Origin of the sequence: Stenotrophomonas sp. PS02297, from assembly GCF_029959705.1 — a bacterium.
GTDB lineage: Bacteria > Pseudomonadota > Gammaproteobacteria > Xanthomonadales > Xanthomonadaceae > Stenotrophomonas > Stenotrophomonas nitritireducens.
In genome coordinates this window covers 1-113,458 of record NZ_JASCOS010000002.1, presented here as the reverse complement: position 1 = coordinate 113,458, position 113,458 = coordinate 1, and the positions used below count along the sequence as shown (strand labels likewise).

Genomic DNA, 113,458 nt, shown 5'->3' with positions numbered 1-113,458 from the left:
CGCCTGTGCGGGGGCGCGGGCCGGCCCGTGGTTGACCCCCCGCAAACCCCCGGCGCGGGCCCGCGCCACCGGCGCGCGCAGCGGGCCGGCCGGCATCAGCCGGCCGTTGCCGTAACGCCGCTGCGCATCGACCACTTCGATCTCGATGTCGCGCGCCAACCGGTAATGCTGCAGCCCGTCGTCGCAGACCACCACGTCGCAGCCGGCCGCATGCAATGCCTTGGCCGCGGCGACGCGATCCCGGTCCACGCGCACCGGCACGCCGGTCTTCCAGGCGATAAGCACCGGCTCGTCGCCGCCCAGCCCCGGCGCCAGGTCCGGCGTGATCCAGCGGGCGCTGCCGGCATCGTCGCGACCATAACCGCGGCTGGCCACGCCCGGCTTCCAGCCCGCCGCGCGCAGGCGCTCCACCAGCTCGATGGTCAACGGCGTCTTGCCGGTGCCGCCGGCGGTGATGTTGCCGACCACGATCACCGGCACCGGCACCTGGCGGCGGCGCAGCCAACCACGGCGGTACAGGCCCCGACGAAGCCCGGCGACGGCGCCGTACAACGGCGCCAGCAGGCGGGCCGTCCACGGCACCGGGGCGCCGTCATACCACCATGCCGGCGTCTGCGTTCCCTTGCCGGCCATCAGACCTGCCTTTCCCGGAACTGCATGCGGTAGAGATGTTCGTACAGGCCGCCCAGCGCCAGCAGTTCCTGGTGCGTGCCGCGCTCGACGATCCGCCCCTGGTCCATCACCAGCACCTGGTCGGCATGTTCGATGGTGGACAGGCGGTGCGCGATGACCAGCGTGGTGCGGTCCGGCATCAGCCTCTGCAGCGCATCCTGCACAAGGCGCTCGGACTCGTTGTCCAGCGCCGCGGTGGCTTCGTCCAGGATCAGGATCGGCGCATCCTTGAGCATCGCCCGCGCGATCGCCAGGCGCTGGCGCTGGCCACCGGACAGCCGGCCGCCCTTGGCGCCGACCTGCGCATCCATGCCCTGCGGCAATTGTTCGACGAACTCGCGCGCGTTGGCGCCCACGATGGCTTGTTCCAGCTGTTCGGCGCTGCTTTCCAGCAGTTCGCCGTAGGCGATGTTCTGGGCGATGCTGCCGTCGAACAGCACCACCTGCTGCCCGACCAGCGCGATCTGCCGGCGCAGGTCGGCCAGGCGGTAATCCTGCACGGGACGGCCGTCGAGCAGGATCTGCCCGGACTCCGGCTCGTAGAAGCGCGGGATCAGCTTGATCAGGGTGGACTTGCCGCTGCCCGAACGGCCGACGATCGCCGTCACCGTGCCCGGGCGCGCGACGAAGCTGATGCCCTCCATCGCCGGCCGCACCTGCCCCGGATAGCGTGCGGTGACGTCGCGGAACTCCAGCAGTCCTTCGGCCCGCCGCAGTTCGAGGGTGCCCTTGTCCGGCTCGTCCTGCGCATCGAGCACCACGAACAGGCGCTGCGCCGAGGCGATGCCGCGCTGGGTCATGTTCTGCACGTTGGTGAGCTGCTTGAGCGCGGGGATGACGGTCATCATCGCCAGCATCATCGAGACGAAATGCCCCACGGACAAACGCCCAGCCGCCGCTTCATGGCCGGCGATCAGCAGCAGCGCCGCCAATCCGACCGCGCCGATCAGCTGCACCATCGCCGAGGAAATGCTGCGCGTGGCCTCGACCTTCATCGCCAGCTTCAGGTTGGTGTCGGCCAACGCGCCGTAGCGTTCCAGTTCGCTGCGCTGCGCACCGTAGATCTTGACTTCCTGCTGGCTGGACAGCGTCTGGTCCGCAGCCTGCAGCAGTTCGGCGCCACTTTCCTGGATGCGATGGCTGATCCGGCGATAGCGCTTGGCGACCTTGTTCATCACCCAGGCCAGCGGCGGCGCCAGCACGAAGATGGCCAGTGTCACCTGCCAGCTGTACCACAGCATCGTCGCCAGCGAGACCAGCACCTGCAGAGACTGCTGCAACACCACCTTCATCGCGTCGACGGCCGCCTGTGCCACCTGGTCGCTGTCCGAGCCCAGCCGCACCAGCATCGACGGCACCGGCTCGGCATCGAACTGCAGGCCGGGCAGGCGCAGGTATTTGCCCAGCACCTGCACGCGCAGATCGCGGGCGATGCTGCGCGCGGCCTTGCCCATGCCGATGTCGGTCAGGTAGCCCGCCACTCCTCGCAGCAGGAACAGGCCCACGATCGCCATGGGCATCCACCAATTGATGTCCTCCGGATTCACCAGGTTGTTGGTGATGGGGCTCATCAGCAGGAGGAAGCCGCCACCGGCCAGCGCTTCGATCAGCATGCCCAGCGCGGCCACCATCAGCAATCCACGGTAGGGCTTGGCGAACCCGAGCAGGCGCCGGTATGTCTGCCAAGGAGTGGCGTGCCCGCTCATTGCTGCGCCTCCGGCGCGGTGGCGATGGCGATGCGGCGGAAGCCGAGCTGGCCCAGCGCATCCTGCACCGTCACCACGGCCTGGTAAGGAGTGCGCGCGTCGGCGCGCAGCAGCACGGTCTGGCTGCGGTCATCTCCGGCGACCTGGATGATGGTCCGCTTCACCGACTCCACGTCGGTGCGCAGCACTTCCTGGTCATTGATGAAATAGCGGCCGTCGGCATTGACCAGCACGCTGAGCGAGCGCGGCGGCTCGGCGTTGCGCTGGTCGCTGGCGGTGGGCAGCTGCACCTGCAGGGTGGAGCGCGCGTCGAAGGTGGTAGTGATCACGAAGAAGATGATCAGCACCAGGATCACGTCGATCAGCGGCACCAGATCGATATGCGGTTCGTCCTGGGCCCGGTCGTTACGGATGCGCATGCGCAGTCAGGCCTTGGCCACAGCCGCGGCCTGCGGGGCCGGCTTGGCCGCGGCCATCACCGCCGGGCGGCCATCGAGCGTATCCAGCAGCGCGCCAGCTTCATGTTCCATCTCGATCACATAGCCATCGACGCGCGCCCGGAAATAACGGTGGAACATCAGCGCCGGGATCGCCACGATCATGCCGGTGGCGGTACACACCAGGGCCTTGCCGATGCCGCCGGCCAACTGGTTCACATCGCCCACGCCATGGTCGAGGATGCCGAGGAACATCTGGATCATTCCGATCACCGTGCCCAGCAGGCCGAGCAGCGGGCCAGCCGAGGCGATCGTACCCAGGGCATTGAGGTAGCGCCCCATCCGATGCACCAGATGCCGGCCGGTGTCCTCGATGCGCTCGCGGATCTGGTCGCGCGGACGATTGCGGGCTTCCAGCGCCGCGGCCAGCAGCGCGCCCAGCGGCGAATTCGCGCGCAGCGATTCGATGTGGGAAGCATCCAGCTTGCCGCGCGCCGCCCAGTTGCGGACTTCCTGCCCCAGGCCCGGTGGCAGCACTTCGTTACGCCGCAGGCTCCAGAAGCGCTCCAGGACGATCGCCAACGCCAGCACGCCCAGCAGCAGCAGCGGCACCATCGGCCAACCACCGGCCTTGACCAGTTCCCACACGTTTCAACCCTCCGGCGCGGCGGCCGTGTTTTCGTCCTCCGATAGGATAACAGCCGCCCGTGCCCGCCCAGCAGCATCCCAGAGGCGACGACGCCAGCTGCGGCGCTCGCGCACCTGCAGGCCACGCTCTCCCAGCCATACCCTGACCGCACCACTCGCGGGAGTCGCCAGTACCTCGGCGCCGGCTCCACGCCAGCGCTCGACCACTTCGGGCCTGGGATGGCCGAACCGGTTGCCATGACCGGCCGACACCAGCACCAGGCGTGCGCGCGTGGCCGCGACGAACATCGGCAACGAGGAACCGCCGCTGCCATGATGCGGCACCACCACCACCTCCGCCTGCAACGACGGCCGTTGCCGCCGCACCAATGCCTCCTCGATGACCTGACCGATGTCTCCGGTCAGCAGCGCCGCGCCATGGCGGGTCGCTATCCGGAGCACGCAGCTGGACTCGTTGCCCAGATAGGGAAAACCAGCATGCGGGTGCAGGTACTCGAACCAGACCCCGTCCCATTGCCAGCGCCGGCCGGCCGCACACTCGGCCAGGTTGTCGCCGGCTGCAGGCAGCGGCATTCCCGGTGGCCCGCGCCAGTCGTCCACGGGCATGGCGGCGCGGACCGCGCCCACACCTCCGGCATGGTCGTTGTCGGCATGGCTGACGACCACGGCATCGAGCCGGCCCACCCCCAAGGCATGCAGCGCCGGCACGACCACGCGCTCGCCCGCATCGAAGCCATCGCGCACCGCCGGCCCTGCGTCGTAGAGCAGGTGGTGGTCACGGGTGCGCACCAGCACCGACAGTCCCTGCCCCACATCGAGCAGTACCAGTTCCACCTCGCCATGCCCGGGCAGCTCACGGGCCGGCCACAGCAGAGGCAACCAGAGCAGCAGCGCCAGCCGCTTGCCGGGAATGCCGCCCGGCAGCAGCAGCCACACGGCGCCGGCAAGCGCGAGCGGCACCGCCACGCTCCGCGCCTCGGGCAACCACCACAACGCGAAACGACTGCTCCCCAGCCACGACAGTGGCGGCCAGCTCAGGTCGAAGCACCACGCCGACGCGCGCCACGGCCATGTCCCGGCGCCTGGCAGCACGGCTTCCAATCCGGTGCCCAGCACGGCCAGCGGCACCACCACAAGGCTCCACCATGGAATGGCGATCAGATTGGCGAGCGGCCCGGCCAGGGAAGCCTGGTCGAACAGCGCCGCGGTGAACGGCAGCAGCCCCACCGTCGCCACCGCCTGCGCGGAAAGGAAACCGCGCAGCCAGTGCATGCGCTCGGGCAGGCACCAGACCAGCCAGGCCACGCCGGCGAAACTCAGCCAGAACCCGGCCATCAGCATCGCCAACGGATCCCAGGCCAGCACGACCAGAGCCGCCAGCGCCAGCGAGCCGCCAACGCTGCCGTGGCGACGCCCCAGCCGCGCCAGCGCAACCACGGCGACCATCAGCACCGTGCGCACCGTCGGCAGGGCGAAACCGGCCACCGCCGCATAGCCGGCGGCCCCGAGCACGGCCGCGATGGCCGCGGCATGGGAACGCGGGCAGCATCGTCCCAGCCAGGGCAGCAACCACCATAAGCCGGCCGCGGCCAATGCGATGCAGCCGGCGACCATGCCCACATGGAAGCCGGAGATGGCGATCAGATGGGTCAAGCCGGTGGCCCGGAGCATCTGCCAGTCGCCATCGTCCAGCGCACGGGTGTCGCCTACCGCCAATGCCCGCACATAGCGCGAGGATGAGGCGCCGACGGCGCTGTCGATCTTTCCGGCCATGTCCTCGCGCCATGCATCGATTCCGGACGGCATCGCCAGCGCCCTGCCGCCCTTGCTCACGACCAGTCCAGTGGCGGTGATCCGCTGCGCCAGCGCATTGCGCCCGGCGTCGAAGCCGCCCGGATTGGCAAGCCCCCGCGGCGCCCGCAGGCGCACCTGCAACTGCCAGCGCGTACCGGCATGCACCTCCGTCCGCGGCCCCGGCTGCGTACTTCCGAAATCGTCGTACCACGCCAGTTGCAGCAGGCGTCCACGCAGTGGGGCAGGCTGGGCCGCGGCATCATCGACGCGGAAGCGGAACCGTGTCCGCCTGGGCCCGGCCTCTGGCAGGGACACCACGGTACCCACGATGACGGCTTCGCTGCGTTCCAGTGCCGGCGGCAGCTGCGCCTGCAGAACCCAGCCGGCATGCAGGGACGCCCAGCCGGCACCGGCCAGCAGCGCCCCGCACCACACCCTGGCCCCCGCTCCCCAGATCGCCAGCCCGGCCAACAGCAGCATCCAACGCAACCAGGAAGGCGGCAGGGCCGGCATCCACAACGCCGCACCGATGCCGGCGAGAAAACAGGCCGCGGCAGCCTTGCCGAGCAAAGGCTGTGCGGCGGCTCGCCGTCGCCGCCATGACAGCCCGGCGCGCTGGCTGGCCCATCGCCACATTCCTTGCCTCCCCCTGCCACCGGCTCATCTCCATGCTGACGGGACGGGAACGCCAGGGCTGTAGGGAAGTGACATGCCAGTGCAGCGGAAAAGGCCCTGCGCGAAGGTCGGGGCCGGAACTCGATGGCCGTGGGCGGAGCAACGGCACGATTCCCGCCAGCGCCTGTCCGCGGCCCAAAGATCAGACGCTCCGCGGGGGCCTTACCGGAAAGGCATGCCGGGCGCTGCCCGGCACTACAAGGCCGTCATGTCCGCCTCCACTGTAGAGCGGGGCAACGCCCCGCTGGAGCCTCACCGGCCAAGCCCCGCCAGGCGCTGCCCAGCGCCGCGGAGCATCATCGCCGTTGTCCGGAACCGGCCCCTCGGCTGCGAGACCACCAAAAGAAAAGCGGGCCAGTGGCCCGCTTTCCCGATATCAAGCAGAGGTGTCCGGCTTATTCGGCCGACACGCCCTCGCCTTCTTCCACGGCCTTCATCGACAGGCGGATGCGGCCCTGCTTGTCCACTTCCAGCACCTTGACCTTGACCACGTCGCCTTCCTTCAGCTTGTCGCCGACCTTCTCCACGCGCTCGCTGGAGATCTGCGAGACGTGCACCAGGCCGTCCTTGCCCGGCAGGATGGTGACGAACGCGCCGAAGTCCATGATCTTGGCGACCTTGCCTTCGTAGATGCGGCCCGGCTCGACGTCCGAGGTGATCTGCTCGATGCGGGCCTTGGCGGCCTGGGCAGCGATGGCATTGACCGACGCGATGACGATGGTGCCGTCGTCCTGGATGTCGATCTGGGTGCCGGTTTCCTTGGTGATGGCCTGGATGGTCGAGCCACCCTTGCCGATCACTTCGCGGATCTTGTCCGGGTGGATCTTGATGGTCAGCAGGCGCGGTGCGTAGTCGGACAGCTCCGAACGCGGGGCGGTCAGGCCGTGGGCCATTTCACCCAGGATGTGCAGGCGGCCGGCCTTGGCCTGCTGCAGGGCCTGCTTCATGATCTCTTCGGTGATGCCTTCGATCTTGATGTCCATCTGCAGGGCGGAGATGCCCTCGGCGGTACCGGCCACCTTGAAGTCCATGTCGCCCAGGTGATCTTCGTCACCCAGGATGTCGGACAGGACGACGAAGCGCTCGCCTTCCTTGACCAGGCCCATGGCGATACCGGCCACCGGCGCCTTCACCGGCACGCCGGCGTCCATCAGGGCCAGCGACGAGCCGCAGACCGAGGCCATCGACGAGGAACCGTTCGACTCGGTGATTTCCGACACGACGCGGATGGTGTACGGGAAGGCTTCCAGCGACGGCATGACAGCCAGCACGCCACGCTTGGCCAGGCGACCGTGGCCGATTTCGCGGCGCTTCGGGCCCATCATGCGGCCGCACTCGCCCACCGAGAACGGGGGGAAGTTGTAATGGAACAGGAAGTTTTCCTTGTACTCACCGGCAACGGCGTCGATGACCTGGCCGTCACGGGCGGTGCCCAGGGTGATGGTCACGATGGCCTGGGTTTCGCCGCGGGTGAACAGCGAGGAACCGTGGGTACGCGGCAGGACGCCGGTCTTCACCGCGATCGGGCGGACGGTGTCCAGCGCACGGCCGTCGATGCGGACCTTGGTGTCCAGCACCGAGTCACGCATGGTGCGGTATTCCAGCTCGCCGAATTCCTTCGACAGCTCGGCCGGGTTCCAGCCTTCGGCGGCCACGCGGCCGGCCAGGGCTTCGACCACGTCCTTCTTGATCGCCGAGATGGCGTCGCGGCGCTGCAGCTTGTCGCGCACCTGGAAGGCTTCGCCCAGGCGCGGGCCGATGGCTTCCTTCAGGGCGGAGATCAGCGCGTCGTTCTTGGCCGGGGCTTCCCAGGTCGACGGCTTGGTGCCGGCTTCGACGGTCAGCTCGTTGATCGCGTTGATGACCTTCTGCATTTCGCGGTGGCCGAAGGTCACGGCGCCCAGCATCACTTCTTCGGACAGCAGCGCGGCTTCGGATTCGACCATCAGCACGGCATTGGAGGTACCGGCGACGACCAGCTCCAGCTGCGAGTCAGCCAGTTCGCTGACGGTCGGGTTCAGGATGTACTCGCCGTTCTTGTAGCCGACCTTGGCGGCGCCGATCGGACCCATGAACGGGGTACCGGCCAGGGCCAGGGCAGCCGAAGCGCCGATCAGGGCCGGGATGTCACCGTCCACGTCCGGGTTCAGCGACATCACCGTGGCGATGATCTGCACTTCGTTCTTGTAGTCTTCCGGGAACAGCGGGCGGATCGGACGGTCGATCAGGCGCGAGATCAGGGTTTCCTTCTCGGTCGCACGGCCTTCGCGCTTGAAGAAACCACCCGGGATACGGCCGCCGGCGTAGAACTTCTCCTGGTAATCAACGGTCAGCGGGAAGAAGTCCTGGCCTTCGCGCGCACTCTTGGCGGCGACGGCGGTGACCAGCAGTACGGTGTCGTCCATCTTGACGATGACGGCACCGCTGGCCTGACGGGCGACTTCGCCGGTCTCAAGCGTGACGGTGTGCTTGCCGTACTGGAAGGTTTTGGTGATTTTTGCCACGGAGGGTGTCCTTGGGGATGCTGTCTGCGAATGGACCGTCGGCGACCCTTGTCGCCAGCGGGCGGCCGGTTGTTCCGGTCCCGGGAATGCTGTTGAACTGCAAAAACAAAACCGCGGCGCATCGCTGCGCCGCGGAGGGGTTGCTGCTTAGCGACGCAGGCCAAGCTTTTCGATCAGGCCCTTGTAGCGCTCGACGTCCTTCTTCTTCAGGTAGTCGAGCAGGCTGCGGCGGCGATTGACCAGCTGCAGCAGGCCGCGGCGGCTGTGGTGATCCTTCTTGTGGAGCTTGAAGTGTTCGGTCAGCTGCTCGATGCGGGCGGTCAGCAGGGCGACCTGGACTTCCGGCGAACCGGTGTCGTTGGCGCCGCGCTTGTTGTCTTCAATAACTTTCTGGGTGTCGATCGACATGATGTTTTCTCTGGATGCGTGGCCGGCAGGAACGTGCTGATGACGCACCGCGCAGCTCGCCGTTTAAGGAATGCGGACCGCCGACGGCGGACCGGTGCCCGGCAAAGGGCCGCAGAATTGTAACGATACGCGCCTGTCGCGACAAGGCGCGACTGGGTTCCGGACAGCAAACAGCGGCCATTCAGAGATTGAAGCGGCGTTGCGGCGCCAGCATTCCGGCCGCATCCACCTGCCCCAGTCCCAGCACCCTGCCATCGTCGGCGAACACCGCCACCAGGCCCTGCGGCCACGATGGCTCGCGCAGGCGCTGGCCCATGCAGAAGCGCTGCGCGCGACCAGCGTCCAGCTGGACCCGGCCGAAATGGCTCAGTCCCGCCTCCAGCGGCAGCAGCCATTCCAGCAGGGCCGCATCGTCCCCGCCCTCGGCCAGGACGCGCAGTTCGTCCAGGCCGATCATGCGCGGGGACAGGAACGGCTCCACCCACAGCCGGCGCAGCGCGGTGATGTGCGCACCGCAGCCCAGCCGCTCGCCCAGGTCGCGGGCGATGCTGCGGATATAGGTTCCCGAACCGCAGGTCACACGCAGCCGCAGCCGCTCCGGCTGCTGCTCCAGCACCTCGATGGACTGCACGTGGACATCCCGCTCCGGTGCCTCGATGGCTTCGCCACGACGCGCCTTCACATACAGCGGCTCGCCGCCCTGCTTCAGCGCCGAGTAGATCGGGGCGCGCTGGCGGATGTGCCCGGTCAACGGCTCCAGCGCCTGCCGCAGCGCCTGCGCGTCGACGGCCGGTACGGGGCGCTGCAGCAGCACCGCGCCGTCGGCATCGTCGGTATCGGTGGTCGCGCCCAGCGCGATGTCGGCATCGTAGGCCTTGGCCGAGCCCAGCAGCAGCCCGGCGATCTTGGTCGCCTCGCCGAAGCACAGCGGCAGCAGGCCGGTAGCCAGCGGATCGAGGCTGCCGGTATGGCCGCCCTTCTCCGCCCTGAACAGGCGCCGCGCCACCTGCAGCGCGGTGTTGGAACTCATGCCGGCAGGCTTGTCGAGCAGGACGATGCCGTCCAGGCGGCGGAATTGGATACGGGGACGCATGCAACACCCTTGTCGGACCGGCGCGGTCGTCCGCATGCCGGCGGGAACAGGAGGAAACCGGCACCCCGCCGCCGGTCGGACCGGAAGCGGTGGGTGTCGTACAGGAACGGAGGATGCCCAGCAGAAATGGCCGGCGCAACGCCGGGCCGGACTTACTCGTCGTCGGCTTCGCTGCCAGCCTGCGCCGCCAGCGTATCCGGCAGATCGCGCAGCAGGTTGTCGATGCGCTCGCCGCGATCCACCGAATCGTCGTAATGGAAATGCAGCTCCGGCACATGGCGCAGCTTCATCGCACGGGCCAGGGCCATGCGCAGCTCGCCGGCCAGCTCGCGCAGGCCCTTGACCGCCTCGACCGAACGCTCCGGCATCAGCGCGGTGACGAACACCTTGGCATGGGCCATGTCGCGGGTGACTTCCACGTCCGAAACGCTGACCGATGGCAGCCCGTGCTCGCGCACGGCGGCATGCACCAGCGTGCCCAGATCGCGGCGGATCTGCGCGGAAACTCGGTCGGTACGGTGGAAGGTCTTGGGCACGGATTGTCGCTCGTCTGATTGCTGCGGGGGAAAGCACGGCCGGCCCGCATCGCGCGGGCCGGCCGGTACTGCGTTGTTACAGGGTGCGCGGCACTTCGATGCGCTCGAAGCATTCGATCTGGTCGCCGGCCTTGACGTCGTTGTAGGCCTTCACGCCGATACCGCACTCGGTACCGTTGCGGACTTCCTCGACGTTTTCCTTGAAGCGGCGCAGCGATTCCAGTTCGCCCTCGAACACCACCACGCTGTCGCGCAGCACGCGGATCGGCTTGTTCCGCTTGACCACGCCCTCGACCACCATGCAGCCGGCGACCGCGCCGAACTTGGAACTGCGGAACACGTCGCGGACCTCGGCGATGCCGATGATCTCTTCGCGGATCTCCACGCCCAGCAGGCCCGAAGCCACCTGCTTCACCTGGTCGATCACGTCATAGATGATCGAGAAGTAACGCAGGTCCACGCCATTGGATTCGATGATGCGGCGGGCCGAAGCGTCCGCACGCACGTTGAAGCCGATGACCGTGGCCTTGGAAGCTACCGCCGAGTTGGCGTCGGATTCGGTGATGCCGCCGACGCCGGAATGGATCACGTTGATCCGGATCTCGTCGTTGGACAGCCCCACCAGCGACTGGCTCAGCGCCTGCACCGAGCCCTGGACGTCGGCCTTGATCAGCAGGTTCAGCACCTGCTGGCCTTCGCCCTTGCCCATCTGCGCCATGATGTCTTCCATGCGGCTGCCCGCCGTGGCGACCAGGCGCGACTCGCGACGCTTGGTTTCGCGCTGCTGCGCGACGTCCTTGGCCAGGCGCTCGTCCTCGACCACGACGAAGTCGTCGCCGGCATCCGGCACGCCGGACAGGCCCAGCACCTGCACCGGGATGGACGGGCCGGCCTCGGCAACCTGCCGGCCGGTCTCGTCGAACAGCGCACGCACGCGGCCGTACTGGATGCCGCACACCAGGTAGTCGCCCTTCTTGAGCTGACCCTGCTGCACCAGCACCGTCGCAACCGGGCCACGGCCCTTGTCCAGCGCCGATTCGATGACCACGCCGGCGGCGCGGCCTTCGGCCACGGCCTTCAGCTCCAGCACTTCGGCCTGCAGCGAAATCGCATCCAGCAGGTCGTCGATGCCCAGGCCGGTCTTGGCCGAGATTTCCACCATCTGCGTGTCGCCACCGAAATCCTCGGCCACGACCTGCTCGGCGAGCAGTTCGTTCTTGACCCGCATCGGATCGGCGGTGGACTTGTCGATCTTGTTGATCGCCACCACGATCGGCGCATTGGCCGCGCGGGCGTGCTGGATGGCTTCCTTGGTCTGCGGCATGACGCCGTCGTCGGCCGCCACCACCACCACCACCACGTCGGTCAGCTGCGCGCCGCGGGCGCGCATCGAGGTGAACGCGGCGTGGCCCGGGGTGTCGAGGAAGCTGATCACGCCCTTCGGCGTTTCCACGTGGTACGCGCCGATGTGCTGGGTGATGCCGCCGGCCTCGCCGTTGGCGACCTTGGTGCGGCGGATGTAGTCCAGCAGCGAGGTCTTGCCGTGGTCGACGTGGCCCATGATGGTGACCACCGGCGGACGCGGCACGGCGTCGCCGTGATCGGCATCGGTGATGGCCAGCAGCGCGTCTTCGGCATCGTTGTTGCCGGCACGCACCACCTTGTGGCCGAGTTCCTCGGTCACCAGCGCGGCGGTGTCGTGGTCGATGGACTGGGTGATGGTGGCCATCACGCCCATCTTGAACAACGCCTTGACCACCTCGCCGCCCTTCAGCGCCAGCTTCTGCGCCAGATCGGCCACGGTGATGGTGTCGCCGATGGCGACCTCGCGCACCACCGGCGCGGTCGGACGCTCGAAGCCGTGACTGCCGCCACCGCCGCGCGACTGCTCGTTGCCGCGACGACCCTGCGGCGCGCGCGCGCCGGGGCGGCCGCGCGAATTGCTGTTGTTGCCGCGGCGGGCGCGGTCGGACGGCGACAGGTGCAGCTGGCCGCCGAAGCGCTTGCCACCCTCGTCTTCCGACTGGCCGCCACGGGACGACTTGTTGCCCGGCTTGGCATGCGCGCTGCCGCGATCGTCGCGCGCAGGTGCCGGCGCCGCGGGGCGCGGCGTGGTCGAGGTGGTGCGCGCAGGACGCGGCGTCAGCGTCTCGATGATCGGCTGCCTGACGGCCGGCGCCGCAGGCGCGGCCTTGGCCGCTTCGGCCGCCTTGGCGGCATCCTCCGCAGCCTGGCGCTCAGCCTCCGCGCGCTCGCGCTCGGCATCTTCGGCCGCCTTCTGGCGCGCCACGATCTCCTCGTCGCGCGCACGGTCCTTCTCGGCCAGCATGCGCTGCTCGTCGAGGTTGCGCTGGCGCGACTCCTCGAGCTTGCGCAGGATCTCGGCGCGCTCGGCATCCGCATCCATCGGCGCGCCGGCAGCCGGCTTGACGTAGGTGCGCTTCTGGCGCACCTCGACATTGACCGTGGTCTTGCTGCGACCGGCATTGACGGTCACTTCCTGCTGCGTACGGCGGCTCAGGGTGATCTTCTTCGGCGCGGCGTCAGCCTCGTCGGCGACCGGCTCGTCCTTGCCGTGGGAACGGCGAAGGAAACCGAGCAGCTTCACTTTCTCGGCGCTGGTCACGACCTGGTCGGGACCGCTGAACTTCATGCCGGCCTGGGCCAGCTGTTCCAGCAGTTTCTCCACCGGCGTATTGACCAGTTGGGCGAGCTTGCGGATGGTGGTTTGCTGCGACATTCGGATCCTATGATCTTGTTGGCGCCCCCTCGATACGGACGAAGGCAGCGCGGAGTCTACGCCCTGAGCGGCTCAGGGCACTGTTCATCGCTGGCTCATTCGCCGCGCTCCAGACGGGCGATCTCCTCGGCGCGGGCGGCCAGGACCAGCGCCGCTGCGCGTTCCAGGTCCATGCCTTCGATGCCGAACTCCAGGATCTCGTCGGCAGCCAGGTCCGACAGATCCTCACTCGTGCGCACGCCGTTGCCGGCCAGCGCATAGGCCGTTGCCTCGTCCATGCCCGGCAACGCCAGCAGGTCTTCGGCCGGCACGCCTTCCTCGGCGCCCTCTTCCACTGCCAGCGCTTCGTTCAGCAGCGCATCGCGGGCGCGGGCGCGCAGTTCCTCGACGATGTCCTCATCGAAGCCTTCCACCGCCAGCAGTTCGCCGATCGGCACGTAGGCGATTTCCTCGACGGTGCTGAAGCCCTCGCTGACCAGGATGCCGGCGATTTCCTCGTCCACTTCCAGCTTGTCCATGAACAGCTGGCGGGCGACGGCCTGCTCGGCCTCCGACTTGGCGGCGACCTGGTCCTGGGTCATCACGTTGAGCTGCCAGCCGGTAAGGCGGCTGGCCAGGCGCACGTTCTGGCCGCCCTTGCCGATGGCCTGGGCCAGGCGCTCTTCGGCCACGGCCAGATCCATCGAGTGCTTTTCCTCATCGACGATGATGGACTGCACTTCGGCCGGCGCCATCGCATTGATGACGAAATTGGCCGGGTTCTCGTTCCACAGCACGATGTCCACGCGCTCGCCGTTGAGCTCGTTGCTCACGGCCTGCACGCGCGAACCGCGCATGCCGATGCAGGCACCGATCGGATCGGTGCGGCTGTCGTGGGCAATGACCGCGATCTTGGCGCGGTCGCCCGGATCGCGGGCGCAGGCCTTGATCTCGACCAGGCCCTGGCCGACTTCCGGCACTTCCAGCTTGAACAGCTCGATCATGAATTCCGGCGCGGCGCGGCTGATGAACAGCTGCGGGCCACGCGGCTCCGAACGCACTTCGGCCAGGTAACCGCGCACGCGGTCGCCTGCGCGCAGCACGTCGCGCGGAATGCCCTTGTCCTTCGGGATGAAGGCCTCGGCGTTGCCGCCCAGGTCGACGTAGATGTTGCCGCGCTCGGCGCGCTTGACCACCCCGGTCACCAGTTCGCCGACGCGATCCTTCCACGCGTCCACGACCTGCTGGCGCTCGGCCTCGCGCACGCGCTGCACGATCACCTGCTTGGCGGCCTGCGCGGCGATGCGACCAAAGTCGGGGTTCTCGATCTGCTCTTCGATGTAGTCGCCGATCTCGACGCCATCGGCCTCGTCGATCGCGTCCATCATGCGGATCTGGCGGTCCGGCGATTCCATCACCACGTCGTCGGCCACGACCTCCCAGCGGCGGAAGGTCTCGTAGCTGCCGTCCTTGTGGTCGATCGCCACGCGCGCCAGCACGTCCTGGTCCACATAGCGCTTCTTTGCCGCCGAGGCGAGCGCGGCCTCGATCGCATCGAAGATCACTTCGCGCGGCACGCCTTTCTCATTGGCGACCGCGTCGACTACCAGCAGAAGTTCCTTGCTCATCGGCTTACTCCGCGCGCGGCTTGCGGGCCGCGGTTTCGTTATTGGATTTGTTCTTGGCCGCGCCACCCTGCTTGGGGGCCGGACCGGTCGGTTTGGTCGGAGCAAGGCCGAGCGCGGCCCAGTCCGGAATGATGCGCGCCTTGTCGATGTTGTCGAAGGCGGCCACGAACGGCCTGCCATCGACGGTGAAGGTCACGGTGCCGGCGACCGCGTCCACCGCGGCGATCTCGCCCTGCAGTCGGCGGCGGTTCTCCTGCGGCAGCTTCAGGCCGACCTTGGCCGACTCGCCCAGGTGCCGTTCGAACTGCTCCAGCGTGAACAGCGGGCGGTCCACGCCCGGCGAGGACACTTCCAGCGTGTAGTTGCCGCTGATCGGATCCTCGACGTCCAGCTGCGCGGACACCTCGCGGCTCACCCGCTCGCAGTCGTCGATGTTGACCACGCGCTCGGGCTGCTCGGCCAGCGGCACGTCGATGTACAGGCGCAGCGTTGCGCCGCCCGGCGCCGGCAGATACTCGGCGCCCAGCAGATCCAGGCCCAGCGCCTGCACGGTGGGGCCCAGCAGATTCGCGATTTCAGTAGCCTTGTCGCTCACAGCCTGCCTTGATTTCGGTAATGGTGATAACGGAAAAACCCAGCCGGACTTTTCGTTTTGCGGAAACAACAAAGGGCCCGACTGGGCCCTTTGTCCGGTATGAATCCGGTGACTGGATTCCGGTTGAAGAAACGGAAGCAAACGTTTCTTCGAGCCCAGATTCCGCCTTCGACAATCAAGATTGAAGAAGGCTGAAACTGGTAGCGGGGGCAGGATTTGAACCTGCGACCTTCGGGTTATGAGCCCGACGAGCTGCCAGACTGCTCCACCCCGCAGCAGAAGCGGAATTATGAAGTAATTGGACCGTTACCGCAAGTCTTTTTTACTTCATTGTTTCAGGAAACCCGGGGGTTCCGCCGAAACCCGGAACGATCCCGTTCCGGTCGACCATCTTGCGATGGTCCGGCGACGCTGGCTTGCCGGCGTCGCCATCAACTCAGGGCGCGCATATTACATGAATCTCGCCGTTTTGTATCGTTTTTTACGACAAATGTGCAAATGCGTTGCGCATCCAGGCCAGCAGCGGCCCCAAGGCCACCGGCAGCACCAGCAACGCCACGCAGTTCACGCCCAGCACGATGCCCAGGATGCGGTCGTTGTTGCGCGGCAGCGGCTCGCCCACCGGCTCGTCGAAATACATGACCTTGACCACGCGCAGGTAGTAGAAGCAGCCCACCACCGCGCTGATCACGCCCAGGATCACCAGCCACAGCAGGCCACCGTTGACCGCGGCGCCCAGCACCGCCAGCTTGGCCCAGAAGCCCAGGAACGGCGGGATGCCGGCCAGCGAGAACATGGCGCACAGCATCAGGCCGGCCATCCACGGGTTGCGCGCGTTCAGGCCCTTGAAGTCGTCGATGCTCTCGGCCTCGAAACCGGCACGCGACAGGGCGATGATCACGCCGAAGGCCGCGGTGGACATGATCGCGTAGGCCACGGCATAGAACATCGCCGCCGAGTAGCCCGCCGCGCCGCCGCCGGCCACGCCCATCAGCAGGAAGCCGATGTGCGAGACGGTCGAATAGGCCAGCATGCGCTTGAGGTTGGTCTGGGCGATGGCCATCAGGTTGCCGACCACCAGCGACAGCGCCGACAGACCGGCCAGCACGTACTGCAGTTCGGTCGACAGCGGGCCGACGCCGGCTTCCAGCAGGCGATAGGCCATGCCGAACGCGGCCAGCTTCGGTGCCGAGCTGATGAACAGCGCGATCGGCGCCGGGGCGCCCTGGTAGACGTCCGGCAGCCACATGTGGAACGGCGCGGCGCCGAGCTTGAAGGCGACGCCGGCGACCATGAACACCGCGCCGGTCAGCAGCAGCATGCGCTCGTCCGAGTGCGCGGCGGCGGCATGGATCACGTCCAGGTGCAGCGAGCCGGTGGCGCCATAGATCAGCGACATGCCGTACAGCAGCAGGCCCGAGGCCAGCGAGCCGAGCACGATGTACTTCATGCCCGCTTCCGCGGCCAGCTTGTTCTCGCGGTTGCTTGCCACCAGCGCATAGGAACACAGCGCCAGCAGTTCCAGCCCCAGGTAGACCATCAGCAGGCTGCCGGCCGAGACCAGGATCATCATGCCCGCGGTGGCGAACAGGACCAGTACCGCGATCTCGCCCTGGTACAGGCTGCGCTCGCGCAGGTAGCTCCAGCCATAGACCAGGGTCAGGCCGCTGACCAGCACCACCACGGTCTTCATGATGTCGGCGGCGTTGTCGCGGATGAACATGCCATGGAACACCTCGCCCTGCCCGCCCACGCCGCCAAGCAGCAGCGCGAAGGCGACAGCGAGGATGGCGACCGACAGGAAGTGGGTCCAGACTTTGTGGCGGTTGCTGATGAACAGGTCGAGGATCAGCAGGGCGAAAGCTCCGCCGATCACCACCAGTTCGGGCAGCAGCGGCGGGAGGTCGGCGGCGGTCAACGGCAGTAGCGTCGGCGTTGTCATCATCAAATCCTGGAATCAATACTCTCGACGGGGCCGCTTACAGCAGCTTGCTCGATGCGATCTGCATCGCCAGCTTGGCGATGGAGGGCTCCATCAGTTCGGTCAGCGGCCGCGGATACACGCCCAGCGCCAGCGTACCGACGGCGAACACGCCCAGCACCAGCCATTCGCGTCCGTTGATGTCCTTCATCTCGGCCACGTGGGCGTTGCCCACTTCGCCGAAGAACACGCGCTTGTACAGCCAAAGCGAATAGGCCGCGCCGATGATCAGCGTGGTGGCCGCGCCCAGCGCCACCAGCGGCTCCCACTGGAAGCTGGCCAGCACCACCATGAACTCGCCGACGAAACCGCTGGTGCCCGGCAGGCCGGAGTTGGCCATGAAGAACAGCAGCGCGAAGGCGGCGAACCAGGGCATCACGTTGACCACGCCGCCGTAGTCGGCGATGCGTCGGGTATGCAGGCGGTCGTAGAGCACGCCGATGCAGGAGAACATCGCGCCGGACACGAAGCCGTGCGAGATCATCTGCACCATCGCACCCTGCAGGCCCAGGCGCGCGGCGTCGGCATTGCCGGCCTCGCGCACCAGCCACAGGGCGGTGAAGGTACCCAGGGTGACGAAGCCCATGTGCGCGACCGAGGAGTAGGCCACCAGCTTCTTCATGTCGTCCTGCACCAGCGCCACCAGGCCGACGTAGATCACCGCCACCAGCGACAGCGCGATCACCAGCCAGGCCCATTCGCTGCTGGCGTCCGGCACGATCGGCAGGTTGAAGCGCAGGAAACCGTAGCCACCGATCTTCAGCGCGATCGCAGCCAGGATCACCGAACCGGCGGTCGGCGCTTCCACGTGCGCGTCCGGCAGCCAGGTGTGCACCGGGAACATCGGCACCTTGACCGCGAAGGCGATCAGGAACGCGAAGAATATCCAGGTCTGCTCCCTGCCCGACAGCTGCAGCTGGTACAGGTCGGCCAGCTGGAAGCTGCCGCCCTTGATGTACAGGTAGATCAGCGCCACCAGCATCAGCACCGAGCCGAGGAAGGTATAGAGGAAGAACTTGATCGCCGCGTAGATGCGGCGCGGCCCGCCCCAGACGCCGATGATCAGGAACATCGGGATCAGCATGGCTTCGAAGAACACGTAGAACAGCATCGCGTCGGTGGCGGCGAAGATGCCCACCGTCACGCCTTCCAGGATCAGGAAGGCGGCCACGTACTGGTTCACGCGCTTGTCGATCACACCCCAGGCACCGATCAGCGCCAGCACGCCCACCAGGGTGGTCAGCAGCACCAGCGCGATGGCGATGCCGTCGACGGCCAGGTTGTAGCCGATGCCGTAGGCCGGGATCCACGGGTGCTGCTCGACGAACTGCATCACCTCGGCGGCGGTGCGGTCGTAGCCGGCGAGCAGGCCGAGGCTCAACAGGAAGGTGAGCAGTGCCACCGCCAGGGACGCCCAACGGGCGGCCTGGGCGTTGCGCACGGCAAGAATCAACGCACCGCCGAGGATCGGCAGCCAGATGAGGATACTGAGTAGGGGCCAGTTCGACACGTCTTCTTATTCCGTACAGGTCAACGCCAGAAATGCATCAGCAGGCCCAGCAGGGCAATCAGGCCGATGATCATCACGAAGGCGTAGTGGTAGAGGAAACCGGATTGGGTGCGGCGCAGCAGGTTGGCGGCCAGCTCGACCACGCGGGCCGCACCGTTCACCACCCCATCGACCACGTTGCTGTCCACGGCGCGCGCGGCCTTGCCGAGTTTGACGCTGCCGCCGGCGAAACCTTCGATCCACAGCTTGTCGAAGCCGTACTTGTTCTCCAGCACCGAAACCACCGGCGCAAGGGCCTTGCGGGACCGGCCGGCCAGTTCCGGCTTCCAGATGTAGAACACCCAGGCCAGGACGAAACCGGCGACTGTCAGGATGAATGCAGGCGCGGTCAGGCCATGCAGCGCGAACTGCACGGCGCCATGCCAGCCTTCCTTGCCCACTTCGGCGATGGTGTCGCGCGCCGGGTCGTAGAAGTCGACGATGCCGGTGAAGAAGGACATCACCTGCCCCGGGATGCCGTTGCCGCTGGCATGACCGGCCCAGTCGGTGCCGAACAGCATCGGACCGGCGGTGAAGAAGCCGATGAGGATCGACGGGATCGCCAGCAGGACCAGCGGCAGGGTCACCACCCAGGGCGATTCGTGCGGCTCGTGCGCGCCATGGCCATGATGCTCGTCATGGTGGTGCGCGTCATGGCCGTGGTCCTCGTGCGCGTCGCGGAAGCGCTCCTTGCCGAAGAACGTCAGGAACAGCAGGCGGAAGCTGTAGAAGCTGGTGACGATCACGCCGCCCAGCACCGCCCAGTAGCCGTAGGTGGCCACCCAGCTGTCGGACGCGTGGGCATGCAGCTCGGCCGCCTCGATGATGGTGTCCTTCGAGTAGAAACCGGAGAAGAACGGCGTGCCGACCAGGGCCAGGGTGCCGATCCACATGGTGATGTGGGTGATCGGCATGTACTTGCGCAGGCCACCCATCTTCATCATGTTCTGCTCGTGGTGCATGCCGATGATGACCGAGCCGGCGCCGAGGAACAGCAGCGCCTTGAAGAAGGCATGGGTCATCAGGTGGAACACCGCACCCGAGTAGGCGGACACGCCCAGCGCCACGGTCATGTAGCCCAGCTGCGACAGCGTCGAGTAGGCAACAACGCGCTTGATGTCGTTCTGCACGATGCCGATCAGGCCGGTGAAGAAGGCCGTGGTCGCACCGATGAACAGGATGAAGTTGAGCGCCGTCTGCGACAGCTCGAACAGCGGCGACATGCGGGTGACCATGAAGATGCCGGCGGTCACCATCGTCGCGGCGTGGATCAGCGCCGAGATCGGGGTCGGGCCTTCCATCGAGTCCGGCAGCCACACGTGCAGCGGCACCTGCGCCGACTTGCCCATCGCGCCGATGAACAGGCAGATGCAGATCAGCGTGGCGATCGACCAGATCACCGGCTCGCCCAGCACCTGCACCGGGTGGCCGAACAGGTTGATCGAACCGGACCACACCTGGATCAGCGCGTTCGGATCATTCAGCAGCGGCGCGTTGGCGAACACGGTCGCGTAGTCCAGGGTGCCGAACACCCACAGCACGCCGGCGATGCCCAGCAGGAAGCCGAAGTCGCCCACGCGGTTGACCAGGAAGGCCTTCATGTTGGCGAAGATCGCGCTCGGCTTCTTGAAGTAGAAGCCGATCAGCAGGTACGACACCAGGCCCACCGCTTCCCAGCCGAAGAACAGCTGCAGGAAGTTGTTGCTCATCACCAGGGTGAGCATGGAGAAGGTGAACAGCGAGATGTAGCTGAAGAAGCGCTGGTAGCCGTCATCGTCGGCCATGTAGCCGATCGAGTAGACATGCACCAGCAGCGACACGAAGGTCACCACCACCATCATCATCGCGGTCAGGCGGTCGACCATGAAGCCGACGTGCGCCGAATACTGGCCGACTTCGAAGAAGGTATAGAGGTTCTGGTTGAACGGCTGCGCCCCGCCCCACAGCAACTGGTACAGGGTGTGCATCGACAGCGCGCAGCTGACCGCCACGCCGAGGATGGTGGCGTACTGGGCGCCCTTGCGCCCCACCTGGCGACCGAACAGGCCGGCGATGACGCTGCCGAGCAGCGGTGCCAGCACCACTGCGATCAACAGGCTCTTGGAGAGAGTGATTTCCATCTGTGGGTCAGCCCTTCAACGAATCGACTTCGCCCACGTTGATGGTGTGGCGGGTACGGAACAGGGTCACCAGGATCGCGAGGCCGATGGCGGCTTCCGCCGCGGCCACGGTCAGGATGAAGAACACGAACAGCTGGCCGGCGGTATCGCCGAGCTGACGCGAGAAGGCGACGAAGTTGATGTTCACCGACAGCAGCATCAACTCGACCGACATCAACAGCACGATGATGTTCTTGCGGTTGAGGAAGATGCCGGCGACGGAGATGCAGAACATCACCGCGCCAAGAGCGAGCATGTGGCCCAGGGAAATCATGGCTTGGCCTCCTCGCCGCCTTCGTTGTGCTTGGTATCGGTCAGCGCGACCGGCTTCTCGGCCGCCATCTTCACGATGCGCAGGCGGTCGCTGGCGCGGACGCGGGTCTGCTCGGACGGATTCTGCGTCTTCACGCCGGTACGGCGGCGCAGGGTCAGCATCACCGCGGCGATCACCGCCACGGTCAGGATCACCGCGGCGAACTCGAACGGCAGCAGGTATTCGGTGAACAGGCTGCGCGCCAGCCAGGTGACATTGGAGTTGTCGGCGGCGACGGCGGCCGCGTTGTCGGCCGGGAACGGCACGGCCATGCGCGCCTTGATGCCGATCAGGGTCAGCATCTGAACCAGCATCACCACCGCGACGACCAGTCCGACCGGCAGGTAGCGCACCCAGCCTTCGCGCAGGCTGGCGGTTTCCACGTCGAGCATCATCACCACGAACAGGAACAGCACCATCACCGCGCCGACGTACACCAGCACCAGGGTGACGCCGAGGAACTCGGCGCCGACCAGCAGCCACACGCAGGCGATGGAGAAGAAGGTCAGGATCAGGCACAACACGGCATACACCGGGTTACGCACGCTGATCACCGACAGGGCCGAAAGCCCCGCCACGATCGAGAAGAACCAGAAAGCGATATTTACCCAATCCATCTTTCGGTCCTCAGCGGAAGGCGGCGTCGGCGGCACGGCGTTCGGCGATCTCGGCTTCCAGCCGATCACCGATGGCCAGCAGCTGCGGCTTGGTGACGATGTTCTCGCCACGGTTCTCGAAGTGGTACTCGAGGATGTGGGTTTCCACGATCGAGTCCACCGGGCAGCTCTCCTCGCAGAAACCGCAGAAGATGCACTTGAACAGGTCGATGTCGTAGCGCGTGGTGCGGCGGGTGCCGTCCTCGCGCTTGGCCGAATCGATGGTGATGGCCAACGCCGGGCACACCGCCTCGCACAGCTTGCAGGCGATGCAGCGTTCCTCGCCGTTCGGGTAGCGGCGCAGCGCGTGCAGGCCGCGGAAGCGCGGCGACTGCGGGAACTTCTCCATCGGGTACAGCACGGTGTACTTGGGCTTGAACGCGTACTTCAGCGTCAGCCACATGCCGGAGACCAGCTCCAGCAGCAGCAGGCTCTTGAAATAGTGGGTGATCTTTTTCATGAATCAAACGCCTCTCTGGATCACGCCGTAGAACACGAGCAATGCGGTCACCGCGATCCACGCGATGGTCAGCGGGATGAACACCTTCCAGCCCAGGCGCATGATCTGGTCGTAGCGGAAGCGCGGGAACGTGGCGCGGAACCAGATGTACGAACTGGCGAAGAAGAACACCTTGGCCAGCAGCCACGGCCAGCCGCCGTTCCAGATCCAGTTGACCCACGGCGACACGTCCGCCGTCACCCAGCCCTGGATCGGGCTCAGCCAGCCGCCCATGAAGAAGATCGAGATCAGGAAGCTGATCAGGATCATGTTGGCGTATTCGGCCAGGAAGAACAGCGCGAACGCACCGCCGGAGTACTCGACCATGTGGCCGGCGACGATTTCCGACTCGCCCTCGACCACGTCGAACGGCGCGCGGTTGGTCTCGGCCACGCCGGACACCCAGTACACGACGAACAGCGGCAGCAGCGGCAGCAGGAACCAGTCGAACAGGCCGGAACTGCCCTTCTGCGCCAGCACGATCTCGCTCAGGTTCAGGCTGCCGGCGGCGATCATCACGCCGACCAGGGCGAAGCCCATCGCGATTTCGTAACTGACCATCTGCGCGGCAGAGCGCATCGCGCCAAGGAAGGCGTACTTGGAGTTCGACGCCCAGCCGGCCAGGATCACGCCGTAGATGCCCAGCGAGGTCATCGCCAGCAGGTACAGCAGGCCGACGTTGGCGTTGGACAGCACCAGCTTGTAATCGAACGGCACCACCGACCAGGCGGCGAACGACGGTGCCAACACGATCAGCGGCGCCAGCACGTAGATCGTCCGGTGCGCGTTGGCCGGCTGCACGATTTCCTTGAACAGCAGCTTGGTCACGTCGGCAAAGGCCTGCAGCAGGCCGCCCAGGCCGACGTACATCGGCCCGTGACGCACGTGCATCCAGCCGATCAGCTTGCGCTCCCACAGCACGTAGAACGCCACCGATACGATGATCGGCATGGCGATGACCAGGATCTTCAGCACCGTCCACAGCACGATGCCGATGTCGCCCAGCGTCAGGAACCACTGGTGCAGCGGGTCGACCGCGTTCAACAGCAACTCGTTCATGCAGCCACCACCGTTACCCGAGCGGCACCCAGCGGCGCGGTGGCGCCGTGGCCCGATTCAATCCAGACCGTACCGGCGGCGACGCGCGCGTCGACCACGACCGGCAGGGTCGCCTTGCCGGCGTCGGTGCCGACCTTGGCCATCTGCCCTTCCACCAGCTGCAGCCGTGCGGCGTCATCGACGTTGAGCACGATGCGCGGCGCGTTGTTCAGCGGATGTGCCTGCAGCGCTTCGGCGCGACGCACCACCGCATCGGTGCGGTAGATCGCCGGGGTCGAAGCCACTTCCAGGCCCTCGCCCGCCAGCTGCGGCTGCGCCGAGGCAGCCACGCTCACCTGCACCGGCTGCAGGCCGGCACGCAGGCCCGCCAGATCGGTGAAGCCGAAGCCGGTCAGCTGCAGGTCGCCACCCAGGGCGCGCAGCACGCGCCAGCCCTCGCGGGCCTCGCCCGGCAGCTTGCCGCCGGCACGGGCCTGCTGGTCGCGGCCATCGAGGTTGGTCAGGGTCGCATCGATTTCCGGCAGCGCGCCGATCGGCAGGATCACGTCAGCCACGTCGCGGGTCGAGGCGCAGGCGAACTGGCTGAACGCCACCACCTTGGCACCGGCCAGCGCCTTGCGCGCGGCGGCGCCGTCGGCGAAGTCCAGGCCCGGCTCGATGCCGTACAGCACGTAGGCCTTGCGCGGCTGCGCCAGCATCGCGGCGACATCCTTGCCGGCCGGCAGCACGCCGGCGCGGGACAGGCCGATGGCATTGGCGCCCTGCGGGATGCGGCACAGCTTCGCGCCGGTGGCCGCGGCGAAATCGCGCGCGGCAGCGCGGATCGCGGCCGCCTGCGGATGGTTCTCGGCGATCGCGCCGACGATGACGACGGCGTTGCCACCGGCCTTCACCGCCTCGCGCAGCCCGGCATCGCCCAGCGCCTGGACGAACGTCGACGGCGCGACGATCTGCTTGCCGGCCAGCGCGAATGCGAAATCGAAATCGACCGGATTGACCGCGAAGATCTGCGCCCCCTTCTGGGTCTGCGCCTTGCGCAGGCGCGCATGCAGCAGCGGCAGTTCGTGGCGGATGTTGCTGCCCAGCAGGACGATGCGGTCGGCGTTCTCGATGTCGGCCAGCGAAGCGCCGAACACCTCGGCGGTCGCGGCGTCGGAGAAGTCGCGGTTGTCGATGCGGTGGTCGAGGTTGTTCGAGCCCAGGCCGGTGGCCAGGCGGGCCAGCAGCGCACCCTCCTCGTTCGAGGTGGACGGGTGCACCAGCACGCCGAGGTCATCGCCACGGTTGCCGTCGAGGATCTCGCGGGCGGCGGCCAGACCTTCGGCCCAGCTCACTTCCTTCCACTCGCCGTTGACCTTCTGCAGCGGCTTGACCGCGCGGTCGGCGGCATACAGGCCCTGGTGCGAATAACGGTCGCGGTCGGACAGCCAGCACTCGTTGACCAGCTCGTTGTCGCGCGGCACCACGCGCAGCACTTCGCCGCGGCGCACGTGCAGGAACAGGTTCGAGCCCATCGCGTCGTGGTAGCCCAGCGACTCGCGCGCGGTCAGTTCCCACGGGCGGGCCCGGAACTGGAACACCTTGTTGGTCAGCGCGCCGACCGGGCACACGTCGATCACGTTGCCCGAAAGCTCGGTGGTCAGCGGCTTGCCGTCATAGGTGCCGATCTGCAGGTTTTCGCCGCGGTACATGCCGCCCAGCTCATAGGTGCCGGCGATCTCCGCGGTGAAGCGCACGCAGCGGGTGCACTGGATGCAGCGGGTCATCTCGGTGGCGACCAGCGGCCCCATGTCCTCGTCGGCCACCACGCGCTTGCGCTCGTTGAAGCGGCTGACCGAACGGCCGTAGCCCAGCGACACGTCCTGCAGCTCGCACTCGCCGCCCTGGTCGCAGATCGGGCAGTCCAGCGGATGGTTGATCAGCAGGAATTCCATGACCGAGCGCTGGTACTTGAGCGCCTTCTCGTTGCGGGTCTGGATCTTCATGCCGTCCATGACCGGCGTGGCGCAGGCCGGCGACGGCTTGGGCGACTTCTCGACGTCGACCAGGCACATGCGGCAGTTGGCCGCGATCGGCAGCTTCTCGTGGTAGCAGAAGCGCGGAATCGGGATGCCGGCCTTGTCGGCGGCCTGGATGATCATCGACCCCTTGGGCGCGAACATCGTCTGCCCATCGATCTCGATGGTGACGTGTCCTTCCGGCACCACCGGCGCCTCGCTAGGGTTCATGGGTTGCGCGCTCATGCGGCAGCAGCCTCCACCTTCTTGCCGTCAACTTTCGAATGACCGTTGACGATGTAGTACTCGAATTCGTCCCAGAACTGGCGCAGGAACCCCTGGATCGGCCATGCCGCCGCTTCGCCGAAGGCGCAGATGGTGTGGCCTTCGATCTGGCCGGCGACGGTGCGCAGCTGGTGCAGGTCTTCCATCGTCGCCTTGCCGGCGACGATGCGCTCCAGCACGCGATGCATCCAGCCGGTGCCCTCACGGCACGGCGTGCACTGGCCGCAGGATTCCTTGTGGAAGAACTGGCTGATGCGGCAGGCGAACTTGACGCAGCACACGCTGTCGTCCAGCACCACGATCGCACCCGAACCCAAGCCGGAGCCCAGCGCGCGGATGGTGTCGTAATCCATCGGCAGGCCCTTGAGCTGCTCGGCGGTCAGCACCGGCATCGACACGCCGCCCGGAATCGCCGCCTTCAGCGTACGGCCCGGACGCAGGCCACCGGCCATTTCCAGCAGTTCGTCGAAAGTCGTGCCCAGCGGCACTTCGAAGTTGCCGCCCTTCTGCACGCAGCCGGACACGGAGAAGCACTTCGGGCCGCCATTGGCGGTCTTGCTCAGGCCCTTGAACCACTCCGGGCCGTTGCGGATGATCGCCGGCACCGAGCCATAGGTCTCGGTATTGTTGATCGTCGACGGCTTGCCGTACAGGCCGAAATTGGCCGGGAACGGCGGCTTGTAGCGCGGCTGGCCCTTCTTGCCTTCCAGCGACTCCATCAGCGCGGTCTCTTCGCCGCAGATGTAGGCGCCGGCGCCCAGCGCGCCGTAGATGTCGATATCCACGCCGCTGCCCAGCACGTTCTTGCCCAGCCAGCCATGCTTGTAGGCATCGGCCAGGGCCTGCTCGAAGTGCTCGAACGGCTCGTGGTGGAACTCGCCGCGCAGGTAGTTGTAGCCCACGGTCGAACCGGTGGCGTAGCAGGCGATCGCCATGCCCTCGACCACCGAGTGCGGGTTGTAGCGCAGGATGTCGCGGTCCTTGCAGGTGCCCGGCTCGGATTCGTCCGAGTTGCACAGGATGTACTTCTGCGGCGCATCCTTGGGCATGAAGGACCACTTCAGGCCGGTCGGGAAGCCCGCGCCGCCGCGGCCGCGCAGGCCGGACTGCTTGACCATCTCGATCACGTCGGCCGGCGCGATCTTCTCCTCGAGGATCTTGCGCAGCGCGGCGTAACCGCCGGTCTTGAGGTAATTCTCGTACGACCACGGGGTGTCGTAGTGCAGCGTGGTGTAGACCACGTTGTGCGGAAGCGGCGCCGGACCGACCGGGCCCCTGGATTCGTGGTGTGCCATGCCTTACTCCAGCCCGTCCAGCAGCGCGTCGACCTCGTCCAGCGTCAGGCGCTCATGGTAGTGACCGTTGATGACCATCATCGGCGCGCCCGCGCAACCGGCCAGGCACTCTTCCTCGCGCTTGAGGTAGACGCGGCCGTCCGGGGTCGATTCGCCGTGCTTGATGCCCAGCTTCTTCTCGCAGTGGCGCACGATGTCGTCGGCGCCATTGAGCCAGCAGCTGATGTTGGTGCAGATGGCGACGTTGTTGCGGCCGACCTTCTCGGTCTCGAACATCGAGTAGAAGCTGGCGACCTCGTAGGCCCACACGAACGGCAGGTCGAGGTACCTGGCCACCGCGGCGATCAGCTCGTCGCTCAGCCAGCCCTGGTTCTGCTCCTGCGCGGCGTGCAGGCCCTGCAGCACCGCCGAGCGCTTGCGCTCCGGCGGGAACTTCGTCAGCCAGTGATCGATGTGAGCGCGCGTCTTGTCGCTCAACACCACCATCGGGTCGACGTCGCGCGCCGCCTCGAAATTACCTGTCGCCTTCATCGGCCGACCTCAACCAATAGCAGATCCTGGGAAACCGATGCCTGCAGCAGCATGGCCGCGCTGGCACCGGGCGTTGTGCGCTTGCCCGGCATTACCGGTCGACCTCGCCGAACACGAGATCGTAGGTGCCGATCATCGCCACCACGTCCGACAGCATGTGGCCGCGCACGATCGAATCCAGCGAGGACAGGTGGGCGAAGCCGGGCGCGCGCAGGTGCGCGCGGAACGGCTTGTTGGCGCCGTCGGACACCAGGTAGCAGCCGAACTCGCCCTTCGGCGCCTCGACCGCGGCATAGGTTTCGCCGGCCGGCACGCAGTAGCCTTCGCTGAACAGCTTGAAGTGGTGGATCAGCGCTTCCATGTCGTCCTTCATCTCCGCACGCTTGGGAGGGGCGACCTTGAAATTGCGGACCATGACCGGGCCAGGATTGGCCTTCAGCCACTGCACGCACTGCTTGATGATGTGGTTGGACTGGCGCATCTCGGCGATACGGACCAGGTAACGGTCGTAGCAGTCGCCGCCGGTGCCCAGCGGGATGTCGAAATCGACCGCGTCGTACTTGGCGTACGGCTGCTTCTTGCGCAGGTCCCAGGCGATGCCCGAGCCGCGCAGCATGACGCCGGTCATGCCCCATGCCAGGGCGTGCTCCGGGGTGATCACGCCGATGCCGACGGTGCGCTGCTTCCAGATGCGGTTGTCGGTCAGCAGGGTCTCGTACTCGTCGACGCGCGCCGGGAACTCGTTGGTGAAGTTCTCCAGGAAGTCCAGCATCGAGCCTTCGCGGGCGGCGTTCAGGCGCTTGAGCGCATTGCCCTTGTGCCAGCGCGACTCCTTGTATTTCGGCATCGTGTCCGGCAGGTCGCGGTACACGCCGCCCGGGCGGTAGTAGGCCGCGTGCATGCGCGCGCCGGACACCGCCTCGTAGCAGTCCATCAGCTCCTCGCGCTCGCGGAACGCATACAGCATCACCGCCATCGCGCCGAGGTCGAGCCCGTTCGAACCCAGCCACATCAGGTGGTTCAGGATGCGGGTGATCTCGTCGAACATCGTGCGGATGTACTGCGCACGCTCCGGCACCTCGATGCCCGCCAGGGTCTCGATGGCGCGGACGTAGGCATGCTCGTTGCACATCATCGAGCAGTAATCCAGGCGGTCCATGTAGCCGATCGACTGGTTGAACGGCTTGGACTCGGCCAGCTTCTCGGTAGCGCGATGCAGCAGACCCACGTGCGGGTCGGCGCGCATGATGGTCTCGCCGTCCATCTCCAGGATCAGGCGCAGCACGCCATGCGCGGCCGGGTGCTGCGGGCCGAAGTTCATGGTGTAGTTGCGGATCTCCTGCCTGCCTTCGGCGGGATTGCTGGCGAAGGCCTCAGAGGCCTGATGGAACTCACTCACTTGCTTGCCTCCGTCTGCGCGCGCTCGCCTTCGGCGGTCTCGAAGCGGGCGTCGTCGCGGATCACGCGCGGCACGCCCACGCGCGGCTCGACCGACGTCACCGGCTCATAGACCACGCGCTTCTTTTCTTCGTCGTAACGCACTTCGACGTTGCCGATCAGCGGGAAGTCCTTGCGGAACGGATGACCGACGAAACCGTAGTCGGTCAGGATCCGGCGCAGGTCCGGGTGGCCTTCGAAGATCACGCCGTACAGGTCGAACGCCTCGCGCTCGAACCAGTTCAGGCCCGGCCACACGCCGGTGAGCGACGCCACCACCGGCAGCGCCTCGCTCGGCGCGAAGCAGCGCATGCGCAGCAGCTGGTTGTGCTGGTAGGAACGCAACTGCACGACGACGGCGAAGCGCTGCTTCGGCAGCGCGTCCGGCTGAGCGCCTTCGGCGGTTTCGTGGCTGGGGAATTCGCCCCAGGCGAAGCGGCCGGCGCCCTTGCCTTCCACGCCGCGGCTGAAGCCCTGCGAGGAAACGTCGGCCGTATCCCACTCGTCGCTGCCGAAGCCGAGGTAGTCGACTCCGCACAGGTCGGTGGCGTGTTCGAAGCCGAACTCGTCGCGCAGGGCGACGGCGACGGCATGCCAGTCGGCCGACGGAACCTCCAGCGTCACTTCGCCGCGCGGTTCGACCACGGAGACCTGCGCACCGGCGAAACGCGCGCGAAGTCGGTCGATGAGTGAAGGTGCTTGCTGGGCCATGGGGGCTGGCGTGCTCTTGACTTGAAAGGGGATCAGCGTGCGATGGTCTGGGTGCGCCAGATCTTCTTCTGCAGCTGCAGGATGCCGTACACCAGCGCCTCGGCGGTCGGCGGGCAGCCCGGGACGTAGACGTCCACCGGCACCACGCGATCGCAGCCGCGCACGACCGCATACGAATAGTGGTAATAGCCGCCGCCGTTGGCGCAGCTGCCCATCGAGATGACCCACTTCGGGTCGGGCATCTGGTCGTAGACCTTGCGCAGCGCCGGGGCCATCTTGTTGACCAGGGTGCCGGCGACGATCATCACGTCGGACTGGCGCGGCGACGGGCGGAATACCACGCCGTAGCGGTCCAGGTCCAGGCGCGAGGCGCCGGCGTGCATCATCTCCACGGCGCAGCAGGCCAGGCCGAAGGTCATCGGCCACATCGAGCCGGTGCGCGCCCAGTTCAGCAGGGCGTCGACGCTGGTGGTGACGTAGCCCTTCTCGAGCAGCGGGTTGTCGCCTTCGGGCCGGAGGATGTCGTCAACCCGCCCTTCCGGGATCGGATTGTTCATCAGGCCATCGAGAGTCTGAATCACTCCCATTCCAGCGCTCCCTTCTTCCACACGTAGATAAAGCCGAGGAACAGCATGCCCACGAACAGGCCCATGGTGACGAGCGAACGCGCGCCCAGCTCCATGAAGACCTGGGTCCAGGGCACGATGAAGATGATTTCCAGGTCAAAGACGATGAACTGGATGGCGATGAGGTAATAGCGCACATCGAATTTCATGCGCGCGTTCTCGAACGCCTCGAAGCCGCACTCGTACGGCGACAGTTTCTGCTCGTCAGGGCTGCGGGGGCCAAGGAAACGACCGATCAGCATCAGGGCGACGCCGATGCCGCTGGCGACGATCAGAAACAGCAGGGACGGCAAATATTCGGCCAGCACAGCGATTCTCTCTTGCCTCTGCCCGGACACCTGCAGGCGCCCGCGCATGGGGATTGACGGGACTTGCCACGGCGGGAGCTGCCGCATCCCGCATAACCCGCATAACAAACTCATGGTGCCCAAGAGGGGACTCGAACCCCTACGACTTGCGTCGCTACCACCTCAAGGTAGTGCGTCTACCAATTCCGCCACCTGGGCTTACTTACGTCAGCGCACCGGCTTCGCAGTGCGGCGCGTATTGTAACCGTCTTCAGTCTTTATGCGAGCCCTCGGCGGGCTTTTCTTCGCCCTGCGCCGGATTATTTGCGGCAGGCGTCGCCTGCGGCACTTCGCCCGCGGCCGCGGCCTGCGGAACGGACTGCAGCTCGCCCGCTGGAGCGGCAGGCGCCTGCACCTGGGACATCACGCCCAGCCCCTGTTCGGCGGGGCGCGAACCATGGGAGGCATACCAGGCCATGAACAGGCTGATGCCGAAGAACACCACGGCCAGCCACTTGGTGGACTTGGACAGGAAGTTGGACGCGCCGCGCGCGCCGAACACCGTACCCGATGCGCCGGCACCGAAACCCGAGCCCGCGGCCGCGCCGGAGCCGCGCTGCATCAGGATCAGCGCGATCATCGCGACCGCCACCAGCACATAGACCACATTGAGGATCAACATCAGCATTTGAAATCCGTCCCGGACAATTCCACCGTTAGCGACCGGCTGCCGCCCTCGCGATGGCCAGGAAATCTGCCGCCACCAGCGAAGCGCCGCCTACCAGCCCGCCATCGACGTCAGGCTGTGCGAACAGCTCTGCAGCATTGTCGGGCTTGACGCTGCCGCCATACAGGATCGGCAGCGAATCAGCGATTCTAGCATCGCGCCCGGCGACTACGCCACGGATGAAGGCATGCACGGCCTGCGCCTGCTCCGGGCTGGCGGTACGGCCGGTGCCGATGGCCCAGACCGGCTCGTAGGCGACCACCGCCCCGGCAAAGGCCTGGACCCCGGCCAGCTCCAGTACCGGCGCCAGCTGCGCGGCGATGACATGCTCGGTCTGCCCGGCCTCGCGCTGCTCCAGCGTCTCACCGACGCACAAGACCGGAACCAGGCCGGCATTGGCCGCCGCCACGAACTTGCGCGCGACCAGCTCGCTGCTTTCGTGATGGTACTGGCGGCGCTCGGAATGGCCCACCAGCCCGTAGGCGGCCCCCACGTCCACCAGCATGGCGGCCGACACCTCGCCGGTGTAGGCGCCCTTCTCGTTGCAGCTGACGTCCTGCGAGCCGAACGCCAGGGCGGTGTCCTCGAAGTCCTCGACCAGATCCCCCAGGTAGGGCAGCGGCGGCAGGATCACCAGCTCGACCCCCTCCAACGGCAGGCCGGCAGCGACCTGCCCCACCAGTCCAGTGGCGAATTGACGGCTGCCATGCAGCTTCCAGTTACCGGCAACGATCTTGCGGCGCATTCAGGAGCGACTCCCAATGAAAAGTGGGCGAAGGATAGCCCACTACGGACAGCCACAGGACAACCGGCAGACAACACGGGACAGGACGGATGCGCCCCACCCGCAACCGGCAGTACTGGCCGCCATCGGCATGGAGGCGGGGAAATGCGCGGCGGCCGGCCGGCGGCCAGCGCCAGAAGGAAGGCCGCCTCGCGGCGGCCTTCGTGCGCTTACTTCAGCTTGATCTCGCGCAGGCGCTCCTCGAGGAAGCCATGGGCGGTGATCGGCTCCGGGTAGCGGCTCGGATTGTCCGGGGTGATGCACGACGGCAGCACGTCGATCAGGAAATCCGGGTTCGGGTGCAGGAAGAACGGCACCGAATAGCGCGGCTGCCGGGCCAGTTCGCCCGGGGGATTGACCACGCGATGGATGGTCGACGGATACACATGGTTGGTCAGGCGCTGCAGCATGTCGCCGATGTTGACCACGATGGTGTCCGCGTCCGAGGTGAACGGCACCCACTCGCCTTCGTGCGACTGCACTTCCAGCCCGGCCGCGCTGGCCCCGACCAGCAGGGTGATGAAGTTGATGTCGCCATGGGCGCCGGCGCGCACGTTCGGAATGTCGTCGGTGGTGATCGGAGGATAGTGGATCGGGCGCAGGATCGAGTTGCCGTTGTTGGTCTTGTCGGCGAAGTAGTCCTGCGGCAGTCCGATATGCAGGGCCAGGGCGGACAGCACCCGCGAGCCCAGGTTGTCCAGCGCCTGGTACAGGCCGTAGCCGCGCTCGCGGAAACCCTCGACCTCGGTCGGCCACAGGTTCGGCGGCATCACCTCGCGGTACTTCGAATCGTCCGAGATCTCGCGGCCGATGTGCCAGAACTCCTTCAGGTCGAAGTGCTTGGAGCCCTTGGCGGTCTCCACGCCGAACGGGGTATAGCCGCGGGCGCCGCCCCCGCCGGCCACGTGGTATTTGCGCTTGACCTCTTCGGGCAGGGCGAAGAAGGCCTTGAAGGCATCGTAGGCCGCGTCGATGTCGGCCTGCGGGATGCCATGGTTGCGGATGCCCGCGAACCCCCACTGGCGATAGGCCGCGCCCAGCTCGGCCACGAAGGCCTCGCGGTCGCTGTCGAAGCGGGTGATGTCGAGGGTTGGGATCTTGCTCACAGCGGTTCCTGGCTTGTCATGGAGGCTTGTCGTGGATATGCGGGCCGGCAGCACCTGTCGCCCGTCTGAGCATTGTGACAGATCGCCCCGGCGGCCGACCGTGGATACACTGATACAAAAAGATACAATCCCCTCAACCCGGGCCGGTACTGGACCGGCGACGCACCTCCCGCCCCTCCAACTCCGCGCCTACTCCGTATGGAACCCGCATCCCTGGCGGACCGCCCGCTGAAGATCCTGCATACCGAAGCCGCCCGCGGCATGGGCGGGCAGGAGATCTACCTGCTCCGCCACCTGCTGGCCATGCGCGCCCGCGGCCACGATCTCTCGCTGCTGTGCCAGCCCGGCGCCCGCCTGGCCGAAGCGGCCCGCAGCCATGGCTTCGTCGTACATACGCTGGAGATGGGCGGCCTGCCCCGGCTGCTGCGCGGCATCCCCGCGGTACGCGACCTGGTACGCACGCACCGCTACGACGTGGTCAACGTCACCAGCCGCCGCGACGCGCTGATCGCCGCGGCCGGCGCGCGCCTGGCGGGCGCCCCGCTGGTGGTGCGCTCGCGCCACCTGATGAGTCCGGTGCACTCGCTGCTGACCTATACCTGGCTGCCGCACCGGATCATCACCGTCAGCCAGTTCGTCAAGCGCCTGCTGCAGGAACGCGGCATCGCCCCCGGCCGGATCGGCGTGGTGCCGCCCATGGCGCAATCGCCGCAGGCCACCGGCGAGGAGCCGATGCAACGCTCCTGGCAGGAACTGCAACGGCTGCGCGCCGAGGTCCGCGACGAATTCGGCTTCGACGACGACGATGTGGTCGTCGGCTGCGTGGCCGTGCTGCGCGAGCCCAAGGGCCACCTCGACCTGCTCGATGCGATCGCGCCGCTGTGCCGGGAAAACCCGAGACTGCACCTGCTCATCATCGGCGACGGCGAGCCCGTCATGTCGCGGCTGAAGGCGTCGAGCGCGCAGTACGGGATCGAGCGCCAGATCCACCTGCCCGGCTACCGCAACGATGCCGCGCGCCTGATGGCCGGGTTCGATGTATTCGCCCTGCCCAGCCACAAGGAAGCCGCGGGAACCGTGTTCCTTGAGGCCGCCGAGGCCGGCGTGCCGATCGTGGCCACGCGCGTGGGCGGCATCCCGGAAATGCTGGTCGAGCAGGTCAATGCGCTGCTCGTCGAACTCGGCGACCAGGCCGCATTGACCACCGCACTGCGTACACTGGCCACCTCGGGCGAACTGCGGCGGAAGATGGGCCGGGCCGGCCGGGAATGGCTGCATCAGGAACACCGCTTCACCGTGGCCGGGCATTGCGAAGCCACCGAACATCATTACCACCAGTGGCTCGAGGAATTGGGACATGGCCCACGCCAAGTCGGTACCGGTGCTGATGCACCACCACGTCAGCCCGTCGCCGGGCATGATCACGGTCTCCCCGGAAAACTTTGAAAGCCAGATCGCCTGGCTGGCCGCCGATGGCTGGACCTCGCTGACCATGCAGCAGTACGCCGGCTTCCTGGCCGGCGCGCCGGTGCCGCGCAAATCCATCCTCATCACCTTCGACGACGGCTACCTGGACAACTGGGTGCATGCCCACCCCATCCTGCAGAAGTACGGCATGCACGCGGTGGTGTTCCTGGTCACCGGCTGGATGGGCCAGGGCGACGTGCGTCCGCACGCGGGCCAAGCGGATGCGCCGCTGCCCGTCACGCCGGACCACCGCGGCTGCGAGGATGCGATCTTCAACCAGGGCCGCGCCGACGAAGTGATGATGCGCTGGAGCGAAGCGCGCGCGGCCATCGCCGCCGGCACGTTCGAGATGCACTGCCACACCCATTCGCATACCCGCTGGCTGCGCCGGGAGATCAGCCGCGAGGAGAAATGCGCGGGCATCCGCGACGACCTGGTCCGGGCACGCGAAGAACTGCGCAGGGAACTGGGCGAAGCTTCCGACACCCTGTGCTGGCCCTATGGCGATTTCGACGAGGACTACGTGCGGATCGCGCGCGAGCTCGGCTTCCGCCATCTGCACACCACCCACCCGTTCGGCCGCAACCTCGTCGGCGGCGATCCGGAGCACATCTACCGCTTCGCCATCCGCAACCGCCCGGCGAAGTGGCTGCGCAAACGCATCGCCAGCAGTTACAGCCCGTTGATCGCGCCTTTCTTCAACCGCTTCAAGGCCCACCGCAGGGGCATGGTGGCCGGGCCGTGACCGGCTGAAGGCCATCGCCGCCGCCACCGCCACGGGCAATCGCCCGGGGCGATTCCCGGCATCGCCGGCCGATGGCCCGAAGGGGTACCGCCTGGAATGCGCCGGCAAAAAGCAGAACGCCCCGGATTCCGGGGCGTTTTCGCATCAGGCCGCGGCCCTGACCGCTTCGGCCAGGCGTTCGAGCGTGGCCTGCATCAGCGCGGCGTCGTCGGCTTCAACCGTCACCCGCACCACCGGCTCGGTGCCGGACGGGCGCAGGAAGGCGCGGCCGTGGCCTGCCACCGCCTGCTGTGCGGCGGCCAGCGCGGCCAGCACGAGGCCGGACTGCACCATCGCCTTGGCCGATGCGCCCTGCCCGACCCTGACGTTGACCGTCTGCTGCGGCATCCGCCTCAGCCCCGCCAACGCTTCCTGCAGGGTGATGCCGCGGCGCTTGAGTACTTCCAGCACCTGCAGCGCGCTGATGATGCCGTCGCCGGTGGTGGCCCGGTCCAGGCACAGCAGATGGCCGGAAGCTTCACCGCCTAGCACGCCGTCGTGCTCCAGCAGCGCCTTGTGCACGTAACGGTCGCCGACATTGGCGCGGAGGAAACCGATCCCGGCCCGCGACAGCGCCTGTTCGAAGCCGTAGTTGGTCATCAGCGTTCCCACCACCGGCCCGTGCAGGCGGCCGCTGGCCTTCCAGTCCATCGCCAGCAGGTACAGCAGGTCGTCGCCATCGTGGACGCCACCGTCGCTGTCCACGAACAGCAGGCGGTCGCCGTCGCCGTCGAAAGCGATGCCCAGGTGCGCCCCGCTGGCCAGCACCCTGGCGGCCAGCGCTTCGGGGTGCATCGAACCGACGCCGTCGTTGATGTTCACGCCATTGGGATCGATGCCGATCGCATCGACGCTGGCGCCCAGTTCGCGCAGCACCAGCGGCGCCACCTGGTAGGTCGCGCCGTTGGCGCAGTCCACCGCGATGCGCATGCCTTCCAGGTCGAAGTCGCGCGGCACGGAATTCTTGCAGGCCTCCACGTAACGGCCGATCGCATCGCGCGTGCGCACCGCCTTGCCCAGGCGTTCGGAGGCCACGGTCGAGAACGGCTGCTCGAGCGCGGCCTCGATCGACAGCTCGGTCGCGTCGTCGAGCTTCTCGCCCTGCGCGGAAAAGAACTTGATGCCGTTGTCGTGGTGCGGGTTGTGCGAGGCGGAAATGACGATGCCGCCGTCGGCGCGCAGCGAGCGGGTCAGGTGCGCGACCGCCGGGGTCGGCATCGGCCCCATCAGCTGCACGTGCACGCCGGCCGCGACCAGCCCGGCCTCCAGTGCGGCCTCGAACATGTAGTTGGAGATGCGGGTGTCCTTGCCGATCACCACCAGCGGCTTGCGGCCGCTGCCGCGCGACTGGGTCGCGCGCACCAGCGCCTGGCCGTAGGCGTTGCCCAGGCGCAGCACGAAATCGGCGGAAATGGCGCCTTCGCCGACCCGGCCGCGGATGCCGTCGGTACCGAAATACCTGCGGGCCGCCATCAGGCGGCGGCCACGTCGCTGGCCGGACGCTCCTGGCGCATCAGCATGGCCAGCAGATCGGCCAGGCGCTCACGCATTTCGCGGCGGTCGCAGATCTGGTCGATGGCGCCGTGCTCGAGCAGGAACTCGGAGCGCTGGAAGCCTTCGGGCAGTTTCTCGCGCACGGTCTGCTCGATCACGCGCGGACCGGCGAAGCCGATCAACGCCTGCGGCTCGGCGATGTTGATGTCGCCCAGCATCGCGAACGAGGCCGACACGCCGCCGGTGGTCGGATGGGTGAGCACCGAGATGTACGGCAGGCCTGCAGCACGCAGCCTGCCCAGCGCGGCCGACGTCTTGGCCATCTGCATCAGCGAGAACAGGCCTTCCTGCATGCGCGCGCCGCCGCTGGCGGAGAAGCTCACGAACGGCGCGCCGATCTCCAGCGCGGTCTCGGCCGCCAGCGCGAAGCGCTCGCCGACCACCGAGCCCATCGAGCCGCCCATGAAGGCGAAGTCGAACGAGGCGGCGACCAGCGGACGCTCCTTGAGCGTGCCGCGCATGGCCACCAGCGCGTCGTACTCGCCGGTGTTCTTCTGCGAGGCCTTGATGCGCTCGGCGTACTTCTTCTGGTCCTTGAACTTGAGCAGGTCGGTCGGCCCGAGGCGGGCGGCGATCTCGGTGGTGCTGTCGGCGTCGAACAACGCTGCCAGGCGCGCACGCGCGCGGATGGCCATGTGGTGGCCGCACTTGGGGCAGACCTCGAGGTTCTCCTCCAGCTCCGGCCGGTACAGGGCGGCACCGCAACTGCTGCACTTTTCCCACAGGCCCTCGGGGACGCTGCGTTTCTTGTTGGGCGTGTTGTCGGTGCGGATGCCCGAGGGCATCAATTTGCTGAGCCAGCTCATGCGGGATGACAGTTCCGTTCAGGGCGGCCCGCAGGCCGCGACAGGGCCGACAGTCTAGCGCGCGGCGGCAAACCGACGGTAGCGTACGCCGGCGCGGTCCAACGCCGCGCCTGCCCGCCGGGAAACACGATGACGATCCACTACCGCCCTGTCCCCAGCCCGCTCGGGCCGCTCACCGTGGCCACCAGCGACCGCGGACTGCTTGCGCTCGAGTTCCCGCAGGATGCCTGGCTCCTGCCCCGCGATGGCTGGCGCGAGGGCGATCATCCGCTGCTGCGGCAGGCGCAGGGCCAGCTCGATGAATATTTCCGCGGCGACCGGCGCATCTTCGACCTGCCCCTGGCGCCACAGGGCACTCCGTTCCAGCGCCAGGTCTGGTTCGCGCTGGCGGACATTCCCTACGGGCAGACCACGAGCTATGCCCGCCTGGCCGCACGCATCGGCCGCCCGACCGCAGCCCGCGCGGTAGGCGCGGCCAACGGCCGCAACCCGCTGGGCATCTTCCTGCCCTGTCACCGCGTGGTCGGCGCCCATGGCGCGCTCACCGGCTTCAGCGGCGGACTGGCGGCCAAGCAGTTCCTGCTGGAACTCGAAGGCGCCCTGCCCCCCATGGGACCGGCCGACCTGTTCAGCGACGCCGCCGGCGCTACCCGCGATCGCGACTGACCGCCCCTGCCGCCATGGCCTGCAGGCCATGGGCGTCCGCCTTGGGCAGCCCCAGCCAACGCCGCCGCACGGCCCGGTCGCAGGGATCGGAATAGAACCGCGCCACCAGCGCGCCAAGCGCCCAGCACAGGGCCAGCAGCGGCAGGTACCACCAGAATCCCGAACGGACATCGCTGCCGCCGTGCCGGTACAGCGCCACCAGGGCGAACACCACGAACATGTGGGTGAGGTAGATCTCGTAGCTGAGCCGGCCGAAGGCGCGCAGCCAGCCCAGCGCGCGCATCGGCGCACCCGCTCCGCCCGGCTGCAGGCCGGCGATCAGCATCGCCGCCGAACCGGTCAGCACCAGCATGTAACCGTTGCCGAACGAGGCCCACAGCTCGCGCCCGCAGAGCGGCACCGCCAGCAGGCCCAGCCCGCCGGCCAGGCGCAGCAGCCGCGCGGTCCGCCGCGGCGCCTGCCAGCGTTCGACCAGCAGGGCGGCCAGCACGCCGGTGGCGATGGCCGCCATGCCGGGAAGATAGGCCTTTTCCTGCCATATCTCGTTGCCCGCCAGGGCCGCGCGGGTGAGCGGCAGCGACAACGCGGACAGGGCCAGCAGCACGATCAGCAGCGTGCGTCCGCGCACCAGCAGGCAGGCCAGCGGAAAACCGAGATAGAACACTTCCTCGATCGACAGCGACCACAGCACGTCCCAGCCGCCGGGCAGCCAACCGGTGCGGCCCTCGTACCAGTTCAGGTGCAGGCCCAGCGCCGAGAACAGCGCGCCGCCCAGCGACTGCCCTTTCCCGTCGATCACGTAGAAAGGCACGCCGGCCAGATGCAATGCGCTCAGCACCGCCAGCAGCAGGAGCAGGCACGGCAGGATGCGAGCCGCCCGGCGCACATAGAACGCACGCAGGTCGATGGACGACAGCGAACCCCAGCGCCGCAGCGAATGCGACGCGATCAGGAAGCCGGATACCACGAAGAAGACGAACACCGCCTCATAGCCGTTGTAACTGAGCGCATCGAGCAGGCGCCGCGGCAGGATGTCGCCCAGCGCGGTATCGCGCAGCGGAATGCGCAGGGCCAGGTGGTGCAGCACCACCATCAGGATGGAGGCGCCGCGCAATGCATCGATGCCGGGGTTGCGGCCGCCGGCATGCGCCGATGAAAGATCCAAATGTCGTCCTGCGGAACGGAGCCGGCCCGCATTATCCCTGCACCGGGCGCCGGCACGCGCCGGCTTCGCCGATCAGGCGTCGAGCGCCTGCCGCAACGGCGCCAGGAACGCCCCCGCCGCGCGTACCGCCTCCGCCACCGAAGCGGCCTCGGCCATCGCCGCGACCAGCGCGCTGCCGACCACCACGCCATCGGCATCGACCGCCATCGCCGCGGCGCTGGACGCATCCTTGATGCCGAACCCGGCCACCACCGGCACCGTCGAACGGCTGCGCAGCAGACGCAGGCGCTCGCCCGCGGCGGCGCTGTCCAGCCGTTCCGACGCGCCGGTGACGCCGGCGAAACTGACGTAGTACAGATAGCCCTGCGCGGCATCGCACAGGCCGTCGAGCCGCGCCTGGCTGCTGGTCGGCGAAGCCAGCAGGATCAGGGCCAGGCCGGCGGCGGTGAATGCGGCGCGGGTCTCCTGCGCTTCTTCCGGCGGCAGGTCGACCAGCAGCACGCCGTCCACGCCGGCGGCGACCGCCTCGGCCGCGAACTGCGCGGCGCCGCGGATTTCCACCGGGTTGAGATAGCCCATCAGTACCACCGGAGTGAGCGCGTCCTGCTCGCGGAACCGGGCCACGGTATCCAGCACATAGCGCCGCCCGGCGCCGCGCGCCAGCGCGCGCTCGGAACTGCGCTGGATGGTGGGGCCGTCGGCCATCGGGTCGGAAAACGGCACGCCCAGTTCGATCACGTCGGCGCCCGCGGCGACCAGTTCGTGCATCACCGGCACGGTGGCTTCCAAGGCGGGGTCGCCGGCGGTGATGAACGGGATCAGCGCCTTGCGGCCGGACGCCCGCAGGCGGGCGAAGCATTCGTCGATACGGGTCACGGACATCTCAGGCGCATCCTTCAATCAGTTCGACCGCATCCGGCTGGCCCCAGTAGATCGAGGTCACCACGCCGCCGAGGGTTTCCAGGCGCAGGGCCAGGTTGGCCCGCTTGTCGGTCCAGGTCAGGTAGTCGCCATCGGGCGACACATAGGCATGCGGGCTGACCACGACGCCGGCAGGCAGGCGCTTCTTCGCCTCGGCCGCGTCCATGCCCACCCACAGGCCGAAGGGAATCGGCGGCGCGGCGGCCGGCCGCGCATCGACGCGCACGCCGGGGTCGCCTTCGCCATCCACGTCGAAACGCGCGATGCGGTCGGCGATCACCATCATCGACATGCCTTCGGGCAACGTGCCGCGGTCGTAGTACTCGCAGTCGCCTTCCATGACTTCGCGCATGCCGGCGGACTTGAAGGCCGCATCGCCCGGCGCCTTGCCGAATGGGGCGCCGATGCGCAGCTCGCCGACGGCGGCCAGTTGCGCCGCGGCATCGCCGGCCGCCGACCGCGGCGCCGCGTCGGATGCTGGAGCAGAAGCGGCGGGCGGTGCAGGCGTAGCCGGCGCAACCCCGGGGTCGGCCGGCTTGCAGGCCACCAGCGCCAGCGCGATGCAGGCCAGTGCGCTCCCGCGCAGCAGCGGCGCGCTCACAGCACCAGCCCTTCGCGTGCGGCGATGGTGTGCACGTCCTTGTCGCCACGCCCGGACAGGTTGCACAGCACCAGCGCGTCCTTCGGCAGTTCGCGCGCCAGCTTGATCGCCTGCGCCACCGCATGGCTGGATTCCAGCGCCGGCAGGATGCCCTCGGTGCGGGTCAGGCGGTGGAACGCCGCCAGCGCCTCGTCGTCGGTGATGCCGACATACCGGGCGCGGCCACTGTCGGCCAGGAAGGCGTGTTCCGGGCCGACGCCGGGGTAATCCAGGCCGGCGGAAATGGAATGGGTCTCGGTGATCTGGCCATCGTCGTCGCACAGCACGTAGGTGCGGTTGCCGTGCAGCACGCCGGGACGACCGGCGGAGATCGACGCGGCATGGCGTCCGGTGGCGATGCCGTCGCCGGCCGCCTCGGCGCCGTAGATCTTCACGTCGCGGTCGTTGAGGAACGCATGGAACAGGCCGATCGCGTTGGAGCCGCCGCCGACGCAGGCGGTGATCGCATCGGGCAGGCGGCCGTAGTCCTCCAGCATCTGCGCGCGCGCCTCGCGCCCGACGATGGCATTGAAGTCGCGCACCATGCGCGGATACGGGTCCGGGCCGGCGACCGTGCCGATGATGTAGAAGGTGTCGCGCACGTTGGTCACCCAGTCGCGCATCGCCTCGTTGAGCGCGTCCTTGAGCGTGGCCGAACCGCTGCTCACCGGCACCACGGTGGCGCCGAGCAGCTTCATCCGGTAGACGTTGATCTTCTGCCGCTCGATATCGGTCGAGCCCATGTAGACCACGCATTCCAGCCCCAGCCGCGCGGCCACGGTGGCGCTGGCCACGCCGTGCTGGCCGGCGCCGGTCTCGGCGATGATGCGGGTCTTGCCCATGCGCGCGGCCAGCAGCGCCTGGCCGATGGTGTTGTTCACCTTGTGCGCGCCGGTGTGGTTGAGGTCCTCGCGCTTGAGCAGGATCTGCGCCCCGCCCACGTCGCGGCTCAGGCGCTCGGCATGGTAGATCGGGCTGGGCCGGCCGACGTAGTGCTTCAGGTCCTTGTCGTAGGCAGCGATGAAGGCCGGATCGACCCGTGCCTGGTCGTAGGCGGCGGCCAGTTCCTGCAGCGGCCCGACCAGCGTCTCGGCGACGAAGCTGCCGCCGAAGCGGCCGAAATGCCCGCGGGCATCGGGGAAGGCATGGAAATCGGTGATCGGGGCGGCGGTCATGGCATCGCGGTCGGCAGGACAGGCCTGCACCGTAGCGCACGCTCCCGAAGATGAAAATCGATATCTGGGCCGGCATGTGTTAGAAAAACTCACATGAAAGAACGACAGGACAGGCGCTTTTCACCGGAAGGCCGCCCGAAGGGTGGCGCACGGCTGGCTTCTGCTCCTGCAAAACCGGCATTCCCGCCTTCCATGGCGGACAGGTGTGCGCCATGAAAGAACGGCAGGACAGCCGTTATTCAGGGCGAAGCCGCCCGAAGGGTGGCGCACAGGGATGTGCGCCATGAAGGACGAACACGCCCTGCCCTCGCTCAATGCGCTGCGCGCCTTCGAGGCCGCCGCCCGCCTGCGCAGCGTCAGCCTGGCCGCCGACGAACTGCATGTGACCCATGGCGCGGTCAGCCGCCAGTTGCGGGCGCTGGAGGAAGAGCTCGGCGTGGCGCTGTTCGAGCGCGACGGCCGCGGCATCCGCCCGACCGCCGCCGGCCGGCGCCTGCAGGAAGCCGCCTCCGGGGCGTTCTCGCAACTGCGCGACTGCGTGGCCGCGCTGCGCCGGGGACAACGCAACGACGCCTTCGTGCTTGGCTGCCCGGGCAGCGTGCTGGCGCGCTGGATGATCCCGCGCCTGCAGCAGCTGCAGCGCGACCTGCCGGGGCTGACCCTGCATCTGGCCGCGCAGGACGGCGATTTCGCCCCGCGGCTGGCCGGGATGGACGCCGCCCTCCTGCTCGGCCAGGCGCCGTGGCCGGCCGGCTGGACCGTGCACGGCCTGGGCAGCGAACGCATCGGCCCGGTGTTCAGCCCATCCATGCGTGGCGCGCACGTACTCGCCCACCAGCCGCCCGACGCCCTGCTCGGCCATGCGCTGCTGCACACCCGCTCGCGGCCGCAGGCCTGGCCCACCTGGGCCGCGCTCAACGACCTGGACGCGGCGGCGCTGCGCGAAGGCACCGGTTTCGAGCATCTGTATTACCTGCTCGAAGCCGCGGTCGCCGGCCTCGGCATCGCCATCGCCCCCGAACCGCTGGTGGCCGACGACCTGGTCAACGGCCGCCTCATCGCCCCGTGGGGCTTCGTCGATACCGAAGGGCAATGGGCGCTGTGCACCGCCGGCGGGAACCGACATCCACGGGTCGAGGCACTGGCGGACTGGTTGCGGCGGCAGCTGGCCGCGTAGGAGCGGCCCAAGCCGCTCCTGCGGCTTACGCGGATGCGTCGTGCATGTCGGCGCGGCGCACTTCCTCGACGAAACGGCGCATCCGGTCGCCATCCTTGATGCCCGGCGCCGATTCGATGCCGCTGGAGACATCCACGCCCCACGGCTGCACGCTGGCGATCGCTTCGAACACATTGTCCGGGCGGATGCCGCCGGCCAGCAGGAACGGCCGGTGCAGCCCGGAGGGCACCTGCGACCAGTCGAAGGCCACGCCGCTGCCGCCGCTGCCGCCCGGCGCGTGGCTGTCCAGCAGGAAGCCGGCCGCATGCGGATGCGCCAGCTGCAGGCTGCGTGCGGTGACCGCCTCCGTACCGCCCATCGCCACCGCCTTCAGGTAGGGCATGTTGAACGCACGGCAGAAGGTGTCGTCCTCGTCGCCGTGGAACTGCAGCAGGCTCGGCCGTACCGTGCGCATCACCTCGCGCACTTCCTCGCGGCTGTTGTCGCGGAACAGCGCCACCACGTCGACCATCGGCGTGATCGCCTGGCGCATCGCGCGGGCTTCGGCCGGCGCCACCCGGCGCGCGCTGCCGCGGGCGAAAACGAAACCGATCGCGTCGACGCCCAGCTCGCTGGCCAGGCGGATGTCGCCGGCGCGGGTCATGCCGCAGAACTTGATGCGGGTGCGGAACAGCATGCGGGTCATGACGTCACCTCGGCCGGCAGTTGCCACTGGTCAGGATACAGCGGGCCTACGAACACCAGCCCCTGCGGCGGCGCGGTCGGCCCGGCCTGGGTGCGGTCGCGCAGCGCCAGCACCTGCCCGATCCACGACTCCGGCTTCTCGCCGGCACCGACCAGCAGCAGCGAGCCGACGATATTGCGCACCATGTGGTGCAGGAAGGCATTGGCCTGCACCTGCACCTCGACCACCTCGCCGTGGCGCGCGACGGAAATCGACTGCAGCTCGCGGCGGGCGTGCAGCGCCTGGCATTGCACGCTGCGGAACGAACTGAAGTCGTTTTCGCCCAGCAGCGCCTGCGCGGCGCGGTGCATCGCATCGGCGTCCAGCGGCCGGCGTTCCCAGCTCAGCGTCTGCCGGTACAGCGCCGGACGCACCTGGCGGTTGAGCAGGCGGTAACGGTAGCGCCGCGCGCGCGCGGAGAATCGCGCATGGAAGTCGTCGGCCACCGGCACGCACCAGCGCACGCACACCGAAGGCGGAAGCCGCGTGGTCGTGCCCAGCACCCAGCCGCGCGGCTCGCGCGCGACATCGCTGTCGAAATGCACCACCTGGCATTCGCCGTGCACCCCGGCATCGGTGCGGCCGGCGCAGACCACGCTCACCGGCGCATCGGCCACCGACGAAAGAGCATCCTGCAGCGTGGCCTGCACGCTCGCACAGCCGCTTTCGCCCAACTGCTGCCAGCCCTTGAAGCCGCTGCCGTCGTATTCCACGCCCAGCGCGTAGCGCATCGTCAAACCTCTCGTTTCGCCGGCGCTTGCCGGAGCCGGCGCCCGCAGCGGGCGCCCGTTCAATCCGCGTCGCGTTCGGACCACACGGCCAGTTCGTTGCCGCCGGGTTCGAGGAACTGGAAGCGGCGCCCGCCGGGGAAGGTGAATTCGGCTTTGCTCAGCGTGCCGCCCTGCGCCAGCACCGCCGCCTGCAGCGACGCCAGCCGCGCCGCGTACAGCACCACCAGCGGTGCGCCGGACCCGCTCGTCGCCGGCTCGCCGCGGAAGAAACCGCCCTGCAGTCCGCCGTCGTCGAACGCGGTGTAGTCCGGGCCGTAATCCTCGAAGCGCCAGCCGAACACCTGCTCGAAGAAACGCCGGCTCGCGGAAGGATCGCGCGAGGCGAACTCGACATAGTCGATGCGCCGTTCGTGCTTCACCGCCGGCTCCTGCCCGCTCATCCCAACCGCCCCAGCAATTCGACCGCTTCGGCGCGCGCCTGCACGTCGCCGCCTGCGGCCACTTCGTTCAACAGGGTACGCGCGGTTTCCGCATCGCCCAGGTCCAGGTAGGCGATCGCCAGCTCCAGCCGCTCGCGGCCGGCGGGCGCAGGGTTGAGCGGCGCCAGACTGGCCATGTCACCGGCCAGCCAGTCGCCTTCCTCCTGCACGGTCGGTTCCGCCGGCGCGGCTGGCGCTGCGGCGTCGCCCGATGGACGCGAGGCCTCGAACAGCAGCACCGGCTCCTGCCGGGCCGAACGCGGCGGATTGGCGCCGGTGGACGGCTGCGACCAGAACGGAACGGCCTCGGCCTCGACCTCGACCTCGACCTCGACCTCATCTTCGACGGGCGCGGCAGCCGGTTGCACGGGCGCGACCTCGGTGGCGATCTCCTCTTCCACCGCAGGCATCGCCGCGGCAAGCGCCGACAGTTCGCCTTCGGCGGCGCGACCGGCAGGTGGCGCGGGCGGAAGCGGCGACGGCCGGCGACGGCGCGACAGCCACCAGCCTGCCGCGGCCACGACCAGCAGCACGCCCAGCCACGCCCATGGCGCGGTGCCCGCCGGCTCCTTCTTCCCCACCTCGGCCAGGCGCTGCTGCGCTGCGGCCAGGTTGCTGTCCTTCATCGCGATCAGCGATTGCTGCTGCGATTGCAGTTTCTCCAGTTCGGCGACGCGCTCGCGCAGTTCCTGCAGTTCCGCATCGCGCGTGGCGAGATCTTCCCTGGCCTGCCGCAGTTGTTCGTTCGCCGCCATGTCGCCCTCGCCACCGGCCTGGAGCCCGGTCGTCATTCCTGCCGTCTGATGTGCGCCAGCCACCGCCGGCGCGATTTCCAGCCGCGCATCGCGCGCCGCCGGCGCGACCGCATCCGCCTTTGCGGTGGCGGTCGCCGTGCCGGCCACCGCCGGCTGCGGGATCGGTGCGCGCGCCTGGTGCCATTGCGCGACATGCTCCCGCACCAACGCGCGGGCAGCGGCCGTGTCGGTGCGCTCCAGTTCCCCGCTTCCGGGAACACGCAGCACCGCCCCCTGCCGCAGCAGGTTGACGTTGCCGCGGATGAACGCCTCGGGGTTGGCGCGCAGCAGCGCCACCATCGCCTGGTCCAGCGAAACGCCGTTGTCGCGCGCCAGCTCGCCCGCGATCCCCGACAGGGTCTGCCCGCGCTGTACGGGCGCCAGCATGCCGTCGGCCGTGGCCGCCGGCCGCGCGACAGGCGCCGGACGGGATGCGGAAGGCGTGGATGGTACGGGTGCGGCGACCGCCGCCGGTTCCTTCGCCGGCCCGGACATGGGCACCGACGCCGGCCCGGGCTCGCGCACGATCAGGTTGGAAGGCGCCGCGGCCGGCGCCTCGATCACCGGTTCGGCGACCGCGGTAGCGGCCTCCGGCGCGGCGACCAGTGCCGAGTATTCGCGTACCAGCCGCCCCTGCCCCCAGTCCACCTCGATCAGGAAGCTCAGCGCCGGCACCTGCACCGGCGCCGCGCTGGTCACGCGCACTACGGCGCGCCCCTGTGCGTCCTGGGCGAACTGGAACTGGAGCTCGCTGACCAGCCCCTCCGGCCGCGACAGGCCCACGCGCTCGAAGGTCGCCGCCGAGGCCAGCGCCACCGTGGCGCTTTCCAGCTCGCCCGGGTCGCTGGAGATCACCGGGATCTCGGCCACCAGCGGCTGTCCGGGCCTGGACAGTACGCGGATGTTGCCCAGGCCGAGGGCAAGCGCGGCGCTGCTGTACAGCCCCAGCGCGAGGACGAACACGCCTTGTATCGAGCGCATCGCGCTCCTGCCCCGTGGTTTCATGCCGGCCAATATACCGGCAGAGCCGGATTCGGAATACCGCGGGGGAGACACGCCAACGCCGCGCGCTGTCGCCCCACGGTTTGCCTCGCAAACCGTGGGCCCCGTCTCTCGCTTGCCACACCTCCGCGCCTTGACTCGCCGCAAGCGGCTCGCCCTTCGGGCCGGCTTCGCCGTTCGCGCTTCGCGCAGTGGCGCGCCCGCCTACCGAGCCGGCTTTTCTCCAGATGCTTCCAGGTGGTGTTGGCAGGTACCGGTACCGGAGGGGGCCGACCGTTGGCCGGCATTGCCTGGCGGCCCCTTGAAAGCCCAGGCCCGACCAGCGGCCGGGCCCAGGATGGCGCCGCATCCCCGGCGATGCAGGATGGTGCGGCGCGCCTTGCCTCAGCCGCCGCTGGCGACCAGTTCGGCGACCTGCACCGCGTTGAGCGCAGCGCCCTTGCGGATGTTGTCGGCCACCACCCACAGGTTCAGCCCGCGCGGATGCGAGATGTCCTCGCGGATGCGGCCGACATAGACCGGGTCGGTGCCCGAGGCGTGGGTGACCGGGGTCGGGTAGCCGCCGGCCCTGCGCTCGTCGACGACCTTCACGCCCGGCGCGGCGGCCAGCAGCTCGCGCGCCTGGTCCGCGCTGATCTTCTTCTTCGTCTCGATGTTCACCGCCTCGGAATGACCATAGAACACCGGCACGCGCACGGCCGTCGGGTTCACCTGGATGCTGTCGTCGCCGAGGATCTTGCGGGTCTCCCAGACCAGCTTCATTTCTTCCTTGGTGAAGCCGTTGTCGAGGAACTCGTCGATATGCGGGATCAGGTTGAAGGCGATCTGCACCGGGAACTTCTTCGGCTCGATTTCCTGGAAGCCCAGCAGCTGCGCGGTCTGCTTGCCCAGCTCTTCCATGCCGCTCTGGCCGGCGCCGGAAACGGACTGGTAGGTGGCCACGTTGACGCGTTCGATGCCGTACTCGCGGTGGATCGGCGCCAGCACCGGCATCAGCTGCATGGTCGAGCAGTTCGGGTTGGCGATGATGCCACGCGGACGGTTCTTCGCCGCTTCCGGATTGACCTCCGAGACCACCAGCGGCACGTCGTCGTCGTAGCGGAACGAGGACGAGTTGTCGATGACGACCGCGCCGGCGGCGGCGAACTTCGGCGCGTATTCCTTCGAGATGCCGCCGCCGGCCGAGAACAGGGCGATCTCGACGCCGGCGGGATCAAACGTGGCCAGGTCCTGGATGGTGACCTTCTCGCCGTTGAACTCGACCTGCTGGCCGGCCGAGCGCTCGGAGGCGAGCAGGCTCAGCTTGCCGACCGGGAAATCGCGCTCGGCGAGGATGGCCAGCATGGTCTGGCCGACCGCGCCGGTGGCGCCGACGACGGCTACGTGGAAACGACGGGCTTCATTGCTCATGAGGTGTACTCGAAAGAAAGAGATGGGGGGACACACACGTCGAGCCAGGTTCGGGGAACCTCCGGCGACAGCCTCGGAGGCTCCCTACCGTTTCTTGATGTCGATTTTGGTGCCGGCATTGCCCGTGCGCGCCATGCCATCGGCCAGCAGACCGCCGTTGACCGCATTGGCGGGATGGCCGGCATCCGGGCCGATGCCCAGGCCCGCCAGCAGGTTGTCCACCGCCACCTGCACCATCGCCCGGCGCGTGGCCAGCGAGGCGCTGCCGACATGCGGGGTCAGCACGATGTTGCGCAGGGCCAGCAGTTCGGGGCGCACGTCCGGTTCGTTCTCGTAGACGTCGAGCGCGGCCGAGGCCAGGCGGCCGTGCGCCAGCGCGTCGGCCAGCGCCAGTTCGTCGACGATGCCGCCGCGCGCGATGTTCACCAGCGTGGCGGTGGGCTTCATCTTCGCCAGTGCGGCGGCATCGATGATGTAGCGGTTCTGCGCGGTATACGGCAGCACCAGCAACAGGTGATCGACGCTGCCCAGCAGTTCGTCGAAATCCACGTAACGCGCGCCGACCGCCTGCTCCATGTCAGCGGGCAGCCGCGCACGGTTGTGGTACAGCACCTTCATGCCGAAACCATGATGGCCGCGGCGGGCGATGGCCTGGCCGATGCGGCCCATGCCGAGGATCCCCAGGGTGCTGCCATGCAGGTCGGCGCCGAGCATGGTGGTGAACGACCACTGCCCCCAGTGGCCCTCGCGCAGCCAGCGATCGGATTCGACGATGCGCCGTGCCGCGGCCATCAGCAGCGCAAAACCGAGGTCGGCGGTGGTTTCAGTGAGGACGTCGGGCGTGTTGGTGGCGACGATGCCCGCCGCGCTCAGCGCGGGAATGTCGAGATTGTTGTAGCCGACGCCGACGTTGGCGACGATCTTCAGCGATGGCGCATGGGCGATCTCGGCCGCGCCGATGCGTTCGTTGAGCGTGACCAGGGCGCCATCGGCGCCGGCCAGGTGCTCCGCCAGGGCCGCGCTGTCGTGCGCGGTGACGGCCGGCGTGGCCACCACGTCGCAGTACGCGGCCAGCTGCGCGACGGTGTCGTCGAACAGCGGCTGCGATACCCAGACGCGGGGCCGCCGGTCAGCCATCGAGGCTCCCGGGGATGCGTGGCGCCATCACGCCGACGTCGCCGCACTGCGCGCGGTGGCGCAGCGCCTGGTCCATCAGCACCAGCGCCAGCATCGCCTCGGCGATGGGCGTGGCGCGGATGCCAACGCAGGGGTCGTGGCGGCCGGTAGTGACGACTTCGACCGCGTTGCCTTCCACGTCCATCGTCGCGCCGGGCAGGCGCAGGCTGGAGGTCGGCTTGAGCGCCATCGAAGCGACGATCTGCTGGCCGGTGGCGATGCCGCCGAGGATGCCGCCGGCGTGGTTGGACTGGAAACCGGCGGGGGTGATCAGGTCGCGGTGCTCGGTGCCCTTCTGCACGACGCTGGCGAAACCGTCGCCGATCTCCACGCCCTTGACCGCGTTGATGCTCATCAGCGCCGCGGCGATCTCACCGTCGAGCTTGCCGTAGATCGGCTCGCCCCAGCCCGGCGGCACGCCGTCGGCGATCACGTCCACGCGCGCGCCGACCGAATCGCCGGACTTGCGCAGCGCATCCATGTACGCCTCCAGCTCCGGCACCTGCGCGGCGTCGGGCCAGAAGAACGGGTTGTCCTCGACCGCGCTCCAGTCGAAGCCGGCCGGGGTGATCGCGCCCAGCTGCGACAGGTAACCGCGCACGGTCACCCCGTAACGCTGCCGCAGCCACTTCTTGGCGATGACGCCGGCGGCCACGCGCATGGTGGTCTCGCGCGCCGAGGAGCGGCCGCCGCCGCGCGGGTCGCGGATGCCGTACTTCTGCCAATAGCTGTAGTCGGCGTGGCCGGGACGGAACTGCGCGGCGATGTTGCTGTAGTCCTTGCTGCGCTGGTCGGTATTGCGGATCAGCAGCGCGAGCGGCGTGCCGGTGGTGCGGCCTTCGTACACGCCGGACAGGATCTCCACCTCGTCGGCCTCGCGCCGCGCCGAGGTATGCCGGCTCTTGCCGGTGGCCCGGCGCTGCAGGTCGTGGGCGAACTCCTCCGGCGCGATCTCCAGCCCCGGCGGGCACCCGTCGATCACGCAGCCGATCGCCGGCCCGTGCGATTCGCCGAAGGTGGTGACCGTAAGCAGCTTGCCGAAGGAATTGGAACTCATCGCTGCGCCGCCAGCTCGGCGATGCGCGCATGGTGGGCACGCAGCTCGGCGGCCTCGACCGCGAAGATGCCCATCTGCCCGACCTTGAATTCGATCCAGGACATGAACACTTCCGGCAGCAGCTTGACCAGGTGCTGCTCGGAATCGCCCACTTCGCAGATCAGCAGGCCGTCCTCGCTCAGGTGGTCCGGCGCATCGCACAGGATCTTGAGCACCAGGTCCAGGCCATCGTCGCCGGCGCGCAGCGCCAGGTCCGGCTCGTGCGCGTATTCGCGCGGCAGCGCATCGGTCTCGTCGTTGGTGACGTAGGGCGGGTTGGTGACGATCAGGTCGTAGACGCGGCCCTGCAGCCCCCCGAACAGGTCGCTCTTGACCAGTTCGACGTTGTGCGCGAGCAGGCGTTCCTTGTTCTCGGCCGCCAGCGACAGCGCGGCGTCGTTGATGTCGCTGCCGTCCACCTGCCAGTTCGGGTAGTAGTGGCCCATGGCGATGGCGATGCAGCCCGAGCCGGTGCACAGGTCCAGCGCGCGGGTGACATCGCGCCCGGCCAGCCACGGCTCGAAGCCATTGAGGATCAGCTCGGCGATGGGCGAACGCGGCACCAGCGCGCGCGCGTCGCTCTTGAAGCTCAGCCCGGCGAACCAGGCCTCGCCGATCAGGTAGGCGGCCGGCAGGCGCTCGGCGATGCGGCGCTCGAACAGCGCCAGTACCTGCTGCTTCTCCTCGGCCAGCAGGCGCGCCTGGCCGTAGGCCGGGCCCAGGTCCGGCGGCAGGTGCAGGCTGTGCAGCACCAGGCTGGTGGCTTCGTCCAGCGCGTTGTCGTAGCTGTGTCCGAAGGTCAGGCCCGCGGCATTGAAACGGCTTGCGCCGTAGCGGATCAGGTCGATGATCGTGTGGAGTTCGGCGGCCGCCTGGGCTGTCATGGCAATACGGGAAACATTGGTGGTCTGCGATTATAGGCGCGCACCCGGTATATTGAGCGCCCGGTTGCAGCCGAAACTGCGGCGATGTCCCGGTATCGGGCCACGATGCCCCGCAGGAGGCCGGCAAGCCCGGGGTTCCCGCGACACTCGCCCACAGGCCCGCTGTCCCGCCTGGCCGGGCCAGGCCCCCACCCGCACGGAGAAACGGCGCATGTTCAACCGCAATACCGGCATCGTCCTGGCCATCGCACTGGCGGCAGGGCTGGGCCTGCTGCTGGCGCAGAAGGTATTCGGCCCGTCCGGCAACGGCGACCGCCAGGCCGGCTCGATCATTTTCTATCCCACGCCGCGGCCGCTGCCGGACTTCAGCCTCAGCCAGTCCGATGGCACCCGCCTGATCCCCGGCGAACTGCGCGGGCACTGGACCCTGGTGTTCCTGGGCTTCACCTCCTGCCCGGACGTCTGCCCGACCACCCTGGCCGAACTGGCGCAGGCGCAGAAGCAGTGGGAAGGCATTCCCGAAAGCCTGCGTCCGCGCGTGGTGTTCGTTTCCGTCGATCCGGAACGCGACACGCCGGCGCGACTGGGCGAGTACGCCCATGCCTTCCACAAGGACACGCTGGCGGCCACCGCCGACGTACCCTCGCTGGAACGCTTCGCCACTTCGCTCGGCCTGGTGTTCCAGAAGGCGCCGGGCAAGAACTTCGACAAGAACCCGGGCGATTACAGCATGGACCATTCGGCCAGCATCGCCGTCCTCGATCCCGAAGGCCGGCTGGCCGGGTTGATGCGCCCGCCGTTCGACCCGCGGACGATCGCCAGCGACCTGGCCAAGCTCACCGGAAAGACCGCACCATGAGTCTGCTGACCACGCTCACCTATGCCCTGCCCCACCGGCTGCTGTCGTCGATGGCGCGCGCGCTGGCCTACTCGCGCAGCCCGCGCGTCTCGCGCTGGCTGATCGACACGGTGACGCGGAAATTCAATGTCAATCTCGCCGAAGCGGCCGATTCGGACCCGCGCAGCTACCCCAGCTTCAATGCCTTCTTCACCCGTGCACTGAAGCCGGGCGCACGCGTGGCCGACGCCGATCCGCGCGCGCTGCTGATGCCGGCCGATGGCCGCATCAGCCAGCTCGGCCCGATCGAGGATGGCCGCATCTTCCAGGCCAAGGGCCAGTCGTTCACCGCCGCCGAACTGCTCGGCGACGCCGACGCCGCAGCGCCCTTCGCCAACGGCCTGTTCGCCACCGTGTACCTGTCCCCGCGCGACTATCACCGCGTGCACATGTGCTGGACCGGCACCCTGCGCGAGACCGTGCACGTGCCGGGGCGCTTGTTCAGCGTCGGCCCGGACGCGGTGGCCAACGTGCCGCGCCTGTTCGCCCGCAACGAGCGGCTGGTGTGCCACTTCGACACCGACTTCGGCCCGATGGTGCAGGTGATGGTCGGCGCACTGCTGGTCAGCGGCGTGGAAACGGTATGGAGCGGCGAGGAAATCCCCGCCTACGGCGACCGCATCACCCGCAAGGACTGGCGTGGCAAGGGCATCACGCTGGAACGTTTCGCGGAGATGGCGCGTTTCAACTACGGCAGTACCGTGATTGTACTGTTGCCGCCGGGCGTCGCGGAGTTCAATCCGGCATTGAAGGCGGAGAGTCCGGTGCGGCTGGGGCAGCTGCTGGCACGTTTGAAGTAACGCCGGTTCCGACGCGGCAGCATCCCGGCGCGTGGCGACGCACCCACCACCATGGTGCCCTGCCGGCCCTGCGGCGCGGCAGGGGTCAACTACGACAGCACACCAAGACGCCCTCTGGCACCTTTATGTTCCGGCAATGCGCCGAGGCCGGCGCAGCTGTCTCCGGAACGGCCGCCCAAGAACAGGAGCCCTCGTCGCTCCTGTTGCTGCACCCAATCGGTTCGCCACCAGGCGGCAGCAAGCGCGCGCATCAGTTGCCTGATCCGCCGGACTCGACACTTGCCCCCAACTGCTTGGCGACTGCATCCAGGTAACTGGCCAACGTCCCCATCGCCATCTGCGCCCGACGCATGTCCACGCTCTCCGGATCGGCCAGCGGAAGCAGTGCGACCATGCCTTGCTCGACCTTGTATTGCGATCCATACCGCTGCGGCTGATCCCGTGCCAGCAATACCCGGTCTGTCAGCATCGCGTACTGCTGTCGCGACATGCCGCGGCGCTGCATCAGCGGCTCGGCCAATTCCAGAGCGCGTGCCTGGAAGCCAGGATCGTCATCGGCATGCTGCACCAGCAGGAACACCGAGGAGACACCATCGCGGCCGATCATCTCCGGGGTCGGGAAGCCATGCTTTCCGAAGATGTCCTGCAGGGTGGCGCGGTTCTCCGCATCGATTTCCGCGATCTGCCGGTCCAGCATCTTGCGCCGCTCTTCATCGCCCTGCCTCATCGCCGCCACCGCCTCGCCCCTGGCATCCTGGTCGCGATTGATCATCCTGCCGATCAGACGGCGCAGCTCGGGCTGGGTGAAGGGCTGGTAGGCCTCCATCGCCAACGGCGGCGAAAGTTCGGCCATGCCGAGACTGCTGCCCGCATCAAGCCGGGCCTGCAGGCCCTCCAGCCATTCCTCGACCGGCGACAGCCCCATAAAATCCCGCCAGAAGCGCGGCGTTTTTTCCGGTTTCGGCGACAACACCGCCCTGCCGTTCTCCACCGCGACGCACGCGCCGAACTGCTGTGCACGGCCGTGCTGCAACTGGATCGTGTCGTTGAGCCAGGCGTACCCGAAGGCATCAAGATCAACGCCAACCCGCTCCTGGACCAGATCGATGATCTGCTCCTGGAAAGCATCGTCCGCGCTGGCTCTCAGCAGCAGACTTCCCGCTGCATCCACGCCGCGCCTGCCGGCGGACGGCACACTCGGCCAACCGCAGGTACGCAGGTGCTCCTTGAACCGCTCCAACCGGGAAGTATCCAGCGGCTCACTGCCGTCTTCATACTGGCGCACCAGTCGTTCAAGACAGGCTTCATCGATCTCCAGTGCCTTGCTGATGACATAGCGCGGTTCCGCTGGTGTTTCCGCCTGCGCCCAGGTCGGCATCAACGCCAGCCACATGCCCGCACCCCACATCCATTGCGCTTTCATCGCCTTCCTCCCTGTCATGGACAGCCATCCGTTCCATCCACCGGCGCCGACGACATCCGCGCCGGAACTCCCTTGTCCGCCCTCTCACCACTCCGGCGTGCGCACCGGCAGCAATGCGCGGATCACCTCCCCGTCGGCGCCGGCGGCCAGCTTCTCCGCCTCGGCGATGGGAATGTCCACGTCGATCAACCAGCCTTCCTCGTCTGCCTGTTCGCTGCGGATGACTTCAAGCTGGTGCAGGCGCGAACGCAGCCGGCCGGCGCCGGGCGGCAGGCGCACGCGGCCGGTGACATGCTGCAGGCCCAGGCGCTTGCCCAGCACCGACTGCAGCAGCTCCAGGCCGCGGCCGTCGCGCGCGGAGATCCACACGCGTTCGCGCCGCGCTTCGTCCGGCACACCGTCCTGCGCGTCGTGGCGCACCTCCGCACCTTCGATGCGGTCGATCTTGTTGAACACCAGCAGCTGCGGCAGCTCACCGGCCCCCACCGCTTCCAGCACCTCGTCCACCTGGGCGATGCGCTCCTCGCGCAGCGGATCGGCGGCATCGACCAGGTGCAGCAGGAAATCCGCCTCGCGCGCCTCGCTCAGCGTGGAGCGGAACGCGGCGACCAGTTCGTGCGGCAGGTCGCGGACGAAACCGACGGTGTCGGCCAGCATCGCGTTGCCGCCGGGCAGTTGGATGCGGCGCACGGTCGGATCAAGCGTGGCGAACAGCTGGTCGGCGGCGTACGCCCCGGCTCCGGTCAGCGCGTTGAACAGCGTCGACTTGCCGGCGTTGGTATAGCCCACCAGGGCCACGCGCGGCATCTCGCTGCGCACGCGCGCGCGGCGCATCTGGGTGCGCTGCACTTCCACCTTCTCCAGGCGCTTCTGCAGCTGCTCCACGCGCTTCTGCAGCAACCGGCGGTCGGTTTCCAGCTGGGTCTCGCCGGGGCCACGCAGGCCGATGGAACCGCCGCGCTGGCGCTCCAGGTGGGTCCAGCCGCGCACCAGGCGCGTGGCCAGGTGGCGCAGCTGCGCCAGCTCCACCTGCAGCTTGCCTTCGTGGCTGTGCGCACGCTGGGCGAAGATGTCCAGGATCAGCCCGGTGCGGTCGATCACGCGCCGCTCCAGGAACCGTTCCAGGTTGCGCTCCTGCACCGGGGTCAAGGCGTGGTTGACCAGCACCAGGTCGGCGCCGGTGGCGTCGGCCATGGCCTTGACCTCGTCCAGCTTGCCGCTGCCGATCAGGGTGGAGGGATTGGGGCGGTCGATGCGCGCGGTCACGGTGGCCGCGATGCTGGCCCCGGCCGAGCGGGCCAGGTCGGTGAACTCTTCCAGCACATCCTCTTCCAGCCGCCCTGCGTGCGGCTGGATCAACAGCGCGTGTTCGCCTCGTTTGGAGCGGTCAAACACGCGCCACGTCCTGCTTATTCGTTGTCGTCATCGCCTGCCTGATTGCTGTCGGCCGATTGCACATAGCCGCCGCCCGGCCCCACGCGCACGTTGCGCGCCGGCACCACGGTGGAAATGGCGTGCTTGTAGACCATCTGGCTGACCGTATTGCGCAGCAGCACCACGAACTGGTCGAACGACTCGATCGTGCCCTGCAGCTTGATGCCATTGACCAGGTAGACCGAAACCGGCACGCGCTCGCGGCGCAGTGCGTTCAGGAACGGGTCCTGCAAGGATTGCCCCTTGGACATCTTCAACTCCTAGTTATTGTTCTTATGGGCCGGCGCGGCTTCCCCCGCCGCGCCGGACTGCCGATGGTACACCGCCGCACGCCCGCTCACCTTGCCAGAAACAGGGAAATCGCCTCGTGCAGACGCGGCATGTCGGTGGCCGGGTCGAACCAGCGCGCGTCCCGTTCGCCGCGCAGCCAGGTGAGCTGGCGCTTGGCCAGCTGGCGGGTCGCGAAGATCGCCTTGTCGCGGAATGCGGCCGCCTCGTCCTGCCCTTCCAGGAACTGCCAGGCCTGGCGGTAACCCACCGCGCGGATCGCCGGCAGGTCCAGAGGAACCGCCACGCCGGCCATCGCCGGCAGGGCGCGCAGGCGCCGCACTTCGTCGAGGAATCCCTGTTCGAGCATCAGGTCGAAGCGGCGCTCGATGCGGGCGTGCAGCACCGCGCGGTCGGCCGGCGCCAGCACCAGCTTGAGCACGCGCGCCGGCAGGCGGGCGACGCCGGGCAGCGCCTGCCAATGGCTGATCGGCTTGCCGGTGAGCCGGTAGACCTCCAACGCGCGCTGGATGCGCTGCGGATCGGTGGCATGGATGCGCCCGGCCGCGGCCGGGTCGACCTGCGCCAGCTGCGCGTGCAGCGCCGGCCAACCCAGCGCCTCGGCTTCGGCGCCGATCGCCGCGCGGACGGCCGGGTCGGCCTCCGGCATCGGCGAAAGCCCCTGCAGCAGCGCGCGGAAATACAGTCCGGTGCCGCCGGCCAGGATCGGCAACCGGCCGCGGGCGACGATGTCTCGCACCGCGGCGGCCGCATCGGCGGCGAACTCGGCGGCCGAGTAGCTCTGCCAGGGATCGCGCAGATCCAGCAGATGGTGGGGAATGCCGGCGCGCTCGGCTTCGTCGGGCTTGGCCGCGCCGATTTCCAGCCCGCGGTACACCAGCGCCGAATCGACGCTGACGATCTCGCCGCCATGGCGCCTGGCCAGTTCGATCGCCGCCGCGGTCTTGCCCGAGGCGGTGGGCCCCATCAGCGCGATGGCCAGCGGCCGCGCGTCCGCCGCCATCAGTCCTCGTCCGGCCAGCGCGGCATTGCCGGCCGATCGGCGCGCGGCGCCGGCACCGCGTCAAGCGCCGCCAGCACCTTCAACGCATCGACCGTGGCGGCCACGTCATGCACACGCACGATCTTCGCCCCGCGCTGCACCGCCAGCAGGTGCGCGGCGACCGAGCCTGCCAGGCGTTCGGCGGCGACACCACGCCCGGTGACCTCGCCGATGCAGCGTTTGCGCGACAATCCCACCAGCAGCGGCACGCCCAGCGCCAGCAGTTTTTCCTGGGCCGCCAGCAGCGCGAAGTTCTGCGCGGCGTCCTTGTTGAAGCCATAGCCGGGGTCGGCCACCAGCCGGTTGCGGGCGATGCCGGCCATCTCCGCGGCGAAGATCCGCTCGGCAAGAAAACGCTGCACGTCGCCGGCGACATCGTCGCTGTCCCAGGCCATGCCGGCGTCATGCGGCCCGCCGACCGCGTGCATCAGCACCACCGCGGCACCGGAACCTGCCACGGCTTCCAGCGCGCCGGGTTGGCGCAGGGCCTGCACGTCGTTGACCATGCCGGCGCCGGCGGCGAGCGCCGCGCGCATCACCTCCGGCTTGAAGGTGTCGACGCTGACCGGCACCGGCACGCGCGCCACCAGCGCCTCGATCACCGGTACCACGCGGTCGATCTCCTCCTGCACCGATACCTGCACGGCGCCCGGCCGGGTGGACTCGCCGCCGACATCAAGCAGGTCCGCGCCCTGCTCGATCAGCGCCAGCGCATGGGCGATGGCCGCGCCGGTATCGAAGTGCCGTCCGCCATCGGAGAACGAATCCGGGGTGACGTTGACGATGCCCATCACCCGCGGGCGGTCAAGCCGCAGCGGTCGGCCGGCGCAATCCAGTACCGGTGACGTATCGAACATCAGCGCCGGCTCCTCGCCCGGACCACGGTGCCGAGCACGCTGAGCGCCACGCCCAGCACGATGCCGATGAAGATGCCCGCCAGGTAATGGCCGGTCTTCACCCCGAAAGCGACGCCGGCCACGGTGGCGATCACCATTTCGGGGATGTGGGTGGAGGTATTGGGAGCGGGAGTCTGGGCGGTCATTCGGCAAGCGGCTGGGGCACGGTGGCCCATTGTCTCCCGCGGATGCGGTCACCGGAACCATCGAGGCTGAAGGGGGCTTCCATAGTGAAAAGCCTGCGGGCGTGGAAGCGGAGCTGCCCGCGAGGCCCCTGCCCGTGCTTTCCCGGGAGCCGGGAAGCGGAACCCCGCGGACAGGCGCTCTCCACGGATGCGCCAGCCCACGACGGGCCTGGTTGCCGGCTCCCGGAAACAGGAAGGGCCGGAATATCCGGCCCGTCCTGTTCAACATCCTGGCGGCAGGTTCAATGCTGCCCGGCCGGATCGCTGATCGGCGCCACCGGGCGTTCGTCGCCGCCCTTGTCGCCGTCCGACGGGTCGCTCTTGCCCTTGTCCACCCAACCGGCCGGCGGCGAGGGCTTGCGGCCTTCCATGATCGCCTTGACCTGCTCGGCGTCGATGGTTTCCCAGTCCAGCAGCGCGGCGGTCATGGCCTCGACGATGTCGCGCTTGTCCTCCAGGATGCGGCGCGCCACGTCGTACTGCTCGTCCAGGATGCGACGGATCTCCGCGTCCACCTTCTGCTGGGTGGCCTCGGAAATGGTCTTGCTGTGCATGCCGTAGCCGGCTTCCTCGTCGGCGTAGACCATGGTGCCCATCACATCGGACATGCCGTACTTGGTGACCATGCCGCGGGCCAGCTTGGTGGCGCGCTCGAAGTCGTTGGAGGCGCCGGTGGACATCTCGCCGACGAAGATCTCCTCGGCGATGCGGCCGCCGAACAGGATCGCCAGTTCCTCCAGCATGCGGTCCTTGTACTTGCTGATGTGGTCGTGCTCGGGCAGCTGCCAGGTCACGCCCAGCGCCCAGCCGCGCGGCATGATAGTCACCTTGTGCACCGGGTCGGCCTTGGGCAGCGACATGGCGACAACGGCGTGGCCGGACTCGTGGTAGGCGGTGTTGCGGCGCTCTTCCTCGCGCATGACCATGCTGCGGCGCTCCGGACCCATGTAGATCTTGTCCTTGGCGTCCTCGAAGTCCTGCATGCTCACTTCCTGCTTGCCGCGGCGCGCGGCGAACAGGGCGCCCTCGTTGACCAGGTTGGCCAGGTCGGCGCCGGAGAAACCCGGAGTGCCGCGCGCCAGCACTTCCGGCCTGACGTCGTCGGCAGCCGGCACCTTGCGCAGGTGCACGCGCAGAATCTGCTCGCGGCCCTTGATGTCGGGCAGGCCGACCATGACCTGGCGGTCGAAGCGGCCCGGACGCAGCAGCGCCTTGTCGAGCACGTCCGGACGGTTGGTGGCGGCGATCACGATCACGCCCTCGCCCCCCTCGAAGCCGTCCATCTCGACCAGCATCTGGTTCAGGGTCTGCTCGCGCTCGTCATGCCCGCCGCCCATGCCCGAACCGCGGTGACGGCCGACCGCGTCGATCTCGTCGATGAAGATGATGCACGGCGCATGCTTCTTGGCCTGCTCGAACATGTCGCGCACGCGGCTGGCGCCGACGCCGACGAACATCTCGACGAAATCCGAACCGGAGATCGCGAAGAACGGCACCTTGGCCTCGCCGGCGATGGCGCGCGCCAGCAGGGTCTTGCCGGTGCCCGGCGGGCCGACCATCAGCACGCCGCGCGGGATCTTGCCGCCCAGCTTGGTGAACTTGGACGGGTCGCGCAGGAATTCGACCAGCTCGCCGACTTCTTCCTTGGCCTCGTCGCAGCCGGCCACGTCGGCGAAGGTCACCTTGATCTGGTCCTCGCCCTGCAGCTTGGCGCGCGACTTGCCGAAGGACATCGCGCCCTTCGCGCCGCCACCGCCGCCCTGCATCTGCCGCATCATGAAGATCCAGAAGCCGATCAGCAGCAGCACCGGCAGGAACTGCAGCGCGATGCTCCAGAAGCTCGGGCCGGTGGCCGGCTTCATGCGCACGATGTCGACCTTCTTGGTGTAGAGCTGATCGATGAGCTTCTCGTCGCGCGGCGCGTACAGCGAGCCTTCGCTGCCGTCGCTGCGCCTGAAGCGGATGGCATTGGTGGTCAGGGTCGTATCGTCGGTGAACTCCACCGATTTGATCCGGCCCGCGTCCACTTCCTGCAGGAACTGGGTGTAGTTGTTCGCGTCACCGGCGGTGGGCGTGCCGCCGCGCGGGGCGAAACTCTGGAACACCACCATCAGCACGACGGCGACAACCACCCATAGCAGGAGGTTCTTGGTCAGGTCGTTCATCCTCATCGGCTCCGGCGTTCCTCTAATTTCTGACGCGATTCGTATGGTGTCGAGCTTACTTGATCTGCGGACGCTTGCCCTGGCCCAGGGCGTAGACCTCGGGCGAGCGCTTGCGCGAGGCTTCCGGCTTGCGGATCACGACCTTGTCGTAACGGCGGCGCATTTCCCGCACGTAGTCGTCAAAGCCGACGCCCTGGAACAGCTTGATCAGGAACGCCCCGCCCGGCTTGAGATGGTTGTCGGCGAAATCCATCGCCAGCTCCGCCAGGTGCATCATCCGCGGCTGGTCCACCGCATCCATGCCACTCTTATTGGGGGCCATATCCGACAGGACAAGGTCCACCGGCTGGCCGCCGAGCATGGCTTCGAACTGGGATAGGACGGTTTCTTCCCTGAAGTCACCATGAAGGAACTCCACGCCGGCCAACGGCGGCATCTCCAAGATGTCCAGCGCCAGCACCCGGCCGCTGTCGCCCAGTTGTCTCCGCACCTGCTGCGACCAGCCGCCCGGCGCGGCGCCGAGGTCGACCACCACCATGTTCGGCTTCAGCAGGCGGTCGCGCTGGAGCAGCTCCTCCAGCTTGTAGGCAGCGCGCGAACGCATGCCCTCGGACTGCGCCTTCTTCACGAAGGGGTCGGAGAAATGCTCCTTCAACCAGCGTTGACTGCTCTTGCTGCGGGACATCGGAATGGGGCCTGTAGGGGTGGGCATGATACCCTGAACCCCCTTGATAACCCGTAATCACTGCATGTCCATCGTCCTCACCCCGGCCCAGAACCGATTCCTGCGCGGCATGGCCCACGATCTGAAAGCACTGCTGCAGATCGGCGGCAAGGGAGTCACCCCCGCCTTCCTGGCGGAACTGGACGAGGTGCTGGAACGCCACGAACTGATCAAGGTGAAGGTCGCCGCCGAGGACCGCGAGGCGCGCGACGTCATGGTCGGCGAGCTGGTCGACGCCAGCGGCAGCGCGCTGATCCAGCGCATCGGCCACGTCGCCGTCCTGTACCGCCCGGCCCGGGAAAAGCGCCAGATCGTGCTGCCCCGCGGCTGACCGCCGAGAAGCCAAAGATGCAACTGAGCCGCGAACTGCCCGACTACATCTATTCCCTGCGCTCGGCCGACGGCCAGCAGGCCCGGGTCAACGACCGGACGCTGGCGCGCAGCTTCATCCTCTCTCCCGATCAGTTGATCGAGGACTGGGCGGTGGCCGCGGTCGGCCGGCTCACCGTGGCGGACCTGGCTCCGGCGCTGGAACAGAACCCGGCCGTGCTCATCCTCGGCACCGGCGAGCGGCAGGTATTCCCGCCGGTGGAGGTCATGGCCGCCTGCCTGACCCGCGGCGTGGGCATCGAAGTGATGAACAACGCCTCGGCGGCGCGCACCTTCAACGTGCTGGCCGGCGAAAACCGCCGCGTGGTCGCGGCGTTCATCCTGGAAACCGGCGGCAACTGACGCCGCCCTCCACGCGGCGGGCAACACCGCGATGGGGCGCATCGCCCGATCCCAGGCACGCCCTGCGGTCAGCGCAATGGCTCGCCCTTGAACCAGCAGACGAGCAGGAGAAGCAGGACCACGCCCGTGTTGCACACGATGAAGCGCACGGGATCGGCTGCAGGCGGGAATACCACGAAGTTGGCCACCAGCAGCACCGCCGCTACCGCATAGGCGAGCCATCCCTGCCACGCCAGCGGCCATCCCCAGCCCCATCCGAGCTCCTTGGCGGCGAACCAGTAACGCGGCTTCCCCACTCTCTTTCTCCTTAACCGGTACCGGCCGGGCGCGCACGCCCGCCCTGGTCGCGCCGCTGCGCTTTGCGTTCCAGCAGGCCGAACAGGTAGTGGAAGACTCCGACCATCAGGCCCATCATCAGGCTGCGGGACAACAGTGCCATGCCCATCTGCGCCGCCAGCGCGGCGCCGAGCACGCAGCCCACCATGATGCCCAGCGTGCCCAGCCCCTGCAGACGACGCCAGCCGAAGGCGCATGCCAGCACCCTCAGGACGGCATGGATCGGGAACACCACGAAACAGGCTTCCTTCAGGGCTTCGACGAACGGCATTCCTGTCCTCCCTCGCCCGGGTAGGCGGGCCGCCAACCTGCGATCTTGATGCGCCGGCCCTGCGGTGGCCCCACAGGGCCGGCCATTGCAGCAGGGGTGTGCCGGGGGCGCCTGCAACCCATCGGCCGCATCCATGGCGAACGCCCCGCACGCCGCACCGGGGCGGGGATCAGCCCGGATGGCGAGTCAACCGTCAACGCGCCGGCAGGTACTGCAGCGGATCCACCGGCTTGCCGTTGTAGCGGATCTCGAAGTGCAGCATGTCGCGCGAGGTGCCGGTACGGCCCATCTCCGCGATCTGGTCGCCGGCCTTGACGTTCTGCCCCTCGTTGACCAGGCGCTTGCGGTTGTGGCCATAGGCTGACAGCCACTGGTCGTTGTGCTTGATGATGATCAGCTCTCCATAGCCGACCAGGCCGGCGCCGGAGTAGACCACCACGCCTGGACCGGCCGCGCGTACCGCCTGGCCGCTGCTGCCGGCGATGTCGATGCCCTGCTTGGTGGTCTCGCCGGCGACGAACCGCCCGACCAGCGCGCCGTCGGCCGGCCAGCGCCAGCCGATGCCGCTGTTGGCCGGGGCCGGCGTCGCCGCCGGTGGCGGCGTGGCCGGACGCGTGGCGGCTCCACTGCTGCCGGTGGCAGGGCGCGAGGCGGTGGCGCCGCTGCCCGGATACAGCCGCAGCGTCTGCCCCGGATAGATCGCGTTCGGGTTGGACAGGCCGTTCCAGGCCGCCAGGTCGCCAGGCGTGATGTTGTGGATGCGGGCCAGCGCGTACAGCGTGTCACCACGGCGCACCACCGCAGTCTGTCCCGGCTTGGCCACCGACGTGCGCGGGGTTGCCGGCGCCGTGGATGCGCCGCCGGAAGGCTTGACCACCGTGGCCGTGCCGCAGCCGGCCAGCGCCGCGACCAGCAGCATTGCCGCCGCGCCGGCGGCCGCCTTGAACGCGCCCTTGAACCTCACCTCTGCACTCATGCGAATTTCGTCCTCCATACCAGCCAACCCACCAGGCCGACGACCAGCGCGGTCGCGATCCAGCCCAGCGGTTCGATCCAGCGCCGCAGCGCTTCGGCCGCGCGCGCGCCGCCGAAGCGGATCACCGCGGCCAGCACGAACACACGCTTGCCGCGCCCGACCAGCATGCTCAGCACATACTGCGGCAGCGGCACCCCGACGATACCGGATGCCCACGTGAAGACCTTCATCGGGATCGGCATGAAGCCGCCCAGCACCAGGAAGGTGAACACCGCCCACGGCGATTCGACCATCTTCGCCTGCAGCGTGGCGATGCCCGATTCGATGGCAGGCAACATGCCCAGCGCGGCGAACAGCGGCTTGAGCGCCTCGAACGCATAGTGGCCCAGCGCATAGCCGACCATCGCGCCGACCATCGAACCGGCCAGGCTCAACGTGGCGAAGCGCCAGCCCTTGCGCGGCTGCGCCACGCACATCGGCATCAGCATCACTTCCGGCATCACCGGGAAGATGATGGCCTCGATGAAGCTCAGCACCGTCAGGTAGGTGGGCGCGCGCTTGTGGCTGGCCCAGTACAGCGCGCGGTCGTACAGCGGCCCGAATATCTTCATCGTCGCGGGGTTTCCCTGTCAGTCCAGTGCGTTCAGTCCAGCATGCCCGACAACAGCGGCACGAAGCTGACCGGCGCCAGTTCCTCCTGCACGATGCCATCGGCCTGCCGGGTAAGTTGCAGCAGCACCTGCCCGCCGGGGCCGCCAACCGGCGCCACCAGGCGGCCACCGACGGCCAGCTGCCCGATCAATGCCTCCACCAGCGCCGGTGCGGCGGCGGTGACGACGATGGCGTCGTACGGGCCGTGTTCGGGCCAGCCGATGCGGCCGTCGTCGTGCTTGCTGCGCACGTTCATGCCCAGCTGCCGCAGGCGCTTGCGGGCCTGGCGCAGCAGGTCGCCGATGCGCTCGACGGTGAATACTTCCAGGCCGACCGCCGCCAGGATCGCGGCCTGGTAGCCCGAGCCGGTGCCCACTTCCAGCACCGTCTTCGGCGCCACCTGCAGCACCGCCTCGGTCATGCGCGCCACGACCCAGGGCTGGGAGATGGTCTGGCCATGGCCAATCGGCAGCGCGGTGTCCTCGTAGGCGCGCGAGGCCAGCGCCTCGTCGATGAACAGGTGCCGCGGCACCACCCGCACGGCGTTGAGCACGCGCTCGTCGCCGATGCCCCCGCCGCTGTGGGCGCCGTCGCGCAGGCGGTCGACCAGGCGGTCGCGCACCCGCTGCGAGGTCATGCCGCTGCCGACCGCCTCCGGCGAAAGACGCAGGCGTGGCGTCATGCCTGGCGCCCCAATGTCGCGGACAGGCCGCCCACCCAGCTGGCCACTTTCTCCAGCGCCTCGTAGCGGGTCAGGTCGACCTGGATCGGCGTGATCGAGATGTGGCCGGTGCGCACCGCATGGAAATCGGTACCGGGGCCGGCATCCTGCTCGGAACCGGCCGGGCCGATCCAGTACACGGTGTTGCCGCGCGGATCGCTGGCCGGGATGCAGGCCTCGGCGCGATGGCGGTTGCCCAGCCGCGTCACCTCGAAGCCGCGGATCTGCTCCCACGGCAGGTCCGGCACGTTGACGTTGAGGATGGTGTCGGCCGGCAACGGATCGGCCATCAGCCGCGCCACGATCTCGATGGCGGCGCGCGCGGCGCTCAGGAAATGCTTCGCTTCATGGCGCTGGGTCACCAGCGACACGGCCACCGACGGCAGGCCGAGGAAACGCCCCTCCATCGCCGCCGAAACCGTGCCGGAATAGATCACGTCGTCGCCGAGGTTGGCGGCGTTGTTGATGCCCGAGACCACGATGTCCGGCTCGTGCTCCAGCATGCCGGTCAACGCCAGGTGCACGCAGTCGGTGGGCGTGCCGCTCACCGCGCAGGTGTAGTGGTCGATCCGGCGCAGCCGAACCGGCCGGTCCAGGGTGAGGGAATTGCTGGCGCCGGAACGGTCGCGGTCCGGCGCCACCACGGTGACCTCGTGGCCGGCATTGCGCAGCTCCTCGGCGAGCATCCTGATGCCGGGGGCGTCCACGCCGTCGTCGTTGCTTACAAGTACGCGCATTGAAGACCTGAATCGCTGAATCCATGACGGCGCTCCCGCTGCCTCGCCGTCTACCGCCATCCCGTCGGTGCGCTGCGCACCGGCCGGCATGGCCCGATCCGGCATGATACCGGAATGCGTCCATCGCCTTCCCGTGACGCCATCCGCATTGCCGCAGCCGTTACGCTATGCGCATGTCGCACCCTGAAGACCAAGACGACGGCGCCCTGTTCCGCTCGGCCATCGGCGAAGTGACGCCGCTGCGCAAGGTGGACGCGCCCGCCACCACCCGGCCGCGCCCCAGGGCGCGCGCGCGCATGGCCGAGCAGGACGAGGCCCAGGCGCTGGGCGAATTCGCCCGGCTGCTGCATTCGAGCACGCCGCTGGAAGCCGGCGACGTCGCCAGTTACCGCCGCGACGCCCTGCCTCCGGGGATGTTCCAGCGGCTCAAGCGCGGCCAGTACGCGGTGCAGGACGAACTGGACCTGCATGGCGCCAATGCGCTCCAGGCCGAGCACCTGCTGCGCGGATTCCTGCTCGAAGCCCACGCCCACGAGCATGGCTGCGTGCGCATCATCCACGGCAAGGGCCTGCAGTCCGATGGCGGCGCGCCGGTGCTGAAGAACCTCGTCGACCGCCTGCTGCGCCAGCGCAACGACGTGCTGGCCTTCCATTCGGCACCGCCCGCGCAGGGCGGCACCGGGGCGCTGCTGGTGCTGCTGGCACGGCGTTGAGCCGGCCCCGTCGCTTGCCCGTCCCGCCGCCAGCCCGGCCGGCGATGCTCAGAACGGCAGGGCGCCCGCCGTGCGGCCCGCGGCCGGAGGCGGCGCCGGCGGCGGCGCCTGCTGGCCCTTGACCGCTTCGGCCTCCTCTTCGGCGTTGACGTAGCCTACGCGTGCCGGCTCGCCCGGTTCGATCCTGGCCGCGGCGCCGCCGGCCTTGCGCGCGGCGGAAATCGGGCCACTGCCCTTCTGCTCCGGCAATGCGATTCCGGCCGCTTCGGCCTCCTTGCGGGTTGCCGCATCCCAGATGTCGCCGGGGGCCGAGCCGGCATCGTTGCCCAGCGTCTCCAGGGCCTGCCGCTTGGCCTGCCCGCCGTCCATCAGGTCGCTGGTATCGGCGCTGCCCAGGCCACGCAGGTCCTCGCCCAGTTTTTCCCTGCGCGCATCGATGGCCTCGTCGGCCTGGTGCGAGCCGCGCTGGATGTCCGCGCCGGCCCGGCCGATGTCGTCCTTGGCGCCCTTGACCGCGTTGGCGATTCCTCCCAGCTGGCCGATCTTTTCGCGTACCGGGTTCCAGGCCAGGCCGGCGAACCTGTCGCCCAGCCCGAACACGTCGAGCAGCAGGTTGAACAGGGGGAAGGTCAGGTTGCGCGCGAGCAGCGCGGCCATGCGCGGCAGGTGGCCCAGATAGGCCTCCATGGTCAGCTGCCTGCGGGCCGCGGCGTCGGCATAGGCCTGCCCCAGTTCCTCGAACAGATCCTGGGCCAGGAACAGGTACAGCGCATTGAGATGCTTCGCCTGGCTGTTGACGAACTGCCGCACCAGGTCGGCGGCCTTGTTCTTCAGCTCCTCGGTGCCGGGCATGAGATTGCCGGTGCCCAGCTGTCCCTGCCCCAGGCCATCGACGACATCGGTACCGCGCCTGCGTTGCGCGTCGGCATCGTTGTGGCCCGGGCCGCTGTCCTTGCCGAAGATCAGCCCCCAGATCAGTTCGACGATGCGGCTGGCGATGGCGTCGTGGATGGCGGCCATGAACAGGCCGGGATCCGGCTTGCCCAGGCGTCCATGCAGGTGGCTGTAGATTTTCGGCAGCACCACCTGGGCGATGTCGCAGCTGATGCCCACATGGAACGCCAGGAATCCCGGCAGCCCGCCTTTCAGGCCGAGCCCGCTGGCAAGGCCGGCGGCCACGACATCGGCCAGCGGCGGCACCGGCGGCGTGGCCTGCGGGTCGCCCTTGAACACCGCGAAGCACGCGCCCAGCGCGGCCGCGGCCTCGGCCGGGACATTGGCCTGCTCGGTTTCGGCGGTGGCCAGCCAGCCGGTGATATCACCCAGCGAATCGCGCGCGTCCCGGCGCGCACCGGCGATGCCTTCGCGCACGCTGCCCAGCGGGCTTGCGACGCTGCCACCGGGGTCGAAGCCCTGGAACGAGGGCAACCCCTGCAATGCGTCCTGCGCCTTCTGCAGGGCCTGCTCCGGAGCACTGGCCGCGTCGCCGCCCCCGCCCTCGGCCGCCGCCCTGTCGCGCAGGAACCAGATGTCGTAGGTAGGCCGCCAGTCCGCCTTGATCGCCGCCACCGAATATTCATGGACCGCCTTCATCAGCGGCCATTCGTAGGCCACGCGCGCTTCGCGGAAGATCGCCATGTAGCAGTCCTGCGCCTTGAACAGCCATTCGGGAATCTTCGCCACCACCTCCGGTACCGCGCCCGGAATCAGGTTGGCCCCGGGCAGGGTGGGCAGGCCCGCGCCTCCGCCCTCGCCCGGCTTGAGCGCGCTCATGCAGGCGACATTGAGATCCGCCCAGGCCTGGGCGAGCGCCTTGCCGGCATCGTGCAGATCGGTGTACGTCGGCGCATCGCGGTTGGCCTTGTCGCCGGCGCTACGGATCCGTTCCAGGATCGGGTCGATCGATTCGGGCCCCGGCGACGCCTGCTTTTTTCCGCCGAGCAGCGAACCTGCCGTTTCCAGCAGGGCGCCGGCGGCACCCTTCGAATCCTTGACCTGCTGCAGCACGCGCCGGGCCGAGCTGGCAAACGACCAGAGCAGGATGTTCTCGCGCAGCAGCGCATCGCGGAAGGCGATGCCATGGCTGCCGGCCTCGCCTGCAAAGGTCTTGACCGCATCCGGGTGGACCCAGCCCAGGTGGATGAACTCGATCGGCGGATCGATGGACAGGGCATTCTCCTTCTTCCTGCCCCCGTCCTCGCCCGCCGGTGCGTTCTGCACCGCGCCGCCAACGGCGTCCTGTCCGTCGGCCAGCGATCGGCCTTTGATGAAACGCACGGTGCCCGGCGCGCTCCCTCCCGCCTTGCCGGCCAGGTCGCCGGCCAGCGCATCGATGGCATTGCCCACCACGTTGTCGGTGGCCTTGTCGGCCAACCCCTTGGCCGTGTCGCCCAGTCCGCCCAGTCCCATCGTTATTCTCCCTTCGTCCGGCTCAGACGTGCAGGTCGCGCAGGGCGTCGCGGGTAGGCCCGTCCATCTCGCCGCTCTGCTGCAGGCCATTCTCGGCCTGGAACCGCAGCAGCGCCGCGCGGGTGCCCGCGCCCGCCTGTCCGTCCTCGCCTCCGCAGTCGTAGCCCAGGTTGAGCAGGCGCTGCTGCACGCCGCGCGGTTCTTCGACCGGTTCCAGCAGGCCGATGGTCAGCGGGTACTGTTCGCGACCCTCGTTGAGCGTGAGCATGGCGGTGGCGACCTCGCCGGGGATCGGCTGGTCGATGCGTCCCTGTCCGTCGGTGCTGCCGGTGATGACCGTATCGGCGAACACCAGAGTGTAGGGTTCGTTCCCGCGCGGCTCGCCCATGCTGGTCAGCTGCAGCTTCAGGCGCGTCGGCTCGCCCTTGCGCCTGAAGCTGTGGCGGGCATCGGTGGCGCGCGCCTCCTGGCGCCGGCCCTTGGGCGGCAGGAACACCTTGTCGCCGGCCACCAGCTGGTTGGGATTGGGCCGCTGCGACCGGATCCGGCTGTTGTTGCCGTGCTCCCACAGCGTCTTCCACAGGTAGCCGTTCTTCTTGGCGATGGCGGCGATGCCCTCGCCGGCCGATACCGTGTGCCACGCCCCCTGGTCGGACCCGCTCATGCCGGCTCCCATGCTTTTTCGTCCAGATCCGGAAAGGTGACCTGGCAGTCGCCCGGGTCGAGGCCCGCCACCCGGTAGACGCCCTTGTCGTTGGTGGTGCCGGTGCTGACGCTGCCGTCGGGCAGTTCCACCCGCACCATTTCACCGGGCACGGGCCTGCCCGCCTCGTCCAGCAGCTCGACCTCGATCCAGTGGGTCTTGGCCGGGTCGGGCTTGTGGTCCGGCAGGGTTTCCGGCGGGCGGCCACCGCGCACCTGGCCCAGCGGTCCGGTCTCCATCGACTTGCCGGCCAGGGCGGTGAGCGCGGCGGACGGTGCCAGCGCCGCCAGCGGTGCGACCAGCGCGCCGGCCTTGCCGGACTGCTGCGCGCCACCGCTGTTGATCTTGGTCATCGGTCCCTGGATATCCACGCCGGCGGCGCTGATCGCGATGAAGCTGCCGCCGACCTTCAGGGTGATGTTGCTGCCGGCCTCGAGCACCAGGTTGGCGCCGGCCTTGAGGTAGAGGTTGCCCGCGGCCTGGTGGCTGGAATCGGCGTTGACCGCCACGTTGTGCGCCGCCCCGACGCTCAGCGACAGCGAGTCGGCGATCCTGACCGCCTGCTTGCCATCGACCTTGAGCGAGTCGTCGCGGACGATCTCGGTGATGCGGTCGCGCTCGACCCGGTTGCTGTGGTCGCGCCGGGTGGTTTCCAGCCGGTCGCGCTCCACGGTCAGGCTGCGGTCGTTGCCGACAAACTCGCGGCGGTCGTTGCGCGTGCGTAGATCGACATCTTTCTGCGCGTGCACGAACAGCTGCTCTTCGCCCTTCCTGTCCTCGAAGCGCAACTCGTTGAAGCCATCGCCGCCCTTGGAAGAGCTGCTTTTCAATGCGGTCCGGGTCGCTTCTGCAGGCAGCGCGTACGGCGGGGTGTTGGCGCCGTTGTACACGCAACCGGTGACCAGCGGCGCGTCCGGGTCGCCCTCGATGAAATCGACCACCACCTCCATCCCGACGCGCGGGATGAACAGCGCGCCCCAACCGCGCCCTGCCCACATCTGTGCGACCCGCAGCCAGCACGAGCTCTTGTCGTCACGCTGGCCGCGCCGGTCCCAGTGGAACTGCACCTTGATGCGGCCATGTTCGTCGCAGTGGATATCCTCGCCCGCCGGGCCGACCACCATGGCCGTCTGCGGGCCGGGCATCGTCGGCCGCGGCGTGCGCAGCGGCGCGCGCCAGGGGGTGTCGTGCGGGATGACGGTGAAGGTGTTGGTGTAGCGCGCGTTCCCCTCGACCAGGTTGTTGCGGCCCCGGTGCTGCACGCTGACCACCAGGTAATCGCGGTTGAGCGCGTCGTCGGGGTGGTCGCTCAGCCCGAACACATAACCGGGCGACATCATCCGCGCGTTGCCGGTGCCCTGCAGCGTGTCGTGGTCGGTTTCCTCGATCTCTACCAGCAGCTTGGCCAAGCGGTCGCCGGCATCCTGTTCGGTGTAGTGCAGCGGCGGGTGCACGAAGCGCTCCAGGCTGCGGTTGTCGCCCATCTCCAGCACCGATTCCATCGACGATTCCAGCAGCGTGGCCGGCCGCTTGAAATCGAAGTCGCGCAGTGTCACGCGCCCGCTGCGCAGGTGTTCGCGGCGGGTCAGGGTCAGCAGCAGGTCGTCGTCGTCCTTCTCCACGTCGCTGGCCGCCAGCGCGAAGCGCAGCTCCCTGGGCCGCATCTCCGGATTGCGGTCGCGGTTGTCGGTGAACACCCACACTTCGGCCTCGGCTTCGTGCCGGAAGAAATAATGGATGCCCGACGCTTCCAGCAGGCGCGAAAGGAAGGCGAAGGTGGTCTCGCGGTACTGCACGCAGTATTCCAGCGGCGGGTAGCGTTCGTTGAGCTGGAAATCGAAATCGGCCAGGCCGAACTCGCCCAGTATCTGTTCGGCGATCTCCACCACCGACAACTGCTGGAAGATGCGGCTGTCCTCGTGCAGCTGCAGTTGCCATACCCACGGCACCATCTGCGCCTGGTAGACGGTAGCCTCGTCGTCGCCGCCCAGCTGGCGCACGCCGGTACGGCCGAAGGCGACGACCACGCCGGTCCAGAAGCGCCTGTCGTCCAGCGTCTCCAGCTCCAGCCGGACGCGCTTGCCGATGATCGCCGCCGGCTCGATGGCATCGTCCAGCGACATCAGCGTGAGGTTGAACTCGAACAGCTGCGACAGGCCTTCGCTGCCCTCCACCGCATGCACCAGCAGGGCATCCTCGCCGAGCGGGCTGACCAGGTTGTAGGCGCGGTGGGCGGTGCTGAAAGGCATGGCGGCTCGGTCACCGGGTGGCGGCCGGCACATGCTCGCGCGTGGGCCGGTGGCGGCGGTATCGGCCAGACGGGTTAGCCCGATGGTGGGAGGACGGCGGCCCTGGCCTCATTCCAGCGCATAGGCGAAACGCCCGTCGTCGCCGACGCTGACGTGGATGCTGCCGAAGCTCCGGCCCTGGCCCATGCGCACCAGCACCTCGCCGGCCACTTCCGGCAGCAGGCTGCCGGTGAGGATGTGGTCGATATTGCGCGCGCCCGAATCCACCTCGGTGCAGCGGGCGGCCACCGCGTCCACCAGTGCCTCGTCGTAGTCGAGGCGGGCGTTGTGGCTGGCCTGGATGCGGCGGGCGATCTTGCCGAGCTTCAGGCGGACGATCCTGCGCATGTTGGCGTCGTCCAGCGGGTAGTACGGGATCACCGTGGTGCGGCCGAGGAAGGCCGGCTTGAACACCGCGTTCAGTTCCGGCTTGAGCAGTTCGTTGAGCGCGGCCACGTCCGGCGGCTCGGGATTGCCGCGGCAGGCGCGCATGATCAGCTCGGTGCCGGCGTTGGAGGTGAGGATGATGATGGTGTTGCGGAAATCGATCTCGCGGCCCTCGCCGTCCTCCATGCGGCCCTTGTCGAACACCTGGAAGAACAGTTCCAGCACGTCGGGATGGGCCTTTTCGATCTCATCCAGCAGCACCACCGAATACGGCTTGCGCCGCACCGCTTCGGTAAGCACGCCGCCTTCGCCGTAGCCGACGTAGCCGGGAGGCGAGCCTTTCAGCGAAGAGACGGTATGCGCCTCCTGGTACTCGCTCATGTTGATGGTGATCATGCTGCGTTCGCCGCCGTACAGCAGCTCGGCCAGCGCGATCGCGGTTTCGGTCTTACCCACGCCGCTGGTGCCGACCAGCAGGAAAACCCCCTTGGGCTTGTCCGGGTCTTCCAGGTTGGCGCGCGAGGTGCGTACGCGCTGGGCGATGGCCTCCAGCGCATGGCCCTGGCCGATCACCCGCTGCTCCAGGTTCTCGCGCAGGTTGAGCACGGTCTGGATTTCGTCGCCGACCATGCGCCCGACCGGGATGCCGGTCCAGCCGGCGACGATCTGCGCCACCGCGTTGGCATCCACCACCGGCAGCACCATCGGGTTCTGGCCCTGCAACTGCGCCAGTTCGGCGCGCAGGGCATCGAGCGCGGCGGTTTTCCCGGCGCGCTCGGCCGCGTCCTCGGGCAGCGCCTCGAGTTCGTCCAGCGCGGCCAGGATGCGCCCGACCAGTTCGCCCTCGCCCCGCCAGCGCAGCTCCAGCGATCGCAGCCGTTCGGCCACGTCGGCCTGTTCGGCGTCGAGTTCGGCCAGGCGCGAGGCATGGTCGGCGCCGCCCGCCGTCTCACGCCGCAGTTGGGTGTGCTCGGCGGCCAGCACTTCGCCGCGCCGGCGCAGGTCCTCGATCTGCGCCGGGGTCGCGCCCTGCCCCACCGCCACGCGCGCGCAGGCGGTGTCGAGCACGCTGACCGCCTTGTCCGGCAGCTGCCGGCCGGCGATGTAGCGCGAAGACAGCTTGACCGCATCGCGCACCGCCTCCTCGAGCACGCGCACGCCATGGTGGGCGGACATGGCCGCGGCCACGCCGCGCAGCATCGCCACCGCGCGCTCGTCGTCCGGCTCTTCGACCTTGATCACCTGGAAGCGCCGGGTCAACGCCGGGTCCTTCTCGAAATATTTCTTGTACTCGCTCCAGGTGGTGGCGGCGATGGTGCGCATCTCGCCGCGCGCCAACGCCGGCTTCAGCAGGTTGGCGGCATCGTTCTGCCCCGCCTGCCCGCCCGCGCCGATCAGCGTATGCGCCTCGTCGATGAACATGATGATCGGCCGGGGGCTGGCCTTGACCTCCTCGATCACGCCTTTCAGGCGGTTCTCGAATTCGCCCTTGACCGATGCGCCGGCCTGCAGCAGCCCCAGGTCCAGCGACAGCACCTCCACCCCCTGCAACGGCGCGGGCACGTCGCCGGCGGCGATGCGCGCGGCCAGTCCTTCGACCACCGCGGTCTTGCCGACGCCAGCCTCGCCGGTGAGGATCGGGTTGTTCTGGCGGCGACGGGTGAGCACGTCGACCATCTGCCGGATTTCGCCGTCGCGGCCCAGCACGGGATCGAGCCTGCCCTCGCGCGCCCTGGCCGTCAGGTTCTGGCAGTACTGGTCCAGATTGGGCGTGGCGCTGGGCGCGCCGCCGGCGCTGCCGGAACCGGGCGCGATGTCCGCGCCGGCGGGGGCGCCAGCGGCGTCGCCCAGGCCGCGCGCCTGCTTCGCCTCCGCCGAAGCGGCGACGATGGCGTGGAAATTCTGCAGCAGCGTTTCCAGGTTGACCGGCGCCAGCACGCCCGCCGCGTCGCCCAGCAGGCGGCGCAGTTCGGCATCGGCCAGCAGCGCGACCAGCAGGTGGCCGCTGCGGATCTTCGATTCGCCGAACTCGATCGACGCCCATCCCCAGCCGCGCTCCAGCAGCAGCGGGATGTGCGCGCTCAGCGCCGGGGTGCGCTGGTTGCCGGCATTCAATCCGTCCAGCGCCTTGCCCAGCGCGCGCTCCAGCGCATCGGCCGGCACCTCGAACTGGCGCAGGATGCGGTGGAGGTCGGTGTTGTCCGCTTCCAGCAGCTTGACCAGCAGGTGTTCGATCTCGACGTCGTAATGGGTCCGCGCCAGGCACAGGCCGGCGGCGCCCTCTATCGCCGAACGGCAGGTGGCATCCAGGCGGGAGACCAGGGAACGCAGGTTCAGTGCCATGACGGGCCTCTCATTGCGTGAAATGGAATTCGCATTCGTCGGCCGGGCGGCCGTGGCGCTGGCCGCGCAGCCAGGTGTTCCAGCCCAGCCGCGGGCGGTCGGGGCCGGCGCCACCCAGCGCCAATGGCGGCACTTCGTCCTCGCGCAGCAGCAGGCCGATGCGCAGGTCCATCGACAGGCCGGTGAGGAAGCGCGCCAGCTCGGCGATGTCGGCCAGCAGCTTCTGGTCGGGCAGCAGGGCCCGGAAGCGCGGGCGGTCCAACGGCCCGACCCGCAGGCGCAGGGTGATCTGGCGATCCCAGTAGCGCGGACCGAGCACGCCTTCGCCCAGGCGCTGGCGCGCCCCGAGGCGGATGCGGTCGCGCGCCGGCGCCGGCTGCCAGGTCCCCGGACAGCTCTCCACCGTCACCGGCGCGCCCACGCACTGCCCGATCACCTGCGACAGCGCCCCCGCGCCGTGGGGCCGCTGCGAGATCAGCCCGGCGAAATAGCCGATGGCCGCCGAGGGCAGCGCGCGCCGGCCCGCTCCTTTCTCCGCCGCCGGCGCGGCGCCCTCTTCCAGCCGTGCCTGCAGGGCCGGCGTGCCCAGGCCGACCAGGTGATGCACGTAGCGCAGGGGCGCGTTGCGGAAGCCGAATTCGCGGCCTATCTCCGGGCGGTACTTGCCCCAGGCCTGCCAGAACAACGACAACGCGCGCTGGTTGAACAGGTCCAGGAAATCCTGGGTGGCGCGCTCGCGGCGCTGCTTCAGCTCGATCAGGTGCTCGGTGTAGTGGCGCGGCAGCACGCCGCTGGGGCCGGTCAGCCCGAGGAAATTGACCCCCATCCGCCAGTCCCCGCCTTCCTGTTCCAGTGATGCCAGTTCGGCCACCGGGAAGGACAGCGAGGCCGGCGTGGCGAACCGCACCGGTCCGGGCCGGCCACCGCCGCCGCGCCCGTCGAAACCGGCGCTGGCATACAGGATGCGTACCGCCTGGAAAAACCCGAATGCCAGCGGATCGGCCTGCAGCCGCTGCAGCGGCGCGGCCGCGGCCTGGCCGGGCAGGGTCTGCTGCCCATCGGCCAGGCCCGTCGCGGCGGGGAGCGCGCCGTCCATGCTCACACCAGCGGCCATGCCCCCGCGCGCGGCGGGAAGCGGGCCAGCTCGCCTTCGCGCTGCAGCGAGCGCACGGTCAGCCGCGTATAGGAGTTGGCGGTGCAGTACAGGCCGAAGAACACGTCCAGCACCCGCGCCAGCACGTAGATGCCGCTGCCGACGTACTGGCTTTCGTCGAAGTCGATCTCGATGTCGGTGCCGCGCACGAAGGCGCGGCGCGGCGGCATGCCGATGGCGGTCAGCGAGGGCGTGCTGCGCACCTGGACGATGCCGGCGATCTGTTTGCGCAGGCTGGCCGAATCGGCGTAGTTGTACAGGCTCAGGATCTCCAGCAGCGCGTCGCGCCCGCCTTCGACGATCGACAGGTGGTTGAGCGCCAGGTGGGAGATCAGCCGCCACTGGTTGGCCAGCCGCATCGGCGCGCGCCAGGTCGGCGTGGGCTTCTTCAACAGGCGCGCCTGGCCGATGGCGCCGCCGCGCTCGACCTGCAGCACGCTCTCCTCGCCGCCGAACGGCAGCTGCGACGGCAGGTCGCGGTTGGTGCAGGTCAGCGACAGCGACAGCGTTTCCACCGCCGGCACGGTGGGGTCCATGTTGCGGTCGACCAGGCTGATCGACAGTTCGGTGCCTTCGTCGTCGGCGCGCAGCGAAGGCTGCCGCTGCCCGTACCAGTGACAGGCGTCCGGGTCGTCGTGCAGGCCGTGGCGCACCGAGTAGAACGGCTCGAACTCGGTGACCTTGCCGGTGTCGCCCTGGCGGGTGAGGCGCCGTACCGAATCCACCGAGTACACCTCCAGTCCCAGCGGGCGGCGCGCATCGGGAATCACCGGGTATTCGTGGCGCTCCTGGGTCAGCCGGATGGGCTCGGCCTGCTGCTTGAACAGGTTGACGATGGGCGTGCAGTTGAGCCTGAAGGTATCGGCGGTGACCGCCTGTTCCAGCCGCGCCAGGCGCTCGGGCCGGCCGAACGCGCCGATCTCCAGCACCAGTTCGGCCTGCTGGCCGAAGCCGGACAGGTCCAGCCCATCGACCTGGAAGAACAGGAATTTCTCGGGCAGCGCGAAGTATTCCTGGATCAGGCGGTAACCGAGGAAGGAGCGCGCGTCGTAGTCGAGCAGCCCTTCGTCCTCGTCGAAGCCCACCGCCCGCAGCGCCGCCGCCGGCAAGGCCACGCTGCGCCCGCTGTGCGGATCGCGCAGCGACACCGCTTCGGTGGCGTTGAGCACGATCTCGTGCAGCGCGTGCGCCAGCGGGCTTTCGCCATCGATGTGGAAACGCAGGCTGCGCAGCGACAGTTTCGCCAGCGGTTCGCTGCCGCTGGCGCGCAGGGCGATGCGCAGCGTCGCCACCCGGCTCGCCGCGCCCAGCGCGAAGGCCGAGCGTTCGGCCGCTTCCAGCTTCGCATCGGCCACCTGTATCGGCCACACCTGCACCGGATAAGCGGTGCGGTAGCGCACCGGCATCCCCTGCACCGGGCGGGTCAGCAGCAGGGTGTCGCGCGGCACTTCCTGCATGGTGGTCAGTTCCACCCCCGGCGCCGGATGCAGCTGCGCGATCGACATCGACGGCACCGGCCGCAGGAAGTGCGGATACAGCACCGACAGCAGCGCCTCGGTGACCTGCGGGAATTCGTCGTCCAGCTTCTTGTGGATGCGCGCGGAGAGAAAGGCGAACGACTCGATCATCCGCTCGACGTGCGGGTCCTCGCAGACCTCGCCTTCCAGCATCAGCTGCGCGGCGATCTTCGGGTAGCGCCCGGCGAACTCGCGCGAGAGCCGGCGCAGGTAGGTGAGTTCGTTCTCGTAATAGGGCAGCAACTCGTCGAGCATGGCTACCTGTCCGGTGGCCCCGGCCTATGCCTGAAGATGGGCCAAGCCTAGGCAGGAGGACGGAGCCCGCCCATTCGCCGGATGGGATAGGCCATGCCGCCAGCGGGCCGGCCGGCAGCCGCTCAGCGTGGCGCGGTGCGCCTGCCGCCCGCTTCCAGGATCGCCTTCCTTTCGGCGAATTCGGCGTTGACCCGGTCGATGCGCGCCTGCCGCGCCGCTTCGTCCACCCAGCGGCCGTCGCGGGTGCGCCGCAGCTCCAGCGAGTGCTCGATCTGCGCGAACGGCAGCAGCACGCTGTCGTTGGCGGCGATGAAACCGGCCAGCTTGTGCACGCGCTGCAGGTGCTCGAGCTGCGCGGCCGCCTGCGCGCTGCGGCCGCGCGCATAGTCCAGCAGGAAACGCCGCACCTGTTCCTTGTCCGCGTCCGGCAGGTCGCGTGCGGTCACCAGTACCGCATGCGGGATCACCGCCGAGGTCCACAGCACCCGCAGCTGCGCGTTCTGCCGCGGGAACCTTTTCGCGAACCGTTCCATGTCGGCGGAATTGTTGCTGCACAGGTCCACTTCGCCGTTGGCCACGGCCAGCGCGTTGTTCTGGTGGTTGTCCACCTTCACGCTCTTGAAGTAGGAATCCGAATTCACCCCGCGGCGGGCGAACAGCTGCGCCTCCGGGGCCAGGTAGCCGGACACGGACACCGCTTCGCCACGCGCATAGCTCCAGCGCTTGCTGCCCGAAAACACCGTCTCCAGATTGGGGATCGGCCCGTCCTTGTGCGCCAGCAGCACCGCGCGGTAACCGGGCGCGCCATCCAGCCGCGCCAGCTGCACGGTCACGTTGGCCTTGCCGGCCAGCACGCTGTCCAGCGCCAGCTTGCCGGAAAGAAAAGCCACGTCCACGCGCCTGTCCAGCACCGCGCGGTACATGCCTTCATAGGTGCTGACCGACACGCCGATCACCGGGCGCTTCAATGCTTTGGACATATCGTCCAGCACCGGCTGCCAGTCCTCGCTGGATTCGGCCGGACCGCCGGTAGGCAGGATGCCGAAGCGCAGGGGCGGCGCGCCGCTGTTCTGGCCGGACGCGGACAGGATGCCCGCCCCCAGGCTGGCCAGCAGGGCAAGGCGGATAAGCGCGCGACGCGACATGGCATCCATGGCCGTGACCGTTCGGGGACCCCGGAGGGACGCCATTATGGGCACGCCCTGTCGCCGCGTCACGCCGCCATCCGCGTTCAGGACTCCACCATGCGCCGGGAGGCCACCACCGCCTCCACCCGGTTGCGCACGTTGAGCGCGCGGAAGATCGCCGCCAGATGGATCTTGACCGTGCCTTCGCTGATGCCCAGGTCGCGGGCGATCAGCTTGTTCGGCTTGCCCTGCGACAGCAGCATCATCACGTCGATCTGGCGGCCGGTCAGGATGCTGCGCAGCGAATCGAGCGAATGGCCGGCTTCCACCGCCGGCGCCATCGCTGCCGGCGGCGTCCAGCCACGCGCCTGCACGCCGGCCAGCAGCATCGGCGGCACATAGACGCCGCCGGAGAGCACCAGGCGGATCGCCGACAGCATCACTTCCGGCGAATAGGCCTTGGGGATGAAGCCGTTGACGCCCAGTTCCAGCAGGACGCGGATCAGGTCCAGGTCCTCGGAGCCGGACAGCACGATCACCGGCGTGTCCGGCAGGCGCTGGCGCATCTGCGCGATGTGCTGGTAGCCGACCGCGCCGGGAATGGCGATGTCCAGCAGCGCCAGGTCCAGCTGTTCGACGCTGGCCGTCGCCCGCGCCAGACCGTCCATGTCCATGGCGACCACGCACTCGATATCGCCACCAAGCTCCATCAATTTGGCTTTCACGCCCTCGACGATGAGGAGGTGGTCGTCGGCAATCAAAACCTTCATGGAATCCTGTCCCCGGGGTGCGGCGGGATGCCGGCGCGGGTCCGGCCGCGTGCCATGCAGTGAACGGGCACGACCATAGTCCGCCGCCCCTGCCTGGGCAATAGCCGATACAGGCCGGATGGCCTAGTCCTCAGGCGATATGGCCGCCGGCATCGGCCAGCAGGAAAGATGCAGCGTCCCGCGACATGCGGCCAGCCCGGTTGCCATGAACCTCCCGCCCCGCCTCCTGACGACTCTTGCGCTTGCCTGCCTGCTGCCGGCAATGGGCGCGCATGTCATGGCCGCGCCGGCGGCACGGGACAGCGCGACGGGCGCGGCCGCCGCTGGGTCGGAGCAGGCGCCCGGCAGGCCCCGCACGCCGCTGCCGCCACCGCCCTTGCCCTCGCCCGCCGGCACCCTGCCCTGGTACGGCGTTCTGTTCCGGGTCACGCCGCCGGCCGCCGCCACAGACATCGCCGCAGACATCGGCAACGACACCGGCAGCGCCGCGCCGGCAGCGGATGCCGTCACCGCGACCGCTGCCGACGCCTCCCCCGCGCAGGGTCGTGCCAACTGGATCCTGGGCACCATCCACTTCGGCAGCGAGACCGAACACGGCATCGACGGCGCACGCCTGCAGCGGCTGGTGGACGCCGCCTCCACCGTGGTCAACGAAGTGGACGTCGACACGCCCATCGATGCGGTGCTGGACGCCTACCGCTGGCTGCCGCCGGAACAGTCGCTGACCTCCCTGATCGGGCCCGAGGGGCTGGCCCGCGCGCATGAGCTGCTGCCGGAGATCGCGCCGGACACCCTGGCGCGGATGAAGCCGTGGCTGGTGCTGGCGCTGCTGGAAGCGCGCGGCGAACGCGTCGGCGAGGACACCATGGACGTGCGCGTGCAGCACCTGGCCGCCGCCGGCGGCCTGCCGCTGGTGCACCTGGAGGACATGCCGGCGCAGTTGCGGGCGCTGGACTGCGTGTCGTCGCAGGAACAGGCGCAGGTACTCGCCGAACGCCTGCGCGCGCCCTCGCAGATGCAGGACGAGTCGGCGCGCGCGCTCGTCTTCTACCACCGCGGCGACCTTTGGGCCTGGCTGGCGGATGTGGACCGCATGTCCGGCCTCGGCGACAGCGCCCGGGCCATCGAACTGCGCGCCCGCCGCTGCCTGATCGAGCAGCGCAATGCGCAGTGGCTGCCGCGGCTGCTGCAGGTGCTGGCGCAAGGCGGAAGCCTGGTCGCGGTGGGCGCGATCCACCTGCCCGGCTATGACGGACTGCTGGCCGCCCTGCTGCGCGCCGGCTATCGCGTGGAGGCGCAACCCCTGTGAGCACGACCATCACCCCGGCCACGCCCGGCGAACGCCAGGTCTTCTGGGGCCAGGGCGCATTCCTCAGCCCGCAGCACCTGCAGGCGCAGGACGCCTGGCATCTGGCGATGCGCCAGCACCTGCATGCGCGCCTGTCGCCGCACCCCTGGGGCTTCGAACGCCTGCAGCTGCGCGAGGCCGCGCTGGGCGAGGGCATCGTGGACATCGAGCAGCTGCTGCTGCATACCCGCGACGGCGAACGCCTGCACGGCGGTTCGGCGGTGGCCACCGGCAACGCCCGCATACCGCAGCGGTCGCTGGCCGAGCTGGTCCCGCGCGACGCCAACCCGATCGGCCTGTGGCTGGTGCTCAACCGCGAACGCACGCTGCAGGGCATGGGCAACGGCGGGCGCCTGGGCGAACGCCACGCGCTGGGCAGCGACAGCATCGCCGATCCCTACGACCCGGCGGCGCCGGCGGTGGACGTGGATTTCCTGCTGTACCAGCCGGGCATCGTCACCTCGCTGGACGAGAACGCGCAGGTGCTGGTGCGCTCGGGGGATGCCTACCGGTTCGCCGAGATAATGCCGTTGTCGCCGGGCAAGTTCCGCCTGTCGCAGGACTACGTGCCGCCGCTGCTGGCCCTGGACGCATCGACCAACCTGTCGCGCTGGACCCGCGCACTGCGCGACCTGCTGGTGTCGCGCGGGCAGGATTTCGCCGCCAGCAAGCGCCAGCGCGGCATCCGCGCCGCTTCCACCAGCGCGCAGGAAGTGATGCGCGTGCTGATGATGCAGACCTTCGCCCGCTGGATGCCGGTGCTGGACGAACATGTGCGCCTGGGCAGCGTGCCGGCCTATCCGCTGTACCAGCAACTGCGCACGCTGGTGGCCGAGTTCTCGGTATTCTCCGAGGACATCGGCTATTTCGGCGGGCTGGCGTCCAACCCGATCGAAACCGCCTTGCCGGACTACGACCACGAAGACCTGCGGCGCTGCTTCCGCCTCGCCTTCGAGCGCGCCGAGGCGCTGATCAAGGCGTTGACCGTCGGCGCCGAGGTCGGCATCACCCTGGCCTGGGACGGCCGCTTCTACAAGGCGGACCTGCCGGCGTCGCTGTTCGAGTCGGACAAGACCCGCTTCTACCTGACGATCGAATCGGACGTGCGCGGGCAGGAACTCTTCACCCGCCTGTCGCGCACCGCCAAGATCGCCTCGATGGACGAGATGCCGCGCCTGCTGCAGGCCGCACTGTTCGGCCTGAAGATCGACCTGCTGCCGGTGCCGCCGGAAGAGCTGCCGCAGAAGACGCCCAACACCACCTACTTCCAGGTCGATACCACGCACCCGTTCTGGCAGATGATCAGGAACGCGCGCAACCTGGCGGTGTTCTCCGACCTGTCGCCGGAAGACACCGTCATCAAGCTGTTCCCGGTGGGAGCCGACGAATGAACACCCGCGCGCACGGCGGGGGGCGCTGAACCGTGGCCCGCCTCGTCCATCATTTCGCCCCGCTGTTCTCCTTCGGTCTGGCGCTGGAGGAGAAGATCGCGGCCAATGCCGCCGACGAGCAGCCGCAGGCGATCATCGAGCACGCGCGCGACCTGCTGGAGCGCGCGCGCGGCTCGGCCAGCGCCGGCGGCAAGCGCCCGGAACAGATCGAGGAAGCCAGCTTCGCGGTGGTCGCCTGGTTCGACGAGATCATGGCCCGCAACCCGGCCTGGCTGACCGCGCACATCACCCCGCTGCAGATCACCCTGTTCAACACCAACAACGCCGGCAACGAGTTCTTCACCCACCTGTCCAACCTCAAGGCCGAACAGGACGAAGTGCGCGAGGTCTTCTACCAGACCCTGCTGCTGGGTTTCGTCGGCCAGTACTACTACGAGAACGGCGACAGCGGCGAACTGGGCCGCTTGAAGGAACTGCATGCCCGCCAGCTGCCGGTGCCGCCGGCCCCGATCCACACCCTGCGCGAGGAACGGATCACGCCGCAGCCCTACGCCAGCCAGGCGCCTGCCGGCCCCCGCTATCCGCGGCAATGGGACGGCCTGCTGCTGAAGGCTGGTCTGGTAGTGGCGCTGCTGATCCCGCTGCTCTACCTGGGCTATCTGCTGGTCGCCGCGCCCAGGGTGGAAGGCCCGACCGTGCAGGAGCTGGTCGACCGGCAGATCGCCGGTTTCCCCTGCTCTGACCTGTCGGCGACGGTGGCCGGGGACGGGCGGACGCGGGTGACCGGCCATGTCTCGCGCGCCGAGGACCTGGCCGCGCTCAAGGAGCGGGTCGCGGCGGTCAAGGGCGTGCGCGATGCCGGCTTCGACGTGCAGCTGCGCATCTGGCCGCACTGCGAGGTGACGCGCATCGTCAAGCCGCTGTACGCGCGCAACCACGACCTGAAGAGCGGCCTGTCGGTCACCCCGAGCGCCGGCCACACCGCGCGCTTCACCGATGGCGAGAATGTCACCGCCCGCCTGGTGCAGGGCAATGCCGACGGCTACCTGTACGTGGACTACTTCACCGTCAACGGCCAGGTGGCGCACATGTATCCGAACGCGCGCGAAGGCGACCGTGGCCTGGTGCCCGCCGGCACCCCGTTCGATGTCGGCGGCGCGGTGGCGTGGGAGGTGTCCGCGCCCTATGGGCAGGAGCTGATCCTGGTGATTTCCTCGCCCACGCCGCTGTATGCGCCGGAACAGGCGCCGACCGAAATGATCGAACCGGCCCGCGACTACCTGCCGCGGCTGGAGCAGATGCTCAAGGCCCACGGCGACGCCCGTGCGATGAGCGCCGACTACATGTTCATGCAGACGGAGCCCGCGCCATGAACCTGCCCAATCCGCTCGCTCCGCTGCTCGCCCTGTTCCGCCGCGCCAAGCCGCTGGCCGATGGCGCCGCCGCGGGCGCGAAAAAGCCGTGGCTGCCGCGCTTGCTGCTGGCCATGCTGGCGCTGGCCGTGCTGGTTGGCGGCACCCTCGTGCTGGTCCAGCTGCTGCCGCAGCTGCCGGCGCGGTTCTGGCAGCTGCTGGGCATCTGCCTGATCGCCGCCGCACTGATCTGGTGGTTCGCCGCCGGCCGGCGCCGCTTCTCCCTGCAGGGACGCGCGCGCAAGCGCATCGGCGATCTCGGCCCCGGCAATGCCGACGACGAACGCGAACCGCTGGCGCGGATGCAGGCCGCCATCGCCGAGGCCAAGCGCACCATCGCCCGCTCGCCGGAAATGGACAAGGGCCGCGACCCGCTGTACCGGGTGCCATGGATGCTGGTGATCGGCGACGACGACGCCGACACCTCCGGCCTGCTGCGCGCGGCCGCCGACGTCTCGCCGTTCCCCGCACCGGCGGCGGACCCCGGAGCGGTGTGGCAGTGGTGGTTCTTCAAGAACCTGATCGCCATCCAGATGCATCCGCGCATCGTCTGCGAACCGGGCGCGCGGCTGGAACGCGGGCTGTGGTACCAGGCGTTGATGCAGCTGGCCGGCGAGCGCGCGCAACTGCCGCTCAACGGCATCGTGCTGGCGGTGTCGATCCAGTCGCTGCTCGGCCCGGCCGATGCGCTCAAGTCCACCGCCACGCGCCTGCGCCGGCTGGTGGACGAAGCCATGGAACACCTGCAGGTGCGGGTGCCGGTCTATATCGCCGTCACCGGGCTGGAACGCCTGCGCGGCTATCCGCAACTGCGCGCCACCCTGCCCGCCGAGGCCTTCGCCCAGGCGCTGGGCCATGTGCTGGAACCGGCAGGCGCGAACGCCAACGCCCTGCCCGGCCTGCTGACCCCGCTGCTCGACCGCCTGCACGCCCTGGGCCTGACCGCCCTGCGCGGCCAGTCCACCCCGGCGCAGCGGCGCGGCATCTTCGAGTTCTTCGACGCCATCCGCCGCGCCTCTTCCGGCCTGAACCTGCTGGTCACCCTGCTGCTGGAAGACAACACGTTCCAGCGCACGCCCAGCTGGCGCGGGCTCTACTTCGCCGGCAGCGCCGACAGCGCCAACCCCGGCGGCGCATTCGTGGCCGACCTGTTCACCCGCTTCCTGCCGGGCGACCAGCCGCTGGCCGGCAGCTCGCTGCGCGGCAATGCCGGACGCATGGCGGTGGCCTCGGCCGGCGTGGCCGCGCTGCTGGGATTCAGCGTGTACCTCGCCTACGGCCTGTCCACCGCGCGCCGCGACGACACCCGCCTGCTGGCCAGCACCCACAGCGCCTGCCGGGAGATGGAAGACCGGCTGGGCAATGCCCGCATCGAATGGGTGGCCAGCTGCGGACGCACCATCGAGCAGCTCGAATCCGCGGCCGACAAGACCCTGCTCGGTTTCGGCATCCGCCGCGCCGACCGCGACATCGGCACGCTCCGCCAGCGCGTCACCGAGGATTTCGCCAACCTGATCCTGGCGCCCTACGACCAGATGCTGGGCCAGGACATCGAACAGGGCCAAGCCGGCCTGGAACACGCGCTGGCCATCGCCCAGCGCCTGCGCATGCTGGAACACTGCCGCGGTTCCAGCCGCTGGTGCCTGCAGCACGAGGCCGGCGGGAACCTCGCCTTCGACGCGCGCTCGCGCCTGTTCGCCCCGTTCGTCAGCGCCGACCACGACACCGCGCGCGACCACGACAACGGCATGGCGCTGTTCGGCGCCTACCTGGGCTATCTGCGCTGGCAAAAAAAAAAGACGCTGGACGATGAGCGCGACCGCCTGCGCGGCCAGCTCGCCCGGCTGATGCAGTCGACGCAGGCCGTCGCCCCCGGCCAGTTGAAGAGCTGGTCGCAGGCGCGCGGCGGCGGCTTCACCCTGGCCGACTGGTGGCTGCCCGCCGGCGCCCTGGTCGGCACCGATACCGCACTGCCCGCGATACCGGCGGCCTACACCCGGCCGGCCTGGGAGAACGTGGTGGAGCCCTTTCTCGACACCCTGCCCGACGCCGGCGTGGCGCGGGAACGCATAGACGCGCTGCGCGGGCAGTACTTCACCGACTACTTCGCCGCCTGGGGCGGCCTGCAGGCGCATTTCGGCGACGGCCTGGCGCTGTGGAAGGGGCGCGAGGACGATCTGCTCAAGCGCGCCGCCGGCAACGACAACCCCTATGCCCTGTACTTCGCCCGCCTGGACGAACAGGTCTACGGACTGCCGCTGGCGCTGCCCGTGGGCCTGCGCTGGAGCCAGTGCTGGGCGCAGATGAAATCGCGCTGGCTGACCTCGTGGCGGCCCCTGTCCGGCTTCATCGGCGACAGTCTCGCCCTGTGGCGCACCCGCATCGAACCGCCGCCGTGGGTGCCGGCGCTGCGCGCCACCCGGCTGCAGATGCTGGCCCCGCAGGCGCCGGCGTTCGCCCAGGCCTGGCTGCGCCTGCAGGGCCCCGGCGCCGGGCAGGATGCCTGGCATATCGCCAGCGAGCTGTTCGCCGGCCACGGCAACAGCGACAAGCCGCCGGCCGACGACTACGCGCGCCTGCTCGCCGCCACCGACAAGCCGCCGGAAGGCCACGGCGAGAACTTCAGCCCGCAGGACCAGGCGGCCTGGGCGATCGCACGCGGACCGGCGCGCCTGTTGTGGCAGGCGACGGCGACGATGGCCGCCCGGACCCTGCAGCAGCGCTGGCAGGAAACCGTCTTCCAACCGCTGGCCGCCTTGCCGCCGGAGGCCCGCCAGGGCGCCCTGCTGGGGCCGCATGGCAAGCTCGAAGCCTTCGTCGGCGACTGGCTCAAGCCCTTCGTCAGCGAACGCGAGCGCACCCCGGTCAGCGTGGCCGGCGTGACGATGCCGCTGGCTCCGGCCTTCGTCGCCCTGATCGCCTCCGGCCAGGCCGGCCCGCCCAGCGACGCGCCGGTGCCGGCCGGCACCTTCACCCTGGACAGTCCATCGGACCTGTCGCCCCTGGAGGAAGGGGCGCAGGGCACCGTCTTCGAACTGGCCTGCGGCGGGCAGACCAGCAGCATCGGCAGCCGCGGCGAATCGCTCAGCGATGCGCAGATGCAGCCGCAATGGTCGGCGCAGACCTGCGCCGAGGCGCGCATCCGCATCGCCCTGCCGCCGCTGCCGACGCTGCCCGACGCGATCCCCGCTGCCGCCGACACGCCCGCCGCTCCCGCGCCGCCGGCACCGGTCGTCGGCGACAGCCCGCGGCTGGTGCTGCTGTATCGCGGCAAGGACGGCATGGCGCGCCTGCTGCAGGATTTCGCCGGTGGCAGCCACGCCTTCGGCATGGCCGATTTCCGCAGTTCCTACAGCCCCGGGCAATGGCAGGAACTGCAGCCCCGGCTGGTCGCTGCCGGCTTCCGCCAGGCCCGCGTCTACCTGCGCATCGACGCCTCGCCGCAGCTCCTGCAGGCCGTGTCCGGCGCGGCCGACGCGCCGCGCGAACTGCCGGGGCAGATCATCGACTGACCTTTCCACGGAGCATGCCCATGGCCCTCGACGTCAACCTGCTGCTGGCCCCGATCAGCGCCGACTCGCCCTGCGGCGAGGACGCCAGCTTCTCGGACCTGTTCGACCGCATCCGCGAAGCGCGCCGCTTCGACGACCCCGGCCTGTCGCAGGGCGACTGGGCCACCGAACTGAAGACCGCCGACTGGCGCAGCGCGCTGGATCTGTCGATCAAGGTGCTCACCACCGTCAGCAAGGATCTGCAGGCCGCCGGCTGGCTGACCGAAGCCGCCATCAACCGCCTGGGGCTGGAAGGCGCGCGCGACGGGCTGAGCGTGATCGCCGGCCTGCTGGAGCAGTACTGGGACGGCCTGTATCCGGAACTGGACGGCGACGACGCCGACGAGCGCGCCGGCAAGATCGCCTGGCTCAACACCAATCTCGCCGCCGCCCTGCAGGCCATGCCGCTCACCGCCGACGGCGCCGCGCCGCTCAACCTCAACGACTGGCAGAGCTCGCGCGAAGTGGACAACCTGCAGCGCCAGAACAACGACGCCTGGCAGGCCGCGCTGGCCGAAGGCAAGGCCAGCGGCGAAGCCTTCGATGCCGCCATCGCCGCCACGCCCGATGCCGTACTGAGCGAACGCCTGGCCGCCAGCAACGCCGCCAGCGCCGCCCTGCAGCGCCTCAAGGCCACCGCCGACGAACGCCTGGGCCGGGCCTCGCCCAGCCTCGCCGCCATCGACGCCGCGCTCAAGCGCATCGGCCAGGTGCTGCTGAAGGCCGCCCAGGCCAAGGGCCTGGCTCCGGCCGCGGAGGCCGGCCTGGCGCCCGCCGCCGACATCGGCGGCGATGCCGCCGCGCCGCGTGCCGCCACCCCCGGAAATGGCGGCGGCACGCTCGACCTGTCCGGCAACAACGCCGCCAGCAAACAGGCCGCCCTGAAAGCGCTTGGCGAGATCGCCGGCTACTTCCGCCGCACCGAACCGCATAGTCCCGTCTCCACCCTGCTGGACCAGGCCGTGCGCTGGGCCGACATGCCGCTGGCCGACTTCCTGCAGGAAGTGGTGCGCGACGACAGCGTGCTCAACGCCATCCGCGCCCGCGTCGGCCTGCCGCAGGGGTGACGGGGCCGGCGCCGCTTCGCCGTCCCCGCGCGCCAAAAGGCATATGCCGTTTTCTGGCCTTCCGATGGATTTCCCCCGCATTGCGCACCGCACAGACTCCATTGCGCCTGCCCCGCCGCGCATCGCGCCGGGCGCCGTCCCACCACCACCGGAACCCTCGCCATGGCCAAGGAAAGTACCCAGCACAAGCTCGACCGCGTGCGCGCGCCGCGCGTGCAGCTCACCTATGACGTCGAAGTGGGCGACGCCATCGAGAAGAAGGAGCTGCCGTTCGTCGCCGGGGTGATCGGCGATTTCAGCGGGCAGAGCGAAGTTCCGCAGCCCAAGCTGAAGGACCGCAAGTTCATCAATGTCGACAAGGACAACTTCAACGACGTGTTGAAGGCGATAAAGCCGCGCATCGCCGGGCAGGTGGAGAACACGCTGGCCGGCGATGGCTCGCGGATCGGGGTGGACATCCAGTTCTCCAGCCTGGCCGATTTCGACCCGGAGAACGTGGTGCAGCAGGTCGAGCCGCTGCGCAGGCTGCTGGAAGCGCGGCAGAAGCTGGCCGACCTGCGCAACAAGGCGGCAGGCAACGACCGGTTCGAGGACCTGCTCAACGACGTCCTGCAGAACACCGACAAGATCGCCCAGCTCAGCAGCGAGATCGGCGCGGGAAAAACCTCCGCCCCGGAGTGACGCTCGACCGGCACCGTCGCCCCCGTTTCCTCCAGCAACCGCGAGTACCCAGCCCATGGCCAGCACCCAGACCGCTACCGCGAGCGCCGGCGCACAAGCCGGCGAGAGCAGCCTGTTCGACCAGATACTGTCGCAGAGCCGGATCGCCAAGACCGATTCGGAGAAGGACCGCGCCCGCGACCTGATGGCCGAGCTGGTCAACCAGGTGACCGAAGGCGCGCTGGTGGTGTCCAAGGACGCCATTTCGTCGCTGGACGCCCGCATCGCCGATATCGACAAGCTCATCTCCGACCAGCTCTCGGCCATCATGCACATGGCCGACTTCCAGCAGATGGAAGGCAGCTGGCGCGGGCTCAAGTACCTGGTGGACAACTCCGAGACCAGCACCACGCTGAAGATCAAGCTCTTCAACGTGACCAAGAAGGAACTGGTCAAGGATTTCAGGAACGCCTCGGATTTCGACCAGAGCCAGGTGTTCAAGAAGATCTACGAGGAGGAATACGGCACGTTCGGCGGCTCGCCCTTCGCCACCCTGATCGGCGATTTCGAGTTCGGCCGCAACCCCGAGGACATCTACCTGCTGGGCGAGATGTCGCACGTGGCCGCCGCCGCGCACGCGCCGTTCCTGTCCGCCGCCTCGCCGGAGCTGATGGGTTTCGAGAGCTTCACCGAGCTGTCCGGCCCGCGCGACCTGGCCAAGATCTTCGACACGGTCGAGTACGCCAAGTGGAAATCGTTCCGCCAGAGCGAGGATTCGCGCTACGTCGGCCTGGCGATGCCGCGCGTGCTCGGGCGCCTGCCCTACGGTCCGGACACCACGCCGGTGGAAGCGTTCAACTTCGTCGAATCGGTATCCGGTAAGGAGCACGACCGCTACCTGTGGATGAACGCCGCCTACGCGCTGGGCAGCAAGATCACCGACGCCTTCGCCAAGTACGGCTGGACCGCGGCGATCCGCGGCGTCGAAGGCGGCGGCCTGGTCGAGGGCCTGCCGGCGCATACCTTCGCCACCGACGACGGCGAGGTGGCGCTGAAATGCCCCACCGAGATCGCCATCACCGACCGCCGCGAGAAGGAACTGGCCGACCTGGGCATGGTTCCGCTCGTGCACTGCAAGAACACCGACTACGCCGCGTTCTTCTCCACCCAGTCGGTGCAGAGGGCCAAGGAATACAACACCGACGCGGCCAACGCCAATGCGCGGCTGTCCTCGCAGCTGCAGTACATCTTCGCGGTCAGCCGCATCGCCCATTACCTGAAGGCGATGATGCGCGACAAGGTCGGCAGCTTCGCCTCCAAGTCCAGCGTGGAGCTGTTCCTCAACAACTGGATCACCCAGTACGTACTGCTGGACGACAACGCCAGCCAGTCGGCCAAGGCCAAATACCCCTTGCGCGAAGCGCGCATCGAGGTCGCCGAAATCCCCGGCAAGCCCGGCTGCTTCAAGTCGGTGGCCTTCCTGCGCCCGCACTACCAGCTCGACGAACTGAGCGTTTCGCTGCGCCTGGTCGCCGAACTGCCGCAGTCGGCGCGTTGACGCCCCGCGCCCCGCGCTTCGCCCGCCCCGTTCCACCGCACTTCCGCCACCAGCAAGGAGCCTTCCGATGGCCGCTTCGGACTATCACCTGAAAATCGACGGTATCCCCGGCGAATCCACCGACAGCAAGCACGCCAACGAAATCGATATCACCGCCTTCAGTTGGGGCGTGGTCAACCATGGCAGCACCGGCCAGGGCGGTGGCGGCGGCTCGGGAAAATCCACCGCCAACGACTTCACCTTCAGCAAGCCATGCGACAAGGCCAGCCCGCTGCTGATGGCCGCCGCCGCCACCGGCAAGCACATCCCCAAGGTGGTGCTGAGCGTGCGCAAGGCGTCCGGCCAGGGCGGACAGGCCGATTACCTGGTCATCACCTTCGAGGCGGTGTTCGTCAGCAGCTATTCGACCGCCGCCTCCGGCGATGCGCTGGTGCACGACAGTTTTTCGCTCAACGTCGGCAAGGTCACCTTCGAGTACAAGCCGCAGAACGCCGATGGCACGCTGGGCGGCGTGGTGCCGGCCAACTACGACTGGACCCGCAACGAATCCAAGTAGCGCCCCGCGGCGCATCGATGCGCCCGGCGCCGGCGCGGGTCCGCCCGCTCCCGCGCCGATGCGCCGCCACGGCGGATGACAGCCCATGCCGACCCTGTTCGACCGCCTGCAGGAAGACCCCGATGCCGCCCGTGGCGCCAATGGCCTGCGGGCGGGAATTTCCCGCGACCTCGAGCACCTGCTCAACACCCGCTCGGAGGGCGCGCGGCTGATTGCCGATGCCTTCGCCGAATGCCGCCGATCGCTGCTGACCTACGGCATCGCCGATTTCTCCTCGTACAGCCTGCTCGATCCGAAGGATCGCGACCGCATCCGCCGCCACCTGGAGCAGGCCATCGCCCAGCACGAATCGCGGCTGAGCCGCGTGCGCATCGCGCTGGAGCCGCCCTCGCCGCTGGAGCGCGCCCTGCGCTTCCGCGTCGATGCGCTGATGGCAATGGGGCCGGCGCGGGAGAAGGTACAGTTCGACGCCGTGCTGCAGCTGAGCACGCAGGTGTATCAGGTGCGTTGAGCCGCCAGCGCCGCGGCCATCGCGGCACGCAGCTGCTCCGGCGGCAACGGCTTGTACAGCACGCGCATGCCCGCATCCCGCACGGCCTGCAGCTGCTCGGGCTTGGTTTCGCCGGTGACGACCAGACAGGCGAAACGGCGCGCCTGCGCCTGCTTCGCCCCCCATGCTTCCAGCGCGGCCACGACATCCAGCCCGGTCTTGCCGTTGGCCAGCTTCAGGTCGGTCAGCACGATGTCCGGCGCGCCCCATTCGGCCACGATCCGCAGCGCCTGCCCGATGTCCTGGGCACTGCGCATGCGGCAGCCCCATGCGTCCAGCAGCAGATGCATGCCCCTGAGGATGGCCGGCTCGTCGTCCACCACCAGCACGCGCACGCCGGCCAGGTCGATCTCCTCCGCCGTGTCCGATGCCGGCGTCGCCGCCATGCCCTGCGCATCCTCCGCCGCCAGCGGTACCCGCACCGAGAACACGCTGCCGCGGCCCGGACGCGAGCGCAGGCCGACCTCGCAGCCGGTCAGGCGCGCCAGGCGCTCCACCGTGGACAGGCCCAGGCCAAGCCCGTACTCGCGGTGTTCGCCGCTGCGGCGGCCGGGATCGACCTGGAAGAATTCCTCGAACACGCGCTGCTGCACCTCCGGCTCGATGCCCAGGCCGGTATCCCACACCTCCAGCCGGGCCCAGCCGGGGCTGTCGCGGCGCACCCCCACCAGCACGCCGCCGTGGCGGGTATAGCGCAGCGCGTTGCTGACCAGGTTGTTGACGATGCGCGCGAGCATGATGCGGTCGGTTTCCACCCGCACATCGGTCTTGCGCAGCACCAGCCGCAGCTCCCGCTTCTCGGCGATGGCGCGGAAGGTATTGCTGATGTCGTTGAACAGTCCATCCAGCGCGAACGCACTGGGCACCGGCTGCATCGCACCGCTGTCCAGCCGGGAGATGTCCAGCAGCTCGGCGAACAGGGCGTCGAGGCTGGCCACGCATTCCTGCACGTGGCTGGCGCGCTCCAGCTGCACCGGGTCGGATATGCCCGCCTTCAACAGCGAGGAGAACAGGGTCAGCGCGTACAGCGGCTGCCGCAGGTCGTGGCTGGCGGCGGCAAGAAAGCGCGCGCGCGCCAGCCCCACCGCTTCCAGCCGCGCATTCTTGTGCGCCAGCTCCGCCGTCGCCGCGGCCACCCGCGCCTCCATTTCGCCCCAGGCCCGGTCCAGCAGCAGCGAGGTCTCGTTGAAACCGCGCTGCAGGCGTCCCACCTCGCCGCTGCGGGTTACCGGCACCATGATGCCGCGTTCGCCGCGGCCGATGCGCTCCACCACGCCGGTCAACTCGGCGATCGGCCGGCCCATCCTCCGCGCCATGCGCCAGCTCACGCCCCCGGCCACCAGCACGCCGGCGGCCAGCAGCGCGACCGTGGTCAGCCACTGCGCGCGGCGCGCGGCGTGGGCCTGCTCCATGCTCAGCCACACCTGCACCATGCCCGGTGCGTGGGTGCCGGGAAACGGCGGCAATCCGCGCATGGCGTGCACGCCATCGGTGGTGCGGATGCCCGCGTCGGCGATGATCTCGCCTTCGCCGGACAGGAACTGCACGTTCACCTGCATCGAGCCCGCCACCACCTGCGCGGCGATGCGCTCCAGCTCCTCGCGGTCGCCGCGCTCCATCGGGCCCGCCGCCGCACTGGCCAGGCTGTCGGCCAGCATCTGCGTGGTGGAGGTGCCGAACTGGCGCACTTCATGCTGGTAGTTGCGGGTCACCACCCAGGCCACCAGCACGGTGGTCAGGATGGCCGGCAGGATCGCCAGCAACGCCAGCCGGCTGCTGAACGACAACGTGATCCTGCGGCGCGCTTCGCCGGCGTCATCGATGATGTGCATGAGGGCAATCTACCGTGGAATACCGGCGCCGACGCGCCGGGCGTCTCGGCCGAATGGGCTACGCCATTCCACAAATAGGCGAGCATCCGGCCGGTTCCTAGACTCGTTTCCTCCCCCCTACTGTGCGCCTTCCCCCGGCGCTTTGCACAAGGAGCGGCAGGATGACGCGGGCCCCTACTCCGGGATATTCCGATCGGCGGACACGCCGCCGCATCGCGGCGCTGCCCTGCCTGCTGCTGGCCTGGGCGGCCTTGGGCGCGCACGCGCAGGTTGCCGCTCCCGCCGACGACCTGACCGCCGTGGCCAGGGCGCTGTCGCGCATGCAGGACACCGATACGGCGCTGTCGCTGTCGGCCGACGGCGCAGCGCTGTACGCGGCCGAACCGGTCAAGCTGGACGGCTACGCCTACTGCAGCCAGTCGGTGGCGCTGGCCGACAAAGGCGAGTTCCGCGCCAGCGTGCAGGCCGCCAGCAAGGCCCTGCATGTAGCGCTGGAAACCGGCAACGAAGACCTGCTGGCCAAGTCCTACCGCGACCTGGCCATCGTCTTCAACTATGCCGGGCAGAGCGAACGCGCCGAACAGTTCGCGCAGCTGGCGCTGGGCAGACAGGCCTCGGATCCGGCGCAGGTGCGGGGACCGGTATACAAGGTGATCGGCGACCTGCGCATGCGCCAGCGCCGCCCCGCCGAAGCGGTGACGGCCTACGAACAGGCCGTGGCCGCCAGCTCGCCGCGCTACCTGCCGCTGGCCCGCGCCTCGCTGGTCAACGCGCTGCTGCTGGCCGGCGACACCGCCCGCGCACAGACCGAGCTGGATGCGCTGGCCGAGCCGGAGACGCCGGCCCTGCGCTTCCAGCTCGACCGCACCCGCGCACGCCTGCTGCTGGCGCAGGGCAGGCCCGCCGACGCGCTGGCGCTGTACCGCACGCTGGCCGACACCCCGGTGCCGGGCGATGAAGGCAACTACCGCATGTGGGCGCTGACCGGCATTGCCGAAAGCCAGTCCGCGCTGGGCGATGCGCAGGCCGCCGGACGCGCCTACGAACAGGCCATCGCCGCCTTCGACGACGTGCGCGCGCACTTCCGCAGCGACGAATTCAAGATGGGCCTGTTCTCCGATTTCCAGGACGTGTTCGACCACGCGGTGGCATTGCGCGCCGATGCCGGCGATGCCGAAGGCGCGTTCGACATCAGCGAACGCAGCCGGGCCCGCGCCCTGCTCGACGCCGTGGCCGGCCATGCCCGCGGCGCGGGCGGAATCGCCGCCCCGCCCCTGCCGGTGGCGCAGCTGCGCGGCCAGCTCAAGCCGGATGAACACCTCGTCGCCTACCACGCCCTGCCCGACCGGCTGCTGGCCTGGGTGGTTTCCCGCGACGGCGCGCGCATGACCGTCCTCAAACTTGGCCGCAGCGATCTGGAACGCCTGGTGGCCGCCTGGCGCGACGCGATCATCAACCAGCATCCCGGCGCGGTGAATGCCGGCGCCAGCGTCGCCCGGCTGCTGCTGGAACCGTTGCAGCTTCCCGCCGGCCAGCCGCTGGTGTTCGTGCCGCACGGGCCGCTGCACTACCTGCCGTTCCAGGCCTTGCGCATGGACGATGAATACCTGGTGCAGCGCAACCCCCTGTCGGTGGCGCCCTCGGCCAGCATCGCCCTGCGCCTGGCCGGGCGTGGCAGCGCGCCGCCGCGCATGCTGGCCTTCGGCAATCCGCTGGTCAGCCCGGCGGTGGCCAGCCCGCTGCCGCATGCCGAGCAGGAAGTGCGCACCATCACCGCGCTGTTCCCGCGCCCGGAGACCTATTTCCTGCAGGACGCCACCCGCGAACGCTTCGTCGCACAGGCGCCGAAGGCGCGGCTGGTGCACGTGGCTTCGCATGCGCGCGTGGACCTGGCCGACCCGATGCGCTCGGAGATCCTGTTCGCCGACGTCGATGGCAGGACCCATTTCCTCGAGGCGCGCGACGTGATCGGGCTGGACCTGCACGACGTGGCGCTGGTGACGCTGTCGGCCTGCGAATCCGGACTGGGCAAGGTCGAGAACGGCGACGAAGCGCTCGGCTTCACCCGTGCATTCCTGTCTTCCGGCGTATCCACGCTGGTGGCCTCGCTGTGGCCGGTGCCCGACCGCGAAACCGAGAAACTGATGCAGGCCCTATACGGCCGGCTGCGCGAAGGCGTCCCCGCGCAACAGGCGCTGCAGGCCGGGCAACAGGCGGTGATCGCCGATGCGGCCACCTCGCATCCGTTCTATTGGGCGGCCTTCAGCCTGGTGGGCGACTGGCGTCTGACGGTGGAGAAGTGACATGAACAGGCTTTTCCCCGCGTACCACCAGCCCCGCGCCGCCCTGCTGGCCTGGACCATCGCCGGCCTGCTGCTGCCGGCGGCGGCCCTGGCCGGGACAGCCGGCGAGGACGCGCCTGCCGGTGCCGACGATGACGGGCAGGCAACGCCGCTGCAGTCGCTGGCGCCGGCGGAGCCGCAGATGAAGGCGCCACCGCAGCAGCAGACCTTCCTGCTGCAGGCGGTGCGCTTCAGTGGCGCCACGCAGGTGGACGAGGCGCGCCTGCAGGCGCTGGCCGCGCCCCTGCTGGGCCGGCAGGTGAGCCTGGCCGAGCTGCAGGCGCTCGCCGCGCAGATCACGGCGCTGTACCGCAGCCGGGGCTATTTCCTCGCCCAGGCGGTGGTGCCGGTGCAGGAGGTGCGCGATGGCCACGTGCAGATCAGCGTGGCCGAAGGCGTGCTGGGCGTGGTCGATGTGCAGGTTGCCGACGATGCGCCGATTCCGCGCGAGCGGGTCGAACGCATGCTGGCGACGCTGCAGCCGGGCCAGCCGCTGGACGGACGCGAATACGAACGCCGCATGCTGCTGTTGTCCGACCTGCCCGGCATCCGCCCGCGATCGGCGGTCAGCAGCGGCGCGGAAGCCGGCAGCAGCAACCTGGTGGTGAAGGTGGACAGGGGCCGGCCCCTGTCCTTCCTGCTGGAAGCCGACAACCACGGCACGCCCGAATCCGGCCGCGCGCGCCTGGGCGGCACCCTGCGCTGGGCCAGCCCGACCGGCCATGGCGACAACCTCGACCTGCGGCTGATGGTGGCCGAGGACGCGCACACCCTGTTCGGCCGCCTGTCCTATGAGATGCCGGTCGGCTACGACGGCGCGCGCATCGGCGCCGGCTTCAGCCGCGTGCAGTACGAACTGGGCGGCGCCTTCCGCGCACTGGAAGCCACCGGCACCGCCAACATCACCGATCTGTCGTTGAGCTGGCCCGCGCTGCGGCAACGCAGCGGCAACTGGTTCGTCCGCGCCGGCATCGACAACAAGGCGCTGACCGACCGCTTCGAGGCCGTCGGCCTGAGCGTGGGCAAGCGCGTGCAGGGCATCGGCATCGGCACCAGCTTCGAGTACCGCGACCGCCTGCTGGGCGGCGGCTACACCTCGTTCAACCTCGCGCTCTATGGCGGCAGGCTGCATATCCACGACCCCGCGGCCCGCGTGCTGGACCACTCCCCGTTCGGCCGCCAGACCGAAGGCGGGTTCTCCAAGTTCACCGTGCAGGCCACCCGCCTGCAGGCATTGAGCGCGCGCACCACGCTGTACCTGGGCGCGGGCCTGCAGGCGGCGAGCCGGAATCTCGATCCGTCCGAACAGCTGTCGCTGGGCGGGCCGCGCGCCGTGCGCGCCTACTCCAGCAACGAGCTGCTGGTCGATCGCGGCTGGCTGGTCAACCTGGAACTGCGCTGGTCGGCCAGCGACAACCTGACGCCGTTCCTGCTGTACGACATCGCCCACGGCCAGTACGACACCCTTCGCCATCCGCTGGCCCGGGTCAACGGCCGCAGCCTGCGCGGCTACGGCCTGGGCGTGAACTGGGGGCGGCCGGGCCGCTACACGGTCAACGCCAGCCTGTCCTGGCCCGATGCCGGCAGGCCGTTGGCCGATCGCCGCGAACCGCGGCTGTACCTGCAGCTCCAGCACAGTTTCTGATCAGGAGAGATCACCATGACTCCGCGCATCCACCGCACCCTGCGCCACGCGCTTTCCCGCCATCCGCTGAGCATGGCCCTGGCGATGGCGGTGCTGGCGCTGCCGGCCGCCCCGGCACTGGCCCAGGTCGCGAGCACGGAACTGCCGCGCGGCGGCAACGTGACCGTGGGCAATGCCACGATCTCCTACAACCCCGGTGCCGGCGACGTCATCCCGGTCAATGCCACCACCACGATCCGGCAGACCGGCAAGGGCGCGGTGATCGAGTGGGGCTCGTTTTCGATCAGCGAAGGCAATACCGTCATTTTCGACCACGCCACGCCCCGGGGCGTCACCCTCAACCGCGTGGTCGGCTGGGCCGGCGACGCGCCGCTCGCATCGTTGATCGCCGGCGCGATCAACGCCCCCGACGGCACCGTGTTCCTGGTCAACCAGTCCGGCATCACCTTCGCCGGCAGCGCGCAGGTCAACGTCGGCGGCATCGTCGCTTCCACCCTCGACATCGACGATGTCGATTTCAGCGCCGGCGCGGCCAGCGGCCGCCATGTCTTCGCGCATGCCGCGAACGGCGACCCGCCAGCGGCAGTGGTCGTCGACCGGGGCGCGACCCTCACCGCGACCCGGCCCGATGGCACGATCGCCTTACTCGGGGGCTCGGTCGAGAACAACGGCACGCTGACCGGCGTCGGCGGCAGCATCGGCCTGATCGCCGGCCAGAGCATCACCCTGGATCCCTATGGCGATGGACTGACCCAGTTCACCATCACCGCGCCGGGCGACGATGGCATGGCGATCAACCACGGCGTCATCGCCAGCGACGGCGGCAGCATCGATCTGCGCGCCGGCTATCTGGTCGAAACGGACGGCAGCCTGAATGTCGACAGCAGCGGAAGCCGGCGCGGCAGCATCACGCTCGCCGCCGACAACATACAGATCGGCCAGGACGCATCCCTCGACGCCAGTGGGGCCGGCAGGGGCGGTAGCATCCTGCTGCAGGCCGGCGAAACGCTCGTCACCGGAGCCCGGGCGAGCCTGCGCGCCGACGGCGGCAGCGCCGGTGGCACGATCCTCACCCAGGCGCCATGGCTGGACCTGCGCGGCTTGCGCGTATCGGCAGGCGGCGGCAGCCCCGGCCAGTGGAGGATCGAATCCGGCGGCGACCTCGCGCTCGTTCCGGGCAACGGCAGCTTCGGCGGCTATGCGAGCCTGGTATCGGACACCAGCGTGGCCGGCGCATTGAGCGCCGGCAGCGACGTCGGCCTGCAGGCTGGCGCCGCAGGCGGGCCGACGAGCCAGATCAACATCGCCCCGGGGGTGAACGTCGCCGCCACCAATCCGCTTCCGGTGACGCTCTCTTTCCGGACGCCGGCCGGGCAGATCATGGGCGGCGTGGCCGCCAGCGGCGCAAGCACCGGCGCCTGGTCGCTCGCCGGCAGCGCCCCGCTGGCCCTGGTGTTCGACGCGCTTTCCACCATCGGCCTGTACGGTGGCGCGCTGCGGACCGCCGGTGGATCGGTATCGATGGGCAGCCGCGCCAGTTCCAGCGAAGGCATCACCCTGTCCGGCATGCGCATCGGCAGCCTGGGCGGCAGCATCGCCCTGGATGGCGGCACGGCGCAGACCTACGGCGTAGGCATCGCCGACAGCGACATCGACAGCGGCGGCGGCGACATCACCATCGCCGGCCAATCCATCGGCAGCGGCTTCAGGGGAATCGCGCATGGCGTGTTCTTCGATGCCAGTACGCTGATTGCCGGCAGCGGGCACATCCGCGTCGACGGGAGCAGCCGCGACGGCACGGGAATCCTCGCCTACGGCGCATCGCTGCGCTCCACCGGGCTGCAGTTGCTGGGCAATGGCCGTGCCGGGGTACTGCTATCGGCCACGGCGCTCGACGGCGGCACCGGTTCCATCGGCATCGGCGGCATCGCCAACGGCGCCGCCGCCGATGCCGGTGTCGCCCTGCTCCAGTCCTCGCGGATCCGCGGCAGCGGCGATCTGTCGGTATCGGGCTGGTCGCAGCATCACCATGGCATCCAGGTCGACAGCGGCTCCCGCCTGGACGGCGGTGGCATGGTCGTCCTGCGCGCGGGCAGTGCATCGGCCAACGCCCTGCAGGTCGATGGCGCGGCGTCCAGCAGCGGCGTGCTCAACCTGCGCACTGGTGCGGTCAGTGGCGGTACCGTGGTGGACGACGACACCGCGCCGATGGTGCTCGGCGGCCTGTTCGCCAGCGCCAGGACACTGGCCAATCTCGACACTCCCGTACTGGTTGCCGGCCACGCCGCTTACGGCGGCGCGATCACCGTCGCCGACGCGATCATCCGCAACGGCGATCTCACCCTGCAGAACGACGGCGGCACCGCGGGCATCCAACTGGACGACGTCCTCGATACCGGCGGCCACACCCTGGCCCTGTCCAGCGGCGGCGACATCGGCCAGACGGCCAATGCCGCGATCACCACACACGACCTGCTGGTGCGGGCCAACGGCAATGTCGCGCTGGATGCGGCGGCCAACCATGTCGCCAGCGACACTCTCGCCGGCAGCGCCGGCGGCGGTTTCGCCTTTCTCAACAGCGCCGCGCTGGCGATCGGCACGGTGAGCGCCATCGGCACGACCGGCGACAGCCGCACCACCCCGCTCACCGCGTCCGGCATCAGTGCCGGCGGCAACGTCTTCGTGCGCAGCCTGGCCGGCAACCTGACGCTGCGGGGCAACGTTTCCGGCAACCGCGTCGACCTGGTCAGCGCCGGCGTGCTGGACAACGCCGGCAACGCCAGCGTGAGCGCCGCCGACAGCTGGCGCATCTGGGCCTCGACCTGGAGCGGCGAAACCCGCGGCGGCCTGGCCGGCAGCAGCGACCTGCCCAACCTCTATGGCTGCACCTATGCCGGCGCCTGCGCGGTGGGCGTTCCTGCCACCGACAATCACTTCGTCTACGCCGCCCAGCCGGTGCTGGCCATCCGCTTCGACGACCAGAGCCGCGTATACGGGCAGCAGAACCCGCCGCTGACCTATACCGTCAGCGCGCCACTGTTCGCCGATGACAGGATCGCGCTCTCGGCATACACCAGCGCCACCGCCGCCAGCGACACGGGCAGCTACGCCATCGACTGGAAATTCGACTCGCCCAATCCCGGCTATTTCCTGTCCGTCTCGCCGGGCACCCTGCTCGTCACCCCGGCCCTGCTCACCTATGTCGCCGACCCGCTGTCGATCCTGATGGGCCAGCGCCTCGGCACACTGCATGGCACGGTGACCGGCTTCGTCAACGGCGACACGCTGCAGACCGCCACCACCGGCACGGCGAGGTTCGCCACCGACGCCACCCCGCTCTCGCTGCCCGGCGACTACGCCATCGTCGGCAGCGGCCTGTCGGCGCGCAATTACGTGTTCGAGCAGGCGCCGGCCAATGCCACCGCCCTGAATATCGGCCTGGTGCGCCAGCCCACGCCACCCGACTACGTGCTGCAGCCGCCGGACAACTACCTCTACGACCTCAACATCGGCCAGGCCGGCATCTGCCCGGTGGATACGCCGCTGGGCATGAAGCAGGAATCCAATGGCGACACGCTGGGCCGCGAATGGGCGCGCGTGCGTACCCGGCCCAACCTGATGAGCTGCCTCGACAGCGAGCGCGAAAACGGTTGCGGGGATTTCTGAAAGCCGGCTTCCTCAGGGAATCTCGTGCGTGAGCTGGCCGGGGAAAGCGACCGTGATCGTGCCTCCCCACAGGCACATGCAGGTGGAAGTGTCGTTGAGGCAGGGCTGGTTCCCCAGCAGCACGGTCGGGCTGCCCGGCACCCACGGCGCGGGGGTGTTGGGAATGCACGGCATCGGCGTCAGCACGCCGAGGGCGGCGGCGGTGGCCGCGGCCACGCTCGGGTTGGCCGGCGAAAGGCACATGCCGAACGGCATCACGTTGACCATCGGCATGTGATCCATGATCGTGGCCGCCGGCTGCTGGCTGGAGTTCTCCCGGTTGACCGGCAACACCACCAGCGAGCTGGGCGCGACACCGAAACTGCACTGCAGCAGCGCACCGTTGACGACCTGCTTGGCCATGGCGTTCGCCTCGGAGGATGTGCCGCGATTGTGCGTTCGCGCGCGCGTCCGCCGCGATAGGCAATACGGAATAGACCGGCGTCCGCATGCTCTCCCGCCCGCGTGGCCGCCTGCCCGGCGCCTGCAGCGGCCGCATCGGCGTACGCAACACGCTCTAGCGCGCAAGCGGTATCGCCAAGCATGGCGGCATTGCATCCAATGGCAGGCAATCCAGGCACGCCAGGAGTTCCGCATGTCCACGCCCGCCTGCCGCCGCATCCACGCGCATTGCCTGTCCTGACCCTGCCCCATGTCGCTCTCCCTGCCCGGGACCGTGGCGATGTCGCGCCTCATGCCGCTGGCCATCGCGGCCCTGCCGTGGTCCGCCTCGGCCGCGCAGCGCACCGCGCCTGCCGCCCCGCTCTGGCCGTGGGTCATGCTGGCCACCTTGTCGCTGCTGGCCCTGCTGGCCGCGCTGGCCTGCTGGCGCGCGCACGGTCCCCCGGTACGCGACGACCGCCCGGACACGCCGCCCACGCCAGCGCCGCCGGTACGGCACCTGGATGTCCCCGCCGGGACCGACGAACTGGCCGAGCTGCTGACCAGTGCCGTTCCCCGCATGCGCCAACCCCTGCAGGCGCTGAGCCTGTATGCCGGCAGCCTCAACGAAAACGCGCAGCCGGCGCAGCGCAGCGCCCTGCACGGCATGGAAAGCAGCGTGCGCGAACTGGCCGATGCGGTGAACGAGATCGACCAGCTGCTGCAGTGGCTGGCGCAGCCAGGCAGCACCGACACCGGTCCGGTTCCGCTGTCCCGGGTGTTCGCGGCGATCCGCCCGGAACTCGACGCCCTGGCCGCACAACAGGGGGTACGCCTGCGCTGGCGGCGCAGCCACGGTTGCCGCTTCCTCGTGCCGCAGGCCAGCACCCATCTGCTGCGGGCGCTGGTCGCCAACGCCATCGGCAGCGCCGCCTCCCGCGTCCTGGTGAGCCATCGCATCCGCAGCGAATCCCCCTGCATACAGGTACACGACGACGGCCCGCGCTTCTCCGCCGCCGCTCCCATTCCGCTGGCGCAACTGCTGCAGCAGACCTGGCCCAGTGGCCAGCGCACGCCCGGCCTCAGCGTCGCCGCCGGCGTGGCCGCGCGCACCGGCGCACGCGTGCAGGCCCGCGGCGGCGACGCCGGCAACCTGATCGAAGCCATGCTCCCGGCCACCCCCGCGCCGCTGGCGCAGGACACCGCGCTGTCGCTGGTCCTGCTGGAATCGGAGGCCCGCAATGGCCGGCGCCTCGGTTCCCGGCTGGACGACGCCCAGCCCGCGCACGATCCCGCCCGGGCCGATACCGGCCCCGCGTCGCCCCGCGGAAAACGCCTCTGAGCGGCAACCGGCCTATCCCGTTCGCCGTATCGAAAATGCCGGGGCATGCGCCCATGCTGCCGCCGAACAGGTCCATCCGCCCTCGTCAGGAGATCGCCGCAATGAACCGTCGCATTACCTCCGGGCCCCTGCTGGCCGCCCTGCTGCTGGCGCTCGCCGCCCTTCCCGTGCATGCCCAGCAGGCGCCGCCGGCCACGGCAATGAAAGCCGATGCCTCGGTGGACGACATCATTTCCGGCCTGGAAGGCGACAAAGCCGGTACGAACCCGGCCAACGCCACCCGGGCCCTGCGCCCCGGCGCGGCGGCCGCGGCGACGATGGCCCCGCAGCCGGCTGTCGCGCCCAGGCAGGCGGCGATCTCGGTACAGATCAACTTCGACTTCAACTCCGACCGCATTTCCGGCAATTCGCAGGCCATGGTGGACAACCTGGCCACGGCCATGCAGGCGCCGCAGCTGGGGACGCGTTCGTTCACCGTCATCGGCCATACCGATGGCAAAGGCTCGCTGGCATACAACCAGGCGCTGTCCGAACGCCGCGCCCTGGCCGTCAAGCGCGAACTGATCCGGCAGGGCGTGCCCGCCGCGCGCCTGAATTCCGCTGGCAAGGGCATGAGCGAACTGCTCAACGCCAACGACCCCTATGCCAGCGAGAACCGCCGCGTGGAAATACGGACCGGCAACTGATGGACCGCCGCGTCCGCCAGCGCAGGCATTGGCTGCTGCACGGCCTGCTGCCGGCCCTGCTTGCGGCCGCGGCATCGGCGGACGAAGTCCCCGCCGCCGACACGCTCGGGCCTGCCTTCGCGACCCGCAACGCCGCCTTCCTCCCGGTGTCCTACGCGCAGCTGCCCGGCTGGGACAGCGACGCGCTGCACGAGAGCGCCAACGGCATGCGCGCCTCCTGCCAGGCCCTGCAGCGCAAGCCGGCCTGGGCCGGCATCTGCGCCGATTTCGACGCACTCGATGGCAGCGACGCGGCCCTGCGCGGGTTTTTCCTGCGCAATTTCTACGCCTACCAGATCATGTCCCCGGCACGGCAACCCGACGGGCTGATCACCGGCTATTTCGAGCCCCTGCTCGATGGCCGCCGCCAGCGCGACGACCGCTTCCGCCACCCGGTATATGGCCTGCCGCGCGACCTGCTGACGCTCGACGCCGCCGCGCGCGGGCAAGGCGCGTCGGCGTGGCTGGTGCGGCAGGGCAACCGCCTGCTGCCGGCGGAACCGGGTACGTCCGGGGCGGCCCAGTACACATTGGCGCTGGACGATGCCCGGCCCAACATCCGCGACAAACGCCTGCGCGTGCGCCTGGATGGCACCACCGTGCGTCCGTACTGGACACGCCAGGAGATCGAACAGCAGGCACTGGACGCGCCGGTACTGGCCTGGGTGGACGACGCGCGCCGGCTGTACTCACTGCAGATCCAGGGCTCGGGCAAGATCGAACTGGAAGACGGCTCGCTCATCCGGGTGTCGTATCTGGAACAGAACGGACAGCCCTTCCTGCCCAACGTCACCCGCAGCGCCGACGCCGGCCTGGTGCTGCAGGCCATCAAGACCCGCGGCCTGCGCGTGGGCGCGGCCAGCGGCGCGCTCGCGCCGGACCCGACGGTACCGGCAGTAGTCAACGACGAGGTGGCGCAACTGATCGCGCGCCTGTCCGGGCAGGCGCCACCGCCTGCCGCCGCCAAACGGCCTGCCGCTACCACGACGCCTGCCTCGATGCCGGCACGGCCACGCCCGGTCAGCGCCAATGCCAACGTGCAGGCACTGATCGCCGCCTTGATGGGGGACGCCCCGGCGGCGCCGGCAAGGCCCGCCGCGCCTGCCCCGGCGCAGTCGCAGAAACAGCCCCCCGCATCGCTGGCGCTGGTCGCGCCGGCGAGTGCGCCCGCCGGCAGCAGTGGATCGGCCTCCGCTTCCCGGCCGGTCGCCGACAGCGGCGCAAGCAGCGGCAGCAGCGGCATCCCCGATCCCAGCTATGTGTTCTTCCGCAACACCGGCGGCGACGGCCCGCAAGGGCCGGTCGGCGCCCTCGGCGTGCCGCTCAGCGCCGGGCGCTCGCTGGCGGTGGATCCGCGTTCGATCCCCCTGGGATCGCCGGTTTTCATCTCCACCCGCGATCCGGCCAGGCGCGGTGGGCCGCTGCAACGCCTGATGTTCGCCCAGGACACCGGCGGCGCGATCCGCGGCAGCGTGCGCGCCGACCTGTTCTGGGGCTTCGGCGACAGCGCCGGACAGCTGGCGCTGGCCACCAACGACCGGGCGCAGATGTGGCTGCTGCTGCCGCATGCACAGGCGCAGGCCGCCGCGGCCGCATCCGGCCCGGCCACGCGCGGCCTGCGCAGCGCGGCCACGCTGCGCGACTGCGTGGTGGACGACCCTGACCTGTGCGTGGAGGACTGAAGCGCGGCACGCCGCGCCACCGCGGCAGCGCGCAGCCCTAGGTCGCCTGCGGGTGCGGGGCTTCGCTCACTTCACCCAGTTCGTGCAGCACCGCCGTGGCATAGCAGCCCGGCGGCAGCGCGAAGGAAAGTTCCAGCATGTCGTCCTGCAGCCAAGCGTGCTGCATCAGCGCCGGGCGCAGGCGCAGCGCGCGCCGCTCCTGCTTCAATCCGGCCTGTTCCAGGCCGGCGCGCAGCGCCAATGCCTGCTCGTCGGCCAGCGCCGCCTGCTCCAGTTCCAGCGCCGCGCCGGTGGCGCGCAGTTCGCCCGCCCCCCACAACGGCCCGCTGGGATGGATGTCGAACCGCGCCAGGCGCTCGGCCAGGGCTTCGCTCATCGGCTCGGGGCCGAACACCGAGCGGCTGCCGTCGAGCATCCACACCTCGCCCTCCAGCGCGCCGTCCCAGTTGCCCTGTTCCACCCGCGCGGCCAGCACGCGGTTGAACAGCGCCGAACGCGCCGCCGACAGGAACATGGAGCGCTGGTCCTTGCGCACCCGGCGGCCGGCGAACATCGCCAGCGCGGCCGGCACGTTGCCGCCATCGCGGCCGAAACGCTGCTCGCCGAACCAGTTGGGCAGGCCCCGCGCGGCGATGGCCTGCAGGCGCTCGTCGATGGCAGGGCGTTCGCCCCGCACTTCACGCAGCACCAGCCTGAAGCGGTTGCCGGCCAGCGCGCCGCGCTGCAGTTTGCGGTTGTGCCAGGTCGAGGCCAGCACATGGACTTCGTCCGATTCCAGCAGCGCCAGGTCCGGCGCGACGCGCTTGGGCAGGTGCACGCTGAAGCGCTGCGTGGTCACCGCATGCCGGTCCTTCTGCCCGGCATAGCTGACGCCCATCTCCGGCACGCCGGCCCACTGCGCCAGTTGCCTGGCCACGGCCACGGTGTTGGCGCCGCGCTTGCGGATGTCCAGCAGCAGGTGCTCGCCCTCGCCGCTCGCCTCGAAGGCGGGCAGTTCATCGACCTGGAAGTCCTCCGGCACGCTGCGCATCAGCGCGCGCAGTACCGGTACACCGTAGGCAAGGGGAAGCGCGGGAAGATCGGTCATGTCAGTCCTGTGGAACGATGTCTGGCCGGTATTTTCATAGGAACGGCTTCAGCCGCGAAGGGGGCCTTCATGCCTTCTCCCGCCTTTGCCCAGGCCAGGTGCGGGGTTGGGCCGGCGGCCTTTTCGCGGCTGAAGCCGCTCCTGCGGAAATGCGGGGCGATCCGCGGCGGCTATGCCGGAACCAGCAGCACCACCGCCTGCGCGGCGATGCCTTCCTCGCGGCCGGTGAAGCCCAGTTTCTCGCTGGTGGTGGCCTTGACGCTGACCCGGTCCAGGGCGATGCCCAGCAGTTGCGCCACCGTTTCGCGCATGGCCAGCGCATGCGGGCCGACCTTGGGCCGCTCGCAGATCACGGTGATGTCGGCATTGCCCACCTGCCAGCCACGCTCGCGCAGCAGGCCGTTGCAATGGCGCACGAAATCGCTGCTGTCCGCACCCTTCCAGCGGTCGTCGCTGGGCGGGAAATGCTGGCCGATGTCGCCCAGCGCCAGCGCGCCGAGCATGGCGTCGCACAGGGCGTGCAGGATCACGTCGCCATCGCTGTGCGCGAGCACGCCGCAACGGTGCGGCACGCGCACGCCGCCGAGCATGACGTGGTCGCCTTCGCCGAAGGCATGGACGTCGTAGCCCTGTCCGATGCGGAGGGGAGGAAACGGAGCGGAAGGATTCATGGCGGTACCGTACATCGTTGCAATGCCGGCGACCGGCGCCGGCAGGGGGATCAGCCGCCGCGTCGCGACAGCTCGAATTCGAAACGGGCCAGGTCGGCCGGCGTGGTGACCTTGAAGTTGCACTCGTCGCCCTCGACCAGCAGCGGCCGCGCGCCCTGGCGCTCCATGGCCATGGCCTCGTCGGTCACCTCCACGCCGGCGCCGGTCGCGTCGGCCAGGGCCCGGGTCAACTGGTGGCGGCGGAACAGCTGCGGCGTCAGCGCACGCCACAGCCGCTCGCGCGGCTCGGTGCGGTCGATGCCGCCGTCGTCGCCAGCGCGCTTGAGCGTGTCGCGTACTGGTGCGGCGAGGATCGCGCCGACCGGATCGGCGCGCCCCACTTCCAGCAGCCGGCCCAGATCGCCCGCCGGCAGGTTCGGGCGCGCCGCGTCGTGCACCAGCACGAAATCGTCGGCGCGCACGCTCTCCGGCAGGGCCTGCAACCCGGCCAACACCGAGGCGGCGCGGGTATCGCCGCCGGTGCAGGTCAGCACCGGTTTGCCGGCGAAATCGCTCCAGCCCGGCCAGTCGGCATCGTCCTCGGCGATGGCCACCATCACCCCGGCCACGCCCGGATGCGACAGCAGCGCCGCCAGCGCATGCGCCAGCAGCGGTTCGCCGGCGGCCAGCAGGTACTGCTTGGGCACCGGCCCGCCGAAGCGGGTGCCGCGGCCGGCGGCGGGCACCACGGCCCAGACCTGCGTGGTCATGGCACGACCTCCTGCGTCGTGGCGTCATGCGCGCGCGCCTGCGCCGCGGCCGGCCGCGTGACGGGCGCGTCCTCGACCACGCGGTAGAACTTCTCGCCCGGCTTGATCATGCCCAGTTCGCTGCGCGCGCGCTCCTCGATGGCGGCCTCGCCTTCCTTGAGATCCTTCACCTCGGCGGCGAGCGCGTCGTTGCGCTGCTGCAGGCCTTCGTTGTCGCGCTTCTGGTTGGCGACCTGTGCCTCGAGCATCATCACCTCACCCGAATTGCCCGGGCCGAACCAGAAGCGGTACTGCAGCAATGCCAGCAGTACCGCGAGCACCAGCAGCAGCCAGCGCCAGTCGCGCATCGGCGTCAGCGCTTGAGCGAGACGAACGCGTCACGCCCGGCGTAACGCGCGTTGCCGCCGAGCGCTTCCTCGATGCGCAGCAACTGGTTGTACTTGGCCACGCGGTCGCTGCGGCAAAGCGAGCCGGTCTTGATCTGGGTGGCGGTGGTGGCCACGGCGATGTCGGCGATGGTGGTGTCCTCGGTTTCGCCCGAGCGGTGCGAGACGATCGCCGCGTAGTGCGCCTTGTCGGCCATGGCGATCGCTTCCAGCGTCTCGCTCAGGGTGCCGATCTGGTTGACCTTGATCAGGATCGCATTGGCGGTGCCCGACTCGATACCTTCGGCGAAGATCTTCGGGTTGGTCACGAACAGGTCGTCGCCGACCAGCTGCACCTTGCTGCCGATGCGCTGGGTCAGCAGCTTCCAGCCGGCCCAGTCGTTCTCGGCCAGGCCGTCCTCGATGGTGATGATCGGGTACTGCGCGGTCCAGTCGGCCAGGAAATCGACGAACTGCTCGGAGGTCAGGCGCTTGTTCTCGCCGACCAGGTTGTACTTGCCGTTCTCGTAGAACTCGCTGGAGGCCACGTCCAGGCCCAGCAGGATGTCCTCGCCGGCGGTGTAGCCGGCCTTGCCGATGGCTTCCAGGATGGTGTCCAGCGCCTCGACGTTGCTGCGGAAGTCCGGCGCGAAGCCGCCTTCGTCGCCCACCGCCGTGCTCAGGCCATGGCCCTTGAGCACCGACTTGAGCGCGTGGAAGATCTCGGTGCCGGCGCGCAGCGATTCGCCGAACGAGCCGAAGCCGACCGGCAGCACCATGAATTCCTGGAAATCGACGTTGTTGTCGGCATGCGCGCCGCCGTTGATGATGTTCATCATCGGCACCGGCAGCGACGGCGTGGCGCCGGTCTTGCCGGCCAGGTACTGCCACAGCGCCTGCTTGTTCGAGGCGGCGGCGGCATGCGCGGCGGCCATCGAAACGCCCAGCAGCGCATTGGCGCCCAGGCGGCCCTTGTTCTCGGTGCCGTCCAGGTCGATCAGGCGGCGGTCCAGCCCGGCCTGGTCCTCGGCATTGAAATCCTTCAGCGCCGCAGCGATCGGGCCGTTGACGTTGGCCACCGCATCGCGCACGCCCTTGCCCAGGTAACGGGTCTTGTCGCCATCGCGAAGTTCCACCGCTTCCTTGGTGCCGGTCGAGGCACCCGAGGGCACTGCGGCACGGCCGAACGAGCCGTCGGCCAGGGTGACTTCGGCTTCCAGCGTGGGATTGCCGCGGCTGTCGAGGATTTCACGGGCGTGGATCTTGGCGATAGTGGTCATGGTGAAAGTGAGTTGGAGTGAGTGAGGGAGGATTCCACTTCGGCCAGTCTGGCCGCGTCGTATCCGGTATTGTCCAGCCGAAAGGTAGCATCCATCGGTACGATCCGGTCGCCCGGCGCAGGTGGTTTCATGGCGAACAATACGTAATCGCCGCCCTCCGCCAGATACACCTCGCAGCTGGTGGGGCCGTTGCGTATCACCGCACCGACCGGGATATCGCCCTTGAGCACGCGGCGCACGCTGAAACGCGCCGAGGGGGCAGGAGGAACGAACGGCCCTGCGCCCGGCGTCGTGAACAGGCGATCGGTTTCGGCCCGCTCCCGCGCGGTCAAGGGTTCGACATGATCGACATGGATGACGGCCACGATGTCGGCGCCACGCGCGGCCTCGCGCGGCTCCGGAGTCCTGAGCGGCGGGTCCGTGACACATGCACCGGCATCGCCCACGGGCGCGGCCAGTACGCAGGCCATGGCGAGGACAACACGCTGCATGCATGCAGCGCCCATCCGCCCAACACTCCGGATCATCAGAGCGCGCTCTCCAGGAACCCGTTCTTCTTGGTGATCGAATCCAGCGCCAGCAGGGTCTCCAGCAGCGCCTCCATCTTGTCCAGCGGCCACGCGTTGGGGCCATCGGACAGCGCCTTGGACGGATCGGGATGGGTCTCGGCGAACAGGCCGGCCACGCCGACCGCCACCGCCGCACGCGCCAGCACCGGCACGAACTCGCGCTGGCCGCCGGAACTGCTGCCCTGTCCGCCGGGCAGCTGCACCGAATGGGTCGCGTCGAACACCACCGGGCAGCCGGTATCGCGCATCACGCTCAGCGAGCGCATGTCGCTGACCAGGTTGTTGTAGCCGAAGCTGGCGCCACGCTCGCAGACCATGATGTCGTTGTTGCCGGTGGACTTGGCCTTTTCCACGACCGGCTTCATGTCCCACGGCGACAGGAACTGGCCCTTCTTGATGTTCACCGGCCGGCCGGCGCTGCACACCTTGCGGATGAAGTCGGTCTGGCGCACCAGGAAGGCAGGGGTCTGCAGCACGTCGACGACCGAGGCCACTTCGTCCATCGGCGTGTATTCGTGCACGTCGGTCAGCACCGGCACGCCGATCTGCTTCTTCACCTCGGCCAGCACCTTCAGGCCTTCTTCCAGGCCCGGGCCGCGGAAACTGGTGCCGGAGGTGCGGTTGGCCTTGTCGAAGCTGGACTTGAAGATGAAGTTCATCCCCAGCTTCCGGGTGATTTCCTTGAGCCTGCCGGCGGTATCGAGCTGCAGCTGCATCGACTCGATGACGCAGGGGCCGGCGATCAGGAACAGCGGCTGGTCCAGGCCGACGTCGAATCCACAAAGTTTCATACTGTTTCCCGGTTAATGGGCCAAGGACAAGAAACGAGTGGAAAGAAGCGGGGAACGAGTGAAGCAGCGGTGGCTCCGGTTCGCTCCTCGTTCCTGTTCACCCGTTTCTGCTTAAATCGGGGCTGCGATTGGAAATCCACAGCGCCAGCGCCACCAGCAGCAGTGGTACGGCGATCACGGTCGCGATCAGCAGCGCGTAGAAAAGGCCAAGCCCCTGGCTGTCGGCAAGCCCCGACTGCGAGCGCCAGCCCTGGTAGAACATCAACACCAGCGGATACACCGCCACCCCGGCGACCACGAACCAGCGGGCCATGCGCCGCTGCAACCGGCCACCGGATGGCGGTGGGCGATTCACGCCCGCGCTTCCTTCAACAGCTTGCCGCCGGCCTTCTTCTCGCGCGCGGCGCGGATGAAGCCGATGAACAGCGGATGGCCCCCGCGCGGCGTGGACAGGAACTCCGGGTGCGCCTGGCAGGCCAGGAACCACGGGTGCACCTCGCGCGGCAGCTCCACCACTTCCACCAGCGTGTCGTCCATCGACTTGCCGGAGATCACCAGGCCGGCGTCTTCCAGCTGGGTACGGTAGCGGTTGTTGAACTCGTAACGGTGGCGGTGGCGCTCGGCCACCACGTCCTTGCCATACAGCTCGCGCGCCAGCGTGCCCGGCTTCAGGCGCTGCTCCTGCAGGCCCAGGCGCATGGTGCCGCCCAGGTCGGACTTCTCGTCGCGCTTCTCGACCTCGCCGCTGGCGGTACGCCACTCGGTGATCAGACCGATCACCGGGTTCGGCGACTGGCGGTCGTTCTCGGTGCTGTTGGCGCCTTCCAGCCCGGCCACGTGGCGTGCGTAGTCCACCACCGCCGCCTGCATGCCGTAGCAGATGCCGAAATACGGCAGCCGGTGTTCGCGGGCGTACTGCGAGGTCAGCACCTTGCCCTCGAAACCGCGGTCGCCGAAACCACCGGGCACGAGGATGCCGTCCACGCCTTCCAGCGCGGCCATGCCGGACTCTTCCAGTTCCTGCGCTTCCAGCCACTTGAGGTTGACCCGGGTGCGCTGGCGCAGGCCGCCGTGCTTGAGCGCCTCGCCGACCGACTTGTAGGCGTCCTGGTGGTCCACGTACTTGCCGACCACGGCGATGGTCACCTCGTCCAGCGGGTGCAGCGCGGCATCCAGCACCGCCTCCCACTCGGACAGGTCGGCCGGACCGGCCTTGTCGGCGAGCTTGAGCTGGTTGACCACGATGTCGTCCAGGCCCTGCGCATGCAGGCCCATCGGCACGCGGTACAGCACTTCCACGTCCGGCACGCTGATCACCGCGCGCTCGGAGACGTTGGTGAACAGCGAGATCTTGCGCCGTTCCGAATCCGGGATGGCCTGCTCGGAACGGCACAGCAGCACGTCGGGCTGGATGCCGATCGAACGCAGTTCCTTGACCGAATGCTGGGTCGGCTTGGTCTTCAGCTCGCCGGCGGCGCCGATGTACGGCACCAGCGTCAGGTGCATGAACAGCGCCTTCTCCGGGCCGCGCTCGGTGCGCACCTGGCGGATGGCTTCAAGGAACGGCAGCGATTCGATGTCGCCGACGGTGCCGCCGATCTCCACCAGCGCCACGTCGAAACCTTCGGTGGCCTCGTCGATGCAGCGGCGGATCTCGTCGGTGATGTGCGGGATCACCTGCACCGTCGCGCCGAGGTAGTCGCCACGGCGCTCCTTGCGGATCACGTTCTCGTAGATGCGCCCGGTGGTGACCGAATTCTTGCGGCTCAGCCGGGTATGGACGAAGCGCTCGTAATGGCCCAGGTCCAGGTCGGTCTCGGCGCCGTCATCGGTGACGTAGACCTCGCCATGCTGGAACGGACTCATGGTGCCCGGATCGACGTTGATGTACGGATCCAGCTTCATCATCGTGACCTTCAGGCCACGCGCCTCGAGGATGGAGGCCAGCGACGCGGCGGCAATGCCCTTGCCAAGCGAGGACACCACACCGCCGGTAACGAAAATAAGGGGGGTCATGGCTCACTTGCCTCCCGGAAAGCCCTAGTTTAAAGGTTGTCGCGCGAACACCCAAGCGCGGCATGCGGCGACCTCGAAAAATCCCGCCCCGCGGCACGGCGGCCGCGGCCTGCAGCCCGGCCGCCACGGCGACGCAACAAAAAAGACGCCCCGGCCTGGGCCGGGGCGTCC

The 113,458-nt window shown here is 69.0% G+C and carries 99 protein-coding genes, 2 tRNA genes and 1 pseudogene; 24 read left to right on the top strand and 78 right to left on the bottom strand.

What is annotated here, in order from left to right:
- The 31 genes and pseudogenes from lpxK to QMX80_RS00945 all read right to left on the bottom strand — a co-directional run.
- Positions 1 to 633: tetraacyldisaccharide 4'-kinase (lpxK, locus tag QMX80_RS01095; protein WP_282274679.1), on the bottom strand; the 633-nt coding region annotated here is incomplete at its 3' end.
- Positions 633 to 2,378: a lipid A export permease/ATP-binding protein MsbA gene (gene msbA, locus QMX80_RS01090; protein WP_273080004.1), complete on the bottom strand. Its 1,746-nt coding sequence runs from the start codon at positions 2,376 to 2,378 to the stop codon at positions 633 to 635. The genes msbA and lpxK, both read right to left, overlap by 1 nt.
- Complete coding sequence (locus QMX80_RS01085; RefSeq protein ID WP_055769743.1) at positions 2,375 to 2,797, bottom strand: biopolymer transporter ExbD; 423 nt, start codon at positions 2,795 to 2,797, stop codon at positions 2,375 to 2,377. Before QMX80_RS01085 ends, msbA begins: the two co-directional genes overlap by 4 nt.
- Positions 2,798 to 2,803: 6 nt before the next feature.
- Positions 2,804 to 3,463 carry a MotA/TolQ/ExbB proton channel family protein gene (locus tag QMX80_RS01080; RefSeq protein WP_056930785.1) on the bottom strand — a complete coding sequence of 220 codons (660 nt, stop codon included), beginning with the start codon at positions 3,461 to 3,463 and terminating at the stop codon, positions 2,804 to 2,806.
- Positions 3,357 to 5,893: pseudogene (locus QMX80_RS01075) on the bottom strand (DNA internalization-related competence protein ComEC/Rec2). Before QMX80_RS01075 ends, QMX80_RS01080 begins: the two are co-directional and overlap by 107 nt.
- A 434-nt stretch (positions 5,894 to 6,327) precedes the next feature.
- Entirely contained in the window at positions 6,328 to 8,436 is a 2,109-nt protein-coding gene (gene pnp / locus QMX80_RS01070; protein WP_055769746.1) for a polyribonucleotide nucleotidyltransferase, read from the bottom strand.
- A 147-nt stretch (positions 8,437 to 8,583) separates the two neighbouring features.
- A complete protein-coding gene (rpsO, locus tag QMX80_RS01065; protein WP_055769748.1) occupies positions 8,584 to 8,844 on the bottom strand; it encodes a 30S ribosomal protein S15 in 261 nt (86 codons plus the stop codon).
- 181 nt (positions 8,845 to 9,025) lie between these two features.
- On the bottom strand, positions 9,026 to 9,937 hold the full coding sequence (gene truB / locus QMX80_RS01060; RefSeq protein ID WP_282274668.1) for a tRNA pseudouridine(55) synthase TruB: 912 nt from the start codon (positions 9,935 to 9,937) through the stop codon (positions 9,026 to 9,028).
- Positions 9,938 to 10,089: 152 nt separating this feature from the next.
- A complete protein-coding gene (gene rbfA, locus QMX80_RS01055) occupies positions 10,090 to 10,473 on the bottom strand; it encodes a 30S ribosome-binding factor RbfA (protein WP_055769752.1) in 384 nt (127 codons plus the stop codon).
- 76 nt (positions 10,474 to 10,549) lie between these two features.
- Positions 10,550 to 13,213: a translation initiation factor IF-2 gene (infB, locus tag QMX80_RS01050; RefSeq protein ID WP_282274663.1), complete on the bottom strand. Its 2,664-nt coding sequence runs from the start codon at positions 13,211 to 13,213 to the stop codon at positions 10,550 to 10,552.
- A 95-nt stretch (positions 13,214 to 13,308) separates the two neighbouring features.
- Entirely contained in the window at positions 13,309 to 14,820 is a 1,512-nt protein-coding gene (nusA, locus tag QMX80_RS01045; protein ID WP_055769755.1) for a transcription termination factor NusA, read from the bottom strand.
- Positions 14,821 to 14,824: 4 nt separating this feature from the next.
- Positions 14,825 to 15,415, bottom strand: a complete 591-nt coding sequence (rimP, locus tag QMX80_RS01040) for a ribosome maturation factor RimP (protein ID WP_282274662.1) — start codon at positions 15,413 to 15,415, stop codon at positions 14,825 to 14,827.
- Between the two features lie 198 nt (positions 15,416 to 15,613).
- Positions 15,614 to 15,690 (bottom strand) — tRNA-Met (locus tag QMX80_RS01035).
- Positions 15,691 to 15,896: 206 nt separating this feature from the next.
- On the bottom strand, positions 15,897 to 17,357 hold the full coding sequence (gene nuoN / locus QMX80_RS01030; protein ID WP_273080009.1) for an NADH-quinone oxidoreductase subunit NuoN: 1,461 nt from the start codon (positions 17,355 to 17,357) through the stop codon (positions 15,897 to 15,899).
- 37 nt (positions 17,358 to 17,394) lie between these two features.
- Entirely contained in the window at positions 17,395 to 18,906 is a 1,512-nt protein-coding gene (locus tag QMX80_RS01025; RefSeq protein ID WP_055769759.1) for an NADH-quinone oxidoreductase subunit M, read from the bottom strand.
- A 20-nt stretch (positions 18,907 to 18,926) separates the two neighbouring features.
- Complete coding sequence (gene nuoL, locus QMX80_RS01020; RefSeq protein ID WP_055769761.1) at positions 18,927 to 21,065, bottom strand: NADH-quinone oxidoreductase subunit L; 2,139 nt, start codon at positions 21,063 to 21,065, stop codon at positions 18,927 to 18,929.
- A gap of 7 nt (positions 21,066 to 21,072) precedes the next feature.
- Entirely contained in the window at positions 21,073 to 21,378 is a 306-nt protein-coding gene (gene nuoK, locus QMX80_RS01015; protein ID WP_055769762.1) for an NADH-quinone oxidoreductase subunit NuoK, read from the bottom strand.
- Positions 21,375 to 22,034 (bottom strand): NADH-quinone oxidoreductase subunit J, encoded by a 660-nt coding sequence (locus QMX80_RS01010; protein ID WP_273080011.1) that lies wholly within the window; start codon positions 22,032 to 22,034, stop codon positions 21,375 to 21,377. The genes nuoK and QMX80_RS01010 overlap by 4 nt, the downstream gene beginning before the upstream one ends.
- A gap of 10 nt (positions 22,035 to 22,044) precedes the next feature.
- On the bottom strand, positions 22,045 to 22,533 hold the full coding sequence (gene nuoI / locus QMX80_RS01005) for an NADH-quinone oxidoreductase subunit NuoI (protein WP_055769766.1): 489 nt from the start codon (positions 22,531 to 22,533) through the stop codon (positions 22,045 to 22,047).
- 3 nt (positions 22,534 to 22,536) lie between these two features.
- Entirely contained in the window at positions 22,537 to 23,631 is a 1,095-nt protein-coding gene (gene nuoH, locus QMX80_RS01000) for an NADH-quinone oxidoreductase subunit NuoH (RefSeq protein WP_055769769.1), read from the bottom strand.
- On the bottom strand, positions 23,628 to 25,874 hold the full coding sequence (gene nuoG / locus QMX80_RS00995; protein WP_282274661.1) for an NADH-quinone oxidoreductase subunit NuoG: 2,247 nt from the start codon (positions 25,872 to 25,874) through the stop codon (positions 23,628 to 23,630). The genes nuoH and nuoG overlap by 4 nt, the downstream gene beginning before the upstream one ends.
- A complete protein-coding gene (nuoF, locus tag QMX80_RS00990) occupies positions 25,871 to 27,208 on the bottom strand; it encodes an NADH-quinone oxidoreductase subunit NuoF (RefSeq protein ID WP_055769773.1) in 1,338 nt (445 codons plus the stop codon). Before nuoF ends, nuoG begins: the two co-directional genes overlap by 4 nt.
- A 3-nt stretch (positions 27,209 to 27,211) precedes the next feature.
- A complete protein-coding gene (nuoE, locus tag QMX80_RS00985) occupies positions 27,212 to 27,739 on the bottom strand; it encodes an NADH-quinone oxidoreductase subunit NuoE (protein ID WP_282274660.1) in 528 nt (175 codons plus the stop codon).
- 91 nt (positions 27,740 to 27,830) lie between these two features.
- A complete protein-coding gene (locus QMX80_RS00980) occupies positions 27,831 to 29,138 on the bottom strand; it encodes an NADH-quinone oxidoreductase subunit D (RefSeq protein WP_055769776.1) in 1,308 nt (435 codons plus the stop codon).
- Positions 29,135 to 29,887, bottom strand: coding sequence for an NADH-quinone oxidoreductase subunit C (locus tag QMX80_RS00975; RefSeq protein ID WP_055769778.1), 753 nt, complete (start codon positions 29,885 to 29,887; stop codon positions 29,135 to 29,137). Before QMX80_RS00975 ends, QMX80_RS00980 begins: the two co-directional genes overlap by 4 nt.
- A 32-nt stretch (positions 29,888 to 29,919) precedes the next feature.
- Complete coding sequence (locus QMX80_RS00970) at positions 29,920 to 30,474, bottom strand: NADH-quinone oxidoreductase subunit B (RefSeq protein ID WP_054664850.1); 555 nt, start codon at positions 30,472 to 30,474, stop codon at positions 29,920 to 29,922.
- Entirely contained in the window at positions 30,465 to 30,821 is a 357-nt protein-coding gene (locus tag QMX80_RS00965; RefSeq protein ID WP_055769779.1) for an NADH-quinone oxidoreductase subunit A, read from the bottom strand. The genes QMX80_RS00970 and QMX80_RS00965 overlap by 10 nt, the downstream gene beginning before the upstream one ends.
- Positions 30,822 to 30,934: 113 nt before the next feature.
- A tRNA-Leu gene (locus QMX80_RS00960) sits at positions 30,935 to 31,019 on the bottom strand.
- Between the two features lie 52 nt (positions 31,020 to 31,071).
- Positions 31,072 to 31,488 (bottom strand): preprotein translocase subunit SecG, encoded by a 417-nt coding sequence (secG, locus tag QMX80_RS00955; RefSeq protein WP_055769781.1) that lies wholly within the window; start codon positions 31,486 to 31,488, stop codon positions 31,072 to 31,074.
- Positions 31,489 to 31,516: 28 nt separating this feature from the next.
- Positions 31,517 to 32,272, bottom strand: a complete 756-nt coding sequence (gene tpiA / locus QMX80_RS00950; protein WP_282274659.1) for a triose-phosphate isomerase — start codon at positions 32,270 to 32,272, stop codon at positions 31,517 to 31,519.
- Positions 32,273 to 32,481: 209 nt separating this feature from the next.
- Positions 32,482 to 33,417, bottom strand: a complete 936-nt coding sequence (locus QMX80_RS00945; RefSeq protein ID WP_282274658.1) for a 2-oxoglutarate and iron-dependent oxygenase domain-containing protein — start codon at positions 33,415 to 33,417, stop codon at positions 32,482 to 32,484.
- A gap of 198 nt (positions 33,418 to 33,615) precedes the next feature.
- On the opposite strand from QMX80_RS00945, the gene QMX80_RS00940 reads away from it, so the two are divergent.
- Positions 33,616 to 34,863: a glycosyltransferase family 4 protein gene (locus QMX80_RS00940; RefSeq protein ID WP_282274657.1), complete on the top strand. Its 1,248-nt coding sequence runs from the start codon at positions 33,616 to 33,618 to the stop codon at positions 34,861 to 34,863.
- Entirely contained in the window at positions 34,775 to 35,629 is an 855-nt protein-coding gene (locus QMX80_RS00935; RefSeq protein WP_282274656.1) for a polysaccharide deacetylase family protein, read from the top strand. Before QMX80_RS00940 ends, QMX80_RS00935 begins: the two co-directional genes overlap by 89 nt.
- A 144-nt stretch (positions 35,630 to 35,773) precedes the next feature.
- On the opposite strand, the gene glmM is transcribed toward QMX80_RS00935, so the two are convergent.
- Both glmM and accD read right to left on the bottom strand, forming a co-directional pair.
- A complete protein-coding gene (glmM, locus tag QMX80_RS00930; protein ID WP_282274655.1) occupies positions 35,774 to 37,141 on the bottom strand; it encodes a phosphoglucosamine mutase in 1,368 nt (455 codons plus the stop codon).
- The gene (gene accD, locus QMX80_RS00925; protein WP_055769791.1) at positions 37,141 to 38,028 is read right to left on the bottom strand and encodes an acetyl-CoA carboxylase, carboxyltransferase subunit beta; all 888 of its coding nucleotides are present in this window, start codon (positions 38,026 to 38,028) and stop codon (positions 37,141 to 37,143) included. The genes glmM and accD overlap by 1 nt, the downstream gene beginning before the upstream one ends.
- A gap of 129 nt (positions 38,029 to 38,157) precedes the next feature.
- Here accD and QMX80_RS00920 point away from each other — a divergent pair, with 129 nt between their 5' ends.
- The gene (locus QMX80_RS00920) at positions 38,158 to 38,694 is read left to right on the top strand and encodes a methylated-DNA--[protein]-cysteine S-methyltransferase (RefSeq protein ID WP_282274653.1); all 537 of its coding nucleotides are present in this window, start codon (positions 38,158 to 38,160) and stop codon (positions 38,692 to 38,694) included.
- Here the strand turns inward: QMX80_RS00920 and QMX80_RS00915 are convergent.
- From QMX80_RS00915 to trpB, 4 genes are all read right to left on the bottom strand, one after another.
- Positions 38,675 to 39,859: an acyltransferase gene (locus QMX80_RS00915; RefSeq protein WP_282274651.1), complete on the bottom strand. Its 1,185-nt coding sequence runs from the start codon at positions 39,857 to 39,859 to the stop codon at positions 38,675 to 38,677. The genes QMX80_RS00920 and QMX80_RS00915 overlap by 20 nt on opposite strands.
- Positions 39,860 to 39,931: 72 nt before the next feature.
- Positions 39,932 to 40,735, bottom strand: coding sequence for a tryptophan synthase subunit alpha (gene trpA / locus QMX80_RS00910; RefSeq protein ID WP_282274683.1), 804 nt, complete (start codon positions 40,733 to 40,735; stop codon positions 39,932 to 39,934).
- Positions 40,736 to 40,742: 7 nt separating this feature from the next.
- A complete protein-coding gene (locus QMX80_RS00905; RefSeq protein WP_282274650.1) occupies positions 40,743 to 41,381 on the bottom strand; it encodes a hypothetical protein in 639 nt (212 codons plus the stop codon).
- Complete coding sequence (gene trpB / locus QMX80_RS00900; RefSeq protein WP_273080021.1) at positions 41,378 to 42,595, bottom strand: tryptophan synthase subunit beta; 1,218 nt, start codon at positions 42,593 to 42,595, stop codon at positions 41,378 to 41,380. The genes QMX80_RS00905 and trpB overlap by 4 nt, the downstream gene beginning before the upstream one ends.
- 283 nt (positions 42,596 to 42,878) lie before the next feature.
- Between trpB and QMX80_RS00895 the strand changes: the two genes are divergently transcribed.
- The gene (locus QMX80_RS00895) at positions 42,879 to 43,772 is read left to right on the top strand and encodes a LysR family transcriptional regulator (RefSeq protein ID WP_282274648.1); all 894 of its coding nucleotides are present in this window, start codon (positions 42,879 to 42,881) and stop codon (positions 43,770 to 43,772) included.
- Positions 43,773 to 43,797: 25 nt separating this feature from the next.
- Here QMX80_RS00895 and QMX80_RS00890 read toward each other — a convergent pair whose 3' ends face one another.
- The 8 genes from QMX80_RS00890 to prmB all read right to left on the bottom strand — a co-directional run bounded on the left by QMX80_RS00890 (position 43,798) and on the right by prmB (position 52,068).
- The gene (locus tag QMX80_RS00890) at positions 43,798 to 44,457 is read right to left on the bottom strand and encodes a phosphoribosylanthranilate isomerase (RefSeq protein ID WP_055769802.1); all 660 of its coding nucleotides are present in this window, start codon (positions 44,455 to 44,457) and stop codon (positions 43,798 to 43,800) included.
- On the bottom strand, positions 44,454 to 45,227 hold the full coding sequence (truA, locus tag QMX80_RS00885) for a tRNA pseudouridine(38-40) synthase TruA (protein WP_055769804.1): 774 nt from the start codon (positions 45,225 to 45,227) through the stop codon (positions 44,454 to 44,456). The genes QMX80_RS00890 and truA overlap by 4 nt, the downstream gene beginning before the upstream one ends.
- 59 nt (positions 45,228 to 45,286) lie before the next feature.
- Complete coding sequence (locus QMX80_RS00880; RefSeq protein WP_282274647.1) at positions 45,287 to 45,667, bottom strand: VOC family protein; 381 nt, start codon at positions 45,665 to 45,667, stop codon at positions 45,287 to 45,289.
- Entirely contained in the window at positions 45,664 to 47,481 is a 1,818-nt protein-coding gene (locus QMX80_RS00875) for a FimV/HubP family polar landmark protein (protein ID WP_282274645.1), read from the bottom strand. The genes QMX80_RS00880 and QMX80_RS00875 overlap by 4 nt, the downstream gene beginning before the upstream one ends.
- Before the next feature lie 405 nt (positions 47,482 to 47,886).
- Complete coding sequence (locus QMX80_RS00870; RefSeq protein WP_055769810.1) at positions 47,887 to 48,912, bottom strand: aspartate-semialdehyde dehydrogenase; 1,026 nt, start codon at positions 48,910 to 48,912, stop codon at positions 47,887 to 47,889.
- Between the two features lie 84 nt (positions 48,913 to 48,996).
- Positions 48,997 to 50,049: a D-glycerate dehydrogenase gene (locus QMX80_RS00865; RefSeq protein ID WP_282274642.1), complete on the bottom strand. Its 1,053-nt coding sequence runs from the start codon at positions 50,047 to 50,049 to the stop codon at positions 48,997 to 48,999.
- Complete coding sequence (aroC, locus tag QMX80_RS00860; RefSeq protein WP_282274641.1) at positions 50,042 to 51,145, bottom strand: chorismate synthase; 1,104 nt, start codon at positions 51,143 to 51,145, stop codon at positions 50,042 to 50,044. The genes QMX80_RS00865 and aroC overlap by 8 nt, the downstream gene beginning before the upstream one ends.
- On the bottom strand, positions 51,142 to 52,068 hold the full coding sequence (gene prmB, locus QMX80_RS00855) for a 50S ribosomal protein L3 N(5)-glutamine methyltransferase (RefSeq protein ID WP_282274640.1): 927 nt from the start codon (positions 52,066 to 52,068) through the stop codon (positions 51,142 to 51,144). Before prmB ends, aroC begins: the two co-directional genes overlap by 4 nt.
- Positions 52,069 to 52,279: 211 nt before the next feature.
- On the opposite strand from prmB, the gene QMX80_RS00850 reads away from it, so the two are divergent.
- Both QMX80_RS00850 and asd read left to right on the top strand, forming a co-directional pair.
- Entirely contained in the window at positions 52,280 to 52,927 is a 648-nt protein-coding gene (locus QMX80_RS00850; RefSeq protein ID WP_282274638.1) for an SCO family protein, read from the top strand.
- Positions 52,924 to 53,766, top strand: a complete 843-nt coding sequence (gene asd / locus QMX80_RS00845; RefSeq protein ID WP_282274637.1) for an archaetidylserine decarboxylase — start codon at positions 52,924 to 52,926, stop codon at positions 53,764 to 53,766. Before QMX80_RS00850 ends, asd begins: the two co-directional genes overlap by 4 nt.
- A gap of 250 nt (positions 53,767 to 54,016) precedes the next feature.
- Here asd and QMX80_RS00840 read toward each other — a convergent pair whose 3' ends face one another.
- The 8 genes from QMX80_RS00840 to rlmE all read right to left on the bottom strand — a co-directional run bounded on the left by QMX80_RS00840 (position 54,017) and on the right by rlmE (position 61,890).
- Positions 54,017 to 55,189: a DUF6624 domain-containing protein gene (locus QMX80_RS00840; RefSeq protein WP_282274636.1), complete on the bottom strand. Its 1,173-nt coding sequence runs from the start codon at positions 55,187 to 55,189 to the stop codon at positions 54,017 to 54,019.
- An 84-nt stretch (positions 55,190 to 55,273) separates the two neighbouring features.
- Positions 55,274 to 56,584: a ribosome rescue GTPase HflX gene (hflX, locus tag QMX80_RS00835; protein ID WP_282274635.1), complete on the bottom strand. Its 1,311-nt coding sequence runs from the start codon at positions 56,582 to 56,584 to the stop codon at positions 55,274 to 55,276.
- Between the two features lie 14 nt (positions 56,585 to 56,598).
- Positions 56,599 to 56,874, bottom strand: coding sequence for an RNA chaperone Hfq (gene hfq, locus QMX80_RS00830; RefSeq protein WP_054668644.1), 276 nt, complete (start codon positions 56,872 to 56,874; stop codon positions 56,599 to 56,601).
- A gap of 86 nt (positions 56,875 to 56,960) precedes the next feature.
- Positions 56,961 to 57,914 (bottom strand): tRNA (adenosine(37)-N6)-dimethylallyltransferase MiaA, encoded by a 954-nt coding sequence (miaA, locus tag QMX80_RS00825; protein ID WP_282274628.1) that lies wholly within the window; start codon positions 57,912 to 57,914, stop codon positions 56,961 to 56,963.
- The gene (gene folP, locus QMX80_RS00820; RefSeq protein ID WP_282274626.1) at positions 57,914 to 58,810 is read right to left on the bottom strand and encodes a dihydropteroate synthase; all 897 of its coding nucleotides are present in this window, start codon (positions 58,808 to 58,810) and stop codon (positions 57,914 to 57,916) included. Before folP ends, miaA begins: the two co-directional genes overlap by 1 nt.
- Positions 58,810 to 58,995: a hypothetical protein gene (locus QMX80_RS00815; protein WP_282274625.1), complete on the bottom strand. Its 186-nt coding sequence runs from the start codon at positions 58,993 to 58,995 to the stop codon at positions 58,810 to 58,812. Before QMX80_RS00815 ends, folP begins: the two co-directional genes overlap by 1 nt.
- Positions 58,996 to 59,276: 281 nt before the next feature.
- Positions 59,277 to 61,199: an ATP-dependent zinc metalloprotease FtsH gene (gene ftsH / locus QMX80_RS00810; protein ID WP_055769828.1), complete on the bottom strand. Its 1,923-nt coding sequence runs from the start codon at positions 61,197 to 61,199 to the stop codon at positions 59,277 to 59,279.
- Positions 61,200 to 61,254: 55 nt separating this feature from the next.
- The gene (gene rlmE / locus QMX80_RS00805) at positions 61,255 to 61,890 is read right to left on the bottom strand and encodes a 23S rRNA (uridine(2552)-2'-O)-methyltransferase RlmE (protein ID WP_282274681.1); all 636 of its coding nucleotides are present in this window, start codon (positions 61,888 to 61,890) and stop codon (positions 61,255 to 61,257) included.
- A gap of 58 nt (positions 61,891 to 61,948) precedes the next feature.
- On the opposite strand from rlmE, the gene yhbY reads away from it, so the two are divergent.
- Together yhbY and QMX80_RS00795 are read left to right on the top strand one after the other, a co-directional pair.
- Positions 61,949 to 62,254 carry a ribosome assembly RNA-binding protein YhbY gene (gene yhbY / locus QMX80_RS00800; RefSeq protein ID WP_055769833.1) on the top strand — a complete coding sequence of 102 codons (306 nt, stop codon included), beginning with the start codon at positions 61,949 to 61,951 and terminating at the stop codon, positions 62,252 to 62,254.
- Positions 62,255 to 62,271: 17 nt separating this feature from the next.
- Positions 62,272 to 62,655 carry an Mth938-like domain-containing protein gene (locus QMX80_RS00795; protein ID WP_282274624.1) on the top strand — a complete coding sequence of 128 codons (384 nt, stop codon included), beginning with the start codon at positions 62,272 to 62,274 and terminating at the stop codon, positions 62,653 to 62,655.
- 68 nt (positions 62,656 to 62,723) lie between these two features.
- Here QMX80_RS00795 and QMX80_RS00790 read toward each other — a convergent pair whose 3' ends face one another.
- From QMX80_RS00790 to surE, 6 genes are all read right to left on the bottom strand, one after another.
- A complete protein-coding gene (locus QMX80_RS00790; protein ID WP_055769837.1) occupies positions 62,724 to 62,951 on the bottom strand; it encodes a hypothetical protein in 228 nt (75 codons plus the stop codon).
- An 11-nt stretch (positions 62,952 to 62,962) separates the two neighbouring features.
- Complete coding sequence (locus tag QMX80_RS00785) at positions 62,963 to 63,262, bottom strand: hypothetical protein (protein ID WP_282274622.1); 300 nt, start codon at positions 63,260 to 63,262, stop codon at positions 62,963 to 62,965.
- Positions 63,263 to 63,455: 193 nt separating this feature from the next.
- On the bottom strand, positions 63,456 to 64,238 hold the full coding sequence (locus tag QMX80_RS00780) for a peptidoglycan DD-metalloendopeptidase family protein (RefSeq protein WP_282274620.1): 783 nt from the start codon (positions 64,236 to 64,238) through the stop codon (positions 63,456 to 63,458).
- Entirely contained in the window at positions 64,235 to 64,849 is a 615-nt protein-coding gene (locus QMX80_RS00775; protein ID WP_055769843.1) for a YqaA family protein, read from the bottom strand. Before QMX80_RS00775 ends, QMX80_RS00780 begins: the two co-directional genes overlap by 4 nt.
- A 32-nt stretch (positions 64,850 to 64,881) precedes the next feature.
- Positions 64,882 to 65,571, bottom strand: coding sequence for a protein-L-isoaspartate(D-aspartate) O-methyltransferase (locus QMX80_RS00770; protein ID WP_057505285.1), 690 nt, complete (start codon positions 65,569 to 65,571; stop codon positions 64,882 to 64,884).
- Positions 65,568 to 66,347, bottom strand: coding sequence for a 5'/3'-nucleotidase SurE (surE, locus tag QMX80_RS00765; RefSeq protein WP_055769847.1), 780 nt, complete (start codon positions 66,345 to 66,347; stop codon positions 65,568 to 65,570). Before surE ends, QMX80_RS00770 begins: the two co-directional genes overlap by 4 nt.
- Positions 66,348 to 66,520: 173 nt before the next feature.
- On the opposite strand from surE, the gene QMX80_RS00760 reads away from it, so the two are divergent.
- Positions 66,521 to 67,060 carry a Smr/MutS family protein gene (locus QMX80_RS00760; RefSeq protein ID WP_055770369.1) on the top strand — a complete coding sequence of 180 codons (540 nt, stop codon included), beginning with the start codon at positions 66,521 to 66,523 and terminating at the stop codon, positions 67,058 to 67,060.
- 48 nt (positions 67,061 to 67,108) lie between these two features.
- Here the strand turns inward: QMX80_RS00760 and QMX80_RS00755 are convergent, their stop codons facing one another.
- The 8 genes from QMX80_RS00755 to QMX80_RS00720 form a co-directional block, all read right to left on the bottom strand.
- Positions 67,109 to 69,469 carry a hypothetical protein gene (locus tag QMX80_RS00755; protein ID WP_282274615.1) on the bottom strand — a complete coding sequence of 787 codons (2,361 nt, stop codon included), beginning with the start codon at positions 69,467 to 69,469 and terminating at the stop codon, positions 67,109 to 67,111.
- 22 nt (positions 69,470 to 69,491) lie between these two features.
- The gene (locus QMX80_RS00750; protein ID WP_282274614.1) at positions 69,492 to 70,133 is read right to left on the bottom strand and encodes a peptidoglycan-binding protein; all 642 of its coding nucleotides are present in this window, start codon (positions 70,131 to 70,133) and stop codon (positions 69,492 to 69,494) included.
- Positions 70,130 to 72,421 carry a type VI secretion system tip protein TssI/VgrG gene (gene tssI / locus QMX80_RS00745; protein ID WP_282274613.1) on the bottom strand — a complete coding sequence of 764 codons (2,292 nt, stop codon included), beginning with the start codon at positions 72,419 to 72,421 and terminating at the stop codon, positions 70,130 to 70,132. The genes QMX80_RS00750 and tssI overlap by 4 nt, the downstream gene beginning before the upstream one ends.
- Positions 72,422 to 72,529: 108 nt before the next feature.
- Positions 72,530 to 75,190 (bottom strand): type VI secretion system ATPase TssH, encoded by a 2,661-nt coding sequence (gene tssH, locus QMX80_RS00740; protein WP_282274612.1) that lies wholly within the window; start codon positions 75,188 to 75,190, stop codon positions 72,530 to 72,532.
- 10 nt (positions 75,191 to 75,200) lie between these two features.
- Positions 75,201 to 76,286: a type VI secretion system baseplate subunit TssG gene (gene tssG / locus QMX80_RS00735; RefSeq protein ID WP_282274611.1), complete on the bottom strand. Its 1,086-nt coding sequence runs from the start codon at positions 76,284 to 76,286 to the stop codon at positions 75,201 to 75,203.
- Positions 76,287 to 76,288: 2 nt separating this feature from the next.
- On the bottom strand, positions 76,289 to 78,115 hold the full coding sequence (gene tssF, locus QMX80_RS00730; RefSeq protein ID WP_282274610.1) for a type VI secretion system baseplate subunit TssF: 1,827 nt from the start codon (positions 78,113 to 78,115) through the stop codon (positions 76,289 to 76,291).
- A gap of 122 nt (positions 78,116 to 78,237) precedes the next feature.
- Positions 78,238 to 79,269 (bottom strand): phosphate/phosphite/phosphonate ABC transporter substrate-binding protein, encoded by a 1,032-nt coding sequence (phnD, locus tag QMX80_RS00725; RefSeq protein ID WP_273080042.1) that lies wholly within the window; start codon positions 79,267 to 79,269, stop codon positions 78,238 to 78,240.
- A 77-nt stretch (positions 79,270 to 79,346) separates the two neighbouring features.
- Positions 79,347 to 80,012 carry a response regulator transcription factor gene (locus QMX80_RS00720; protein ID WP_282274608.1) on the bottom strand — a complete coding sequence of 222 codons (666 nt, stop codon included), beginning with the start codon at positions 80,010 to 80,012 and terminating at the stop codon, positions 79,347 to 79,349.
- 376 nt (positions 80,013 to 80,388) lie between these two features.
- Here QMX80_RS00720 and QMX80_RS00715 point away from each other — a divergent pair, with 376 nt between their 5' ends.
- From QMX80_RS00715 to tssE, 9 genes are all read left to right on the top strand, one after another.
- A complete protein-coding gene (locus tag QMX80_RS00715; protein WP_282274607.1) occupies positions 80,389 to 81,321 on the top strand; it encodes a TraB/GumN family protein in 933 nt (310 codons plus the stop codon).
- The gene (tssK, locus tag QMX80_RS00710; protein ID WP_282274605.1) at positions 81,318 to 82,751 is read left to right on the top strand and encodes a type VI secretion system baseplate subunit TssK; all 1,434 of its coding nucleotides are present in this window, start codon (positions 81,318 to 81,320) and stop codon (positions 82,749 to 82,751) included. The genes QMX80_RS00715 and tssK overlap by 4 nt, the downstream gene beginning before the upstream one ends.
- 32 nt (positions 82,752 to 82,783) lie before the next feature.
- Entirely contained in the window at positions 82,784 to 84,124 is a 1,341-nt protein-coding gene (locus QMX80_RS00705; RefSeq protein ID WP_282274603.1) for a DotU family type IV/VI secretion system protein, read from the top strand.
- Positions 84,121 to 87,675 (top strand): type VI secretion system protein, encoded by a 3,555-nt coding sequence (locus QMX80_RS00700; protein WP_282274602.1) that lies wholly within the window; start codon positions 84,121 to 84,123, stop codon positions 87,673 to 87,675. Before QMX80_RS00705 ends, QMX80_RS00700 begins: the two co-directional genes overlap by 4 nt.
- Before the next feature lie 20 nt (positions 87,676 to 87,695).
- Complete coding sequence (gene tssA, locus QMX80_RS00695; RefSeq protein ID WP_282274601.1) at positions 87,696 to 88,781, top strand: type VI secretion system protein TssA; 1,086 nt, start codon at positions 87,696 to 87,698, stop codon at positions 88,779 to 88,781.
- A gap of 162 nt (positions 88,782 to 88,943) precedes the next feature.
- Entirely contained in the window at positions 88,944 to 89,462 is a 519-nt protein-coding gene (gene tssB / locus QMX80_RS00690) for a type VI secretion system contractile sheath small subunit (protein WP_055769873.1), read from the top strand.
- Between the two features lie 55 nt (positions 89,463 to 89,517).
- Positions 89,518 to 90,999, top strand: a complete 1,482-nt coding sequence (gene tssC / locus QMX80_RS00685) for a type VI secretion system contractile sheath large subunit (protein ID WP_282274598.1) — start codon at positions 89,518 to 89,520, stop codon at positions 90,997 to 90,999.
- A gap of 67 nt (positions 91,000 to 91,066) precedes the next feature.
- Entirely contained in the window at positions 91,067 to 91,555 is a 489-nt protein-coding gene (locus QMX80_RS00680; RefSeq protein WP_055769877.1) for a type VI secretion system tube protein Hcp, read from the top strand.
- A gap of 85 nt (positions 91,556 to 91,640) precedes the next feature.
- Positions 91,641 to 92,066 (top strand): type VI secretion system baseplate subunit TssE, encoded by a 426-nt coding sequence (gene tssE, locus QMX80_RS00675; protein ID WP_055769879.1) that lies wholly within the window; start codon positions 91,641 to 91,643, stop codon positions 92,064 to 92,066.
- On the opposite strand, the gene QMX80_RS00670 is transcribed toward tssE, so the two are convergent.
- On the bottom strand, positions 92,054 to 93,937 hold the full coding sequence (locus tag QMX80_RS00670) for a hybrid sensor histidine kinase/response regulator (protein ID WP_282274594.1): 1,884 nt from the start codon (positions 93,935 to 93,937) through the stop codon (positions 92,054 to 92,056). The two genes, tssE and QMX80_RS00670, sit on opposite strands and share 13 nt — an antisense overlap.
- Positions 93,938 to 94,098: 161 nt before the next feature.
- Between QMX80_RS00670 and QMX80_RS00665 the strand changes: the two genes are divergently transcribed.
- From QMX80_RS00665 to QMX80_RS00655, 3 genes are read left to right on the top strand one after another with little or no spacing between them, the layout of a single operon-like run.
- Positions 94,099 to 96,240, top strand: a complete 2,142-nt coding sequence (locus QMX80_RS00665; RefSeq protein ID WP_282274592.1) for a CHAT domain-containing protein — start codon at positions 94,099 to 94,101, stop codon at positions 96,238 to 96,240.
- Position 96,241: 1 nt separating this feature from the next.
- Positions 96,242 to 97,924, top strand: coding sequence for a ShlB/FhaC/HecB family hemolysin secretion/activation protein (locus QMX80_RS00660; protein WP_282274591.1), 1,683 nt, complete (start codon positions 96,242 to 96,244; stop codon positions 97,922 to 97,924).
- Positions 97,925 to 97,939: 15 nt separating this feature from the next.
- The gene (locus tag QMX80_RS00655) at positions 97,940 to 101,590 is read left to right on the top strand and encodes an MBG domain-containing protein (RefSeq protein ID WP_282274590.1); all 3,651 of its coding nucleotides are present in this window, start codon (positions 97,940 to 97,942) and stop codon (positions 101,588 to 101,590) included.
- A 12-nt stretch (positions 101,591 to 101,602) separates the two neighbouring features.
- Here the strand turns inward: QMX80_RS00655 and QMX80_RS00650 are convergent, their stop codons facing one another.
- On the bottom strand, positions 101,603 to 101,992 hold the full coding sequence (locus QMX80_RS00650) for a DUF4280 domain-containing protein (protein ID WP_282274589.1): 390 nt from the start codon (positions 101,990 to 101,992) through the stop codon (positions 101,603 to 101,605).
- Positions 101,993 to 102,281: 289 nt separating this feature from the next.
- Between QMX80_RS00650 and QMX80_RS00645 the strand changes: the two genes are divergently transcribed.
- From QMX80_RS00645 to QMX80_RS19320, 3 genes are all read left to right on the top strand, one after another.
- Positions 102,282 to 103,352: a hypothetical protein gene (locus QMX80_RS00645; RefSeq protein ID WP_282274588.1), complete on the top strand. Its 1,071-nt coding sequence runs from the start codon at positions 102,282 to 102,284 to the stop codon at positions 103,350 to 103,352.
- Between the two features lie 101 nt (positions 103,353 to 103,453).
- Entirely contained in the window at positions 103,454 to 104,038 is a 585-nt protein-coding gene (locus tag QMX80_RS00640; protein ID WP_282274587.1) for an OmpA family protein, read from the top strand.
- On the top strand, positions 104,038 to 105,759 hold the full coding sequence (locus QMX80_RS19320) for an MltA domain-containing protein (RefSeq protein WP_345782331.1): 1,722 nt from the start codon (positions 104,038 to 104,040) through the stop codon (positions 105,757 to 105,759). The genes QMX80_RS00640 and QMX80_RS19320 overlap by 1 nt, the downstream gene beginning before the upstream one ends.
- Positions 105,760 to 105,796: 37 nt before the next feature.
- Here QMX80_RS19320 and truD read toward each other — a convergent pair whose 3' ends face one another.
- The 9 genes from truD to QMX80_RS00585 all read right to left on the bottom strand — a co-directional run bounded on the left by truD (position 105,797) and on the right by QMX80_RS00585 (position 113,287).
- Positions 105,797 to 106,846: a tRNA pseudouridine(13) synthase TruD gene (gene truD, locus QMX80_RS00625; RefSeq protein WP_282274584.1), complete on the bottom strand. Its 1,050-nt coding sequence runs from the start codon at positions 106,844 to 106,846 to the stop codon at positions 105,797 to 105,799.
- Between the two features lie 170 nt (positions 106,847 to 107,016).
- Positions 107,017 to 107,517: a 2-C-methyl-D-erythritol 2,4-cyclodiphosphate synthase gene (gene ispF, locus QMX80_RS00620; protein WP_055770378.1), complete on the bottom strand. Its 501-nt coding sequence runs from the start codon at positions 107,515 to 107,517 to the stop codon at positions 107,017 to 107,019.
- Positions 107,518 to 107,567: 50 nt separating this feature from the next.
- On the bottom strand, positions 107,568 to 108,266 hold the full coding sequence (gene ispD, locus QMX80_RS00615) for a 2-C-methyl-D-erythritol 4-phosphate cytidylyltransferase (protein WP_055769898.1): 699 nt from the start codon (positions 108,264 to 108,266) through the stop codon (positions 107,568 to 107,570).
- The gene (gene ftsB / locus QMX80_RS00610; protein ID WP_055769901.1) at positions 108,263 to 108,613 is read right to left on the bottom strand and encodes a cell division protein FtsB; all 351 of its coding nucleotides are present in this window, start codon (positions 108,611 to 108,613) and stop codon (positions 108,263 to 108,265) included. The genes ispD and ftsB overlap by 4 nt, the downstream gene beginning before the upstream one ends.
- 5 nt (positions 108,614 to 108,618) lie before the next feature.
- Positions 108,619 to 109,911: a phosphopyruvate hydratase gene (eno, locus tag QMX80_RS00605; RefSeq protein ID WP_055769903.1), complete on the bottom strand. Its 1,293-nt coding sequence runs from the start codon at positions 109,909 to 109,911 to the stop codon at positions 108,619 to 108,621.
- On the bottom strand, positions 109,908 to 110,402 hold the full coding sequence (locus QMX80_RS00600) for a hypothetical protein (RefSeq protein ID WP_152984185.1): 495 nt from the start codon (positions 110,400 to 110,402) through the stop codon (positions 109,908 to 109,910). The genes eno and QMX80_RS00600 overlap by 4 nt, the downstream gene beginning before the upstream one ends.
- Before the next feature lie 35 nt (positions 110,403 to 110,437).
- Positions 110,438 to 111,271, bottom strand: coding sequence for a 3-deoxy-8-phosphooctulonate synthase (gene kdsA, locus QMX80_RS00595; RefSeq protein ID WP_273080054.1), 834 nt, complete (start codon positions 111,269 to 111,271; stop codon positions 110,438 to 110,440).
- A 97-nt stretch (positions 111,272 to 111,368) separates the two neighbouring features.
- Positions 111,369 to 111,584, bottom strand: a complete 216-nt coding sequence (locus QMX80_RS00590; RefSeq protein WP_282274579.1) for a hypothetical protein — start codon at positions 111,582 to 111,584, stop codon at positions 111,369 to 111,371.
- Between the two features lie 38 nt (positions 111,585 to 111,622).
- On the bottom strand, positions 111,623 to 113,287 hold the full coding sequence (locus QMX80_RS00585) for a CTP synthase (protein WP_055769910.1): 1,665 nt from the start codon (positions 113,285 to 113,287) through the stop codon (positions 111,623 to 111,625).
- Positions 113,288 to 113,458: the final 171 nt, after the last annotated feature.

Coding starts and splice junctions, on each gene's coding strand:
- msbA (WP_273080004.1), bottom strand. CDS start 2,378: ATGAGCGGGCACGCCACTCCTTGGCAGACATACCGGCGCCTGCTCGGG.
- QMX80_RS01085 (WP_055769743.1), bottom strand. CDS start 2,797: ATGCGCATCCGTAACGACCGGGCCCAGGACGAACCGCATATCGATCTG.
- rpsO (WP_055769748.1), bottom strand. CDS start 8,844: ATGTCGATCGACACCCAGAAAGTTATTGAAGACAACAAGCGCGGCGCC.
- truB (WP_282274668.1), bottom strand. CDS start 9,937: ATGCGTCCCCGTATCCAATTCCGCCGCCTGGACGGCATCGTCCTGCTC.
- infB (WP_282274663.1), bottom strand. CDS start 13,213: ATGTCGCAGCAAACCACCATCCGCAAGCTCGCCCAACTGGTCAATACG.
- nusA (WP_055769755.1), bottom strand. CDS start 14,820: ATGAGCAAGGAACTTCTGCTGGTAGTCGACGCGGTCGCCAATGAGAAA.
- nuoN (WP_273080009.1), bottom strand. CDS start 17,357: ATGACAACGCCGACGCTACTGCCGTTGACCGCCGCCGACCTCCCGCCG.
- nuoL (WP_055769761.1), bottom strand. CDS start 21,065: ATGGAAATCACTCTCTCCAAGAGCCTGTTGATCGCAGTGGTGCTGGCA.
- nuoK (WP_055769762.1), bottom strand. CDS start 21,378: ATGATTTCCCTGGGCCACATGCTCGCTCTTGGCGCGGTGATGTTCTGC.
- QMX80_RS01010 (WP_273080011.1), bottom strand. CDS start 22,034: ATGGATTGGGTAAATATCGCTTTCTGGTTCTTCTCGATCGTGGCGGGG.
- nuoI (WP_055769766.1), bottom strand. CDS start 22,533: ATGAAAAAGATCACCCACTATTTCAAGAGCCTGCTGCTGCTGGAGCTG.
- nuoH (WP_055769769.1), bottom strand. CDS start 23,631: ATGAACGAGTTGCTGTTGAACGCGGTCGACCCGCTGCACCAGTGGTTC.
- nuoG (WP_282274661.1), bottom strand. CDS start 25,874: ATGAGCGCGCAACCCATGAACCCTAGCGAGGCGCCGGTGGTGCCGGAA.
- nuoF (WP_055769773.1), bottom strand. CDS start 27,208: ATGGCACACCACGAATCCAGGGGCCCGGTCGGTCCGGCGCCGCTTCCG.
- nuoE (WP_282274660.1), bottom strand. CDS start 27,739: ATGAAGGCGACAGGTAATTTCGAGGCGGCGCGCGACGTCGACCCGATG.
- QMX80_RS00975 (WP_055769778.1), bottom strand. CDS start 29,887: ATGGCCCAGCAAGCACCTTCACTCATCGACCGACTTCGCGCGCGTTTC.
- QMX80_RS00970 (WP_054664850.1), bottom strand. CDS start 30,474: ATGGGAGTGATTCAGACTCTCGATGGCCTGATGAACAATCCGATCCCG.
- secG (WP_055769781.1), bottom strand. CDS start 31,488: ATGCTGATGTTGATCCTCAATGTGGTCTATGTGCTGGTGGCGGTCGCG.
- tpiA (WP_282274659.1), bottom strand. CDS start 32,272: ATGCGCCGCAAGATCGTTGCCGGTAACTGGAAGCTGCATGGCAGCCGT.
- QMX80_RS00940 (WP_282274657.1), top strand. CDS start 33,616: ATGGAACCCGCATCCCTGGCGGACCGCCCGCTGAAGATCCTGCATACC.
- QMX80_RS00935 (WP_282274656.1), top strand. CDS start 34,775: ATGGCCCACGCCAAGTCGGTACCGGTGCTGATGCACCACCACGTCAGC.
- glmM (WP_282274655.1), bottom strand. CDS start 37,141: ATGGCGGCCCGCAGGTATTTCGGTACCGACGGCATCCGCGGCCGGGTC.
- accD (WP_055769791.1), bottom strand. CDS start 38,028: ATGAGCTGGCTCAGCAAATTGATGCCCTCGGGCATCCGCACCGACAAC.
- QMX80_RS00920 (WP_282274653.1), top strand. CDS start 38,158: ATGACGATCCACTACCGCCCTGTCCCCAGCCCGCTCGGGCCGCTCACC.
- trpB (WP_273080021.1), bottom strand. CDS start 42,595: ATGACCGCCGCCCCGATCACCGATTTCCATGCCTTCCCCGATGCCCGC.
- QMX80_RS00895 (WP_282274648.1), top strand. CDS start 42,879: ATGAAGGACGAACACGCCCTGCCCTCGCTCAATGCGCTGCGCGCCTTC.
- QMX80_RS00890 (WP_055769802.1), bottom strand. CDS start 44,457: ATGACCCGCATGCTGTTCCGCACCCGCATCAAGTTCTGCGGCATGACC.
- truA (WP_055769804.1), bottom strand. CDS start 45,227: ATGCGCTACGCGCTGGGCGTGGAATACGACGGCAGCGGCTTCAAGGGC.
- QMX80_RS00880 (WP_282274647.1), bottom strand. CDS start 45,667: ATGAGCGGGCAGGAGCCGGCGGTGAAGCACGAACGGCGCATCGACTAT.
- QMX80_RS00875 (WP_282274645.1), bottom strand. CDS start 47,481: ATGCGCTCGATACAAGGCGTGTTCGTCCTCGCGCTGGGGCTGTACAGC.
- QMX80_RS00870 (WP_055769810.1), bottom strand. CDS start 48,912: ATGAGCAATGAAGCCCGTCGTTTCCACGTAGCCGTCGTCGGCGCCACC.
- QMX80_RS00865 (WP_282274642.1), bottom strand. CDS start 50,049: ATGGCTGACCGGCGGCCCCGCGTCTGGGTATCGCAGCCGCTGTTCGAC.
- aroC (WP_282274641.1), bottom strand. CDS start 51,145: ATGAGTTCCAATTCCTTCGGCAAGCTGCTTACGGTCACCACCTTCGGC.
- prmB (WP_282274640.1), bottom strand. CDS start 52,068: ATGACAGCCCAGGCGGCCGCCGAACTCCACACGATCATCGACCTGATC.
- QMX80_RS00850 (WP_282274638.1), top strand. CDS start 52,280: ATGTTCAACCGCAATACCGGCATCGTCCTGGCCATCGCACTGGCGGCA.
- asd (WP_282274637.1), top strand. CDS start 52,924: ATGAGTCTGCTGACCACGCTCACCTATGCCCTGCCCCACCGGCTGCTG.
- QMX80_RS00840 (WP_282274636.1), bottom strand. CDS start 55,189: ATGAAAGCGCAATGGATGTGGGGTGCGGGCATGTGGCTGGCGTTGATG.
- hfq (WP_054668644.1), bottom strand. CDS start 56,874: ATGTCCAAGGGGCAATCCTTGCAGGACCCGTTCCTGAACGCACTGCGC.
- miaA (WP_282274628.1), bottom strand. CDS start 57,914: ATGGCGGCGGACGCGCGGCCGCTGGCCATCGCGCTGATGGGGCCCACC.
- folP (WP_282274626.1), bottom strand. CDS start 58,810: ATGTTCGATACGTCACCGGTACTGGATTGCGCCGGCCGACCGCTGCGG.
- QMX80_RS00815 (WP_282274625.1), bottom strand. CDS start 58,995: ATGACCGCCCAGACTCCCGCTCCCAATACCTCCACCCACATCCCCGAA.
- ftsH (WP_055769828.1), bottom strand. CDS start 61,199: ATGAACGACCTGACCAAGAACCTCCTGCTATGGGTGGTTGTCGCCGTC.
- yhbY (WP_055769833.1), top strand. CDS start 61,949: ATGTCCATCGTCCTCACCCCGGCCCAGAACCGATTCCTGCGCGGCATG.
- QMX80_RS00795 (WP_282274624.1), top strand. CDS start 62,272: ATGCAACTGAGCCGCGAACTGCCCGACTACATCTATTCCCTGCGCTCG.
- QMX80_RS00785 (WP_282274622.1), bottom strand. CDS start 63,262: ATGCCGTTCGTCGAAGCCCTGAAGGAAGCCTGTTTCGTGGTGTTCCCG.
- QMX80_RS00780 (WP_282274620.1), bottom strand. CDS start 64,238: ATGAGTGCAGAGGTGAGGTTCAAGGGCGCGTTCAAGGCGGCCGCCGGC.
- QMX80_RS00775 (WP_055769843.1), bottom strand. CDS start 64,849: ATGAAGATATTCGGGCCGCTGTACGACCGCGCGCTGTACTGGGCCAGC.
- QMX80_RS00770 (WP_057505285.1), bottom strand. CDS start 65,571: ATGACGCCACGCCTGCGTCTTTCGCCGGAGGCGGTCGGCAGCGGCATG.
- surE (WP_055769847.1), bottom strand. CDS start 66,347: ATGCGCGTACTTGTAAGCAACGACGACGGCGTGGACGCCCCCGGCATC.
- QMX80_RS00760 (WP_055770369.1), top strand. CDS start 66,521: ATGTCGCACCCTGAAGACCAAGACGACGGCGCCCTGTTCCGCTCGGCC.
- QMX80_RS00755 (WP_282274615.1), bottom strand. CDS start 69,469: ATGGGACTGGGCGGACTGGGCGACACGGCCAAGGGGTTGGCCGACAAG.
- QMX80_RS00750 (WP_282274614.1), bottom strand. CDS start 70,133: ATGAGCGGGTCCGACCAGGGGGCGTGGCACACGGTATCGGCCGGCGAG.
- tssI (WP_282274613.1), bottom strand. CDS start 72,421: ATGCCTTTCAGCACCGCCCACCGCGCCTACAACCTGGTCAGCCCGCTC.
- tssH (WP_282274612.1), bottom strand. CDS start 75,190: ATGGCACTGAACCTGCGTTCCCTGGTCTCCCGCCTGGATGCCACCTGC.
- tssG (WP_282274611.1), bottom strand. CDS start 76,286: ATGGACGGCGCGCTCCCCGCCGCGACGGGCCTGGCCGATGGGCAGCAG.
- tssF (WP_282274610.1), bottom strand. CDS start 78,115: ATGCTCGACGAGTTGCTGCCCTATTACGAGAACGAACTCACCTACCTG.
- phnD (WP_273080042.1), bottom strand. CDS start 79,269: ATGGATGCCATGTCGCGTCGCGCGCTTATCCGCCTTGCCCTGCTGGCC.
- QMX80_RS00720 (WP_282274608.1), bottom strand. CDS start 80,012: ATGAAGGTTTTGATTGCCGACGACCACCTCCTCATCGTCGAGGGCGTG.
- QMX80_RS00700 (WP_282274602.1), top strand. CDS start 84,121: ATGAACCTGCCCAATCCGCTCGCTCCGCTGCTCGCCCTGTTCCGCCGC.
- tssA (WP_282274601.1), top strand. CDS start 87,696: ATGGCCCTCGACGTCAACCTGCTGCTGGCCCCGATCAGCGCCGACTCG.
- tssB (WP_055769873.1), top strand. CDS start 88,944: ATGGCCAAGGAAAGTACCCAGCACAAGCTCGACCGCGTGCGCGCGCCG.
- tssC (WP_282274598.1), top strand. CDS start 89,518: ATGGCCAGCACCCAGACCGCTACCGCGAGCGCCGGCGCACAAGCCGGC.
- QMX80_RS00680 (WP_055769877.1), top strand. CDS start 91,067: ATGGCCGCTTCGGACTATCACCTGAAAATCGACGGTATCCCCGGCGAA.
- tssE (WP_055769879.1), top strand. CDS start 91,641: ATGCCGACCCTGTTCGACCGCCTGCAGGAAGACCCCGATGCCGCCCGT.
- QMX80_RS00670 (WP_282274594.1), bottom strand. CDS start 93,937: ATGCACATCATCGATGACGCCGGCGAAGCGCGCCGCAGGATCACGTTG.
- QMX80_RS00665 (WP_282274592.1), top strand. CDS start 94,099: ATGACGCGGGCCCCTACTCCGGGATATTCCGATCGGCGGACACGCCGC.
- QMX80_RS00660 (WP_282274591.1), top strand. CDS start 96,242: ATGAACAGGCTTTTCCCCGCGTACCACCAGCCCCGCGCCGCCCTGCTG.
- QMX80_RS00655 (WP_282274590.1), top strand. CDS start 97,940: ATGACTCCGCGCATCCACCGCACCCTGCGCCACGCGCTTTCCCGCCAT.
- QMX80_RS00650 (WP_282274589.1), bottom strand. CDS start 101,992: ATGGCCAAGCAGGTCGTCAACGGTGCGCTGCTGCAGTGCAGTTTCGGT.
- QMX80_RS00645 (WP_282274588.1), top strand. CDS start 102,282: ATGTCGCTCTCCCTGCCCGGGACCGTGGCGATGTCGCGCCTCATGCCG.
- QMX80_RS00640 (WP_282274587.1), top strand. CDS start 103,454: ATGAACCGTCGCATTACCTCCGGGCCCCTGCTGGCCGCCCTGCTGCTG.
- QMX80_RS19320 (WP_345782331.1), top strand. CDS start 104,038: ATGGACCGCCGCGTCCGCCAGCGCAGGCATTGGCTGCTGCACGGCCTG.
- truD (WP_282274584.1), bottom strand. CDS start 106,846: ATGACCGATCTTCCCGCGCTTCCCCTTGCCTACGGTGTACCGGTACTG.
- ispF (WP_055770378.1), bottom strand. CDS start 107,517: ATGAATCCTTCCGCTCCGTTTCCTCCCCTCCGCATCGGACAGGGCTAC.
- ispD (WP_055769898.1), bottom strand. CDS start 108,266: ATGACCACGCAGGTCTGGGCCGTGGTGCCCGCCGCCGGCCGCGGCACC.
- ftsB (WP_055769901.1), bottom strand. CDS start 108,613: ATGCGCGACTGGCGCTGGCTGCTGCTGGTGCTCGCGGTACTGCTGGCA.
- eno (WP_055769903.1), bottom strand. CDS start 109,911: ATGACCACTATCGCCAAGATCCACGCCCGTGAAATCCTCGACAGCCGC.
- QMX80_RS00600 (WP_152984185.1), bottom strand. CDS start 110,402: ATGCAGCGTGTTGTCCTCGCCATGGCCTGCGTACTGGCCGCGCCCGTG.
- kdsA (WP_273080054.1), bottom strand. CDS start 111,271: ATGAAACTTTGTGGATTCGACGTCGGCCTGGACCAGCCGCTGTTCCTG.
- QMX80_RS00590 (WP_282274579.1), bottom strand. CDS start 111,584: ATGGCCCGCTGGTTCGTGGTCGCCGGGGTGGCGGTGTATCCGCTGGTG.
- QMX80_RS00585 (WP_055769910.1), bottom strand. CDS start 113,287: ATGACCCCCCTTATTTTCGTTACCGGCGGTGTGGTGTCCTCGCTTGGC.